We start from the raw sequence: 115343 nt of genomic DNA on the forward strand, positions 1-115343 counted from the left end.
CGGCGATCTCGCGGACCCGCACCAGGCGCTGGCGATGGTCGTCGGGGCTGCCGTGGGAGAAGTTGAGGCGGACCACGTCGACGCCGGCCGCGATCATGGCCTCCAGCACGCCCTCGCGGTCGCTGGCAGGGCCCAGGGTGGCGACGATCTTGGTGCGGCGGATGGGGAGGCGGTGCGGCTGGCTCGACATCTCTGTCTCCTTGGCAAGGGTGTTTCATCAGGGTAGTAGCTTATCGGTAAGTTTACTACTTATTTGGGTAGGTTTACGGCGGTATTTTGCAATATTCCGGACTATTTTGAGATAGTCTCAGATAAATGATGTAAGTTTAGCAAAAAAATATTGAGTCCCACCCTTCCTTGAGGCACATTGATGACAGGACGAGCCCGAGGGCATGCCAGACAACAGCTGACCGCCATCTCTGGCCAGCGGTTAACTCTCGGAGACAACCACGTCACAACCGTTCTACTGCCATGGAGGAGAGAGTGATGACCCTCAAGATCGCCATCAACGGCTTCGGTCGCATCGGTCGCAATGTGCTGCGGGCCCTGTATGAAAACGGCTATCGCCACCGCGTTGAGGTGGTAGCCATCAACGATCTGGGCGACCCCGCGCTCAACGCTCACCTGCTTCGCCATGACACCGTGCATGGTCACTTTTCCTTCAAGGTAGAGCACGACGAGGCCAGCCTCAGCGTGGATGACGACCGTATCGCCATCTTTTCCAAACGCGACCCGGCGGCGCTGCCCTGGAAGTCACTGGGCGTCGATGTGGTGATGGAGTGCACAGGCCTGTTCACCAGGCGCGCCGCTGCGGCACATCACCTCGAGGCCGGCGCCAAGCGGGTGCTGATCTCCGCGCCGAGCCCGGACGCCGATGCCACCGTGGTTTACGGGGTCAACGAGGGCGTGCTGAGTGACGAACATCGGGTGGTCTCCAACGCCTCCTGCACCACCAACTGCCTGGCGCCGGTGGCCAAGGCGCTCAATGACAGCGTGGGCATCGAAAACGGGCTGATGACGACGGTGCACGCCTATACCAACGACCAGAACCTCTCCGACGTTTACCACAGCGACCCCTACCGGGCGCGCAGCGCGACCCATTCGATGATTCCCACCAAGACCGGCGCCGCCGCCGCGGTGGGCCTGGTGCTGCCAGAGTTGGCCGGCAAGTTCGACGGTCTGGCGGTGCGGGTGCCGGTGATCAACGTCTCGCTGGTCGACCTGGTGTTCACCGCCGGCCGCGACACCACCCGGGAGGAGATCAACGAGATCGTCACCAGGGCCGCCGAGGCGTCTTCTGTGCTGGCCGTCAACGCCCAGCCACTGGTCTCCATCGACTTCAACCATGACCCCCATTCCTCCACCTTCGATGCCAATCACACTCGGGTGAACGGCCGCCTGGTGAAGATCATGGCGTGGTATGACAATGAGTGGGGGTTCTCCAACCGCATGCTGGATACCGCCCTGGCCATGCAGGCGGCAAGCGCCGCCCGGCCTGAAGAGGCCTAAGCGGGAAGGGAGTATTTGGCAACACCCCGTGGCGAGGACGTCTTCGAAAGCGGCCACGGGGAGTTTGCTGATGGCTCTTTTCGTGGTGATCGGCTGAAAGCCGTCAGCCGCCATTGTTCAGTCGTTTGCCATCGAAAGCGAAGTGCCGAGCAGGTGCTGGGCGCCGGGAACCAGCCAGACCGGGTCCAGGCGGGTGTTGGCCGATTCGACACAAAGGAAGTGACGGGCGGCGTCGGCAGAGGTGTCCGTCGGCGGGGTATCGCCCGGATGCCAGACCACGGCGGAGTCGCTGCCCTGTCGGGCGACGCGCAGGCGACGCGTGCCGTCGTCCAGGGTGAGCTCGGCGTTGGTGTGGTAAATGCGGTCGAGGCCGCCGCGAACTCCCAGTTCCCCCTGCTGCTCGCACTCGGCGAACCCTGCCAGCTTGTCCAGGTAGCGGGCACCGGCCAGCCCTTCGAGACGGCAGGCGAAGGCGTCGCGCAGGGCCAGGTAGCTGTGCAGGGCGCCGCTGATCTTCACCGGCGTCTCGCCGACGTGCTCGGTGATCAGTTCCAGGTGCAGGCGGCGTCCATTGGCCTGGACCACCAGTCTCGGTATCAGCTGGCTGTGAAGACGTTCCAGCGGCGAGAGGTGCAGCTCTATGCCCTCTTCATGTTCGTCCACGGCGTCGAGGCGCCAGTCGGCCTTGCGCGCCGGGCCGTGAAAGGGGCCGCTGTGGTCCACCGACTCGTCGGCATAGCGGTCGTCGGCAAACCAGGGCCAGCACAGCGGGATACCTCCGCGGATGGTGCCGGGCAGCGCCTGGGGCGTGGGCGTCACCCAGAGCCAGCCCTCACCGTCATGAGCATCGGGTCGGAAATGAAGTACCTGGGCGCCCTGAAGCGAGATGGCGAGCTCTCCCCAGGCCTCGTTGGCCAGCCACACCTCGCGGCCGGCCCATTCGGCGCGCCGCTGTCCGCGGGTCTCGTTGAGCAGGGTTCTTAGCGAAGCGGGAATCATACGAGCCTCCTGGGCTGAGGGTGCGGTGAACAGTAGACAGCGGACTTGGCGTTGCAGTGGCGGCATAGCCTAGCACGGCTGTCTTCCCCGGCTCAGGCGTCCTCCTCGTGGATCTGCCCCGCCTGGCGTGCCAGGTCGTCTGCCTCGAAGCCGCCGAACGCCGAAGCGCCCTGTTCGGAGCCGCTGGCCAGGTGTCGTAAGCCGGCGAACAGCTCGCGGCCCAGGCCGATATGGTAGTGGTCCAGATCGCCGATGCGCTGCTTGCGCTCGGCCCACTCATGGGCGTCGACCTGGGCCTCCAGGCTGCCCCTGTCCGCATCCAGGCGTACGATGTCGCCATCCTTGAGCTTGGCCAGCGGCCCGCCGTCCAGGGCCTCGGGGGTCAGGTGGATGGCGGCCGGCACCTTGCCGGAGGCGCCGGACATGCGACCGTCGGTGACCAGCGCCACCTTGTGGCCGCGGTCCTGCAGCACGCCGAGGTAGGGGGTGAGTTTGTGCAGTTCGGGCATGCCGTTGGCCTTGGGGCCCTGGAAGCGCACCACGGCGATCACGTCGCGATCGAGTTCGCCGGCCTCGAAGGCCGCCTTGAGGTCGTTCTGGTCCTCGAAGATCTTGACCGGCGCCTCGACCACGCGATGCTCGGGCTTGACCGCCGATACCTTGATCACGCCGCGGCCCAGATTGCCGTCGAGCACGGTAAGCCCGCCGGTGGCGTCGAAGGGGGTGGACACCGGGCGCAGGACATCTTCGTCCAGACTCTTCTCCGGACCTTCCCTCCAGACCAGCTTGCCGTCCTCAAGGCAGGGCTCCCGGGTGTAGGCGGTCAGATCGCTGCCGAACACCGTGGGGATGTCGCCGTGGATCAGGCCGGCGCCGAGCAGTTCGCGGAACAGGTAGCTCATGCCGCCGGCGGCCTGGAAATGATTGATATCGGCCTGGCCGTTGGGATAGACCTGCATCAGGCTCGGGGTCACCGCGGAGAGGTCGGTGAAGTCGTCCCAGGTGACGGTGACGCCCGCTGCGCCGGCCATGGCCACCAGATGCAGGGTATGGTTGGTGGAGCCGCCTGAGGCCAGCAGCCCGACGATGGCGTTGACGATGGCGCGCTCGTCAATCTGCTTGTAGAAGGGGCGATAGTCGCCGCCTGACTCGGTGTTGCGGATCGCCTGCTCGGTGGCGAAGCGCGTCAGGGCCTCGCGCAGTTCGGTGCCGGGATTGACGAAGGAGGTGCCGGGCAGGTGCAGCCCCATGACCTCCATCATCAGCTGGTTGGAGTTGGCGGTGCCGTAGAAGGTACAGGTGCCGGGGCTGTGGTAGGAGGCGCTCTCGGCCTCCAGCAGTTCCTCGCGGCTCGCCTTGCCCTCGGCGAAGAGCTGGCGGATGCGTGCCTTCTCCTTGTTGGGCAGTCCGCTCTCCATGGGGCCGGCGGGCACGAACATCGCCGGCAGGTGGCCGAAACGCGCCGCAGCGATGAACAGCCCTGGGACGATCTTGTCGCACACCCCCAGGTAGAGGGCCGCGTCGAACATGTTGTGGGACAGGCCCACGGCGGCGGCCATGGCGATCACGTCGCGGGAGAAAAGCGACAGCTCCATGCCCGGTTGACCCTGGGTGACGCCGTCGCACATGGCCGGCACGCCGCCGGCGAACTGGGCGGTAGAGCCCATGCCGCGGGCGGCGGCCTTGATGGTCTCGGGGAAGGTCTCCAGGGGCTGGTGGGCCGAGAGCATGTCGTTATAGGCCGAGATGATGCCCAGGTTGGCGCTGTTCATCAGCTTCAGCGAATTCTTGTCCTCGCTGCCGCAGGCGGCAAAGCCATGGGCCAGGTTGCCGCAGGAGAGTTCGCCCCGATGCACGCCGCGTCGATGCTGATCCGCCATACGCGCCTCGTAGAGGGCGCGACGCTCGGCGGACCGCTCTCGGATGCGCCGGGTGACATCGGCGACGGTGGCGTTCAGGGGAGGGGTCGGCGTGGCCATGGGTCACCTCGGTCTGCGTGAATGATTAGGTAAGTTTACCAAATTAATGTCAGAAATCTTCCTTTTGATGGCCAAAATGCTGGGTTTTTATTTTTTATTACCGAGCTAGCGTTTCCTTGCGGTTAGAGCCCCAGCACTTTCAGCAGCCAGCGCCGGTAGGGGGGATTGAGCAGCCCCACGCCGTTGCGACGCGCCTGAATGAAGACGCTGCGTTCCAGGCTGAAGCGCAGGAAGCCGGCCTTGCCCTGGTAGGCGCCCATGCCGCTCTCGCCCACGCCGCCGAAAGGCAGGGCAGGGACAGCGATGTGCCACAGGGTGTCGTTGAAGACCACGCCACCGGAGTGGGTCGCCTCGAGCACTTTACGCCGCAATTCGGCATCGTTGGTGAAGGCGTAGAGCGCCAGCGGGCGCGGGCCGGCGTTGACGTGGGCGATGGCGGCGTCGAGGTCGCGCATGCCCAGGATCGGCAGCCAGGGCCCGAAGATCTCCTCGCGCATCAGCGCCAGCCCCTCGGTGGGGTCGATCACCAGAGTGGGGGGCAGCTTGACACCGCCGCCCGACAGTTCGACACGCTCTCCCAGGTCAATCACCCGGCAGCCATGATCGCGGGCTTCCTCGAGCATTGCGTCAAGCCGGGCCTGCTGGCGGTCGCCCAGCACGGCGCTGTAGTCCTCGCTGGCACAGCCCTTGGGGTAGAAATCGCTCACCGTCTTGCGCATCGCCTCAACGAAGTCGCCGAGCCGGGAGGCCTCGATCAACACGTGATCGGGGGCGATACAGGTCTGGCCGGCGTTGAGCCACTTGCCGAAGGCGATGCGCTCGGCGGCGTGTGTGAGGTCGGCATCGGAGCCGACGATGGCCGGGCTCTTGCCGCCCAGCTCCAGGGTAATGGGAGTGAGGTTGGCGGCGGCCGCCCGTGCCACCTCGCGGCCGACCCGCGCGTTGCCGGTAAACAGCAGGTGGTCGAAGGGCAGCGCCGAGAAGGCGCGGGCCGTCTCTTCGTCGCCGGTGACAATGGCGAGCTCCTCGGTGTCGAAGTAGCGCTCGGCCAGCTTCGCCATCAGCGCGCTGGTGGCGGGGGTGAATTCGCTGGGCTTGATCAACACCCGGTTACCGGCGGCCAGGGCATCCACCGCCGGCAACCAGGCGAGGTTCCATGGGTAGTTGGAGGGAGCCAAGATGCCGATCACGCCCAGCGGCTGGCGGTGAACCCGAGCCCGCCCCGGCTGGAGCCGCCACGGCACCGCCGCTCGCCGTGGGCGCATCCAGCGGCGCAGATGGCGCCGGGCATGCCGGGCCGCCTGCAGCACGGGGGTGATCTCGGACAGGCGACTTTCGGCATCGGCGCGATGGCCGAAATCTTCGGCGATGGCGGCAATGATCTCGTCGCGGTGGTGGCGGGTCAGCGTGGCCAGTCGCGCCAGGCGGTCGCGGCGGGTAGCCAGGCTGGGATAGGGCTCGGCCGCGAAGGCGCGGCGCTGGGCGTCGAACCGCGCGTGAAGTTCGCGGGCATCGGTCATGCAGGTCTCCATATGTCGATGAAGATGGAAGAGGGCTCGGGCACTGGGCACAATGTAGGCCTTATGCCAATGACTTGTCAGCTGCCGGAGCCGCCATGACTCAGCTTGTGCTGCAAGAACTGCCCGCCATGGAGGCGGTGCCGGCCGCGGCCTGGAACGCCCTGATAGGCGACGACCACCCCTTCCTGCGCCACGAATTTCTGCACGCCCTGGAGGCCAGCGGCTCGGTGAGCGCTGCTACCGGCTGGGTGCCGCGCCACCTCACCCTGTGGCAGGGCGAGGCGCTGGTGGGGGTGATGCCGCACTACCACAAGCATCACTCCTTCGGGGAGTACGTCTTTGACTGGAACTGGGCCGACGCCTGGGAGCGCACCGGCGGACGCTACTACCCCAAGGGATTGACGGCCATTCCTTATACCCCGGCGCCGGGTCCGCGGCTGGCGCTGGCGGAAGGCATTGACCCTCTGGCGGCTCGGGAGCGACTGGCGACGGCCTGGGAGGGAGAGGCAGCGGGGCTTTCCAGCTGGCATCTCTTGTTCGCCGAAGACGCCGAGGTGGCCGCCTGGCAAGCGGTGCGCCCCGGCCTGGTGGCTCGCCACGGGGTGCAGTTCCAGTGGCGTGATGCCGGCTATGGCGATTTCGATGGATTTTTGGCCGCCATGACCTCCAAACGTCGCAAGGCGATCCGTCGAGAGCGCCGCATCGTTGCCGACCAGGGGCTGACTCTGCATCGCCTGGCGGGTGAAGCGATCGACGCCGCGGCGCTGGAACACTTCTTTCGCTGCTACGAGATCACCTATCTCGAGCGCGGTCGCCACGGCTACCTCAACCTGGATTTCTTCCAGCGCCTGCGGGCTACCATGCCCGAGAGCCTGCTGCTGGTGCAGGCGCGCCTGGATGGCAAGCCGGTGGCGGCGGCGCTTTGTCTGCAAGGGTCCCGCACCCTCTACGGGCGCTACTGGGGCAGCGAGGTGATGGCCGATTGCCTGCACTTCGAGGCCTGTTACTACCAGGGTATCGAGCACTGCCTGGAGCGCGGGCTTGCCGTCTTTGACCCCGGCACCCAGGGCGAGCACAAGCTGGCGCGGGGCTTCGCGCCGCGCCTGCTCACCTCGCTGCACCATATCGCCGACCCCCGCCTGGGCGACGCCGTGGCGCGCTTCTGCGAGGGGGAACGGGCGCAGGTTCGCGCCTACTGTGCCGCCGCCGAGCAGGGGCTGCCGTTCAGGACGTGAGCGGGCCCCGGGTTAGTGGCATAATGCCCGCGTTTTCCCTTCACGACGGATGCTGTTCATGCTCAAGTGGTTGGCCATCGTGCTGCTGGTCCTGATCGCCCTGCTGCAGTATCGCCTGTGGCTGGGGGTAGGAGGCATTCACGACCTCGCCGAGGTGCGCGAGCGGGTGGCCGCCCTGGAGGCGGCCAACAAGCCGCTGCGTGACCGCAACGCCCGCCTGGGCGCCGAAGTGCTCGACCTCAAGACCGGCCTGGATGCCATCGAGGAGCGGGGGCGTAGCGACATCGGCATGGTACGCGCCGACGAGCACTTCTTCTGGGTGCCCGGCGTGGCGGTGGAAGCGATGCCGGTGGTCAATCCGTCCCCGGCGGTGAGCCTGGAGGCCGGTCAATGAGTGCCGCGCTCTGGTTGGTGGTGCCTGCGGCTGGCCAGGGTCGACGCATGGGAGCCGACCGTCCCAAGCAGTATCTGGAGATCGCCGGCCGCCCGGTGCTGGCGTGCACCCTGGCGCGGCTTTACTCGGCTTTTCCCGGGGCTCGGCTCTGCCTGTGCCTGGACGCTGATGACGCGCGCTTCGATCCGGCCTGGGTGCCCTTCGCCGAGTGGCGCCGAGTGTCCGGTGGCAACGAGCGGGTGGATTCCGTCTCCCATGCCCTCGAGGCCATCGCCGGCGAGGCGTCTGATGACGACCTGGTACTGGTGCATGACGTGGCCCGCCCCTGCGTCACCGTGGCGGATCTCGAGCGCCTGCACGCTGCCCTGTCCGATGATCCGGTGGGCGGGCTGTTGGCCTCGCCGGTGGCCGACACCATGAAGCGCGACGACGGCGCCGGCCGAGTGGCGGCCACCGAGCTTCGTGCCGGGCTCTGGCATGCCCTCACTCCCCAGGGCTTCCGCTATGGCCTGCTGCGCCAAGCCCTGGCCGCCGCGGTGAAGGCCGGCATTCCGGTTACCGATGAGGCTTCCGCGGTGGAGACGCTGGGGCTCTCGCCGCAGCTGGTGAAGGGACGCCGCGACAACCTAAAGATCACCCACCCCGAGGACCTGGCCCTGGCCCGGCAGATTCTGGCCGCCCAGAGCGCGACCGAGCCCGCCTCGGACCAGTCTGCGTCGGCGCCTGCGCTAGCTGGCGCAGGCGTTGTCGCTAGGGAAAATAGTGAGAGATGATGCGTATTGGCCACGGCTTCGACGTCCACCGCTTCGGCGCGGGCGACCACTTGATGATCGGCGGCGTTGCCGTTCCCTTCAACCAGGGCTTCGTCGCCCACTCTGACGGCGACGTGCTGCTTCACGCGGTGAGCGACGCCCTGCTGGGCGCCTGTGCCCTGGGCGATATCGGCCGTCATTTTCCCGACACCGACCCGACCTGGGAAGGCGCCGATAGCCGCGAGCTGCTGCGCCACGTGATGGCGCTGGTCCGTCAGGCCGGCTATCAAGTGGGCAACCTGGATGCCACGGTGATCGCCCAGGCGCCGAAAATGGCTCCGCATATCGCTGCCATGGCCGCCAATGTCGCCGCGGATCTTGGCGCCGAGGCTGGGGCGGTCAACGTTAAGGCCACCACCACCGAGCGGCTCGGCTTCACCGGCCGCGGCGAGGGGATCGCCGCCGAGGCGGTGGTGCTGCTGGTGCCCGCCGCCCTCGCCGCTGAGCGAGGAGTCGCCGGTGAGTAAAGCGACGCCAGTGAGGGAGGCCGCCTCCCGGCGCGAGCCGGACGCCATTGCCTGGCCGCCGACCTGGCCGAGGGTGCTCGACGCCGAATTCGGTTCGCCATCAGCGGGGGAGTACCGTGCCACTCCCGAGGACTTCCAGGTGGCCGAGGTGCTCGACTTCGTCCCGGAAGGCGAGGGCGAGCACCTCTGGCTGCACATCGAAAAGCGCGACCTGACCACCGCCATGGCGGTGCGCGACCTGGCCCGGCTGTGCGAAGTCTCGCCCCGCGACGTCGGCTATTCCGGGATGAAGGATCGCGTCGCCGTTACTCGGCAGTGGCTATCGGTGCAGCTGCCCGGGCGCGAGGCGCCCACCGGGCTGCACGATGCCCTGGCCGAGCGCGGCATCCGCGTGCTGGCCGAGGCGCGCCACCCGCGCAAGCTCAAGCGCGGCGTCCACCGCGCCAACCGTTTCCGCCTGCGCTTGACCGGGGCGGCGCTGGAGGATCCCGAACTGGAGGCGCGCTGGGCGCGGCTGGGGGAGGAGGGGGTGGCCAACTATTTTGGCCCGCAGCGCTTCGGGCCGGACGGTCGCAACCTTCTGCGCGCCCGCTCGCTGCTGGCCCGCGGCTGGCGCAAGCGCGACGACCGCGACGGCATGCTGCTCTCGGCGGCGCGCAGCTTTCTGTTCAATGAACTGCTGGCCGAGCGGGTGCACGAGGGCAGCTGGAACCGCCTCTTGGCCGGCGAGGTGGCGATCCTCGACGGCACGGCGAGCCAATTCAGCGTGGAAGCGCCGGATGCCGAACTGGACGGTCGGGCCGCGCGACTCGACCTGCACCCCAGCGGGATACTCTGGGGCGTCGGTGAATCGGTCGCCAAGGAGGCGGCCCTGGACCTTGAGCATCGGCTGCCCGACCGCTATCCGGCCCTGTGCGCCGGGCTCGAGCATGCCGAGGTTCGCCTGGCGCGGCGCTCCCTGCGGCTGCGGCTGGGAGAACCCAGTCTGACCCGCGACGAGAATGCGCTATGGCTCGCCTTCAGCCTGCCGCGGGGCGCCTTCGCCACTGCCGTGCTGCGCGAATTGATTGCCCACCCCACCCTGTGAAGGAGTCTGGCATGCGCCGACTACTGCTCTCCAACGACGATGGTGTGCACGCCCCGGGCCTGCGGGCCCTGCACGACGCTCTTGTGCCCCATGCCCGGCTGCGCGTGGTGGCCCCGGATCGCGACAAGAGCGGGGCCAGCAATTCCCTGACCCTGAGCCGGCCGCTGTCGTTGACCGATATGGATAACGGCTTCTATAGCGTCGATGGCACCCCGGCGGACTGCGTCTACCTGGGCGTCAACGGACTCTGGGACGAGAAACCGGACCTGGTGATCTCGGGCATCAACCACGGCGGCAACCTGGGCGATGACGTGCTCTATTCCGGCACCGTGGCCGCCGCCATGGAGGGGCGCAACCTGGGCATGGCGGCCATCGCTATGTCGCTGGTTGGCTCCCGCCATTTCGACACCGCCGGGCGGGTGGCGGCAAGCCTGGTAGGGGCCGCCGACCAGCTCTCGCTGCCGCCGCGCAGCCTGCTCAACGTCAACGTGCCGGACCTCCCCTGGGACGAGATCCGGGGGTTCCGGGTCACCCGGATGGGCTATCGCGGTCCGGCGACCCGGCCCCTCGAGGTGCGAGATCCGCGCGGCCGGGTGCGCTGGTGGATCGCCGCTGCCGGCGAGAACGCCGATGACGGCGCCGATACCGACTTCGCTGCCGTCGAGGCCGGCTACGTTTCCATTACGCCGCTGCAGACCGATTTGACTCGGCATGCGGCGATCGCTGACGTACAGGGCTGGCTGGATGCATTCACCTGAACAACTGCCGGAGCTGGTGCGCGGTGTGGGGATGACGTCCCAGCGCACCCGGGATCGCATGGTGGCCAGGCTTGCCGAGAAGGGCATACGAGATCCTCGTGTGCTGACCACTATGGCCGCAGAGCCGCGGCACCTGTTTCTCGACGAGGCGCTGTCCCATCGCGCCTACGAGGACACCTCGCTGCCCATCGGCCATGGCCAGACGCTCTCCCAGCCCTGGATGGTCGCCAGGATGACCGAGCTGGTGCTGGAGGCCGCCCCCAACCGGGTGCTGGAGATCGGCACCGGCTCGGGCTACCAGACCCTGATTCTGGCGCGGCTGGTACCGGAACTCTGGTCCATCGAACGGATCAATGCACTGCACCGCCGTGCCACCGAACGGCTGCGTTTGCTCGAGGCCCGTGCCGCCAGCTTGCGCTTGGCCGATGGCGGCCACGGCTGGCCTGAGGCGGCCCCCTTCGATGTCATCCTGCTGACCGCCTGTGCCGGCGAACTGCCCGCTCCGCTGCTGGCCCAACTGGCCGATGGCGGGGTGCTGATCACGCCGCTGGCCGATGCCCGGGGGGAACAGTGGCTGACCCGGGTGAGGCGCCAGGGCGATACATTTGAACAACAGCGTCTGGAATCGGTGCGCTTCGTGCCGTTGCTGGAAGGCGTTATTCGTTGATAGGAGTTCACGCTTGAAGCGTTACCCAGGAATCTTTCTCAGGGGAGCCGGCATGGGCGCCGCCGACGCGGTGCCCGGTGTCTCGGGGGGGACCATCGCCTTCGTCACCGGCATCTACGAGGAGCTGATCCACACCATCAAGCAGTTTGGGCCCAGTGCCTTCACCGCCTGGCGTCAGGGTGGGATGCCGATGCTGGTCGCCCACCTCAATCTGGGCTTCATTATTCCTCTGATGGCCGGCATCGCCGGCAGTCTGATTACCGTGGCCCACCTGGTGGTGTGGCTGATGGACGACTATCCGCTGCTGCTCAACGGCTTCTTCTTCGGATTGGTGGCGGCCTCGGCCCTGGTGGTGGGTCGCCATCCTTCCGACTGGAAATGGTGGCACCTGCTGCCGCTGGTGGCGGGGCTGCTGCTGGCCCACTCTCTGCCGGCGGTGATGCCGCTGATCACCCTGATTGGCAGCCCGGACCTGATGCTGATCGTCGGGGGTGCCATCGCCATCAGCGCGCTGCTGTTGCCCGGCGTTTCAGGGAGTTTCCTGCTGCTGACCATGGGGCTCTACGGCACCGTCATGCAGGGCATCCGTACCTTCGATTTTGGCCTGATCGCTGTCTTCGGGGTGGGATGTCTGATCGGGCTGTTCTTCTTTTCTCGCCTGCTGTCATGGCTGCTGCGCCGCCACCATGCGGCGACTCTGCAGCTGCTGGTGGGCTTCATCGTAGGATCTCTGCCGGTACTCTGGCCGTGGCGAGAACTGGTACGCTATCAGCTCGGCCCCGAGGGACAAATGATCCCGCTGGACTATCGCTATCTCACCCCGGGCGACTTTGCCATGCTCACCGGCGAGTCGGCCCAACTGCTGGCGGTGGCCGCGCTGATGCTGGTCGGTCTGGCGCTGGTGCTGCTGCTGGACCGTACCGGCCGGGGTCCGGCTACCGCAAGCACGCCCAAGGGGGCGAACAAGGAGGAGGCTTCCGATGCGTAAGGCAATGATGATTTCCGCTCTGACTTTGGCCATGACGGGCTGCGTTGCCCAACAGGGTCAGGCGCCGCAGGTGCAGGTGCGCGACCTGTCCGCGAGCCGCGAGCGCACACCGACCTCCCAGTACACCGTGGAGGCGGGCGATACCCTCTACGGCATTGCCTGGCGCCACAACATGGATCACCGCGACCTGGCACGCATCAACCGCATTGGCCCCCCCTACCAGATCCAGCCGGGGCAGCGCCTGGTGCTGGACCCCGACGGCCAGGTGCCGTCACGGGATGAGCAGACCACCGCGGCGGCCAGCGGTTCCGGGGCGGTGGCCACTCCGCTGGGCGGCGGTCAGCCCATCAGCGATGACGCCGGCAGCATGGAATGGCTGCTGCCCGATGGCACCACCGAGCAGGGACAACGGCTTTCCGCCCAGCCGTTGGAGGAAGAGGACGGCCCCTCTCAGGTCGCCATGGAGAGCAGTGCGGAAGCCGCCGGCGGCACCGCGGGTCCTGGACCTGTCTATGACTATGACAGTCCCGGCGCCGACGGCGACTTGAGCGAGCGCGATCTTGCCGAGAGACGTGCGGTCGAGAGCAGTGCGGCCGAGCGTGAACCGGAAACGTCCGAGCCCGCCCGTGACGTGGCGGCGACTGAGCCCGAACCCCAACCGGAACCCCAGCCAGAGCCCGCGCCCATGGCCCAGCCCGAGCCAGATGCCGGCACCGCCGTGGCCGGCGGCAGCCAGGCCCCGGATCGCAGTGCGCGCACCTTTACCCCGGTGGATGACGTCAGCTGGCGCTGGCCCGCTGACGGCGAAATTGTAGGTCGTTTCGGCGAGGGTGGCAGCATCACCGCCGGCATTGATATCGCTGGGCAAAAGGGGCAACCTGTCAAAGCCGCAGGGCCAGGGATCGTCGTCTATGCGGGCAGCGGGGTAAGGGGTTATGGCAACCTGATCCTGCTCAAGCATAACGACGATTATCTGAGCGCCTACGCCCACAACGATTCCCTGCGCGTGCGCGAGAACGATGTGGTCGAGGCCGGGGAAGTCATTGCGACCATGGGCGACAGCGACGCCGAAGATGTACGACTGCACTTTGAAGTACGCAAGAACGGCCAGCCGCAGGATCCCCTGAACTACCTACCGTCCCGCTGATAAGCCCTGTGGCTCTGTTGGCCCTTACAGCGGTGGGTTGTCACACAATAATAATCAGGTGCGCCGATGATCTTGTCTGGCATCGGTGACGGGACGCAACTACAGGGTAGCCATTGATGAGCATACTTGAACGGGACCTTCAGGATGTGAATCTCGATACGCTCGAGGAGAAGGCCGAGGGGTTGGCGGATGACGCTGCCGATGACCTTGACAATGACCAGGACGACGAACAGGACGACGAACAGGACGACACGGGCTCTCGAGGTGGTGACGAAGACGCCTTCGAGAAGGCTCTTAGCCGTGAGGATCGCCACAGCAAGCATAGCCTAGACGCCACCCAGATCTACCTCAACGAAATCGGCTTTTCGCCGCTGTTGACGCCGGAAGAGGAGGTCTTCTTCGGCCGCCTGGCCCGCAAGGGCGATCCAGCGGGACGCTCGCGCATGATCGAGTCCAACCTGCGCCTGGTGGTCAAGATCGCTCGACGCTATCTCAACCGCGGCCTGTCGCTGCTCGATCTGATCGAAGAGGGCAACCTCGGCCTGATCCGCGCGGTCGAGAAGTTCGATCCCGAACGCGGCTTTCGCTTCTCTACCTACGCGACCTGGTGGATCCGACAGACCATCGAACGGGCGCTGATGAATCAGACCCGCACCATTCGTCTGCCCATTCACGTCGTCAAGGAGCTCAACATCTATCTGCGGGCGGCCCGCGAGCTGACTCAGAAGCTCGACCACGAGGCCACCGCCGACGAGATCGCCGAGCACCTCGACAAGCCGGTGGAGTCGGTCAAGAAGATGATGAGGCTCAATGAGCGCATCTCTTCGGTGGACTACCCGGTAGGCGGCGACAGCGACAAGCCGCTGATCGAGACCCTGGCCGATGATAACGATCTGGGTCCCGAGTCTTCTCTGCTCGACGGCGACATCAAGCAGCATGTCGACGTATGGTTATCCGAGCTCACCGAAAAGCAGATGGAAGTAGTGGTCCGCCGCTTCGGCCTGCGCGGTCACGAGGCCGCGACCCTGGAACAGGTGGGTGAGGAGATCGGCCTGACCCGCGAGCGAGTCCGCCAGATTCAGGTCGAGGCGCTCAAGAAGTTGCGTCGTGTGCTCGACAAACAGGGTCTCTCACTGGATTCGATCTTCGCGTAGCCTGGATCGTTGCATAGCCCGCCCTTGCCGATTCTTTGCACGCTGTCTTGTCAGCATGCAGTGATTGGCCCCGAACAGGAATTGTAAGCCCATGCCCCGCCCGACCCTGACTCGCCTGGTTCCTCGCCCGTTGGTTTTCCTTGTGAGTCTGGCTGTGGCCGGCACTACCCAGGCCGCCGACCTCTGGACTGTCGCTCGTGACGCCCTCGATAACGATGCCACCCTGGCCGCATCCCGCTCGGGTTTCCTTGCCGTGGAGGCGGGGCGCGATGTGCAGCGCGGCACCCTGCTGCCCCAGGTGAGCGTCGCCGGCAACCTGACTCACAGCCGCACCTACGAGAGCCAGAATGATGGCCGGCTGCAGACGAGTGCCGACGACGACTTCAACAGCCTCGGGCTGAATCTGGAGGCCAGCCAGTCGGTCTACGATCCCGCGCGACAAGCTCAGCTCGACCAGGCCGAGCGGCGTGTCGACCGCGAGGCCCTGTCCCTGGCCGTGGCCGAACAGCAGCTACTGATCGATGTGGCAGACGCCTACTTCGAGATCCTGCGCGCCCATGACATCCTTTCGGCGCGGCAATCCCAGGAAACCGCCATTGCGCGTCAGCTCGAGCAGGCCCGCGAGCGCTTCGAGGTGGGGCTGATCGCCATTACCGAGGTCCACGAGGCCCAGGCCTCCTTCGACCTGGCGCGCGCTCAGCGTATCGCCGCGGAAAGCGCCATGCAGGTGAGCTTCGAGGCTCTGGAGCGTCTTACCGGTCAACGCTACGAGAGTATCAGCGTCCTCGCCGATGACATTCCCGTCGTGCCGCCGCAGCCCGTGGACCGCGGCGACTGGGTCGCCCTCGCCCTGGACAATAGCCCCATGCTGAAAATGGCCGAGTCCGGCATCGAGGTGGCGCGCAGCGAGCTCGACGTCTCCCGCGCTGGCCAGCTGCCCCGGGTCGAGGCCTTCGCCAGCTACGACGTCTCGGACAACGACCGCAGCGGCATCTCCGGCTACAACTCTGCCAGCCAGCTCGGGCTGAGGGCCAGCATGCCGCTCTATACCGGCGGCAGCACCCAGGCCCAGATTCGCCAGAGCGGCTTTACCTTGGAGGTTTCCCAGTACGACTTCGAAGCCCAGCGCCGCGATACCGTCCAGCAGGTGCGCTCGCTGTTTACCCGGGTGAGCAACGATGTGGAAACGGTGGATGCTCGTGCCCAGGCTATTGTCTCCAACCAGAGTGCCCTGGAGGCGACCCGCTCGGGCTATGAGGTAGGCACCCGTAACATCGTCGACGTGCTCAATGCCGAGCGTAACCTGTTCAACGCCATCTCGGACCACGCGGAGGCACGCTACGACTACGTGCTGGGCCTGTTGCGCCTGCAGCAGCAGGCGGGCCTGCTCGACGCCGAGTCCATCCAGGCCGTCAACGCCTGGCTGAGCGGCGAGGGGGAGGTGTCGCTGGAGCTGCCGCGGGTTGGCAACGACGACCCGGTGATGAACATTGGCGCGCGGCCCCAGACCACCTCCTGATCATTTCCTTCTGGAAAATGTTTTTTTGAGACTAATCACCAGGAACCACCATGAATTTGGTGGTTTCTTTCATGATGCAGCCTGTTTAACCATGGATAATGCCAGGCCTCGTTTGCCTGCCCTTTTTCTTCTGCTTCAGGATTTGCCATGGCCCGGCCGCTGATCGCCCATATCGACCTCGAGGCGCTGCGTCACAACTACCGTCTCGCCTGCTCTCTCGCCCCAGCAAGCGGCGCCGTCGCCGTGCTCAAGGCCGATGGCTACGGCCACGGTGCCGTGGCCTGTGCTCGTGCCCTCGAGGGCACCGCGCCGGCCTTTGCGGTCGCCTGCATCGAGGAGGCGGTGACCCTGCGCGAGGCCGGTATCAGCCTCCCCATTGTGCTGCTTGAAGGCATCTTCGAGGCCGGCGAACTCGAGCAGGTCGAGACCCTGGGCCTGTGGATGGCGGTGCACAGCGACTGGCAGGTGGAAGCGTTGCTCGCTCATCGGCTGGCACGGCCCATTCCCGTCTGGCTGAAGGTGGACTCCGGCATGCACCGCCTGGGCTTTTCACCCGAGCGGGCGGAAGCGGTATGGCGGCGCCTGGCGGCGGCACCGACCCACGCCTGCGACCTGCACCTGATGAGCCACTTCGCCACCGCGGATCGGGTCGACACCGGCTACTTTGCCGGCCAGATGGCGCGGCTCGAGGTCCTGGCCGAGCGGCTCGGCGCTCCCCTGTGCCTGGCCAACTCACCGGCAACCCTGGCCCGGGCCGAGGCCCACGGGGCCTGGAATCGCCCCGGGGTGATGCTCTACGGCAGTGACCCGCTGGAACATGCCAATGAGGCGAGCCGCCGGCTCGCTCCGGTGATGACCCTGCGCTCGGCGATCATCGCCGTGCGCGAGCTGCCCGCCGGCGAGCCGGTGGGCTACGGCGGGCGGTGGATCACCCCGCGGCCATCGCGGATCGGCGTGGTGGCCTGTGGCTACGGCGACGGCTACGACCGCCACGCCGTGGACGGCACGCCGGTGCTGGTGGCAGGCCGGCGCACCGCCATCGCGGGCAAGGTCTCCATGGACATGCTTACCGTGGATATCACCGACATCCCCGACGCCGATATCGGTAGCGAGGTGGTGCTGTGGGGCAGGGCGGCCAACGGTGAGGTGCTCAGCGTCGATGAGGTGGCCCGTTGCTGCGACACCATCAGCTACACCCTGCTGACCGGTGTGCTGCCCCGGGTACCGAGGCGCTATCATGGGTAACAGGCGTTCTAACTTCGCCCACCCCCGCTACTGGCCCGTATGGCTGGGCATCGGGGGTATGTATGTCGCCGCCTGGCTGCCCTGGCGGTTGAAGCTCTGGGTGGGCAAGCTGGTGGGTCTGGTCGCCTGGCGTTTCGCCGGGCGGCGCCGGCATATCACCGAGACCAATATCCGCCTCTGTTTCCCCGAAAAGGATGACGCTCAACAGGCCAGGCTGGTGCGAGACACCTTTATCGCCAACGGTATCGGCATCATGGAGACCGCCACCGGCTGGTGCCGCGACCCCGAACACCTGCGCCACCGGGTCACCTTCAAGGGCCAGGCGCACATGGCCAGGGTGCAGGCCGAAGGCAAGGGGGCGCTGATCATCGGCGTACATTTCTCCACCCTGGACCTGGGTGCCGCCCTGCATTCGCTCTATTTCCGTGCCGATGCCGTGCAGCGCCCCCACGACAACCCGCTTTTCGCCCGCTTTATGGGGCGTGCCCGAGATCCTTACTTCGACGCCATTATCGACCGTCACGACCTGCGCGGCGTGGTGCGGCGGATCAAGTCCGGCCACGGCGTCTGGTATTCACCGGACCAGGACTTTGGCCGCGAGGCCAGCGTCTTTGCCCCTTTCTTCGGCATACCTGCGGCCACGGTGAAGATGACCTCCCGGATCGCCCGCATGACCGGCGCGCCGGTGATCCCTCTCATGTTCCACCGCAACCCTGACAACCGCACCTACACCCTGGAGTACCTGCCGCCGCTTGATGACTTCCCCAGCGGCGACGAGACGGCCGACGCGACTCGGATCAACGCCTTTATCGAGGACGCCATCCGCAAGCATCCTGACCAGTACCTGTGGCTGCATCGTCGCTTCAAGACCCGTCCCGAGGGCGAGCCCGGTTTCTACTGACGCCGCAACGCGAAAAACCCCACGACCGCGAGGTCAGTGGGGTTCGTTCATTCTAGCCGTTTGAACTAGCCGCTAGACGGTGATGACCTGGCATTCCGGACAGGTCACCAATCAGGCGTCGATGCGCTTGTACTTCATGCGGTGCGGCGTGTCGTTACCGACCCGCTTGCGGTGTTCCGCCTCGTACTCCTGGTAGTTGCCCTCGAAGAACTCCACGTGCGAGTCGCCCTCGAAGGCCAGGATATGGGTGGCGATACGGTCGAGGAACCAGCGGTCGTGGGAGATCACCAGGGCGCAGCCGGGGAAGGCCAGCAGGGCCTCTTCCAGCGCACGCAGGGTCTCGATGTCGAGGTCGTTAGAGGGCTCATCGAGCAGCAGCACGTTGGCGCCCTGCTTGAGCGTCTGGGCAAGCTGCAGCCGGCCGCGTTCGCCACCTGAAAGCTCCGACAGGCGCTTCTGCTGGTCGTTGCCCTTGAAGTTGAAGCGACCCACATAGGCCCGCGACGACACTTCGTAGCCGTTGATGTTGAGCATGTCCTGACCGTCCGACACCGATTCCCAAACCGTCTGCTTATTGTCCAGGGCGTCGCGCAACTGCTCGACGTGGGCGATCTTGACGGTGTCGCCGATCACCACGTCGCCGCTGTCGGGTTGTTCCTTGCCGGTGATCAGTTTGAACAGGGTCGACTTGCCCGCGCCGTTGCCGCCGACGATCCCCACGATGGCCCCCTGGGGGATGGTGAAGGTCAGGTCCTCATAGAGCAGCTGGCCATCGAAGGCCTTGCTGACATCATGGAACTCGATGACCTTGTCACCCAGCCGCGGGCCGGGCGGAATGTAGATCTCGTTGGTCTCGTTGCGCTTCTGGAAGTCGCCGGACTGCATCTCTTCGAAGCGGTTGAGGCGCGCCTTGCTCTTGGCCTGACGGCCCTTGGCGTTGCTGCGCACCCACTCCAGCTCTTGCTTGATCGCCTTGTTCTTCGAGGCCTCCTGCTTGGCCTCCTTCTCCAGGCGCTTCTCCTTGGCCTCGAGCCACTGGGAGTAATTGCCTTCGAAGGGAATCCCCTGGCCGCGGTCCAGCTCGAGGATCCAGCCGGCCACGTTGTCGAGGAAGTAGCGGTCGTGGGTGACGGCCACGACGGTGCCGGAATAATCGTGAAGGAAGCGCTCCAGCCATGCCACCGACTCGGCGTCAAGGTGGTTGGTGGGTTCGTCGAGCAGCAGCATATCGGGGCTGGATAGCAGCAGCCGGCAAAGCGCCACGCGGCGTCGCTCGCCACCCGACAGGTTGCCGACGCGGGCCTCCCATGGCGGTAAGCGCAGGGCCTCGGCGGCAACCTCGAGCTTGCGCTCCAGGTTGTGAGCGTCGGAGGCCTCGATGATGTTCTCCAGACGCGCCTGCTCGGCGGCCAGGGCATCGAAGTCGGCATCCGGCTCGGCATAGGCGGCATAGACCCCGTCGAGCTTCTCCTGGGCCTCCTTGATGGCACCCAGCGCCTCCTCCACGGATTCGCGGACGTTCTTCTCGTCGTCGAGTTCAGGCTCCTGGGGCAGGTAGCCGATATTCAGGCCCGGCATGGGGCGGGCCTCGCCCTCGATCTCGGTATCCACGCCGGCCATGATGCGCAGCAGCGTGGATTTACCGGAGCCGTTGAGGCCCAGCACGCCGATCTTGGCGCCGGGAAAAAAGGACAGCGAAATGTCCTTGAGGATATGTTGCTTGGGGGGCACGACCTTGCCCACCCGATTCATGGTGTAGACGTATTGCGCCATGGGAACCCATCGGTTGGAGGATGTTCAGTGGCCACTGATGATAGTGGCCACTGCGGTCAAAGGCCAGCCGCGGCCCTAGTCCTCTTCGTCGAGGGCCCAGTCATCCTCGATGGCGCGACGCAGGCGGCGCTCTTCGAGTAGCGCCTCAACGCGACGTCGAGCGCGCAGGGTATCGGCGCGGCTGGTGCGGGGACGAGAATATTCCTCGTCGTTTACCGCTTCGGAAAAGTCTACCTCGTCATCGAGGCTCGGTTCGAGAAGGTGTTCACGGCCCATGCGATATCCTCCCATGGCCAAAGTCGACAGCGTCGACGCATCACTATCGCTTCTCGTCCCCTTTGCACGGTGGGCGTGCGCGGAGCCCGAAGCGCCCGGGCAGCGAGTTTGCTGCATTGGCGCTTTGTATAGCCAGCAGCCGATAAGCACAAGCCTCTGGTCGTACTTTTTTTGGTTCATTGTCCTCGCCGCGTGGCGCTCGGCGGCGGATCAGCTCAAGCCATACTCGGATTTGAGACGCTCCAGCTCCAGCTTGAGGCGTTCCAGTTCCAACTGGGCCTCGACCCGTTCGGTGACGTCCTTCTGCACGCCGATGTAGTAGGTCAGGTTGTCATCGTCGTCATGGACGGGGGTGATGGAGAGCTCGTTCCAGAACAGAGTGCCGTCCTTGCGGTAGTTGCGCAGCACGGTACGGCAGGGCCTGTCGTCGACAAGTGCCGTTCGGATGGCCGCCAGGCCCTCCTGGTCGCGATCTTCGTTCTGCAGGAAGCGGCAGTCCTGGTAGAGAATCTCGTCGGCGCTATAGCCGGTCAGGCGCTCGAACCCCTTGTTCACGTAGATCAGGATGTTCTCGTCGCCTTCCTGTTCGGCAACCACGATGCCATCCTCGGAAGCATCGACGATGCGCTCCAGCAGTTCCGGGCTGATCAGAGGTGATCGTTTCATTCTGGACGTTCCATTCTGGGCGTTCCTGTCGCGGATCCAGTCCTGGCCGCCCGGGCGGGGCGGCGGCGGCGAGCATTTCACAGCTGGTGACATCATGGCCAGACGGACGCGGGATTTCAACGCGTCGCGCTCACTCCACCTCCGGCAGGCGGCTGGCGCTGGCCGCGGCGGCCAGCGCCATCAGCGCCAGAACCACCATCAGCGCCGACGTGCCGAGCCACTGGGCCAAGGCGCCAACGGCCCCGCCAACCGCCAGCATCAGCACCCCGGTGATGGTGTTGGAGAGCGCCACGTAGAGGGCTCGCTTGTCGCTGTCGGCCATGTCGACAATATAGGTCTTGCGGCCAAGGCGCACCCCGGCATGGACGATGACCAGCAGCGCGTAGACCAGCGCGTAGGGCCATACGGTCTGGCTCCAGGCACCCGGCAGCCAGGCGATTGTGGCGGCCAGCAGGCAGCAGAGGGTGGCGCCCAAGCCGGCATCGCGCATCACGCGGCGGCTGGAGGCGTCAGCGCGCTTACCCCACACCGGGCTTGCCACCATGCCGGCAAGCCCGGAGACCACGATCATTACGCCGAGGCCACCCAGTTCGGTACCGCTCTGCTGCTGGCCGAGCAGCGCCACGTAGGGCAGCGCCAGGGCACTCGCCAGCAGCAGCGCACGGGAGACGTTGAAGTGCAGGAAGCCACGATCCTCGCGCAGCAGACGCAGGCCAAGCTTGATGCTTTCCCAGGCGTTCTCTCCGCCCTCCACGGCGCCGGGGGTTTCCTGGATGCGGGCCGCGCACAGGGCGTTGAGCCCCCAGCCCAGCGCCGCGATGCCAAGGAGCACGGCCAGGGCCAGCTCCCCGGGGCGATCGCCGAACAGCATCAGCACGCCGCCGGCGAGCAGCGTCACCGCGCCTGCCACACTGCCGCTCCAGCCCATGAGGGTGCCGCGGCGCTGCTTGCTGATGGTCTTGCCCAGCACATCCTTGGTCGCGATGGATGACAGCCCCCGGGCCAGGGAGAGCGCCACCAGAGCGACGAGCACCAGGCTGCCCCCCACGCCGCCCGTGCCGAATAGCGCCAGCAGGGCGAGCGCTGCGGCGGCAGCGGCCTGGAGCAGACCGCCCACCACCCATACCCACTTGCGTTCGGGCTTCAGGCGGATGAAGCCGGCCACGAACAGCTGGGGCAGCAGGGCGCCGGATTCGCGGATCGGCACCAGCAGGCCCACCATCCACAGCGGCGCACCGATCACCCCCATCAGCCAGGGCAGCACCAGACGGGCGCTTGAGAGCTCGTCGGCCAGCTTGTTGCCCAGCGAAGCCAGCAGGTGCAGAAAGAAGTTGCGCGGCTGTTCGTCGCAGGCCTCGTCGGGAATGTCCTTGCACATCCGGCTATTCTCATCGCCGGTCAGCCATTCGTAGAGGCGGGACTGGCTGATCTCGGGTGCGGCCATGGCGGCTCCTCGCTGGTAAGATGGTTCGCTCACATTGTCGCGACAGGGAGGCCGCCGTGTCACGTATTCGACTCCACAACTGCAGCCGTTGCGGGAAACCCGCCCTATGACCCGCGACGGTCAGGCGATGCTCTTCGGGCTGGGGGCGGTGGCGCTCTGGTCCACCGTGGCCACCGCCTTCAAGGTGGCGCTGGAGTACATGTCCCCGCTGGAACTGATGTGGCTCGCCTCTCTGGTCTCCTGGGCGCTGATCGGCGTGCTGGTGATCCGCCAGGGGCTCGCCGGCCAGGCGCTGCGCCACGGCTGGCGCACCGCGGCCTGGGCGGGACTGTTGAATCCAGTGGCTTACTACCTGGTGCTTTTTGGCGCTTATGACCGCCTGCCGGGCCAGGAGGCCATGGCGCTGAACTACACCTGGGCGCTGGCCATGGCGTTTCTGGCGGTGCCGATTCTCGGCCAGCGGCTGACCCGCTTGGATGTGCTGGCGGGCCTGATCGCCTACGCCGGGGTCTGGGTGATCGCCACGCGGGGGGCAGTGTTCAACGTGGCTTTCGCCGATCCTCTTGGCGTTGCCATGGCGCTGGCCTCGACGCTGATCTGGGCGCTCTACTGGCTGCTCAACGCCCGTGACCATCGCCCGCCGCTGGTGGCCCAGTGGCAGAATTTCAGTGTCGGCGTGCCGGTCTTGACGCTGCTGCTGATTGCCGGCCCGGGGTTTCAATGGCACGGCTGGGCGGGTCTTGGCGCCGGTGTCTATGTGGGGCTCTTTGAGATGGGCATCGCCTTCGTGCTCTGGCAATTGGCCGTGCACAAGGTCTCGCGCACGGCGAAGGTCTCCAACCTGATTTTCCTGTCGCCGCCGGTCTCCCTGCTGCTGCTGTTCTTGGTCGTCGGCGAGCCTATCCGCCCCTCGACCCTGGTCGGCCTGTTGCTGATTCTCGGCGGGCTAGGGCTTCAGCAGTGCCAGAAGTCCCCGGCACCGGCCGCTCAGGAGAGCAGTTGATACTCGAAGAGCAACTGCTTGAAATCCTGGCGCTGATGCGCGAACAGGTAGATGGAAACCTTCCCCTGCTCGGGCCAAAGACGATAGATGACCCGGTAGCCATCGATCAGCAACTCGCGGTAATGGCTGATGCCGAGTTCAAGGGCGAGCCGGCAAACCGGATAGGTGTCCGGCCGAGAGGAGAGCCGCTCGATTGTCATGGTGATGAGATGCAGGGAGATGGCTTCGACCCTGTCCAAGGGTAGCTCCAGCTTGTCGAGCAGGAAGTTTTCACAGCTTTCTAGCGAGGCGTCCGCTGTCTCTTCGATGATGACATCCATCCGAAGGCTTCCTCACAGCGATTCACCCCGCCTCGCGGCGTGACGGGCCCGGACTCTTGCCCGGAACTCCTCCGGCGACATTGACCGGCCCTCTTCACGGCTCTTTTCACCCAGGCTCAGCAGCTTGAGCAGCGCGATGGCCTGCTCGCGACGCTGGTGGGCCGCGTAGGACTCGACCACATAGGTCGGCTTGCCCTTCTGGGTGATAATCAAGGGTTCCTGAACATCCAGGGTAGCGGCGTTCTGCTTCAGGTAGCTGATGGTCTCTGTGCGCATGGCCATATCCCCGCTGAACTCATCAGGTCTAATTTTAGTCCATCAATGGTCTTATGGCGAGTCGCTGGCTAGCGCCAGGCCGTTCTTCTCCAGCATGGCGGCAAGCTCCGGCCAGACGTTTTCGAGGATGCGTGGCTGGGCAGCGGCGGTGGGGTGGATGCCGTCGTTCTGCATCAGGCTAGCGTCCAGGGCGATGCTCTCGAGCAGGAAGGGCACCAGCGGAACCTCGAAGTCATCGGCGAGGCGGTAATAGACTCCGGTGAAGGCGTCGCGATAGGCCTGGCCATAGTTGGGGGGAATGTCGATGCCGAGCAGCAGCACTTCGGCATCGGCCGCCTGGCTGGCCTCGATCATGCCCGCCATATTGGCCTCGAATTGCCGCGGTGGCAGGCCGCGCAGGCCATCGTTGCCGCCCAGTTCGAGCAGAACGATGTCGGGCTGGTGCTGTCCGAGAAGGTCGGGCAGCCGGCTGGCCCCGCCACTGCTGGTCTCGCCGCTGATGCTGGCATTGATGATGTGCGCCTTCCCGTCCAGGCGCGACTCGAGCAGACTGACCCAGCCCTCCTGTTGTTCGATGCCGTAGGCGGCACTCAGGCTGTCGCCCATTACCAGCAGCAGCGGGCGGGTTTCGGCCAGGCTCGGCGGCACGACCAGAGCCAACATCAATGCCAGGCCTGCGGCCGTTGCCTGCCGCCGACAGGCCGCAAGGCCCCGCATCAATGGCCGTAAATCGCCTCTGCATCTCACTTCAGTACCTTTACCTCTCATTTCACAAACAGGGAAGCCCTTGACCATGTCCACCACCTCTCAAACGGGAATGACACCTATTCTACACGCCGACCATCTTCTCAAGCAGGTCCGCAGTGGCGAACGGCAACTTACCATTTTGAGTGGTCTTGGCCTGACGGTGTTCCCCGGCGAGAGCGTGGCGATCCTCGGCCAGAGCGGTGCCGGCAAGTCGACCCTGCTGGGACTGCTGGCCGGACTGGACGCCCCCAGCGGCGGCACTCTGGAGCTCTTCGGCCAGCCGCTGGCCGATCTCGACGAGGATGGCCGGGCACGATTGCGCGCTGGCCGGGTGGGGTTTGTCTTCCAGAATTTCCAGCTGCTGCCCACCCTCACCGCCCTGGAGAACGTCCTGCTGCCTCTGGAACTCACGCCCCAGACCAACGCCGAGGGTAAGGCACGCGACTGGCTGACCCGGGTGGGCCTGGGCGAGCGCCTGGATCACTTGCCCAAGCAGCTCTCCGGCGGCGAGCAGCAGCGGGTGGCCCTGGCCCGCGCCTTCGTTACCGGCGCCGAGCTGGTCTTCGCCGATGAGCCCACCGGCAACCTGGATCCCGCCACCGGCGAGCGCATCATCGCCGCACTCTTCGAGCTGAACCAGGAAGCGGGCACTACCCTGGTGCTGGTGACCCACGACCACGCCCTGGCGCGACGCTGCGACCGCTGCCTGCGGCTGGAGGAAGGCAAGCTGGTCGAGATGGCCATGGACGAGGTGAGCGCATGAGCGATGCCAACCACCTGGGAAATCTGACACGGCTGCTGCGGTTCTCCCTGCGGGGCCTGATCCGTGACCTGCGTGCCGCCGATGTCCGCGCGCTCTTCATTGCTCTGGCCCTGGCCGTGGCGGCCTCCACCATGATCGGCTTCTTCCTCGACCGCCTGGACAAGGGCCTGACCCGTCAGGCCGGGCAGTTGCTGGGCGGAGACCTGGTGCTCGAGCAGGGCCGGCCCTTCGACCCGGAAATTCGCGATGCCCTCGAGAACGCCGGCCTGGTGCTCAGCGATCAGGTCGACATGGTCTCCATGGTCAGCTATGGCGAGGCCTTCCAGCCGGCCAGTCTCAAGGTTGTGGATTCGATTTACCCGCATTTCGGGGCCAACCACGTCGACCGCGGCACAGGGGTCGAGCTGCTCGACCATGGCCCGCCGCCCGGCGAGGCCTGGCTGGCACCGCGCCTGGCGTTGCTGATCGACGTCGAGATTGGCGACCAGGTTCAGGTGGGTGAGACCGAGCTTATCGTGGGCGGCTTGATCGAACGCGAGGCCGACCAGTCGGCGGGCTTCGGCAATTTCAACCCGCGGCTGATGATGCATGTCGAAGACCTGCCGGCCACCAACCTGGTGCAGGCCGGCTCCCGGGTCGAATTCGAGATCCTTGCGGCAGGGCCTCCTGATGCCGTGGCCGCGGTCGAGCCCTTGCTCGAGCGCCTGCGCCGCGACGGGGTGGAAGTGCGCGACGTGCGTCGTGACCGCCCGGGCCTGGGCAATGCCCTGGAGCGCGCCGAGAAATACCTGAGCCTCGCCGGGCTTGCCGCCGTGCTGCTTGCCGGGGTGGCGGTGGCCATGGCCACACGGCGCTACGTGGATCGGCATCTGGATACTGCCGCACTGCTGCGCTGTTTCGGGGCGACCCAGGCTGAACTCAGCCGGCTGTTCGCCCTGCAACTGCTGTGGCTGGCGCTGGCGGCCTCGGTGGTCGGGGCTCTGCTGGGCCTCGCCGGTCAGGCGGCCCTGCTCGGCCTGCTGACGGCCTTCCTGCCCCTGGAACTGCCGCCGCCCGGTATCCTGCCGCTGTGGCTGGGCATTCTCACCGCCATGGCCGTGCTGGTGGGCTTCGCCGGGCCGACCCTGCTGCGCCTCAAGAAGGTCAGCGCCCTCAAGGTGCTGCGTCGCGAGCTCGATCCCTTGCCGGCTTCGGCCTGGCTGGTGGTCGCCGTGGCCGCCCTGGTGTTCGGTGGCCTGCTGTGGCTCTACTCCGGCGACCTGGTGCTCGCCGCCGGCCTGCTGGTCGGTGGCCTGTTGATGCTGGTGGTGCTGTGGTGGGTCGGGAATCTCCTGCTCGGGCTGCTGTTCCGACTCGCCTCGCGCCTGCCTCGGCGCGGCGGCCAGGACGGCGGGCTGGTGCAGGCGCTGCGCCTGGGCGGCCAGCAGCTGGCCCGGCGGCGCCAGGCCAGCCTTGGCCAGTTGCTGGCCTTTTCGGTGACCTTCTTTGCCGTGGCGATGATCTTCCTGGTGCGCGGCGATCTGCTGACAACCTGGCAGGAACAACTGCCCGAGGACACGCCCAACTACTTCGCCATCAACATCCAGCCCGGCGAGCGAGAGGCCTTCTCCGACGTGCTGGAAGGCGCCGCGGATGCCCGCAGCGCCCTGTATCCCATGGTGCGTGGCAGAATCACCGCGCTCAACGGCCAGCCCCCGCTGGAAATGGTGCCGCCAGAAGCCAGGGGCGACAATGCCCTGCGACGGGAGCTAAACCTCACCTGGCAGGAGGACCTGCCCGAGGGCAACCGCCTGGTGGCGGGGGAGTGGTTCGATGCGCTCGGCTTGGATGCGCTTGAGAACGGCCAAGCCGAGGACTGGCTGGCGGCAGTGGATGCCCAGCCCGTGCCCAATGCCAGCCCGGCAGCGGTGCCCATGTCCATGGAAGACGGCCTGGCGGCGCGCTTCGGGATGGAACTCGGCGATACCCTGACTTTCACCATCGGCAGCGCCGAGGTCGTCGGCGAGCTGACGAGCCTGCGCAACCTGGACTGGGATAGCTTTCGGCCCAATTTCTACGTGATTTTCCCGCCCGGGGTGCTGGAAGCTTTCGGCCACAGCTACATCACCGCCTTCCACCTGGACGGTGCCGAGAACGATACGCTTCGCCGACTGGTGCGCGACTTTCCTAGCGTCTCGCTGCTTAACATCGACGCCATCCTCGGCCAGGTGCGCGATGTGCTCACCCAGGTGACACGGGCCGTGGAGCTGGTGCTGGGCTTTGTTCTGCTGGCCGGGGTCAGTGTGCTCTATGCCGCCTTGACCGCCAGCCGCCCGGTGCGTGCCCACGAGAGCGGCCTGCTGCGCGTCTTCGGCGCCGGCAATCGCCTGCTCTCGCGGGTCCAGGGGGCCGAGTTCGCCATCCTCGGCCTGGCCAGCGGCCTGATGGGCGCGCTGCTCGCCGAACTTGCCGCCGCGGGGATCTATCTCGCCTGGTTCGACCTGGCGCCGCGGATCCACTGGGGGCTCTGGCTGGCTCTGCCTCTGGGCGGCGCCCTGCTGATCGGCGTGATCGGCCACCTGCTCTCCCGTGACTTGCGCCGACAGGCCCCTGCCGCCAGCCTGGGGCTCTTGGGCGAGGCGTAAAAAAGAGGACGATATGAAGACGGATACCCTGCGCTACCGGCTGCTGGATGCCCAGCTCTCCCTGGCCCGAGAGAAGGAGCGCTCGGTGATCCTGCTGCTCACCGGCCATGCGGTGACCCACAAGGGGCAGGTGGTCAATCGGCTCAACCATTGGCTGGAGAACCGCCATACTGAGGTGCACGCCCTGGGGCCGAGCAGCGAAGAGCAGTCGCGGCCCTACTGGTGGCGCTACTGGCGGCGAATTCCCGATCGCGGCCGTATCGGCATCTTCATCCACGGCTGGTACGGCGATGCGCTCTTCGCCCGCGCCGAGCGCCGGCTCTCCGCCGGCGCCTTCCACGATCGCCTCGAGCAGATCCGCCACTTCGAGGCCGAGCTGGCCGCCGAAGGCGTGGTGCTGCTGAAACTATGGAACGATATCGGCCGGCGCGAGCAGCGCCACCACCTCGTCGAACTGCAGCAGGATCCTGATCGGTCCTGGCAGGCCGGGCCGACCGAGTGGCAGCGCCACGGACAGCACGCCATCATCGAAGCGATCGGCAAGACGCTGCGCGACGATACCGAGGCACCCCATGCGCCCTGGCAGCGGCTGTCCTTCCGCGAGCCGGGCGAGCAGCTCAGCCGGGTCGGCCGTGCCTTGCTGGACGTCATGGAGGCGCCCCCCGATCCGCCGGCGACGACGCTTGCGGCACTGCCGGACGAGTTGCCGGGGGTTCCCTCGCTGCGCCGGGCCGATGCCGCGGTGGAGGAGCGCCTCGACAAGGCCGCCTACCGTGAAGACCTGGCCCGGGGGCAGGCCCGCTTGGCCAGGAATGCCCGGGAGATCGCCCGGCGACGCATCCCGGTGGTGATCGCTTTCGAGGGCCACGACGCGGCGGGGAAAGGAGGCAGCATCCACCGGGTTACCGCGGCGCTGGACGCCCGTCAGTACCGCGTGCATCGCATCGGCGCGCCCAGCGACGAGGAGTTGGCGCTGCCCTGGGGTTGGCGCTTCTGGCGCCGCCTGCCCGTTGATGGGCGCATCGCCATCTTCGATCGCAGTTGGTACGGGCGGGTGCTGGTGGAGCGGGTCGAAAAGCTGGCCAGCAAGGCCGAGTGGCAGCGTGCATACGGCGAGATTCGCCACTTCGAGCAGCAGCTGCTGGAACATGGTGGAGTGCTGATCAAGGTGTTCCTTGCCATCGAGAAGGATGAGCAGCTCAGGCGTTTCGAGGCCCGCGCCGATACCCCTCACAAGCGCCACAAGCTCACCGATGAGGATTGGCGCAACCGCGAGCGCTGGGACGACTATCAGCGCGCCATCGACGAGATGTTTGCCCGCACCCATGCGCCCGGCGCCGAATGGTCGCTGGTGGCCTGTGACGACAAGCGTCGCGCTCGTCTGGCGGTGCTGGAGCATGTCAACGAGCGGCTCGAGGCCCGGTTGGCCTCGGCCGTCTGAAACCGGCGTGTTAACCCGCTATGCTGTGTCTCATCAGATATTCTTTCCCTCGATCACACAGGAGGTGATCTCATGTCGCCCCCCATCCGCCTCTCGTCTCCGTCGGCACTCTTTTTGTCGCTTCCCCTCGCCCTTGGCCTCTCCTTCGGGATCGCCTCGCCGGCCCTGGCAGATGCCGAGCGCGGCCCGGCCGATCGCGGCCCGGCCGATCGCGGCCCGGCCGATCGCCTCGAGGCAGACCTGCGCGCCTTTTTCGCCGGCGAGGGAACGCTCGAGATCGGCGAGGTCTCCTCGGCGCTGCTGCGCAGCCGCGTTACCGCCGAGGACCTGCGGTTCGAGAGCCACGACGGCGAGCGGCTCTCCGTCGAGCATTACATCGTCCACGGCGACTACGACCGTCCCGACGAGGTCACCCTTGAGGGCATCCGCCTGGAGGCGTTCCTGGACGAGCCAGGGGTGATGAGCATCGAACAGGTGGTGCTGAATGACCCCGGTCGCGCGGTGCCGCCGCGCGACGAAGAGGCACTGGCCGAGCAGTGGCAGGGGAGCCTGGCGCTCTCCGGGCTGAACCTTGAGCTCGACGCAGGGACGGTGGCCACCCTGGCCAGCCTGCGCCTGGATGGCGGCCTCGAGGATGGCAACGGCGGCCTGTGGGTCGAGACCCTGGCGCTCGACCTGGCGAAGATGATCGACATGGCGCCGGAGGAAGAACGCACCCGGCTGCGCATGGTCAGCAACGTGCTGACCGATGGTAGCGGTGAGCTCCAGCTGGATGCCGTCTTCCGCGGCGAGTGGCAGGAGGGCGAGTCCCATGCCGTTCTGCTCAGCGATAGCGAGATCACGCTTCGCGATGCCCTGCGCCTGGTCCTGGATGTCGAGCTGCCGCTGGTGTTGCCTGAGGGAGCCGAACCCGCCGAGCTGTTCGATGACAGCGACCTGATGGAAGACGCCACCCTGCTGGGCGGCGACATTCGCCTGATCATCGGCGATGAGGGCCTGTTTGGCCGCCTGGCGACCCTGGGCGCGGCCATGGGAGGCGTCACCGAGGCACAGTATCTGGAACAGGCGCGCACTCAGGCCCAGGGCTTCGGGATGATGTTCGGTCCCCAGGTGCAGTCGATCCTGATGGGGCTGGTAGCGCTGCTGGAAGGCAATGCCAGCGAGCTGGAGATCGCAGTGGGCCTGCCGGCCGAGAGCAACCTGGCCACCTATGCCGGTGATCCGCTCGGCCTACCTGACAAGCTCTCCTTCAACGTGCAGACTCGCTGAGCCCGGACGGCGGGTTTAAAGATCGAGCTGCGCGGACACGTTAGCGGGGGATGAAATTGCCGCAGCCCCGGATGATTGCCTTTCATGTGAAAGCCGTCCGGGGGTGGGGTATCATATTGCCCTCAGATTTTTCCCTTGATGCGAGGTCCTCCGCCCATGTTCAGCCGTGACATGACGATTGCCGGTTTCGATGACGTCCTGTTCGACGCGATGCAGAAGGAAGTCGCGCGCCAGGAAGCGCACATCGAACTGATCGCTTCCGAGAACTATGCCAGCCCACGGATAATGGAAGCCCAGGGCAGCCAGCTGACCAACAAGTACGCGGAAGGCTATCCCGGCAAGCGCTACTACGGTGGGTGCGAGTATGTCGATATCGTCGAGCAGCTGGCCATCGACTACGCCAAGGAGCTGTTCGGCGCGACCTACGCCAACGTCCAGCCCCATTCCGGTTCTCAGGCCAACGGTGCCGTCTTTCAGGCGCTGGTCAAGCCGGGCGATACCGTGCTGGGCATGAGCCTCGACGCCGGCGGCCACCTGACCCACGGCGCCAAGCCCAACTTTTCTGGCAAGCACTATCATGCCGTGCAGTACGGCATCGACGAAAACGGTCGTATCGACTACGAAGAAGTCGCGAAGCTCGCCCGTGAGCACAAGCCGCAGATGATCATCGCCGGCTTCTCCGCCTACTCCCAGATCATCGACTGGTCGAAATTCCGCGAGATCGCCGACGAGGTGGGTGCCTACCTGCTGGTCGACATGGCGCATGTGGCCGGCCTGGTGGCGGGTGGCGTCTATCCCACGCCGCTACCCCATGCTCATGTGGTCACCACCACGACCCACAAGACCCTGCGCGGCCCCCGCGGTGGTCTTATCCTCTCCGCGGAGGGGAACGCCGACATCGAGAAGAAGCTGCAGTCCGCCGTCTTCCCGGGCAGCCAGGGCGGTCCGCTGGAGCACGTCATCGCCGCCAAGGCGATCTGCTTCAAGGAGGCCATGGACCCTGGGTTCAAGACCTACCAGCAGCAGGTAGTCAAAAATGCCCAGACCATGGCCGGCGTGTTTATCGAGCGCGGCTTCGAGGTCATCTCCGGCGGCACCGAGGATCACCTCTTCCTGCTCTCACTGGTCAAGCAGGGCCTGACCGGCAAGGACGCGGACGCCGCCCTGGGCCGTGCCCATATCACGGTCAACAAGAACGCCGTGCCCAATGACCCCCAGAGCCCGTTCGTCACCTCCGGCCTGCGTATCGGCACCCCGGCAGTGACCACTCGAGGCTTCGCCGAGGGCGAGTGCAAGGCTCTCGCCGGCTGGATCTGCGATATCCTCGACGCCATGGCCAACGGCGCCGACTCCGCAGGCATCGAAGCCGAGGTGAAGGGCAAGGTCGAGGCCGTCTGCGGCCGGTTCCCGGTTTATCGGTGAGTCTTGACAGCCCAGCCTCCATCACGACACTGCCCCGCCTAGGCGGGGCAGTGTCGTATCGGGGCATGATTAGGGTAAGAAGAAAGCCTCAGGCGATGCTGATGTCGTCGCCCAGGTTGAGGCCTACCAGGATCGGATCGTGATCCGAGCTGCGGAAGGCATCCGGCGCGTAAAGATTCTCATCCTGGCGGTCGCTGGTGAAGTCGGTGTTGTAGTCCAGCGCGGAAGCCTCGTCGGCGTTGATATGCCAGGTGGTGGTGCCGCTGACCTGACCCAGCAGTGACTCGCTGGCCAGGGCGTGGTCCAGTGACCCCCAGGCGCCATCGAAGACATAGCTGTAGTCATCGTTGAGGCGCGTATAGCCGGCCTCGAGGAGCGTCGTGATCGGATCCTCCATGGCGTAGGCATTGAGGTCACCGATGATCAGCACGTCGGCATCACCGCTGCCGGTGGGGTCGCTCTGTAGCCATGCCAGCAATGCTTCCGCGGCCTCAACGCGAGTCGGGTTGTTGTTGGCCTGGCCGTCACCTATCGCCTCCTCGCCGTTGACCACGCTGCCCTTGGACTTGAAGTGGTTGACCACCACCGAGAACACCTCCCCGCTTTCGATCTCCTGGAAGGTCTGCAGCAGCGGCGCCCGGTTGGCCGTGGCGAAGGCGCCGTCGGTCTTGGTAGCGGCAGCGCCCATCGGCGTGACCGCTTCACTGTTATAGAGCATCCCCACGGCGATGGCGTCATCACCGGGGCTGGTCACATTGCCCTCTGAATCTTCAGGCACGCTGTAGGCCCAGGTCACGCCCTCTATTCCCTTTGCGGCCGCATCGGCATTCAGTGCTGCCACCAGGGTGGCGATAGCGCTGTCGTTAGCGTAGCCGTTGTTCTCGATTTCCATCAGCCCCACGACATCGGCGCCGCTGGTAGTGATGGCCTCGACCAGCTTGGCCTCCTGGCGAGCCAGTTCCTCGGCGTTGTCGGCGCCGCGTGGGCCATGGGTGGTGCCATCCAGCGTCACTGTCTGGTTGCCGTTCTCGTCCAGGGTGGTGAAGTAGTTGAGCACATTGAAGGAGGCGACGGTCAGGCCGGGACTGCCAAGCGCCTCGGCATCCGGCGTGGCGGGGCGTTCGGGGCCGCTGAAGTTCAGGCCCTCGACGTTCTGCACTTTCCACTCGCCAAAAGAGAAGTCGAGTACGCCGTCCAGTACCGCCAGCTCGTCACCGCCGCGCAGCGGGTTCTCTGCCGACAGTTCTTCACCGTTACGGCCGTAGATCACCGGGTCGGGATTCTGAGCGCTGTTGGCGTCGTCGATCTTGATGGTGCGCGACTCGGCTTCTTCCTGCCAGGCAGCATAGCCCTCAGCGTCCGGTGCGTTGACCTCGGTGAACTGCTCCAGGCGGCCGCCGGAGGCGAGCGTGACCTCGCCGTAGCGGCCCAGCTGGTAAAGCTCGGTGACCACCAGCGGCTCGCCATCCAGGGCCTCGATGGCCACGCGCATGCCCTCGAAGGCCTCAAGACCCGCCTTGTCGGCAAACGGCATCTCGATCCGCTGGCTTTCGGGTAGCGGCAGGTGGGTGTCCAGGACCTGAAGGCTATCGCGGTCGGCACTGATCTGGGTCCTGTTGAAGAACTCCGACACGCTACCCTCGATCCGGATCTGGTCACCGGCGCTCAGGTTGGCGTCGAGCCAGCCGGCGCTGCCGCTGCCGGTATAGACAAACACCCCTTCGGAGGTGAGGGCGTCGTCATCGTTATCGCTGTCTTCTTCCTGCAGGAAGAAGCCATTGAGGCCGGGCGTCACCATGGTGACGATGGCCTCCACGGTGACGGTTGCACCCAGCAGGGGGCTCGCGTCTCCGCTACCTTGAATTGCCGAGATCAGGGTGATGTCCGCTTCCGGGGCCGTGGCCGTCCCGGGAGAGGCCAACGCCGGCACATCGCCGTTATCGCCGCCCAGGGCAGTTGAGCGCATGACGCCATCGTCATCGGCGCCGACAAACTGTTGGGTATCCACGTTCCAGGCGGCGGCATCGAAGCCATCGGTATCGGGGTAGGCCTCGAAGGCGACCTGATCGCCGTCGACTCGCGGGTCGCCCTGCCACAGCGTCACGGCATCGCCGCCGCCACCCAGGCCGGAGGCATCCGGTGCATAGCCGATCGCCAGCGACTCGATGCCCGGCAGATCGCGCCAGGCTTCGCGGAACTCGGCCACGGCGTCAGCGCCCCCATCGACGATCACGATGGCCGTTTCTCCGGGGGACAGTGCCGTCAGCCCCTGGATCTCTACGGTGTTCTGCGGGTCGGCACTATCGTCGTCGTAATAGAGCGGCAGCGTCGTGACGTCGAGCGTCGTATCGGAGCGGTTGGTGATCTCGAACCAGTCCTCGGTCACATCCGGGCCACTCTGGCCGGACCAGATCTCGGTAATCGCCAGGCCGATATCCCGCTCGCCGGGGACATAAACGGCGACCATGGTGCCGATCTGGAAGATATGCGTCGCATTGGCGGGTAGCTCAGCGTTATCGCCGGCCCAGTTGGCGGGGTTGCCGATGGCCGCCAGCAGTTCGGCGGCCGTGCCGGTTCCCGGCCCCGCGTAGGCCACGTTATCGTAGTCGCTGTTCGGCCCTTCCCCCGCCGCCACGGCGGTCAGCCCTGCTTCAAGGCCCGGCGGTAGGCCGGAGTCGTTGGAGCTGGTGGCACCACCCTGCCATTCGCTGCTGTTGGTCTGAACGGCAAACAGGAAGGTTGGTTCGCTGGGCTCGCCGGTGAAGGCGATGACCTGGTCGCCGCTTGTCGAGAGGTTGAAGCTGTTGTTGCCCACGGCGTCGCCGTTGGCATCCTGGAACTGATCGGCCTGCTCGGCATAGGAGACCCGCGTACCGGGGGCGACGCCGCCCTCCGGCGCCGTCCAGGTCACGGCGCCCTCGTTGGCACGGAAGCCCTCTTCGGCCCAGCCGGAGTCGGTGAAGGTGATCTTTGCCCCGGCGGCAATACCCTTGAGCACCACAAACTGAAAATCGTCGGGATTATCGGCCTTGACGGCGGTAATGGCGATATCCCCCGGGCGGGGGTCGAAATCGGGCAGTGCCGATAGGGTCAGGTCAACGCCGATAAAGCGCTGCTGCTCGGCGGGCAGGTCCTTGGACTCGCGGCCATCCTCCAGCCAGTCCACGGTGCCGCTGTCGTAGAGCACGCCGGCGGTAAATCCTTCATCGGTCATCTGAAGATCGAAAATAGCTTCCGGCTTGGCGCCCAGGGCGTCGGGGATGCTGTTCAGGTCAAGGCCCCCTATCTCGCGAACGGCATGGGCGCCGTCCCAGTGAAATAGAGCGAAGCCCTCTTCGCCGCCGTCTCGCTCGGGGCCCGCCAGCACCAGGAAACCGCCTTCGCCGGTCGGCTCGATGGAACGGATCACCCGGCCGTCCATGTCCAGGCGCAGGGGCGCGCCAAACTCGGCCTCGCTGGCCTCGCCCGCCACCAGTGCCGGTGCATTGGTCACGGAAATCACCTGGGCCATGCCGTTATCCAGCGGTGCACGCAGCCCCAGCATCAGGGTCTCACCGACAAAGGCGGCGCCCTCCACATTGATGCCGCTGCCCAGTCCCAGGGCATCGCCGCCTCGGCCATGGCCGTTACTGGAATCCCAGGCCTGCAGCTGGGCGGCCAGGTCGGCGAACTGGCCCTCAACGGTAATATTCAAGCTCTCGGCATCGTCACCTTCGATACGGCTGGCGAAAAGAAGCGAGCGCTGGGCACTCTCGTGGGAACCTAGCCAGTACTGAACGCCATCAAGGCTGGCCACCGCCTCGATATCGACTTCCTGGGTGTCGTTGAGCCCCAGCGCCGTATTCAGGTTGATCTCGACCAGTGCCTCGCCATCGGCATCACGATCATAGAGGCGCAGCACCTGATCCTCGTCGTCGCCCACCAGCATCAGGCGCTCGCCGATGGCGATGGCCGCCGAGGCGTCCGAAGCACCGACATGGTAGCGCTCGCCCAGGCCCAGCTCGGGGTTGTCGTTGGGTGCGGAATCGGAACCGCTCATAAGCTCCTCGAGATAGGCGTTCAGCGCCTGCTCAGAAGGCAAGTTGGCGTCGAGCAATGCATCAATGGAGCGTGATTGTGCCTGCTCCTCGGCTTCTTCGCTCTGGCCAATGATGGCTGCTACCTGGCTACGGCTGAGATCTGCGCTGAGCTGTTCCAGCCAATAGGCCTTGCCTCCATCATCAGGTTCGCGATTCAGCAGGCTGGCATAAGTGCCAGCCAGCCACGCCTCGTCCGACAGAGGTGTAACCTGGTTGATGGCCTCGTCTGAATCCTGCATGGCGGCCCGAATATCTTGGAGCGAAATTCCAGCGCGCAACTCTGCCACCCAATAGCGTAAGCCTTCGAGATCGGCGGATCGTAGAAGCACCTCCTCGTATAACGCCAGAATGGGCTGAACCTCGTTGTTGAATTCCGCGCTTTGCAGGAACGCATCGGCGATATTGGACAGCGTCTGCCGACTGCTCTCCAGTTCACCCTGCCAGTAGGCGAGGCCCGGCGCGTCGGGCTCGCGCAGCAGCAGGTCACGATACAGGGCGGTCAGGATGGTATCGGTAGGCATCAGAACGTCTCGTTTCAGAATTGGTTATTCATCGTTTCACTCTTATGCTGCATTCTTTTGACGCTTTGGTGACGCGATCAGTCTTTATCTTTCGCAAAAAATCGGGAATGTCACTTGCCTGTCACGCCTGCGAGGGATGGTGTCGGGGAATCTCACCTGAACCCACTGGAGCGAAACTCATGAGCAACTATCGCCTGCAATTGCTGCACGCTGCCGATATGGAAGGCGGCGGCGGTGATCTGCTGAATGCGCCCAATTTCACCGCTATCGTTGACTACCTCGAAGATCAGGAAGCCAACTCACTGTTTCTGAGCTCCGGCGATCTGGTGCTTCCGGGGCCTTATCTGGCGGCGGCAGGGGATGGTTCGCTGCAGCCGGCCATTCAGGCCGCGGCGGAGGCGATTTATGGCCTGCCGGCCGGCTCCCTTTCGGGCATTTCTGCCGCGTCCGGTCGAGTCGAAACCTTGCTGATGGACCTGCTGGACGTCGAGGCCGTCACGCTCGGCAACCATGAGTTCGACCAGGGAACTGGGCTGATCGCCGATATGATCGCCCCGGTCACGGGGGAGGGCGGCACGCTGGGGGATCTCGAGTGGATGGGGTCTCAGTTCCCCTATCTCTCGGCCAACCTGGATTTCAGCGGGGATGGCAACCTGGCCGAGCTGGCCACCACCGAGGTGCTTAACCGCGATGCCTTTCGTGCCTCGCCGCAGGAGATCGTGGACGGTGCAGCGCCGCCCAAGCTGGCGTCGGCCATGGTGACCGAGCGGGGCGGCGAGCAGATCGGCATCATCGGCCTTACCACCCAGATTCTCGAGAGCATTTCCTCCCCGGGCGCCACCCAGGTGCTGGCCGGCGGGAGTAACGATATGCAGGCCCTGGCCGAACTGATTCAGCCGATCATTGATCAGCTCGAGGCGCAGGGCGTCAACAAGATCGTGCTGGCGTCCCATCTTCAGCAGATCCAGTTCGAGGAAGAGCTGGCCACCCTGCTCGACGGTGTGGATATCATCATGGCCGGCGGCTCCAATAGCCTGTTGGCCGACAGCGAGGACATTGATCGCGGCCTTTTCCCTGCGGCGCCGGCGCCCTACAGCAGCTACCCCATTCTGACCAAGGATGCCGCCGGTGATGACGTCGCCATCATCAACACCGACGGCGGCTGGCGCTATGTCGGGCAGCTGGTGATCGAGTTTGACGAGCAGGGCCGGCTGATCGCCGACTCCCTGGACCCGGCCACTTCCGGGGTCTATGCCGCCACGGATGCCCAGGTCGAGGCGCTGTGGGGAAGCCTGGAGAGCGCCTTCGCCGAAGGGACGAAGGCCGCCATTGCCGACGACCTGGTCAATGCGGTAGCCGATTTCGTGGCCGATCAGGACGGCAATATCCTTGGCCTCACCGATACTTACCTCGTGGGCGAGCGCGGCGCCGTGCGCACCGAGGAGACCAATCTCGGCAACCTCACCGCCGATGCCAATCTCTGGTATGCCCGTCAGATCGACGACGAGGTCATGGTCTCGTTCAAGAATGGCGGGGGAATCCGTGAGCCGATCGGTCGCGTGGTCGTTGAAGGTGACGACAGCGAACCGCGCTTCGAAGCCCCGGCGGCCGATCCTGCCATCGGCAAGCCCGAGGGCGGTGTCTCGCAGTTGGATGCTGCATCATCACTGCGTTTCAACAACGACCTGGCGATTCTCAGCGTAACGCGGGAGAAGCTGGTGGAGCTGCTTGAGCACGCCGTGGCGGCATCGGCGCCCGGTGTGACCGCCGGTCAGTTTGCGCAGGTGGGCGGCATCCAGTTCAGCTTCGACTGGAGCCAGCCGGCCGGCGAGCGCATTCAGAACGCGGTCATCGTCGGCGACAATGGGGAGTCGCTGGACGTGCTGGTCACGGACGGACGCCTGGTCGGCAATGCCGACAAGATCGTCAAGGTGGTCACGCTGGGCTTCCTGGCCAATGGCGGTGATAGTTATCCGCTGGGCGAGGACGGCTATCTTGAGCGTGTCGATCTGGTCGAGGCCTTCGAGGATGACGGCTTGTTCACCTTTGCAGACGCCGGTACCGAGCAGGATGCCTTTGCCGAGTTCCTGGGCACCTTTCATGCTGAGACGCCGTTCAGCCAGGACGAGACGCCGGCCAGCGAGGACCTGCGCATCCAGAACCTGGCCGAAAGAGACGACGCAGTGCTGGATGGCGACGTCAATGCGCTGCTGCGCCTCTATGATGCCGCCTTCGACCGTGACGCCGACGGCGCCGGCCTTGGATATTGGCTCGATCAACAGGAGACTCTGAATACCGAACAGATTGCCGTTTCCTTCGTGGGGTCCAAGGAGTTTTCGCAGTTGCACGGAGCCATCGAGAATGACGCTTTTGTCGATCTGATGTACCAGAATGTGCTGGAACGCGCGGCGGATGCTGCCGGCCGCGACTACTGGATAGAGCAACTGGCTCAGGGGGACAGCATGGGAGCCGTGATGGTGGGCTTCACCGAGTCGCAGGAGAGCCTGATGCTCTTCGGCTAGGCCTGTTACGGGGACTCTCGCCCCTGCGCCAATGAGCATGGCGCCCCTACCCCGGGTAGGGGCGCTTCTGTTATCCTATCGCATCTGATTTCCCTCGGTTTTGCTAACTTACTTATCAACGGTGATTCGCCCCATGGCAAAGGAACAGGACGCCACGGATTTGCAGCGCGCCCTCAAGGCGTGTCGCAGCTCCTTCGTCTCAGTGGGCTTCTTCAGCATGTTTGTCAACCTGCTGATGCTCGTCCCCCCGATGTACATGCTTCAGGTCTATGATCGGGTTCTGACCACCCAGAGCGTCGAGACGCTGATCATGCTGACGCTGGTCGTGGTCTTCCTGTTTATGGTGATGGGGGGCCTTGAACTGGTGCGTTCTCGCATGCTGGTCAGGGTAGGCAACCGGCTGGACACCAGTATCAATGCGCGCCTCTACAGCGCCATGTTTCGTCGCAGTGTAGGGTCCCAGGGCCAGCAAAGCGCTCAGCCGCTTAACGATCTGACCAGCGTACGCCAGTTTCTGACCGGCAATGGCCTGTTCGCCTTCTTCGATGCCCCCTGGGTGCCTGTTTATCTGGGCGTGCTCTTCCTGTTCCACCCCTGGCTGGGTATCTTTGCCACCTTCGCAGGCATTGTCCTGCTGATTTTGGCTATTGCCAACGAGAAAGCCACCAAGGGTTTGCTCGCTGAAGCCAATAACGAGCATATAAAATCTCAGGATCTCGCCAACTCCAACCTTCGCAATGCCGAAGTGCTGCATGCCATGGGCATGCTGCCGGGTATCATGGGGCGTTGGGCCGAGAAACATCACCAGTTCTTGTCCAAGCAATCTCAGGCCAGTGATCGCGCTGGCGCTTTGACCAACACTTCCAAGGTGTTACGCCTTCTATTTCAGTCGATGATCCTCGGGCTAGGTGCCTACCTGGTGTTACAGGCTGAAATGACGGCAGGCATGATGATCGCTGGTTCGATCATCATGGGTCGGGCACTGGCGCCTATTGACCAGATGATCGGCAGTTGGAAGAGCTTTGTCGGCGCTCGCGGCGCCTATGATCGTCTTAACGAGTTGCTGACCCAGATTCCCGACGAGCAACGGCGCATGTCACTGCCCGCCCCGGAGGGTAAGATGGCAGTTGAGGGCGTTGCTGCTGCACCGCCTGGGGTACGTATGGCCACCATCCGCGGCATTAACTTTGAAGTTCCCAAGGGCGAACACGTTGGCATCATAGGCCCCAGCGCGGCCGGCAAGTCGACACTGGCAAGGGTGTTGCTGGGCATCTGGCCCTCTCAGGTGGGCAATGTACGCCTCGACGGTGCTGATATTTCGCAGTGGAACCGCGATGAGTTGGGACCATACCTAGGCTACCTTCCCCAAGATATCGAGCTATTTGACGGTACCATCAGCGAGAATATTGCCCGCTTCGGCGACGTGGACCCACAAAAAGTCGTAGAAGCCGCCAGGAAGGCCGGGGTGCACGAAATGATCCTTGAACTGGCCAATGGCTACGACACTTACTTGGCTGCATCCAGCGGTGCACTTTCTGGCGGCCAGCGTCAGCGCATCGGCCTTGCTCGTGCCATGTACGGTGACCCTGTGCTCGTGGTATTGGACGAGCCCAATTCTAATCTCGACGAGGCGGGTGAACGTGCCTTGGCAAGCGCCATACAGCAGCTCAAGCTCGAGGGTGCCACCCTGTTTGTGATAAGTCACCGCACCAGCGTGCTCAAGAATATGGATCAGCTTCTGGTAATGAAGGAAGGTCAGGTCAGCATGTTCGGGCCGCGAGATCAGGTGCTGGCCCAATTTGCCAAGAAGCCCCAGCAGCGGGTTGCTCAAGGAGCTAATGCACGTTTGGCCGCGATTCGTGGTGGACGCGAGGGTGGCCAGCCCGGTGGCAGCAACAGCGAGGAGCAGCAGTAATGGCTGACAAGACTTCTGATCAGGATGTCGCTAAGCGCCCTGAAATTGACGTCACCCCCCAGTCTCAAACTCTGGAAGGTGAATATACCGAGAAATTACCTACCAGCGATAAGGGCTACAAGAGACTGGGCATGGTGATCCTGCTGTTTGCCTTCGGTGGATTCGGCACTTGGGCGTTGACCGCCACACTAGCCGTCGCCGTTGTGGCGCCGGGTAACGTGTCCATGGAATCGTTTAAGCGAACGGTGCAGCACCTGGAAGGTGGTATCGTTCATGAGTTGCTGGTCAATGACGGCGACTATGTGGAGGCTGGCGATCCACTTATTGTGCTAAGTGATACCCAGGCCCGGTCTCAGTTGGAGATTGCTCGCTCCCAGTACCTTATCAACCGTGCCATGGAAACTCGTCTGCTTGCCGAGCAGGAAGGCGCCGAGACGCTGGATTTCCCCGAGGATTTACCAGATAGCGAACTGCCGCGCGTTCAGCAGGTGTTGGCCGTCCAACAGAGCCTGTTTCTTGCCCGTCGCGACTCGCTTCAGAGCGCGCTGGAGTCGTTAGATGAACAAGTTGTACAGATGCGCGAACAGATTGATGGTCTGGAATCGCAGATCGAGGTGAACACCCGTCGAGTACGTTCGCTACGTTCTGAAGCCGAGGATTTCCGCTCTCTGTTCCGCGAGGGGCTGGGCGACAACCAGAGATTGCGAGAGTTGGAACGCCAGGTGATGGAGTATGAAGGTCGCATTGCTCAGCACCGTTCTGAAATCGCCGGTCTCAGGTCACGTATCAGCGAAAATCAGCTTCAGAAGGAAGTGCGTCGCCAGGACTTCCAATCAGATGTGGGTGAGCAGCTTCGCAATGCCCAGGCGCAGATTGCCGAAGCCGAAGAACAGATTACTTCTCTGGCCGACCGGGTAGAGCGCACCACCGTGGTTGCTCCCGTATCCGGCACCGTGGTCGGACGCCAGGTTCACACCGTGGGCGCAGTCATTCGTCCGGGTGACACCATCATGGATGTCGTGCCCAGCGGCGATGGTTTTATCGTCGAAGCACGGGTGCCCAGCCGTGATATCGACCAGATATATCTTGGCCAACACGCCGAGATTCGTTTCTCAGCTTTCAACCAGCGGCTGACAAACGTCATAGACGCCGAGGTTATTTATGTCAGCGCCGACAGCTTTGAGGACGAGGCCACCGGGCAGCACTACTACCGGGCGCGATTGCGAGTCACCGAAAATGGACAAGAAGACATGACCGAGCAGATGCAGCTTCTTTCCGGTATGCCGGCAGAGGTTATGATCCGCACTGGAGAACGCACTTTCGCCAGCTATATTGCCAAGCCGATTACCGACATGCTAGCCCGCGCGATCAGGGAGGATTGATGAGTAAGCAGTGGCTTTTTGGCTCTTCGGTTGATCAAGATCTGCCTGTTTATCCTGATTGCCTGGCGGCGCCGGCCAGTGCGATGACGCTTCTGCTACTGGTGCTGTTTCTAGCCCCTTTGTCGGTACTGGCACAGGAGGCAGAGGATGTGCCCGCCGGGGAGCAGGCCATGGCTGAGCTCTCAGCGCTTCAAGAGGCCGAGACAACTCGCGTCATCGGTAGCCTTCCCTCGCTGCCTGGGCTGTTCAAGCGGGCGTTGCAGCACGACTCTGAACTCTCGCGGCAGCGCTTCGAGTTGGCAGCTACCGAGCAGGAATTGCCAATGGCACGCTCGCAGCTGATGCCCCAAGTGTCGGCATCTGCCAGTTATCTGTGGCAGGACTCAACCAATCTTCGGACAGAGCTCGATTCGGACCTACCGCCTGAAGTGCAGGACGTACGCCCCGGCGAGATAGACGAAACTTTTTGGCAACTGCAACTCAGTCAGCCGCTTTTCAGTCTGGAACGCTGGCGGGGCATGCAGCGAGCAGAATCCCAGGTGAGTGCTGCCGAACTGGACCTGGCCCTGGTGGAGCGCAACCTGGCGTTGCAGGTGGGCGAAGGCTATGTCAACGCCTACCTGGCTTCGCGTAAACTTGGTCTTCTAGAGGCGCAGCAGGAAGCACTGTCACTTCAGTCGCGGCAGGCACAGCGTGCCTACGACTTGGGTGTGGGAGATCGGATCAACCTGCTGGAAGCTCAGTCGCGGTTCGATCAGGCGATTGCAGATGCAGTCCAGGCTGAGAACGAGCTCGACGATGCCCTCAGTGAGCTCGAGCGCCTGACCGGTGAGCTCCCCGACTTTGGCGGTCATCAGTTGGGTGACGTATCAGCCTCAGATTTAGAGGCGAATTGGGGTGACGAGCAGCATTGGTTGGAGCAGATCGGTAACAACCTTGATGTCCGACGTGCCGCCGCCGAGCGCGTTATTGCTGAAAGCGACACCCGAGTGCGGCGTGGCGGCTACTATCCGGAACTTAACTTCAATCTAAGCTACAGTGATCGCCAAAGCGACGATGAGCAGCGTGAAAGCGAGGATTACCGAGCAAGCGTCGAGCTCAGCGTACCGCTTTATCGAGGAGGATATACCCGGGCTAGCGTGCGCCAAGGAGAGTTACGCGCTCAGTCCAGCCAAGAGGCTGTTGATCACCAGCGTAATCTGGCGGCTCAGGAGGTGCGTCAGAGGTTGCGCTCCCTGAATGGCAGCGTGAGGCGGATGGGCGCACTGCAGCAGGCCATCGAATCCAGCGAGCTGTTTGTCCAGGCCGCTGAGCGTGGCGAGCAGCTTGGCTTGCGCGACCTGGTCGACGTGCTTGACGCCCGGGCAAGCCTGTACGACCAGCGCATTCAGTACGTTGACACACTAGGTCGTTACGTCATCGATCGGCTGGGACTCCACTCAGCCGTGGGTGCCCTGGGCACAGAAGACCTAGAGCAGGTCATGAAGGTATTGAGCAGCATCACTCCCAGCCACTCCTGATAGCGGAACCCTCATGGCCAAAGGACCGAATACCAGGGACTGGCTTCGACGTGCGATGCGCACTTTCGATGCGGCCATTGCGCTCGCGTCTGGGTTTTTGTTGCTGTGGTGGATGCCAGAGCTGGATCATACTGAAGGCATCGAGTACCCGCTGGTGATTCTGGCCGGTAGTCTGTTGTTACCTGCCAGCGGAGAGATCATGGGGCTGTATAAGCCCTGGCGGGGACGCAGCCTGTTCTCGATGCTGGGAGTGTTTACATTGGGGTGGCTGCTGGCTATCGCCCTTCTCAGTCTGTTTCTGGTGATGACCCAGAGCGCCGTGATCTTCTCGCGCACTTGGATGGCGCTGTCTGCCATAAGTGCTTTGGCAGCGGGGCTGGTGTTGCGCACCGCCTTATATGTTCTACTGCGCAGGCTTCGCTCGCGTGGCCGCAACATCAAGCGAGTGTTGTTGATCGGGCAGCCAGTCAATATCGCCCGTGTGCAGCAGCGTCTGATTGACCTTCCTTATTTGGGCTACCAGGTCAGCGACACGCTAGTCGACGATACGGCTTGCGCCGACGATGGCGTCCAGTGCCAAGCCGGCATGGTAAAGCGGGTCAGGGGTCTGGCCCAGCGCAGCATCTTCCAGCGTGAGTTCGATGAGATCTGGCTCACCTATCCCTTGACGCATGGTGATACTGTCAAGCAGCTCGCCGACGCACTGCTGGCCGTGCCGGTGGCTATCCGCTACTTCCCCGATCTCTCAGATGTCAGGCTGCTCAACCACCGTGTGGCCCAGGTAGCCGATATGTATTCCATAGACCTCAACTATTCGCCACTCAACGGCCCTGTAAGAGTCGTCAAGGCGCTGGAAGACCGCCTGCTGGGACTTGTACTGTTCGTGGGCTTCCTGCCGGCCATGCTAGTTATCGCCGGGTTGGTTCGCTGGCGCATGGGCAAGCCGGTACTCTTCAAGCAGTATCGTCACGGACTGGATGGCAGGCGTTTTCGGATCTACAAGTTTCGCACCATGCGCTTCCATCCATTGGTGCAAGGCAAAACTCGTCAGGCCCACGCGGGCGACCAACGCGTGACTCGACTGGGCGCCTTTCTGCGGCACACCAGCCTCGATGAGCTACCACAGCTGTTCAATGTTCTTCAGGGTCGCATGTCGCTAGTGGGACCTCGTCCACACGCCATGGACCACAACGACCTCTACAAGGACGCCATCGATGCCTACATGCAGCGCCATCGCGTCAAGCCGGGCATGACCGGCTGGGCTCAGGTCAACGGGTTGCGCGGCATTACCGACGATCTCGAACTGATGCGCAAGCGCGTCGAGTATGATCTTTACTACATCGACAACTGGACGCTGGGCCTGGACCTAAAAATTCTGGCTATGACCATCACCCGCGGCTTCATCAACCGGCAGCCATAAGGTGTTGGCAACCAAGATATGCTCAAGGAGAATTTCATGCTTCTGCCCGTCATCCTGTCTGGCGGCTCTGGTTCCCGGCTGTGGCCCGTTTCTCGCGAACACTACCCCAAGCAGTTTCAGCGTTTCAATTCAGCAAAGTACAGCCTGCTTCAGGAAGCGGCACTGCGTATGGCGGGAGTCGAAGGTGCCGATAGGCCACTGGTGGTATGCAATGAAGAGCATCGCTTTATGGTCGCCGAGCAGTTGTATGTTATCGATACGACCCCGTCGAACATTGTACTGGAACCCTGTGGACGCAACACGGCACCCGCCCTGGCCCTCGCCGCGCTGTGTGCCTGTGACACCCACCCTGCCAGCTTGATGCTGGTCATGCCGGCTGACCATGTCATTGAATGTCGTGAGGCGTTTCAGGCAGCGGTCGAGCAGGGCAAGGGGCTGGCCGAATCGGGTCAGCTGGTGGCTTTCGGCATTCAGCCAGCCACTCCCCACACCGGCTACGGTTACATTCGCCGGGGAGAGATGCTGGGAACCGGCTATCGCGTCGATGCCTTCGTCGAAAAGCCGGACCGCGAACGTGCCCAGGCCTATCTCGATAGCGGTGATTACCTGTGGAACAGCGGTATCTTTCTCTTTTCCGCCGAGCGCTACCTGGAGGAACTCCAGGCCCAAGCCCCAGATATTGCCGAGGCCTGTCGCAACGCCTATGCCGGGCGCAGTGAGGATCTGGACTTCCTGAGGGTCGATATTGAGGCTTTCAGCGCCTGTCGTAGCGAATCTATCGACTATGCCGTCATGGAGAACACCCAGCATGCCGCAGTGGTTCCCATGGACCCTGGCTGGAGCGACATCGGCGCCTGGGACGCCATCTTCGCATTGAAGCGTGACCCGCAGCGCGAGGGTAATGCTATCCAGGGGGATGTGCTGTTGCATGACACGCACGACAGCCTGGTACACAGCCATTCACGTCTGGTGGCCACGGTCGGGGTCAGGGACCTGGTCATCGTGGAAACCGAAGATGCCGTGCTGGTGGCGAACCGTCATCATGCCCAGGAGACCAAGCGTATCGTCGAAGTTCTCAAGGCGAGCCACCGACCGGAATGCCAGGCGATGCCTGAAGTTTACCGGCCCTGGGGACACTACCGCACCATGGTGCTTACCGAGTGTTTCCAGGTAAAAGAGATCGTCGTCAAGCCGGGTGCCAAATTGTCACTACAAATGCATCATCACCGCGCCGAGCACTGGGTGGTGGTGCAAGGTACAGCAGGAGTGACGCTGGGCAAGGGACACGGTGATACCGAAGACTTGAGTAGTTTCCTGCTAACCGAAGATGAATCCACCTATATCCCGCTGGGTACCGTGCATCGGCTGGAGAATCCCGGCGTTATTCCCCTGCGCTTGATTGAAGTGCAGACCGGTAGCTACCTGGGGGAAGACGATATCGTGCGTATTGATGATGCTTATGGTCGCTTATGACCTGGCAACAGAGCCTCAGTACGATGATAGATGAGCCACGGCCTCCCTCCAAAGAGTGGCGTGTGGCCATCGTGCATGATTGGTTGGTGACCTGGGCTGGTGCCGAGAAAGTTCTCGAGGAATTCCTGACACTTTTTCCCAGCGCCGAACTTTTCACTACGGTCAACTTCCTGGATAAAGCTAACATACCGGCGCTGCGCGGGCGTACCATTCACACCAGTTACATTCAGCGGCTGCCTGGCGCACGCAAGCATTACCGTCGGTATCTCCCCCTGATGCCAGCCGCCGTGGAGCAATTCGACCTCAAGGGGTTCGACTTGATCCTGTCGAGCAGCCATGCGGTCGCCAAGGGCATCATCCCCGACCCAAGTGCGGTTCACGTATGCTACTGCTACAGCCCCATGCGTTACGCCTGGGACATGCAGCACCAGTACTTGCGCCAGGCAGGGGTTCGAGGGATCAAGGCAGCTCTGATGCGTTGGCAACTCCATAAGCTGCGCCTGTGGGACTTCGCCAGCGCTCAGCGGGTCGACCACTTCATCGCCATTTCGTACTACATCCAGCGGCGCATTGCCTGCTTTTACCGCCGCGAGGCCGAGGTGGTGTATCCCCCGGTTGATACGGAGCGTTATCGTCACGACCGTCCTCGGGAGAATTTCTACCTGGCGGCGTCACGCCTTGTGCCCTATAAGCGCCTTGACCTGATCGTCGAGGCCTTCAACCATATGCCAGAGCGGAGCCTAGTAGTGATCGGTGACGGCCCCGAGCGACGTAGGCTCGAAGCACTGGCGGGTTCCAATGTCACGTTGCTGGGTTACCAGGAAGACGCCGTGCTCATCGACCACCTGGAGCGTGCCCGCGCCTTCGTATTCATGGCCGAGGAGGATTTCGGAATCCTTCCGGTTGAGGCTCAGGCAGCCGGTGCCCCAGTGATCGGTTACGGTATCGGGGGACTTTCCGAGACGGTTATTGATGGCGAGACCGGCGTACATGTCGCCTGGCAACAGGCGGAAGCATTATGTCAGGCGGTTGACGCCTTCGAGCGGTGTCAGGCTGAGAACCCCGATGCCTATCCTGCAACTGTATGCAGCGCCAATGCTCGACGCTTCGGCAGGGCTGTTTTCAGGGCGGAGTTATCCAAGCGCCTCGGTGCCTGGCTGTCTTACTGTCCGGAAGGTCCTCCTCGCAGCGCCGCCACCAGTGTTTCGGCAGACCGTTGCCAGTCATAGCGTGCAGCTTGTGTAATTCCCTGATCACCTAGTTCGTCGCGAGCCTCAGGGTGCTCCAGTGCAGTCTGCAGCGTCGAGCGAATACTCGCGATATCGGTGGGTTCCATCAAGAAGGCATGCTCCCCCGTAATCTCATGCATGGCGGTACCACGGCTGGTCAGCACCGGGACACCACATGCCATTGCCTCGACTACCGGCATGCCGAACCCTTCGTAGAGTGACGGGTAAGCGAGCAAGTCGGCGCTGGCGGTGATCAGGGGAATGTCTGGCTGTGCCACATAGCCGAGTTGCAACAGTTCGCCTCTTGCTTCGAGACGCTGCATATTGCGGACCAATGAAGTGTCGTTCCACCCCTTGGTGCCAACGCACACCAATGGCCAGCGTTTCCTAAGGGGGGTTGGCAACTCGGCATAGGCACGCATAAAGCGTGTTAGATTCTTGCGAGGCTCCAGAGTCCCGAGGCAAAGAATGAAGCGATCGGGCAAGCCCAGGCGACGGCGAACTTCGGTCCGAGTGGCCGCGTTCAAGGGACGAAAGTCTGTCGAAGCGGCCGGCGACACCACCACGATATCGTTTTCATTGAGCCCGCTATAGTCAGCGATCTCTCGGCGCATGGTGTCGGATATGGTCACTATGACATCAGCATGGCGTAAGGTATTGTCGATCTGGTGGGACAGGTAGGCGGCCCTAGACGGGGGGTGAGAGTCGGGTACGTTAAGGTGAGATAGGTCGTATATCGTGGCGACCCGCCGGCCGGGGAATGGCATTAGCTCAAGTCCTGGCTCCCAATAAATATGATCACCACAATGGCGAGTCCGGCCGACGAAACGCACCTCCCTGAGGCGTTGGCGCAGACTGTAGCTCCCTGGCACCTGGCGTAGTCGGCGGCGAAGTGCCCCTGGTCTAACGAGTAAAGAGAGGGGGCGTGAGGCATGCGGGCAGTCTTGCAATTGAGTGCCATCCAGCCATCGGCTACGATACAGGCCTCGAAAGGTATCGACCTCGGGATGTTTCGACAGTTGGGTAGCCAGATGCTGCGTATAATGGCCGATTCCTGTCAATGGCGGCTGCATGCAATCAAGGTTGATCAACAGTTTCATGACGACAAACGCTTCCTCATTGATATCTGGCGCTCAGTGCGGGGTGGATCACTGGATCTGTCAAGCGAACGTGTCTCGGAATCAGTCGCTGAAAGGTGCGATTAGCGCCTGTGTGTGAGTCAGCTAATGCAAACGCTCATCAGGAGTTGGAGGAGAAACCCTTGTCGGAAAGCAGCCCCAGCAAACCCTATCTCGTCGTCAACAACCCACAGCTCGATATGTCTGACCTAGAGCAGCGACTCGACGAGATTCTCGCCGAACGTCAGTTGCTACCATCGGCCCAAAGGCCGCTCCCTAGTCAGAAATCTTCTGTCTGGTTGTCACCGCTACGCCGATTACTGATCCGACTCAAGAGCAGCCATCTGGTCAGCCAGTGGTTGCCTCGTCACCCCGGTCTCTATCGTCGGGCGCGAACACTCTATCATTGTTGCCGAGGGGCTGCCGGGCGACGTTAACGTTTCGATCAATCGCTGGGTATTGATCTGGCGCCCCTCGTCGACCAGGTGAAAGTCGGTATCAAACATATCCTCTGGCGGGTACATGAAATCGCTTGGCCGACCTAGGTAGGTCAGTCCATGCTTGGTTGCCTGTTGCGGCAGCCGAGCATAGAAGTGCGTTTCCACTGGATCTTCGCGGTAGTGAGGATGAAATAGAAATGCCGGCGGAACCAGTATCAGACAGGCGCCTTTGGCATTGAGCCGTTTCTGGAAATGGCGCAGCAGAGCCCATCCTGGGGCGTCGTGACGATGCTCGATACCGTAGTGGCGGGGCGCATTAGCGACTATCTGCTGCGCCATCCAGGGTTCGCGAAGCTGTCGGCCGGTGCCAGTCTGATCACCGCGCATATCTAGCCGATGGGCCCCATAGGTGCCGCCCACCTTAAAGCCGTCGGGTAGTCCACGATAGCCTTGTAATACTCTCTCGGGCGATGTCTGCATCAAAATCTGAAAACCCTCATGAAGTACGAGCGGAAGCCATCGAGAGGTTGGCAGTGCATCGTAGCTCAGTCGCCAAGCCGCCATTAACTCGCTTGGTTGGCTCAAGTAGAACCCGTTCATTACATGGTTGACTTCGCCACTGTAGCCAAACAGCGGGTATTCCAGCGCCATGATGACAGTATCTCTGTCTTCGGCCACTGCGAGAGTTTGATTGAGGATCACTGGCAGGCCCAGTCCGGCATTCACGCCAAGGTTCACCGCGGGCCGTCCGAAGGCCACTTCAAGTTGCTGCGAATCGATGCCGAACATCGCGCTGGAGCCCCCCGCCACCAGCAGTCGCGGCGCCGACAATGCCTCGGCACTGGCCTGCTTATGCGCCAAGGCTCCAAGTACCCACTGGTGGGCAGGGTGGGGGCGCCCCAGTTGGCCGGCCACCAGCAGTAGCCAGAGGCCAGAGGACAGAAGCAGGCCAATGGCAACGCTTCTCAGCAGTCGCCACAAGGGTCTGGACTGGGCTTTGCCCTGACGCATGAATTGGCTCCTAGAATTCGAAATAGAGAAATGCTTGCTCGGGCTGGGCGTATAGCTGCTTGAGCACCATGAAGAGCAGCACACCGCACAGCACACCCACCCACCGCAGCGCGCGTCGAGCAAGTAGCGGATTATCGTGCTCCATAGCGGCGCGCCAGCGCGCCACCCACTGCTGAGAGTTGGGAAGCAGCAGGGCAATGCCCATGCCTAGCATGATTAAACTGGCCAGCCGAGCATGGGGGCCGGTGATCGGCCAGCCTTGATGGGGCCATTGCAGCCAAGGAAACCACTGCCAGGGCTCATTCAGCGCCAGAATGAGGCTCATCGCGGTATCAATGGAGTCGGCACGAAATGGAATCCACGCCAACATCACGAAGCACAGTGTCAGCGGCACTGCCAGCCAACTGGGCCAGCGCCATCCAACACGCCTGGACCAGCCGTGGGCCAGGCACAGCGCTACGCCGTGTAGTCCCCCCCAAAGCAGAAATTGCCAGCCGGCGCCGTGCCACAGCCCGCCCAGCAGCATGGTCAGCATCAGACTCAAATAGCGCCGTTCGCGACCTCCCAGCGGAATGTATAGGTAGTCACGCAGAAAATGCGAGAGGGTGATATGCCAGCGGCGCCAGAAGTCGATGGGTGAGCGACTCTTGTAGGGTGATGCGAAGTTGATCGGCAGTCTCAGGCCTAGCATCAGCCCAAGGCCGATCGCCATGTCGGCATAGCCGGAAAAGTCGAAGTAGAGCTGCACTCCAAACCCGAATCCCGCCAGCCAAGGAGTTTCGCCGGCAATGGGTGCACCTCCTCCGGCCAGGGCATAAAGTTCTCCCACTGGCGCGTCCAGCGGGTCGGCGATCAGTACCTTTTTGGCCAGGCCTAGACACATTAACGCTAACCCAGCGGCGAAGGTACTCACCCGCCAGGCCGGCCAATTGTCTCGAACCTGGGGGAGTAGCTCTCGGGAATGCACAATGGGCCCGGCGATCAGTTGCGGGAAGAAAGTGACGAAGAAGACGTACTCGGTAAATTGCGGCAGGGCCACCTGGCGCCGCCACAGGTCCACCAGCCAAGCGATCTGTTGAAACGTAAAAAAGGAGATCCCGAGAGGCAGCACCACCTGCAGGCTAGGTGCTGCCCACTCAGGCACCAGCAGACCATGCAGGGTTTCGGCAATGAACAGCCGATACTTGAACCAGCCCAGGAGCCCCAGGTTGAACACTATCCCCAGCACCAGCCAGGATCGTCGGTGTGAAGTCGACAGGCGCCGGCCCAACGCATAGTTGATGCTCACCGAGCCCAGCAACAAAGGAAGGTAGTGCCAGTTCCAGGCCGCGTAGAAAACCAGAGATGCCACGACCAGTCCGCGCATCAGCAGCGCCGAAGATATCTGGCCCTGCACCTGTAGCGCGAAAAAAGCCAGCACAAGCGGCAAAAAGAGCAGCAGGAAGGGGTAAGAGCTGAAAACCATCGCGATCCAGCGTTGGGTCTAGGTGGTCGGGCGGCTGTGATGGCCTATGGGCTGTGGTAATATGCGGCGCTGATTTGACCACGCTACGCCACGTCGGAAATATACAGGAAACGGCAGGAATGCATAGTAAAACCGCGTTGATCACCGGCGTTACGGGCCAGGACGGGGCCTACCTGTCACAGCTTCTGCTGGGCAAGGGGTATCGTGTCTGTGGGATCGCACCGCGCCGCAGCACCTCGGATGTCAACCTTTCGCGGCTGGAGTGGCTCGGTGTCAAGGAGCAAGTAGAACTCTTTGACGGCGACCTTGGCGATCTGGGTAGCCTGATCCGCAGCGTGCAGGAGTGCCACCCGGACGAGGTCTATAATCTGGCGGCACAGTCCTTCGTTCAGGCTTCCTGGAGCCAGCCGGTACTCACTGGACAGGTATCTGGTATTGGTGCAGTGAATGTTCTGGAAGCGGTGCGTATGGCGCGCCCTGAAGCGCGTTTCTATCAAGCTTCTACCTCTGAGATGTACGGCCTGATTCAGGAGCCACGCCAGAGCGAAACCACGCCGTTCTATCCGCGCTCTCCTTATGCGGCAGCCAAGCTTTACGCCCACTGGATGACCGTTAACTATCGTGAAAGCTTCGGCCTGCATGCCTCCAGTGGCATCCTCTTCAACCATGAGTCGCCGCTGCGCGGTTTAGAGTTTGTTACCCGCAAGGTCACCGATGGCGTGGCGCGTATTAAGCTGGGACTGGCCACCGAGCTGCGGCTAGGCAATATTGACGCCAAGCGTGACTGGGGTCACGCCCGAGACTACGTAAAAGCCATGTGGCTAATGCTGCAGCAGGAAACGCCGGACGACTACGTCATTGGTACCGGCGTCACCACTACCGTGCGCGACATGTGCCGTATCGCCTTTGAGCACGCAGGTCTCGATATGGAGGATCACGTAGTGATCGACCCCCGTTTTTATCGTCCGGCGGAGGTCGAGGTGCTGCTCGGCAACCCAGCAAAAGCGAAGCGTCAGTTGGGCTGGCAGGCCGAGACCTCGCTGGAGGCGATGATCTGCGAGATGGTCGATGCCGACCTGCAGCGCCTGGAGCAGGGCTGATGACAGGGATTGCAGTCTTGCCACCGGCAACGCTGCTGGTTACCGGGGCCAGCGGCTTTGTGGGGCGACACCTGCTGGCTGCGCTGCACCGCCGTTGGCCAAATGCCGTCGTGCACGCTACGTCCCAGGAAGCCATTGACGCTTGGCCTGAGGATTCGGGTGTGCACTGGCATCGTCTCGATATCTGCCACACCGGGCGAGTCGCCGCGTTGCTGCGCCATTTGCACCCCGACGCCATCATCCATCTGGCGGCTCAGTCTCACGTGCCCACCAGTTTCCAGCAGCCGGCGTTAACGTGGCGCGTCAACCTGCAGGGCACCCTCAACCTGCTGGAGGGCGTCAAGCAGGAAAGCCCCTGGAGCCTGGTGCTCAACGTCGGTTCCTCGGACATGTATGGCGGTGCCTTTCGCAGCGGCGAGCCGGTGACCGAACAGACCGCCTTCCATCCACTCAATCCCTATGCCGCCAGCAAGGCGTCGGCCGATCTGGCCGCTGGCCAGTATGCGGCCAGCGACGGGCTGCGGGTGATTCGTGCACGCCCCTTCAATCATACCGGCCCCGGCCAGCGTGACGACTTCGTGCTTGCCGCTTTTGCCACCCAGATCGCCCGCATCGAAGCCGGCCTCCAGCCCCCCGTGGTCGAGACCGGCAACCTGGATGCGCAGCGCGACTTCCTCGACGTGGAAGACGTGGTCAGTGCCTACCTGGCGCTGCTCGAGCTTCCCGAGGCAGGCCTGCATGGCCAGGCCTACAACATCGCTTCAGGTCACGCGGTAGCGGTGGGCGAGCTGCTGGACTCCCTGCTGGCCAGGGCGCGTTGCCCCATTGACCACCGGCTGGACCCGGCACGCCAGCGCCCCGCCGATATTCAGACCGTGCGCGCCGATACAACGGCGCTGCGCCAGGCGACCGGTTGGCAGCCCCTCCTTTCTCACGGCGCCATGCTCGACCGGCTGCTGAACGACTGTCGTCGGCGCGTGGTCGCTGCTGCCCAGTGAGCTCGCAACCATGAACGTTTCCTTGCTCTACCATCTGACTCGGCAGGACCTGGTCGACCGCTACGCCGGCTCTATCCTTGGCGCGGCCTGGACCTTTATCATGCCGCTGGTCAATATCTTGATCTTCACCCTGATTTTCTCGCGGATCATGGGCATGCGCCTTGGCGACCTAGGCATGGAACTGGGGCAGTACAGCTATAGCATTTACCTTGTGATCGGCGTGCTGGCCTGGAATCTCTTTGCTAATACGCTGTCAAGGGTTACCCATGTTTTCCATGAAAAAGCTGCAATCATTGGCAAGGTCAATGTCTCGCTGTTTGCCTTGCCGCTGTATATCCTGCTGAGTGAACTTACCGTTTATTTTATTGCCAGTGCTTTCTTTATTATCTTTTTGATTGCAATAGATTTCGAGTTTACCTGGCACTGGATCTGGTGGCCCCTGATACTGGTTGTCCAGCAGACTCTTGCCTATGCCATCGGTATCATCTTCGCCACACTCAGCGTGTTCATTCGCGATATCAAACAGTTTGTGGGTGTGCTTACGCAGCTATGGTTCTGGTTGACTCCTATCGTCTATGTCATCAACATCCTTCCGGAAAAGTGGAAAGTATTGTTTCTGCTTAATCCTTTCTTTCACATCGTCAACGCTTTGCGTGATGTCTTGATGCTGCAGTCCAGCCCTGCCTTATTACCATTGGCGCTACTGATGGCGATTGCCTTGCTATTGCTCGCTTTCGGCCTTTGGCTCGGTCGGCGTCTTGAGCGTGACATCCGCGACTTCATCTAGGGCGCTGCCATGATCCACGTTCAAGATATCACCAAGCACTTTCGTTTTTACGCAAAGCCTTCGGATCGGCTGCGTGAAATCGTCACCCGCAAGCCCCGCCACCATTCTCACAAGGCGCTCGACGGTATCAGTTTCCAAGTGGCCAGCGGCGAGACCTTAGGCATCCTGGGCCGCAACGGCGCCGGCAAGTCCACACTGCTCAAGATTCTGACCGGTGTCCTGCTGCCCGACAGCGGCGACTTCCGCATCGAAGGGCGCATCACCGGTCTGCTGGAGCTGGGTACCGGCTTCGACAGCAACCTTACTGGCGCCCAGAATATCCTCGCTAACGGCCTGCTGTTAGGTATGACCCGTAGTGAAATCGATGCTCGTCGCCAGGCGATCATCGATTTCAGTGAGCTGGGGACTTTCATCGATGAGCCTCTGCGCACCTACTCCTCCGGCATGGTCATGCGGCTGGCCTTTGCCATCGGCATTCATGCCGACCCCAGCTGCTTCGTGATCGATGAGGCGCTATCCGTGGGCGATGCCCACTTTCAGCAGAAATGTATGCGCCGTATCCGAGAGTTTCGCGCTCAGGGCGGCTCCATTATTTTCGTCTCTCACGACATCAATGCGGTCAAGATGCTGTGTGATAAAGTCATCGTCCTGGAGGGGGGTAAAGCGGTATTCACCGGCGAGCCTGAGGCCGGTGCCAACCACTACAATCGGTTGCTGGCCGAGGAGACAGACCTCGATGGCCGGGCGGTACAGCAGGCCAATTACGGCAGTGGTGAACTCACAGTCATAGCTTGCAGCCTGGCTGGGCAAGAGAGCGGCGGTACCATCCTCACCAGTGGCGAACGGGCCGAGCTACTTATCGACCTTGAAGCACATGAGGACCTGGACGACATTACCCTGGGTTTAATGATTCGTGATCGCTTCGGCCAGGATATTTTCGGAACCAACACTTACTACCTGGGGCAGCCGCTCGCTATGTGTGCCAACCAGCGTCGGCGCTGCCGCATGGAAATTGATATGTGGCTGGCCCCTGGCAAGTACACCCTCACACTGGCGCTGCATGAAGGCAGCGACCACACCCGACGCTGCTACCAGTGGTGTGACAATCTGGTGCGTTTCGATATTGCCGGAATACGCGGCCCCACCTTCGGTGGCATATGCCGTCTGCCGATGAGCTGTCACTTCGATGAGCAAGAACAGCGGCCAGCCGAGGAAAGCGATCATGCTGCATCACAATAACCCGCGGCTCGACACCAAAAGATTGAAAGAGCAAATACATCGGCGCGCTGAAGCGGCGGAGCCAGCGCCCCATTGGTGCGGTGAAGTGCTATGGCGAGAAAGCCTTGAAGGCCGGCTGGTAGAGCTGGGCGCTAGCCGCCAACGCGGCAGCATGCCGGTAACCGACTACGCTGATTTGCTGGCGCTACCCGACGCTGATTTTCTGGATGCCGCCTACCGCTGCTTGCTTGGACGCCTGCCTGGCGTCGAAGAACGTAACCGCGAACGGGAGCGGCTGATGGCGGGCCTGTCGCGTGAGCGACTGCTGCTGACGCTGGCCGACCAGGTTGAGAGCCCCACGGTGCCGCTGCCTGGCCTATCGCGCGGCCTGACCCGGGCTCGACTGTTGTACGTTCCCGGAGTAGGGCGTGGCGTGCGCTGGCTGCTAGGCGCTTTTCGCCTGGATCGGCTGCGCGAGCGCATCGACCATAACGCGCGCGCTCAGGATGTCCGCTACCGCGTTCTGCTCGATATCCTTCGTGAACAGGCCGTCCGCGTTGAATCCTTGGAGCTGGACCAGCGTCGTCTTAAGGCCGACAGCGCATTGCTTCGCCATTTGCTGGCCGAGCGGCCCGCAGCCTCCGAGCGGCCCGTAGCCTCCGAGCGGCCCGTAGCCTCCGAGCGGCCCGATGCCTCTCCCGCGATCACTCCCGAGCCGCCTCAGCAGGATGCCGCGGGGCGCGACTTCTACCGAGCCCTGGAGGCACGTTTTCGTGGTGAGCCCGCCGCCATCGCCTTGCTGATGCGTGAGCATCTCCCGGAGGTGCGCGCCGTGGCGCCGCTGGCCGAGGGATTACCGCTGCTCGATCTGGGCTGCGGGCGCGGCGAGTGGCTGGCCCTGCTGCGTGAAGAGGGCATCGCTGCCCAGGGAGTGGATCTCAATGCCGCCAATATTCAGTCCTGCCGCGAGCAGGGGCTCAACGTTCGCCACCGGGATGCCCTGGCAGCCCTGCGCGATAGCGCTGATGCCAGCCTGGGCATGATCAGCGCCTTTCACCTGGCAGAGCATCTCGATCACCTCCAGCTCCGCTTACTCCTCCACGAGGCCTATCGCGCCCTGTCGCCGGGCGGTCGCTTACTGCTCGAGACGCCCAACCCGCAAAATCTTATCGTGAGTAGCTGCAACTTCTATCTCGATCCCACCCATGTGCGTCCCCTGCCTCCGGACTTAGTGGTGTTCCTGGCCGAGTTTGCCGGTTTCGAGGATGCCGAGGCGCGTCCCCTGCATCCGGTAGGTGAGGAACATCGCCTGCATGAGGAGAGCGAAACCGCGCGTCGCCTAAATCACTACCTCTACGGGCCACAGGATTATGCCCTGCTGGCCACTCGACCCGCCGACCCCGATAGCCAGGCCCCGTGCACCGGGCAGGAGCAGGATCCATGACCCAGCCGATCACCGCCATTCACCAGTTCCACCACGGCGTCGACGTCGGTGACGGTGTCACCAACAGCCTGGTGTTTATCCAGCGCCTGCTGCGAGAGATGGGCCTCGAATCGCACATCTACGCCGCCAATATCCCCGCCGCCATGGCGGATCGTGTTCGTCCCTACCACGAGCTGGAGGGCGGTGACCCGGCAACCTCCCTGCTGCTTCATCATCACTCCATGGGGCACGAACTCGGCGACTGGCTGAGCCGGCTGGCCATGCCGCGGGCGCTGGTATACCACAACATCACGCCGGCGGGGTTCTTTCCCGCGGGTAGCGAACTGCATCACTACGCGCAGTTAGGCCGCGACCAGCTGGTGCAATGGGCTGACGACTTTCGGGCGGTGCTGGCAGTGTCCGATGTCAACGCGGAGGATCTGATGTCGCTGGGCTATGAGCGCGCCGCCATCACCACCATTCCGCTGCTTGTTGATCTCGATCGCCAGCCTGCTGATGCACTACCGGATCCGGCGAACCAACTTCACCCTGGAATGGCCGAGCGCCCCGTGCTGCTGTTTGTGGGTCGCATCGTCGAAAACAAGCGTCAACACCTGCTGCTTGAAGCCCTGTGGCACCTCCAGCGAATGCAGAAGCGCCAGAGTAGCGGCCCTCCGGCCATGCTGGTGATGGCAGGAGGCGGTGAAGCCTCCGACTACGCCCGCTTCCTGCGCCAGCGCTTGCACCAGCTGCATCTCGACGACAGCGTCATTATGCCCGGTAAAGTCGACAACTCGTTGCTTCAAGCGCTCTATCGCCACAGTGCGGCCTTCGTCAGCGCCAGTGCCCATGAAGGCTTTGGCATGCCGCTGGTCGAAGCCATGCTCGGCGGCTGCCCGGTAGTGGCCATGGGGCTTGCCAGCATCCCCTACACCCTGGGCGAGGGAGGCCTGGTGCTGGACAGCGAAGACCCAGCGGTGATGGCCGCCACTCTCTCGTTGCTGCTTGAGGACGAGTCACTGCGCGATGAGGTGCTGGCAGGCCAGCAGCGATCCCTGCTGCGCTATCGTCCCGAGGCGCTGGCACGAGAACTGCGTGACTGGCTGACCGGCACGTTAGGGCTTGCCCTGCCTGATCGAACGTCCGACATGCAGTGAGCCAGCGTTTCCATCAGCGTTCAGCCTCAAGGCAACGTCAACAAGGACAAGGCTTGGTATGCAATTACTCTCGGCCATTCATCAATTCGCCGTCACCTGTTCTCGCGGCGACGGCATCACCAACGCCATGCTTTTCACCCAGAAGCTGGCGCGCGAGTCTGGGCTGGCCTCAAAGATATTCGTCATTGACGTCCCACAGGACATGGCCGACCGGGTAGGCGACTACCGTGACTACCGGCCTCGTCCTGACGAACTGCTGCTGGTTCATCACGGCAGTGGCAACCCCCTGGAGAGCTGGTTGGAGGGTCTCGCCTGTCGCAAGCTGCTGGTCTACCACAACATCACGCCGGAACGCTTTTTTGACGTGGATGATCCTGTGGTGCCAGTGTTGCGCCACGGTCGGAAGCAGCTGACCCGCTGGCATGCCTGGCTCGATGGGGCCATCGCCGTTTCCGACTGCAACTACCGAGAGCTGCTCTCGGCAGGCTTTCCCCCGGAGACGACGGCCATCGTGCCACTGCTGGTCGATCTCGCGTCGCTGCCACTGGGGCAGCCGCTCGGCGCGCCGCCGCCCCAGCCGGCCAGGGATGCGCCCTATCGGCTACTGTTCGTGGGTCGCCTGGCGCCCAACAAGAACCAGGCGGGGCTGATCACTACCCTGGTCGCCATGCAGCAACGCAGCGTATGGCCCGTGCAGCTGACCTTGGTGGGCGGTGGCGATGACACCACGCGTTGCCATTTGCAGCGGCTGGCCGATGATCTCGGCGTAGCAGAAAGCGTGACCTTTACCGGCAAGGTGAACGATGCCGAGTTGCAGCGCTATTATCGGCAGGCGGATCTCTATCTCAGCCTCAGCGAGCATGAAGGCTTCGGCATGCCGCTCATCGAAGCCATGGGTCATGAGCTGCCGGTGCTTGCCTACGCCGCCCCGGACAGCAGCATCGCCGACACCGTAGGCGAGGGCGGACTGTTGCTGACCGAGTCAGACCCTCAGGTGGCGGCCGCGGCGGCGCTGATGATACTGCGTAACCCCGGCCTGCGGGCGCGGCTGATCGACGCCCAGCGAGAGCGCATAGCCCACTTCGAACCCAGACTTCTGTTCGAGCGGCTGCGCGGCTTCCTGGCCGAGTTAGGCATGAGCTTGCCTGATCGCCCCTCCGAGGCGTCCTGCCTGCCGGTGCGGCGCCGCTGGCGCATGGAGGGGCCGTTCGACTCCAGTTACAGCTTGGCCTTGATAAACCGCGAGTTGGGCCGCGCGCTGCAGGGCCTGGACGGCGAGGCGCAGGTGGCTCTGCACAGCACCGAGGGCGGGGGCGACTTCGCGCCCGATCCCGCCTTCCTCGCCGGCGAGCCAACGCTGGCCACCGCCACCAGCCATGCCGCCGAGCCCGCCTGGTACGACGCCAGCCTGCGGCTCTGCTATCCACCGCGCACCACCGACCTGGCAGGGCGTCATCGGCTGATCCACAGCTACGGCTGGGAAGAGTCGGTGTTTCCCCATGAACACGCCCAGGCCTTCAACGCCCGGCTCTCCGCAGTGACGACCATGTCGCACTATGTGTCACGGGTGCTCGCAGACAGCGGCGTCGGGCTGCCGCTGCCGGTGGTGGGGGTGGGCACCGACCACCTCTGCGACATCGAAGCAGACGAGGGGGCCCTGGCTGACTGGCTGCCCGAAACGGCCGACCCCGAGGCCACCATGACCTTTCTGCATGTCTCCTCGTGTTTTCCTCGAAAGGGCGTCGACGTGCTATTGACGGCCTGGTATCGCACCTTTTCGGCCGATGACGGTGTGCGGCTGATCCTCAAGACATTTCCCAACCCCCATCACGACATCGAGGCGCAGCTTGTCGAATATCGTCGCTGTCATCCCCAGGGGGCCCCGGTGCAACTGATCAACGCCGACCTGAGCGCTGGCGCGGTGCGCGCCCTCTATCGGCGCGCCGATGCGCTGGTGGCACCCAGCCGTGGCGAGGGATTCGGGCTACCCATGGCCGAGGCGATGTGGTGCGACGTGCCGGTCATCACCACCGCTGGCGGCGGCCAGCGCGACTTCTGCACTCCCGAGACCGCCTGGCTGATCGACTTCGACTATGCCCGGGCGCGCACCCACATGGGCCAGTTCGCCTCGGTCTGGGCCGAGCCCCGCGTTGAGCACCTGGGCGAACTGATGGCAGAGTTCGCTGGACGCCATCGCCGCGGCGAGCTCAACGACTGGAGCGCTGGGCGCCGCCGTGCTGCTCGTGCTCTTGTCGAGCACGAGCACACCTGGGCCGACGTGGCGCGTCGCACCAGGGATGCCGTCACGGCCCTGGACACACTCCCCGCGCTGGCACCACGTCCCCGTATTGGCTGGGTCAGTACGTGGAACAGTAAATGCGGCATTGCCACCTATTCGCGCCTGCTGATCGCTCCGGCGCTCGCTGGCCAGGTAACCGTACTGGCCAACCTTGACGCCGAACTTATCGCCGAAGACGAGCCCAACGTAGTGCGCTGCTGGCGCCAGATTGCCCCGGACGGTCAGGGGGGCTATCACGAGGATGACCTTAAGGCCCTCTACGTCGAGATTCAGGCACGGCGGCTCGACACCGTGGTGGTGCAGTTCAATTTCAGTTTCTTCGGATTGTCGTGGTTCGCCGACTTTCTCGAACGCTTGCATGCCGATGGGATACGCACCCTGGTCTTCTTCCATTCCACTGCCGATGTCAGCTGGGGCGGACTGGACAAGAGCCTGGATCAGATGCGCGAGCCCCTTGCCGGGTGTGCGCGCCTGATAGTCCACGGTATCGACGATCTCAACCGTCTCAAGGCCATGGGGCTTGACGCCAACGCCACGCTGTTCCCCCACGGGGTGATGGCTGCGCCCGAAATCGCCTCGCCCGAGGATTCACGCCATGCCGCGCTGGCCGGAAAGAAAGTGATTGCCAGCTACGGCTTCCTGCTGCCCCACAAAGGCGTGCATGAGCTGATAGAAGCCTTTGCCGAACTGGCTGATCAAGACACCAGCCTGCATCTTCTGCTGCTCAATGCCTTGTACCCGGCACCGCCCTCCGAGGCCGAGGCCGAGCGTTGCCGACGCACTGTGAAAGCCCTGGGCATCGAGCACCGTGTCACCATGATCAACGACTTCCTGCCCGACGACCAGACCCTGGGCTGGTTGCAGGCCGCCGACCTGTTGGTGTTTCCCTACCAGCACACTCAGGAGTCCTCCTCGGCGGCGGTGCGCTGGGGCCTGGCCAGCGGGCGGCCGGTGGCCTGTACACCGCTGGGCATCTTCGACGATGTCAGTGACGCGGTAGCCTTCCTGCCCGGCACTGCCCCTGCCGAGTTGGCCTCAGGTATCCGCAAGCTGCTTGACGATGCTCAGCGCTGCCAACGGCTTCAGCAGGATGCCGCGGCCTGGCTGGCCGCCCATGACTGGCCTCAGCTGTCGCTCCGCCTGCAAGGATTGATCGGCGCTCTGGCGCAACCGCCCCTAGCGCGAGGGTTCTGATCCATGCAGCGTCTATGGCAGTGGCTGCTCGCCCCCAGAGCGGGCAAGACAATCCTGTTGGTGCTGTTGTTCGGACTTGCGCTCTTCATAATGTCCTCGTCCAATCCCCTGCCGTTCGGCAGGCTATCCTGGCAGGTCTACGATGCCTACCAGCAGGTAGCGGGAACCTCGCAGCGTCGTGATCCGCGCATCGTCATCGTCGATATCGATGACGCCAGCCTGGCCGCCCACGGCCGCTGGCCTTGGTCGCGCAGCCAACTGGCCGACCTGTTGGACGCCATCCACCGCGCCAGCCCCGCTGCCATCGGCCTCGACATCCTGCTACCGGAGCCGGGCCCTGTCGCCGAGGATCGCCAGCTGCGCGAGACCCTGGAACGCAGCCGAACCGTGCTTGCCACTGCCCTGGGCGATATCACGCCGGTGCCAGGTGGCGCCCAAGCCAAGCGCGAACTGGCACCGGCCGCCAGCCTGCTCGACGCCGCCTCGCCTGAGCGGTTGGGTCATATCACGCCCCAGTTGGACGCCGATGGCCGTATACGTCACCTCTATCCGCAGCTATGCACCCCCCAAGCATGCCGGTACGCCATGGCGGTGGCGCTGCTCTCCACCTGGACGGGCCTGCCTCCCCGCGTCGACTCGGCCGGCGCGGGGCAAACCCTATGCGTGGCCGGGTTCTGCCTGAAAACCGCTGCCGGTGGGCGGTTTTATCTGCCTTACCATCATGCTTCCCGGTTCACGTATCTGAGTGCCGCCAGTGTAATGAGCGGTCAAGTCGACGCCACGCTTACCGACAAGTTCGTGCTGGTCGGTACCTCCGCTGCCGGGCTGGGAGATCTTGTCGCCACCCCGCGCGATGCCCTGACGCCGGGCGTCGAGCTTCACGCCATCCAGCTTGCCGCCATGCTGGACAACCTCGAGTGGCGCCCGCTGACGCATGGACGGTGGAGTCACCTGCTGGGCCTGGCCTGGCTGGGCGGGCTGACGCTACTCGGTATGCGTCGCGGGCACCATGCCTGGCTAAGGCCCGTGCGTCTCGCCACCTTGGCGATCCTGCTGGCAGGGCCGCTGCTGATCTGGTGGCAGGGAGCCTGGCTGGATCCCTGGCCGAGCTGGCTGGCCGCACTGGGGGTGGCATTGCTCTGGGACGCCTGGGAAGGCGCCACCCTGTGGCAGCGCCATCGGCGTCTCTATCGTACCTTCGGCACCTACGTGCCCCATGCCGTACTGCGTCGTCTGGTCGAGGAGGGCGGCGAGCAGCGCCTCGTGCCACAGCGTCGCTGGCTGGTGGTGTTGTTCAGTGATATTCGGGGTTTCACCGCACTCAGCGAGGGGCTGGAGCCCGAGCGCCTGGTCATGCTCACCAACCATATTTTCACCGAGCTCACCAGTGTCGTTCATGCTTACAATGGCACGCTCGATAAATACATTGGTGATGCACTAATGGCTTTCTGGGGAGCGCCCTTGGCCAGCGCCCAGGATGCCACCCAGGCGCTGGCCTGCGCCCAGGCCATGCAGGAACGCCTGCATGCTATCAACCACTGGAGCGAGCAGTACGGTTTCCTCCCCATCACCATGAACATCGGTCTGGAGGCCGGCGAGGTCACGGTCGGCAATCTTGGGTCGCGACAGCGCCTCGCTTACACCGCATTGGGCCATGCCGTCAACCTGGCGGCTCGATTGGAGGAGCTCGCCGGTCAGCGTGATGAGCCCATTCTCATCGGCCCCGAGCTGGCGCAAGCGCTGCATGGAACCCCGCTGACTGCACTCGGTGAGGTGACCATCAGAGGCATCCGCCAGCCTGTTGCTCTTTGGCGGCCAGAGGCAAAATAAACGCCTCGCAATGCAATACCTGATCGGCAGCTCGGTGGGCCGCCTGCTTGATCAGGCCAAATCCACATGAAACGACGAAGAACCAATAGACAGCCCATTTGTCCGGCTGCTCGATCATGCCAACGCGGCATATATCGTTTAAACTTCGTTTAAATGTAGAATTCTAGTGCTAGAGCCGACACCTATACTAATTTCCACTCGGTTCGAACGTTCATTCCAACCCTGAACCTTGGCTACTAGCATCTCGCTTCTTACGGACGGTTCGCGCTAGCGAGGAGGTGATCCGGACTTCAAGGAAACGCTCATATATTCCTTTGCAGCTGCCTTGCAGCCATCGTCGGAGCAGAATAGAGGTGAGAATTTAGGCAACGAAAAATTCGGAGACAATTGGATGTCTAACTTTTTTACTTTTCCTTTGGATGAGGGGTATACCCGTACACAAAGACACAATGACTCGAGTACTGGGCTGTACTCGAGTATACCCGGTACTGCTTACCACATTGGCGACGATTGGTCTAATAGTAGCGAGGGTGGTGCTGTCTATTCTATTGGTGCCGGTACAGTGGTTTATGCCGGGGCTGTTTCGGGCTTTGGTCCCAACTATGTGGTCATTGAACACGAATTGCCTGACAAAACAAAGGTAACATCATATTATGGTCACATGAAATCTAAGGATGTTTATGATGGGCAGGAAGTGGCCGCTGGGGACCAAATAGGCACTGTGGGTAGTGAGGGGATTGGTACCGGGCCGCATTTGCACTATGCAATTTTCTTGGGGAATGATGCGCCGGTAAATGATCCGGGAGCAGTTCCTTATCCCGATAACGACATTACAGAGGGATTTGTTGATCCTAATTGGTTTTTTCAATACGTTGAGGCAAATTTCGGGCCGCCATCCTTTCCTGAAGAAGGCATTTCCGAAACGATCTCCTTCGCCGATGCTGCAAACGAGTTCGGTGTGGCGGACGGCAGCGACGTAGCCGAACTCTACCTCCAGTCCATCTTTGGCTCCGCGATCTCCAACGTCAGCTATACCGGTAGCGAAAACGCGGCCTTCCTCGTCAGCGACTTCGAAATTCCCGATGTCGATATCTACTTGGAGGGCGGGATTCTTCTTTCCTCGGGAGGATTCCCCGGCCCGTCGAACACGGAGAGCGGGTTCACCGTCGCGCACGGCACAGCGGGTGATGCCGAACTCGACGACGTCGTCCAGACTGCTTTTCCGGGTGCAGGGGCAACAGAAGACGCTTCTGTCTTGGAGTTTGATGTTTTCGTCGATCCCGACGTCGACGGCATCCGCTTCGATATTGTCTTTGGGTCTGAGGAATACCCTGAGTTCTCCAATTCGAGCTTCGTTGACGTCGCCGCGGTCTGGGTCGACGACAATCGCGACGGGAACTTTGAAGTTGGTGAGAACAAGGCGTTGTTCAATGGTAGCGTAAACACTCCTCTAAGCGTTCTCGATGAAAACGTGGCCCTGAATTTCGTCGACAATGAGGATGGTGCATATGCCATTGAATGGGATGGTTTTGCGGCTCTCTCAGTTCGCCCGGAATTGCAGGAAGGGTGGAATTCAATAAAGATCGCCGTCGCGGATACCGGTGATCAAGCATTCGATTCGGCAATCTACGTCACAAACTTCGAATTTCTGACTGGTGGCGCAACGGGTCCTGACATTTTCAAGGTCGTCAACGGTGCGGTCGGTCGGAACGACCTCCAAGCATCCGAGACGAAGGAAGAATTCAATCTAGCCGAGGGTTCTGGATCGGTGAGTGGCACGCTCAAGGAGCTGAGCGGCGATGTGATTACGGGGTTCACGGAACAGATAAAGCTCATCATCGAACAGATCAATCTTCTCAAGGAATGGGTAAAGATTACCTTTGGTTCGGCGAACTTGGGTATTGATGAAAACGGCGACGGAGTGATTGACGGCACGATTACGCTTGAGGGTGACTTCGAGGGTGCGGAGTTCAACGTAAACGTTGTTGGCGAGAACACAGAGATCACTGTCGATCTGCCTTCTGAAAACGCGCCGCCAGTTGCTGTCGATGACGCCTTCAGCGTCGATGAGGTCCAGACGCTTTTCGGCAACGTCCTCGACGACAACGGAAATGGGGCCGACAGCGATCCCGATGGCGATGCCTTGACGGTTTCGCTTATCTCCGGTCCGGCAGAGGGAATACTGACCCTGAGCGATGACGGGTCGTTTAGCTATGAGGCTGACTCCGGTGTCTTCGACCTGGCCACGCCCGGTGAGGTGATCGAACAGAGCTTCACCTACCAGATTGACGACGGCAACGGTGAGGTCGATCAGGCAACCGCAACGATCTCTGTGACCATTCTCGACGACCTGTCGCTCGCCGCGATCACCGATCAGGCGGTGGACGAGAACAGCCCCGCCGGCACGGTCGTCGCCACTGCTGTGGCCAGCGATCCCGATGGGGATGTGTTGACCTACAGCCTCGGCGGCGATGATGCGAGTGCCTTCACCATCGATGCGGCGAGTGGCGAGATCAGCCTTGCCTTCAGCCCCGATTTCGAGGCCCCGGCCGATGCTGATGGCGACAACCGCTATGCTCTCATCGTCACCGCTGAGGATCCTGAAGGGGCCAGCGCCACCGAGAACTTCGAGGTGGAAGTCCTGGACGTGAACGAGGCTCCGGTACTCGCCGCGATCACCGATCAGGCGGTGGACGAGAACAGCCCCGCCGGCACGGTCATCGCCACCGCGGCGGCCAGCGATCCCGATGGGGATGTGTTGACCTACAGCCTCGGCGGCGATGATGCGAGTGCCTTCACCATCGATGCGGCGAGTGGCGAGATCAGCCTCGCCTTCAGCCCCGATTTCGAGGCCCCGGCCGATGCCGATGGCGACAACCGCTATGACCTCGACGTCACCGCCACGGACCCCGGCGGTGCGAGCGCCACCGAGAACTTTACGCTGGAGATCCTGGATGTGGCCGAGAACAGATTTGCCGGCGCGGTGTTACCCCCGCCACTGGTAGAAGATATGGCACTGCTCTATGAGGCGGCGCTCGACCGGCAGCCGGATGTTCCCGGCCTCAACTATTTTGTCGGCGATTTGCGTCAAGGCCAGTCCCTTCATGATGTCGCCAACACCTTCTACCGCTCCAGCGAATTTCGCAGCCAGTTTTCCGAATTCGATAACGAAAGCTACATCGACCAGCTCTATCAAAACGTGCTAGACCGTCAGGCGGATCAGCCAGGGCTGGATTACTGGATAACCGACATCGAGGATCGGGGTCGAAGCCATGCCGATGTGCTGGTCAGCTTCGCCCGGTCGCAGGAAAACCGCGACAACGCTGAGTGGTTGAGCGGCCTATCCTTCGATGAGAGCAGCGATAGTTGGCTTATCTGACCGGTATAGCGGTTTTGACAAACGTCTCAAACCGAGGGGGCTGGTACAGCACTTGGCGGCCAGCCGCAGTTGCCGCCAAGTGGGCCTAACGGGGTGTCGCTCACTCCTGCCGGAATCAGTCGGCCGGGGTGGGAATACGTGGGAGGTCGCCTTCTCAGCGAAAGAGGCCAGCTAAGCTTCTTGCCGTTCTTCCGGCCGCATCAGCTCACCGGACACCTGAATGCTGCGTCCCTGTACCTGCACAAGCCCGCTCGCCTCCAGTGCCTTCAGGGCGCGCCCCGCCATTTCCCGGGTGCAGCCGGCCATCAACGCCAGTTCCTGGCGCGTATACTGAATCGTCACCCCGTCGCTCTTGGCCTTGACGGCCAGATGGGCCAACTCCCTCAGGCAGCGGCGAATGCGTCCGACGACATCGTGAAAGGCAAACTCGGAAGCTCGCTGTGAGGTTCTCGCCAGCCGCACCGAAAGCTGCCTTCCCAAGGCATACAGCAAGGAAGGGTGCGTCTCGGCCAGCGCATGGAAGCGAGCATACGGCAAGCTTGCGACCACACAATCGCTATGCGCCACTACCCAGGCCGAGCGACGCGCCTCTGGGCAGAAGACGCCCATTTCACCGGCAAACTCACCCGGCCCCATGTAGGTCATGATCATCTCTTGGCCGTCCTGATTCATGAGCATGACCTTGGCGACCCCCTTGACCAGGTAGTGCAGCGAGTCGCTCTCGCTACCGCCGTTGAGAATGATCTCCTTGCGGGAATAAGACCGTTGATGGCAGTGCTCCATCAAAAGCCGTTCGTGAGAGTCATCGAGAAAGGGTAGTGACATTGGACCATTCAATCCTTGCCGATCCAGTGGGTGGCGCCAACCGCGTCGACGCCATTGGCAACCTGATGCTGAAACAGCAGCCCTGCCTCGCGCCCGTCAGGGCTTAGCACACCTTCCATCCAGCTGGGGGAGCCCGTGTCTTCACGCAGGTAGCCATCACGCAGCGAGCCAGCCCCCACCACGGTGACGGGCCCCGGCAGGGAATCGGCATGCACGTCCAGTCGAGAGGCAAAGCGCTGCGCTTCGAAGTCCACCAGCAGCGATGGGTGGCTGATCAGCGCCGTTTCCAGCTGAACCCCCCGCTTGATGTAGGCCTCATAGGCATTGAGCCTGAAGCTGGCGCGTCCCTGCAGCGAATCGTTCAGGCGTTGCCCGTCGCCGTCGAGGCGCTGCAGCAGACCGAAAGCATCGTTAAGGCCGGCATAGCGATAGCCCTGATAGGCCAGCTGGCTGATTCGCTCGCGCTGCTGTGCCGTTGGATCATCGCTTTCCAGGTGCTCCCAGCGTCCCCAGGTAATGCGGCGCTCGTCCATCAGCCCCGCATCTTGTGGCTGCAGGTCTGGATACTGCTCGCCTGCCTGATAGGCATCCATCATCAACTGAGAAGAGCCTAGGAACAGCTTGGCCTGCTGCACGCTTTCCTCGTAGGACTCGGCGCCTTCCCCTCTGAGAGGGCGATATTCGCGATTGAAGGAGAGAAATCCAGCGGGCTGATGGCTTTTCAGCTCCCCTTCGCTGGGGTGGGGGGGGCGCACGCTGTCCGGATGCAACTCATCGAACACCAGTCTGGCTCGTGTATCCCCGGTAACGACCTCTAGCATGGCCCCAACCGCATCACCGCTTAACGGCAAGGCGTCGCCGTTGCAGCGGCGGCTTTCACCGGCACGGCACCCAGCAGAAAAGGGGGACATCAACACGCTGCCCTCCAGGACACCCACCCGCGCCAGATCCTGTTCACTCAGCGCGCTGAAGTCGGTACCCCGGATACCGATTGCCGCGACGGGCGTGTCGAGACGAAATCCCTCCGGATGTCGGGCCCCGATTTCCCCGCTGATCGAGCGGGCCACGCCGCGATGGAGCGTCAACAGTGCCTCGGACGCATCGGGATTGGCAGGGGTGTAGCGGTAGCGTTCGACAGTGAGTGCGCTTTCACTGCGCAGGCTGAGCAGTGCCCCATCGACCAGGCGAAGGTGCACATGGCTGTCACGTCCGGTTTCCATCCGGTCGCCCTCCATGACGGCAAATCCCTCCAGAAGGGATTGTGTCTCACCCTGGCGCACCACAGTGGTGTTCCCTGTGGCAAACAGCACGTCACCGACGCTCTCCCCGGCGAAGCTGCTGGGAGAAGCGACTATCAGTGCCAAAGAGAATAGAGTCGCCAAGCACCTGCGTAGCAGGGCCTGACCATAGTTCAGCATTGCATCATGATACATTACGTTTCGTCCCGTGCTGACCGGATACCTCTATACATCATGTTACGCTATGCCGAAAATATCACCAACGATCTGATACCTTGAGCGAGCTACCCTTGTTGATCTGGCACTGTTGCAGGCGGTCCGGGCTATGTTTGTTGCTGACTATCTTGCCGTTCACGGCCGGCGCCACGCCGGTGGAAACGTCACCTCCAAAGCAGCTGCATCACCAATCCGCAGAAGAATCTGCAGCTAAGGCCTACGCCTCGTTGCTGGGCCAGCCGCTGCCGGATGAGCGTGCTGAGCGCCTGGCCTACCTTCGCCAGGCCAGCCAGTTTGCCATGCGTCTCGATCGGCTGCCTGATGTCATCGCGCACTTGGAACAGCTGATACTTCTCGCCCCCCATGACCTGGGCAGCCGCCTCGACCTGAGCATTGCTTACCTGGCCACAGGCAACCCTCAAGCGGCGTCGGCTAGCCTCCAGGCATTGCATCGCTACCGAGGCGACGATCCGATGCCGCCTGCGGCGGCCCAGGCGATTCGCCGCCTGGAGCAGCGACTGCAACGCGTGCCCGGCGCGCAGGAGCCATACATCAGCGCAAGCGCAAGCCTGGCCCATGGTTACGACAGCAACGTCAACCTCGGGCCGAGTCGCTCTTTGATCGACCTGGTCCTGTGGGGTGAGCTGCCCTTTCAAGCCGAGTTGGATGAGGCCAGCCTGCCCCAGGCAAGCCGCTATTCCGAGCTGACGGGAGAGTTGGAGTATCCGCTGGGCAATGGCAACCGAGAGTGGGCGGCAGCGGGGCGGGTCATGGCTCGCCAGTACCACGACCTCGACCGACTTCACCGCCATGACCTTCAGGTGAGCCTGCGCTGGCGCCCCTCGCATCATGCCGCTAGATTCGATGTCAGTGGTGTTTATCAACACATCGACAGCCAGGGTGAGCAACATGGCCTGCAGTCCTCCTGGCGCATGCAACTGGGCAATCACTGGTTGACGGTGCTGGGCCTGGAGTGGGAGCGGGACACGCTCGGGCGTCAGCAGCACCGCCTGCAGTCGGGGTTGTGGCGAGAGTGGCGAGGATGGCAAGGATGGCTGCGTGCCAGCCACCAGTGGCGTCCGGAGCGGGAGTCCGGAGATACCCAGCGCGCCGAGGTGGGACTCGGTACTCCTGCCTGGCAATTGGGAAGGGCCGAGATTCAGGCCTATGCGCAGTGGGAGCTGCGCAGAGACGCCGAGCCCTACAGCCCGGCTTTTTTCGGCGACACCCAGCGCAGGGAGCGTCACGCGACCCTGGGGATCTCGGGGCGCTACCCCTTTGGCGAGCGGCTTTCATTGCAGGTCGATGCTCGCTGGGAGCGCACCCAGGCCAATATCGATCTTTTTGAACATCGCCGATGGCAGCTCGAGAGTCGACTCAACTGGCGTTGGTAGCGCCTGCTCGACATCCGCATCGTCGGCCTGGCCAGGGGCGCGCTGTCAGGGCGCAGCTGCAGCGCGACGAGTCGCTAGCTGAGTTCGGCTAGCTCTGCTAGCCTCTCAGCGGAAGCGAGTCGTGTTTGCAGTGCAGCACGCCGCCGCTGTTATTTCAAAGAAGTGTGAAGTGCATCACAGTTATTGACCGATGCCCTTGGCATAGTGAAATTGCCCAATTGGGCAACGCCACCTTTCGGTGGCAGCTGTGAGGGGAGCCGACGGGCTGACGACCTCAGGGTCGTTTCTTTCGCAGCCAATTGTCGATTCGACAACAAATGGAGTTTGCAATGACAACCGCAGAACACATCCAGAAGGTCTATATTGGCCTGCTAGGCCGCGCCGCCGACAAGGCTGGCCTGGATTACTGGACCCAGCAGATCGACAGCGGCGCCCTGACCATCGATCAGGTGCGCGGTAACATCGTCAACGCTCAGCCCGAGTATGAGAACGGCCTGGGCAGCATGACTCGCGCCCAGATGGTCAACCAGCTGTACCAGAACCTGTTCGACCGCACCGCCGAACCGGCTGGCCTGGATTACTGGGTCAATGGCGGTGGCAGCACTGTGCCCGCCGATAAGTTGGTTCTGGCGCTGATCAATGGCGCCCAGGCGGCCGATACCCTGGCCCTGGACAACAAGACCAGCATCGCCCAGTACTACACCGAACAGGCCGGCGACGCCTACACTCTGGATAGCGCCGAAGCCGCTGTCGCCGATGTGGACGGCAGCACCACCCTCAGCGAAGCTCGCGCCGCCGTCGACGAAGCCGTCTTCCTGCTGAACCTGCCGACCCTGACCCTGGCAGAAGCCCTCGAAGCCTCTGATCTCCCGGCCGACTACGCCATCGACGCTACTGCCGTGGTCGAGGCAGGCGATGTCTCCGTGGCCGAGGCCCAGGCGGCTTTTGCTGCCGTGACCGCCATTCTGGCTGGCGCCTTCAATAGTGAAGAGCTCAACGCCGGCGACCTGTTCAACTGGAACGTGGTCGACAGCGCTGCCGCCATCCTGGCTGCCGCCGAAGAAGGCGCCGTGGCCGGTGCCGATGCCGTCAGCATCACCGACGAGCTGATCACCCTGGCCCAGGCCGAGGCCCTCGCCGAGCTGGGTAACTTCGATGGCGCACTGCCCACCGTCGAGTACACCCTCCAGGAAGCCCTGGACGCCGACAGCCTGGCCGACAGCTACATCGTCGACCCCGCTGCCGTGGTAGATGCCGGCACCGTCACCGTCGAACAGGCGCAGGAAGCCTTCGCCGCCGTGACCGCCATCATCGCGGGTGCCGATAACGCCGCCGACCTCGATGCCGCCGACCTGTTCCTGTGGAACATCGCCGATAGCGCCGAAGCCATCCTCGACGCCCAGAACGATCCGGCTGTCACCGGCGCCGGCGACATCAGCGTCACTGACAACCGCATCACCGAGTCTCAGGCCGAGGCCCTGCCGCAGCTGCCCAACTTCGACGGCAACCTGCCGGGTCTGGAGGGTGACACCTTCATCCTGACCCCGGGCCAGGATATCCGCACCGGCACCGAGTTCAACGATCTCTTCGTGGCCACCCAGGATACGCTGCAGAGCGGTGATGACCTGGACGGCGGCGTGGAAGGCACCGATCGTCTCGAGCTTTCCATCGCGCCCAATTCCGGCAACTTCTTCGCCGCACCGACCCTCGATAACATTGAGGTCATCCAGGTCAACGGCCCGAATTTGGCCTCTGGCGACAGCATTACCCTGGACCTCTCCAACGCGGATGGCTACAACACGCTGGAGTCGTTCCAGACCACCCAGAACACCAACGGCGTTTCGAACGGCCCGATCCAGTCGGCTAGCCAGGTTGGCAGCACCGTCACCTTCCGCGACATTCAGGATGTCAACAACACCGATATCCGTGTGATCGACACCAACCTGGATCACACCTTCACCTTCGACACCAACGCCTACAAGCCCGAAGATGGCAATGACGAACTGGACCTCTACCTCTCCGAGGTTGACGGCTCCTCTCTGACGTTCGGTGACGAACTCCCCTTCGGTGCCGGTAGTGGTGAGTCCCAGGTCGACCAGGTCAACCTGACCTCCGAGCAACGTGTCCAGGTCAATACCACCACCTCCAACTTCGTGCAGAACCTGACGGTGGGTGAGTTCTTCAACACCCTGCTTGTCGACGGTAATGCCGATCTGGAAATTGAAGAGTTCCTGGACGACAACGTCAACCTGGTCGATGCCTCTGACCTCGACGCCGATCTCGCCCTCGATCTGCAAGGTCAAGGCATCGGCTTTACTTCAAGCAGCCCGTTTGCGGGTCGCAGCGATCTGCTGACCGTGGTCGGCGCCCAGGGCGACAACCGCATCGATGTCTCCGGCGATACCCACGGCGACTTCACCTTCTTCGGTGGCAACGACCAATTGACCGTTGGCAACACCTCCGAATTCGTTTCTGCACGCGAAGGTCTAGAGGGTGAAGATCCCCTCGTCGTTGATACACGCGATGATGTCGAGGGTCACCTCACCGTTGAAATGGGCGGTGGCAACGATAAGGTCCTGCTGAACGTGACCGGCCTTCAGGACGTCCAGCTTGAGGATGGTAACGACATCCTGGTGATCAATGGCAACGTCGATGACCTGCGTACCCCTGCGTTTAACGATGGCCGCAGCGTCATCAACGCTGGTGCCGGCAACGATATCATCACGCTGAACGACCTGCCGATCGATGGTGTGGCTTCCAACGACTATCGCGTCGAATTGGAATCTGGCAACAACACCCTCACGGTCAACACCAGTGGCAACCAGATCGTTACCGGTAAAGACGGCAACAACGACGTCGAAATCAACGGCAACGGCGACCAGCGCATCACCCTGGGCGACGGCGTCAACGACATCACCATCAATGGTGATGCGCGCCTGGGTCGTGACAGCGGCCACACCATCATCGTGGGCGACAGCCCCAACGATGCATTCGGTGTGGGTAACGAGATCACCATCAATGGCGTTGCCAGCAGCACTATTGAGGCTGGCACCGGTAACGACGTGGTCGAAGTCAACGGTGACGGCAATCAGACAGTAACCTCTACCGGTGGCGACAACACCGTGACCATCGAAGGGGTTGGCGTTCACGACATCACCCTGGCCGACGGTGAAGATTATGTGCTGATCGATGGCGCACGCCTCGATGCCGGCAACATCGACAACACCGTTGTTGACACCTACACCGAGATCAAGACCGGTGCCGGTGACGATATCGTGGATGTCCGCTTTGATCACCTGCTGAATGTCGAGCTGGGCGAAGGTGACGACCAGATCATCCTGCGCGCTCAGGACCTGACGGCTGATGACATGATCGACGGTGGCGACGATCGCGACACCATGACGCTGACCAATGCCGCCGGCCGCGCGGTGGATGGTAACGTCAATACCTCCGAGACCAGCAGCACCCAGAGCATCGAAGTGTTTGATCTGCGCGACACCAATATCCGTCTCGCGCTGACCAGCGACAACTTCGACACTGCCGGCGAAGAAGGTACCGAAGGGCATCGTAATATCACCGTGACCACGGTCAATGCCGCATCGCTTGCGTTGCCGACCTTGACCGTTGATGAGACGGGAGAAATCGTCGAGTTCACTCAGGGTATGGGTCGTGATGCGTACGACACCATCCGCGAAAACTGGGACGACGGTGTCTATACTGAAAATCTCCCTGTAAGTGGTCTTTCTCTAGAAGATTGGCTTTTGAGTCAGTTCGGCGAAGAGGTCGATTTTGCTATCGACTTTGTCGACGGTGACGCCTCCGACGACAGTCTGGTCTATGACGACTCCGATGTGGTCTACGAGGAAAGCGATAACGCCGCTAACGATTTCGTGCATTTCCGCACCGAGCCGGGCACCCAGACCGTCGATATCTCTGGAGTACCGCTTTCTGTGCTCTCCGGGCGCAGCTTTAACCTGGAAGGTGGCAATGTTCAGGACATCGTTATCGCCGATGATCGCTCGATCAACGGTCGTCTGACTTTGGACTTCGACTTCGACGATCGGACTAACGATTCCACCAAGGACACCCTGGTGGTGATGGGCAGCGCCAACATCACCGCGGCGGACCTGCGCAATGTCGACGGCATGGAAGTGCTGGAGCTCAAGTCCAACGACACCAACCCGTCGACCTGGGACATCCAGCTCAACGACCGGATCATCAACCAGACCACCGGCTCCTCCGACCTGGTGATTCGCGTTGATCCGAACGTCCCGGCCGGCAGCCGCGTCAACATCACCCTCGACCCGACGGTGGTGAGTGCCAACAACAACGTTCGCGTCGAGACTGTCGGCACCGCCGAGATCTACATCGACAAGGGCGATGGCGCAGGCCTGCAGCTGGTTGATCAGCCGGACTTCAACAGTACCGACTACAACGACGGCACCTATTCGCTGACCGTTGAGCCGCGCCTGCTGTTTACCACCAACACCGATAGCCTGGTGGGTACTACCGATTTAATCGGTGACCCGGTCGATGACACCTTCCTAGCCACTAGCGTGAATCAGCTGCAGAGCGTTGACACCGCTGATGGCATGGGTGGTGACGACACCGTGCAGCTCGACTTCGCCGTCAACAACCCGGCTCTCAGCTTGTTTGACCAGTTGGACAACATCGGCCTGACAAGCATTGAGCATATCGAGTTCAATACCGGCAACAACGTTCGCATGGACACCTTGGGCGGTATTGGCGACGTCGACTTCGTCAAGCTGACCACCGGTTCCGGTAACGATACGCTCACCAACATGGAAGCTCTCGGTACCGATACCGATGAAGGTTACTTCCTGCGTGGCGGTGATGACTTCATCAGCCTGGCTGGCGAAGACGACACTTTCTACGTCGATGGCGGTGCTGGCTCCGACGAAATTGATGGTGATGACTACGGTCAGAACATTTACGCCACCGACGTGGAAATCGTCAACCTGAACAACACCCAGCAGACCGCATTTCTGTACCAGAACAATGTCTCTGTGGACGGCAATGTGACGGTCAACGGAAGCAGCGGTCGCCAGGATGTTGAAATCGAGGATCAGTTCCTCGGCACTGTGACCACCAACGACGTTGAGTTTATCAACGACGATAGCGGTGCAAGCAACACCATTGTGGCCAACAATCCCTCCAACGACGTGACCGTCGATGCCACCGATGGCGGTGCCGGTGATACCATCACCGTGACCGATACCAATCTGGCAACCGTCAGTTCCGGTCTGGGCAGCGACAACATTCGTATTGGCAGCGTCACCAATCGTACTGCTGCCAATTACGATGTCACAAACGCCGTTGTATTCGCGGGCGGCGGTAACGACGTCATCGATGTCTTCGTTAGCAACAATGCTGGTGGAGTGAGCGTTTCTAACTCTGACGTTAACAACGGCAGCGCTTCCGGCTTATTCATCGCTAGCAGTGACGGCATCAATGGCGGAGCCGGAGACGATACGATCACTGTCGTATCGGGTGACGACGCTCTGGTTCGCGGCGACGCGGGTGATGACCGTATCGACATCGAAGCGGATGACGATGTCTACGTCGTGGGCGGCACAGGCAACGGTGATCGCTACTACAGTGCTATCGACGCAACCTTCGGCAACTACATCACGGTAAACGCCGACGATAATGTCTTTGTCGCCGCTGGCAATGCCGGGGACTACATCGATATCGACTCCGGTGACAACGTCAATGTGGAAGGCGGTAACGGCGACGATACCATTATCATTGACGCCGCTGAAAACGTTGATGTCGAGGGCGGCGCCGGCGACGATACCATCACCGTTAATTTCGGTGACGGTGTCGGTGGCTCTGTCAATACGGCTGTCATCGATAGCGGTGACGGCAACGACACCATTACTGTTAATACCTACGGTGATGATACTGCCAGAATTACCACTGGCCTGGGTGACAGGAAGACGTTTGAACGGGATGATGAAGGGAACCTTGTTCCCGACGGTGAAGGAGAACCAATTCTGATCCCGACAGTATCTCTGGCTGTCGACGCCAACGGCGGCGAGGACACCATCGTCTTCGGCAACATCGAGTACACTGCCACCCAGCAGGTCGATACTGTCGACACGACTCAGAACTACGCTCCGCAAGCGATTCCGGGTCAGGCCGAGGTGACCGGCTACAACGACGGCTTCGACACCATCAACGGCTTCAACTTCGAGTTCGGCGGTGCCGGTGAAGAAGACGTGCTGGACTTCGATGCCTTCCTCGGGAGCTTCGACGGCAACATCAGTTACGGTGACTGGACGGGCGGTGTCAACAACGTCAATTCAGCCTCTGGTGGCGGTTCCGGCACTCCGGTGACGTCCCAGTTCTCTTCGGTGAATGTGGTGGCTGCCAACGAGAACTTTGTTCTCGATGCTTCCCACATCACTAACGAGGACACGGCTGCTGGTATCGAAGTGGTCGACAACGGTCGTTCTGTGGTCATCGTTGGCAAGGACACCAACGGCGACAACAACTTCGACTTCGCGGACGTCTACTTCGTCCAGGATGTCGATAGCGATAGCGGTCAGGCATGGGCCGTCGACAAGGTGGCGGAGATCGATTTCGCAACTGAAATCGGCACCATCACCTCTATTGACGCTGCCAACATCGCGTAATGACCCGGCATAAGCCATTGGCCTAGCGCCAACCACAGAAGCCCCGCCATCCGGCGGGGCTTTTTTGCTTGGTGCGCCAGGCATGGCGAGTAGCGCTATCGAGTTCGAGATTCTCAGCTCGTTTATAAGGGTGTATGGCAGCGGCGGATCTCACATTTGGTGCTTGGGAACGTCATAAATAGGTGCCCATATATATTGTTATATGGGCACCTCATGTTACCGGCCAAGGCCTTCCGTGTAAGATGTGTTCACAGGCTAGTTACCGACTGTGGCCGCTCCCAGTATCAGGATGAACGTTGTAATCATCGAAAGCGTCAATAATGGCATTTCACTGATGCTCTCACTGCGCTGATCGTCATCAGCGACCAGCGCATTCCCACAAGGCCCTCTTCAACCTGCATCACGCCCAACTGTGACTCAATGGCTGAACGCGTATCAGCCAGTGTGGACGTTCTTAGATCAAATAACTGAGTGAAGTGACCCCCGCCACGGAGCTTGACATCACCTCCTGGTCAAAGGCGGGGCACCTGCGCGGGCGGCGAGAGAGCCCCTTGAGCGCGGGTGGCGTCATAATGTAGGGAGACCGCCTGGCTCTCGACCGTGTGGCTGCCTGCCTGAGCTGGCCATGCTAGACTGCTGAACGGAGGAGAGGAGAGACACAGAGCATGTCGCTAACCGACGAAGACATCGCCTTTATCAAGGCCCATATGGGTGACTGGCTGGCCGAGCAGAGCCTGGGCCGCCCGCCGGCGGTGTATGAGATCGAGCTGCGCGAGCGTATGGTGCGAGTGGAGGAGGAGCTCAAGCACCAGCGTGAGTTGATGCGCGAAGGCTTTGCGCAGATGGACAAGCGCTTCACGCTGGCGGAGAAACGCCACGAGGAGCTGCGCCGGGACATGCTGGCTCGGTTCGAGCAGGTCGACAAGCGCTTCGAGCAGGTCGACAAGCGCTTCGAGCAGGTCGACAGCCGCTTTGATGAGATGCTCAGACGCCACGATCGCCATTTTTTGTGGCTGATCGGCTTTATCACCACGGTGGGCGGGCTTGTCATTGCCGCGGGCAAGTTTCTCTGACCCGAGAAATCCCCCATCTTGCTGACACCGATTTTTTCATTTCTTGTTCGACGCCCCGTGGCAGGCTGCCTGCGATACATGACAGGCGGAGCCAACCTGTCCAGGCATGGCCGAGCGGTGTGCCGTGCAAGCTCGTCCTCAATGCCCGGTGCGCTGTCGCTTACCGGGTCTACGGCGCGTAGCCTCTCATTTGGCCGCCGAAGGCCTGCCATCTGGCGGGGCATTTTTGGATCATCGTATTTTCGCGCTATGCTCACCTCTTTGATGAATCGATCAAGGAAGCGACATGGCCCGTATTCTGGCCGCCTGGGAGCTGGGCGGCGCCTTGGGGCACCTGGCCAATCTGCGCCCCTTCGTGGAAGCGTCGCTGGCGCGGGGCCATGAGGTCACCCTGGCCGTCAAGGAGCTGCGGCATGTGCCGCTGGTGTACCGCAATCACCCTCGGCTGCAGCTGTTCCAGGCGCCTTATCACTACCGCGCCACGCAACGCCCTTACCGGCCATTGCGCTCCTTTACCCAGCTGCTGCTGCAACGTTTTGAAACCCCCGAGGAGCTGGCCACCCTGCATCAGGGCTGGCGCGCCATTCTCGATGCCTGCCGCCCTGACCTGGTGGTGGCGGATTTCGCCCCCACCCTGCACCTTGCCGCTCGCGGTGGCCCCTGGCAGCAGTGGGCGGTGGGTAACGGCTTCTTCGTGCCGCGCACCGATCTGCCCTATCTGGGCGTGTTCCCCGGCGTGCGCCGCAGCGAGGAGAACGCCCAGTCGCTTGCCGAGGCCGAATCGCGTCTGCTGGCCCTGGCCAATCCCCTGCTCGAGCGCCACGGCCAGCCGCCGCTGCCCGGAGCGGCAGCCCTCTATAGTGAGCTCGACCGCCACTGGCTGATGACCCTCTCGGAGCTTGATACCTTCGGAAGTCGTCCGGAGGCCGAGTATCTGGGTCTGCCGCCGCTGGCCAGCGGCGAGGCGCCACCATGGCCGAGTGTCCCCGGCCCCCGGGTGTTTGCTTACCTTTCCGCCTGCTCCGCGATGGAACCACTGCTGGAAGCGTTAGCTCAGCAGCAGGCCGCGGTGGTGATTTACTGCCGCGATCTCTCGCCCGAGGTGGCCAGGCGTTTCCCCAACCTGCATCTGGCCGGCGCCCCGGTGGACATGCGCCAGGCCATGCAGCAGGCGGATCTGGTGATCAACATGGCCAACCACGCTACCGCGGCCTGCGCTTATCTGGCCGGCGTGCCGCAGCTGCTGATTCCGCGCCGCCAGGAGCAGTTGTTTCTGGCTCAGCGGCTGGCCGGGCAGGGGAAAGCCGTCGCGATGCCCCCCGATTCGCCTGACCCGGCGAAGGCCCTGGTCAAGGCGCTGGCATTGCCGCCCGCTCCAGCACCCGAGGCGCGCCTGGACCATCAGTTCGACCACTACACCGGCCAGCGGCTGATGGAGCGCATTGCGCTTCAGCTTGAATCCCTGGCTTAATTGCCTGGCGGCGGTGAGCGGTCGCCACCTCTTATCAGCTCCACAAGGTAAAAGGGCCGCCATTTTCCGTTCGTGTGGCGTGATACGGCCTCAAGGCCCGTTCTGCCGGCAGGTCAGCGTTAGGTCTTACAGGCGTGTCGTCAGTTGCATGGTAAGGTAACGCCAGAGAGAAACAGTAGTTAAGGCGCCAGGGTGTATGCGGTGGCCAAGGGGGAGCGTTCGTTATTCATGAATATCATTGTCACTGGCTGTGCCGGTTTTATCGGCAGCCATCTGCTTGAGCGCCTGTTGGCGCAACCTGATGTCCGTGTGACCGGATGGGACCTGGATGATCGGCGCATTATCCCTCTTCTGGATCACCCTCGGCTCACCTTTCGCCAGGCCTCGTATACCGAGCCCGCTGCCTTGGCATGGCTCGAGCAGGATGTGGCCCAGGCCGACTGGCTGGTGCACCTGGGGGCCGTGTGCCAGCCGGCGCGCTACAATACCGAGCCGCTGCTGACGATTCATGCCAATTTTCTGGACAGCGTGCCCATCGTCGAGATGGCCAGCCGGCACGGCGTGCCCCTGCTCTTTACCTCGACCAGCGAGGTCTACGGCCGCACGCTGGGCAGCTATGCCCCTGCGGGCCAGGTGTTGGCCCCCCACCAGACGCTGTTGGATGCGGCCACCACGCCCATGTTGCTGGGGCCTATCCAGCACCAGCGCTGGACATACGCCTGCGCCAAACAGCTTACGGAGCGTTTGATCTATGCGCACCACCATGATCGCGGCCTGCCGTTTGCCATCGTCCGGCCCTTTAATTTCTTCGGGCCGCGCATGGATTACTTGCCCGGTCTGGAAGGCGAGGGCACCCCGCGGGTGCTGCCGATGTTCGTCAGCGCGGTGCTGCGCGGCGAGCCCATGCAGCTGGTCGACGGAGGCCACGCGCGGCGCACCATCACGTCCATTCACGATGCCATTGATGCGCTGATGGCGATCATCGAGCGCCCGCAGGCCTTCCTGAACCACTTCTACAACATCGGCAACCCGGCCAATGAGGTGTCGATGCGCGAGCTCGCCGAGCAGTTGCGTCTTGCCTTCGCCCGCATGACCGGGGAGGCGCGCTTTCTCGACCACCCCATCGAAGAGGTCAGCGGCGGCGCCTTCTATGGCCCGGGGTATGAGGATTGCGACCGTCGCATCATGGATATCACCCAGGAGCAGGCACGCCTGGCCTGGTTTCCGCAGCATTCGTTACAGGCGCTGCTCGACGAGGTAGTCGATTATTACTGGGCCCGTTTCGGTGATTCGTCCAGGCGCGCCGCAACCGAAGATGTGCGTGCGCTCTAGGCGCTGGCATGGTGCCCACGAGGAACCCTGAGTCAATGTCTTCAGCCATTCATCTGCAGATCAACGCCTGGCGGACGACCCCGGGCGGGCGTCACGGCGTGGCCTGGGGGACCGCCACCTTTGAGTTCGCTGGTAACCTGCCGCGTCGCGATTGGCAGCGGTTGGCCAGTGCCCAGCGCCGACTATTGGCTGGCTACTTGCACGATACGTCGCTGTTCGACCTGACGCCCGAGGCATGGCCGGCTGCACTATGCCTGCCCCCGGAGGTGCCCCTGGCAGACGGCGCGCGACACTGGCACCCACTGGGGGAATGGCTGCTGGGCTGGGTCGGTGTTATACAGCGCCTGGCGCGCGAGGTGGTGGGTGCTGGCCAGATCGTTTCGGCCACTTCCCAGGGCGTGCGTCTGGCGGTGCCCTGGCAGCGCGAGTCGGTGGCCAAAGGGTCCGTGCACTGGGGGCTTCAGCATCTGGTGCATGCCCTGCAGGGAGAATTTGCTCGCGCGCCCACTTGGCAGGCGGATTTCGAGCGCTGGCTCGACGACCAGCGCCAAACGGGTTTGTCGCCCAACACCCAGCGTTTCGGGCTGGCAGCATGCCAGCGTGGCATGCCGGTGGGGCACCAGCCGCTCGGTTACCTGCGCGTGGGACTAGGCAGCGCGGCGCGCTGTCTGGATTCCAGCTATGTGGCCACCACCAGCGCCCTGAGTGGCCGCCTGGCACGTCACAAGTCGGCTACCCTGGAGCGCCTGGCGCGGGCCGGGCTGCCGGTGCCGGCGACGCGTCGCGTTACCCGCGAGGAACAGTTGGCACCAGTGGTTAAAGCACTGGGCTGGCCGCTGGCGGTCAAGCCGGCTGATCAGGATCAGGGGCGCGGTGTGGCATGCGGTATCACCACACTGGAACAGTTACGTCGCGCCGTGGCGGCGGCCCACACGTTCACCCGGCAAGGAGTGCTGGTGCAGCGCCATGTGGCTGGGGACGATCATCGCCTGCTGGTGGTGGGCGGGCGCTGCCTGGCAGTGGCGCGACGCATGCCCGGTTCGGTAGTGGGCGATGGCCGCCATAGCGTGGCGGTGCTGGTCGAACGGCTCAATGCCGACCCGCGTCGCGGCAGTGGACATCGTTATCTGCTCAAGGCGCTGAGTCTGGATGACGAGGCGCAGACGCTGCTGGTCGAACAGGGTCTGACGCCTGATGCCGTCCCCGCGGTGGGGCAGCGGGTGGTGCTGCGACGCACCGCCAATATCAGCAGCGGCGGTACTGCCGAGGCGCTGACCCGGGCGGCCCATCCCGACAATCTGCGCCTGGCCGAGCATGCCGCCCGGCTGGTGGGGCTCGACGTGGCGGGTATCGACCTGCTGATATCCGATGTTCGTCGCTCCTGGCGCGAGGTGGGCGCCGCCATTCTCGAGGTGAATGCGCAGCCGGGCTTTCGCCCTCACTGGCTGGCCGAGCCCGGGCGCGACATCAACGGCGAAGTGCTGGCGTGGCTGATGAATGGCGAGATGGGGCTTATTCCCACCGCCGTGGTCACCGGCACCAACGGCAAGACCACTGTCTGCCACTGGCTGCATCATCTCTGGCGGCAGGCCGGCCTGTGCGTAGGCAGCGCCACCACGACGGGAGTGCGTATCGGCGAGGAGTGGAACGTGCGCCAGAACCTGTCCGGTCAGCCGGGTGCCGCCCTGCTGTGGGATGACCCAGGTGTGGAGGCGGCGGTCATCGAGATGCCACGCAAGGCGCTGCTCCGGTTCGGGCATGCCGCCGATGCCTACGATGTGGCGGCACTGCTCAATGTTCAGGATGATCATATCGGCGAGCACGGCATCGTCAGCCTGGAGGCGATGGCAGCACTCAAGGGCTCGGTATTGCGCCGTGCTCGCAAAGCGGTGGTGCTCAACGCCGAGGACGCCCGCTGCCTGGCAGTGCGCGACCAGGTATCGGCCCCGCGCCAGCTGCTGTTTAGCCGTGACCCCGATACTCCGGCGCTGTGTGCCCACCTGGCCGGTGGCGGCGAAGGCGTCAGCGTGGTGAACTGGAAGGACGAGCCTACCCTCTGTCTGTTGGCAGGCGACGTTGTGACGCCACTGCTCCCGGTAACGCAACTCGCCGCCGCCGCCGAACCGCACCTTGGCAATGCCCTGGCCGTAGCGGCGCTGGCCCATGCGCAGGGGTTATCGCTTAAAGTGATCGCTGCCGGCCTGGCCACGTTCGGTGATGCACTCGGGGATAACCCTGGCCGCTACGAATGGCTCGATGTCGGCCAGCCCTTTAGCCTGTTACTCGACTATGCGCATAACCTCGATGGTCTGCGTTCGCTTTGTCAACGCGTGCAGCAATTGCCCTGCACCGGCCAGCGCCACGTGGTGGCGGCCAACGTCGGTAACCGGCAGCGCCGCTACCTGGATGCGGCGCTGCCGTGGCTGGCCAGCACCTTCGATCACTTCGTGCTGAGCGCATCACCGCCGCGGGTGTTGCAGGCGCCGGACTATCAGGGCGACGACCCGCTTGGCAACATGCTCACGGCCTTTGCCGAGGGGCTCTCCGCGCAGGGGGTGGCGCCCACTCACCTGCAGGTGCAGCGCGAACGTGATGCCGCTATCCTGGCCGGCCTGAACAGCGTAGGCCCGAATGATCTGCTGGTTTTGCTCACCGATCCCTGGGAAACCTACACGGCGCTGAGGGCCTGGCGCGGGCATGAGAACGCCTGCGACGAATTGCCTGAATTGGTGGGGCACTAGTGTGCTTGCGCTGGAGGAGGGCGAGGCTGGCCTGCAGCCAGTGATGCTGACCGACATCGTTTAGGTAGACGCTGTGGACACTGACTCCTCTATCGACTATCGGCCACGACCGCAAGATGATCCACGTTAGCGTCAACCGGATATCGCCCTGGGGAGACAGTGGCTGAACGGGTGGCCCGAGTGGACGCTTGCCCAGGGCCTGGAGACAACACTGGCTTACTTTCAAAATCTGGAGGTCGCCATTGATACTCCCAGTAGATCAAAACGACCGGTAAGGGCCGCCAGGGCCATGATCCACACCCTATCGGACAAGCAATGGTCACTCCCTAGATCAATTTCTCTACCCCTCTGGAGGCCTCGCTTTCCAGGCACAAACGCGTACAGACGCCCCCCATTTGCCTGTGGCTTGACAGTGACCCTTCCCCAATCGGCATGCAGTCCAGGGGAAAGTGCCTGGTCAGCATCGACCACGACGACATCCCCAGCGAAGTCTTTAAGCCGAGCGGCGACGGCATCAAGAAGGTTGGCATCCACTACGATGGCCTTGCGGGTGCGAGCGATGGCTTCCACGCAGGCAGCCATAACGCCTTGATCCGGCTTTCCATCGGCCACCGACAGCAGTGAGATATCCACAACATCACAGGGGAAGCCTTTGCCTGCGATCTCTTCAAGATTCATCGTGGCCCAAATTGCGCCAGTCGTGGCGTCCGTCAAGGCACGCTGGACAAGCTTAAAGCCGTCATCACCAGCCTCAACGCGCTGTACTACCGACTCGCCCAGAGCCAACGTCTTCTCCCAGAGGTCAGCACAGGCCGTCGAACCAGCCGGGCGAGCCTCCAGGAGGACCGGAATACGGCCCCCGCCCTCGATATCCATGCGTGACATCATCTGCCGATAGATATTGGCTTCGGGGGACATTGTCCAGTGCAGGCTCACGTCGGGCTGGCCGTTCACTTCGATGACGGTGGCCCCCACCTCGTGCCATGAGCGGCGGATATCGGGGCACAGCATATCGATTCCGGCCACATTCAGCCTGACGGCCTTGGCGGCGGCGACGGCCAGGGCCTTGTTGTCCGGATGCACGCTGTCCGTGACGTTTTCATGGACGCCGGCCGTGGTCATGTTGGGGATGGAGCGTAGCCTGACGAAGCGTCCTGCTTCAGGCACGCTCTCCAGGGTCAATGCCTGATGCTCTAGCCAGCGATAGGAATCATCGTCCAGGGTGATGTTCTTCAGCGTGCTATGCTTCCTCGTGCCGCGAAAGGGATGTCGGTTGGCGATGTCGATGAGTTCTTGCACGGTGCTTTTGCCATCTCCCGTCACACTGGCGGGATGGCGGATGCTTGCCATCAAACATTCACCGTTCACCACCAGCAATCGATGATCGGTACCCGCCATGAAAGGCTGGATGAGCGCCCCATTGGCGGATAGCTCCAGTGCCGCCTCGAAGGCCGTGGTCAGCTCTTGTCGCTGCTGGATGTTGACGGTCACCCCCTTGGCCGCGTCCTGATTGGTGGGTTTCACCACCAGGGGGTAACCATAGGTCTCGACCGCGGCGGCGAGGCCATCGATGGATTTGGCCACAAGCGTTCGGGGAACCGGGATCCCCATATCGGCAAGTCGGCGACCCGTCTGCCACTTGTTGCGTGCCAAGCGCATGGCGATGCCACTTGTTGCCTCGTTCATGCTCGACTCGATCCAGCGGGAGTGACGCCCCCAGCCAATCTGGAGCGTGTCCTGAGCAATGGGGGCAACAGGGTAACCTTCGTTGAGGGCGGCCAGAGCGAAACGTTGCGTATTCAGCCCCATCTGTGCTGGCCGCACCCTGTCCAGCCATTGGATAAAGCCTTCTTGCCATTGAGCGTGGGCCTCGGCAAGACGCAGGGGCGGTGTAGACAGGACGATCAACACCCAGCGTACGGCATGCCGCAGGGCCTCTTTCAGCAATTCCTTGTGGTACCAGGGCACGGCGAACGAGAGTCCCGAGCGGCTCGCACTGAGCACTTTTCCCCAGCCGACCGGGAGACGTGCATAGCGTTGCATGAGTACGCTAGTGGCCGCGAACCATTCGGCCAATAACAGAAAGACGCTGCCATTGTTTTCCACCCCACCATCCATCAGGAATGCGCCCGGCCAGCTCTGTGGCGGCGCCAGGTACAGCGGCTCATCGGGCATCATGGCAGGTGCCAGCTCCGCCAGCTTTCCGAGCCGAGCACGCAGCCCCGTCACTCGGCCCTTCAAGGTCAGGTGAATAACGGCAGTGGGTTGGCTCAGCCCGAACCGGCAGCCGGGCAAGCACTTGAGGCTGAGCTGTTGCACATCGATGCTGCTACTTCCTGAAGTGGTCCAACCATGATCGGTCATCTGAGCTTAACGTCCATCCGTCTTCATCAAGTCATGGGTCGTCGAGGGGCTGCGACTCGGACGGGCCTGACTGAAAAGTAATTGGAAAAGGGCATCCGCTACAATAACAAGGTTGCCCATTTATTTGCGTAGGTACCCTGGGATGGGTCGACTGGTTCAATCATCGCCGGCTCTTGGAGTCGATCGGCAACATGCCGCCAGCCGAACGAGAAGCGTTATATTACGAGCAACAGGGTCAGGCCAAAAAGTCAGCCTAACTCAAATCAGCGGGTCTCCGAGAAAGCCGGGGCGGTTCAGATCAACCTCGTGCTGGGTTCGGCACTGGTGGAGGAGAAGTCTCACGCCAACTACGGGCCGGAGTCAGGATCCTGCGAGGAGCCTCCTGTCCCATGAGCCAGCACCCGGTGGCCTTTGTCGAGGGTGCGCCCGATGCCCTCGCATGGGTGGTGTGCTAGAGTGTCTGAGTGTTCGATTTAACGGAGTTGGGCCCCGGCCGAGAGTTAACGAGACTCCATGAGCATCGCCACCACTCGCAATGGCATCACGAGGAGCCCAGCCCCATGAGCGATTGGATCGTCCTGTCCGCCCGAAAGCATGCCAGCCACGGCTGGCGACCGCGCCGGGGCTATCATCACGTCCGAACCATGGCCTCGCTGCCGGTACTGCTGGCCGAGTTGCCCGAACTGGCGGGGCACTATGTGCTGGCGCTGGAGGAGGGCGAAGCCGGTCTGCAGCCGGTGGTGCTGACCGACATCGGCTTTGGCCGCAACCTCTACGTGGATGCCGAGGGCCGCTGGCTGGCGCGCTATGTGCCGGCCGCCCTGCGCGGCCACCCATTTCACCTGCAGGAGCGCGACGACGGCAAGGCCGAGCTGTGTCTGCATGCCGAACACCTGACGGCTGATCCCGCGGCGCCTCGGCTTTTTGACGACCAGGGAAAGCTGGCCGAGGACCCGCAGCGGGCGGGACATTTCCTGCAGGAGTGCCGCGAGCAGCGCGCCGTTACCCGGGCAGCCTGTGCCGCACTCGAGGAAGAGGATCTGGTGGTTCCCTGGCCGCTCAAGGTTCGCCTGGAGATAGACGCCGAACCCGAAGCGGTGCCTGGACTTTGGCGGGTGGATGAGCAGGCCCTGGCCGAGCTGTCGGGTGATAGCCTTCGGCGCCTGAATCAGCTCGGTGCGTTGCGGTTGGCCTTCCTGCAGCCGTCTTCTCTGCGTCAGTTGCATCAGCTGACGCAGCGGGGGGAGCATCTGGCGCGGCAAGGGCAGTTGGGCCTCGAGTCAACGTCCGAGCCCCCCGAGTCCCTCGATGAGTGGTTTGGCGGCGATGACGACCTGAGCTTCGATTTCGATAGCTGAACGTGGTAGCTATGCCTCAGTCCCGCATCGTCAACTTGGCGCCTGACAGGCGCCATTCCAGTTCGGGGCTAGCCTGGCGAAGTAGTAGCCGCGCCTCGAGGTGGCGTGTTCCTTCTGGCACGCTGGCGTCAAGGGTCAAGTGCCGTTGATCGCCGGCTTGCAGCCTCTCCGGTTCGGCATGGGCTACAGCCTGATTGCCCAGCGCTGCCACGAGATCGAGCTGCCACTCGGCTTCGCCGGCCAACACTTCGATGTTGAACTCGACCTGCGCCTGCCCGCCCTGTGGCATGTGCGTGTAGTTGGCGTATAGCATGGCGCCAGGCTCGCACCCGTTACCCTTGAACGTTGCATGTGGCTGAGTGGCGTTCACGGGCTGCAGGCATTCAGCGTGCCGGGTCAGCTCGGGGTCCAGCAGTGCCAGCCGGTTCGTCGCCCGGGTGGCGGCACGCTGCAACTCTAGGGTGACCTGAGGGGCATCATTCTGCCACCACCGTTCCAGCCAGCCTCGCGTCACGAGGCGCATGCTGGCATCTTCCAGCGTTACACTACCGGGCCTCTCGCCCTGCTTGTCGTCGCTCAGGGCGCGTATGCGCAACAGGTTTTCCAGCCGTGTCTGGCTTTCCGCCAGGGGAATGCGGTAGTGCACGCTCAACGTGTCACCCGGCCGTAGCAGCGGCAGGGCGGTTTCGTGCACGATCCCCCGGGCGCTGGTCAGGTAGTGTTCCACCTTGACGTTATCGCGATCCTGCACCTCGAGGCGGAAGCTCCCCTCTATCGCCACGGGGCCTGTGGTGGTGAGGTACTGCCCTCCCGTCAGCAGGCGGCTCTGGTGGGCGCCGGGTAGCTGGCGTGGCCCGGGCACGGCGAGGCGGAAGCCCTCGTCGCCGCTTGTCTCGGGCTGGTGGGGACGCCGGCTGTAAGCGACCGCCTGGCGGAGACGTTCGACTTGTGTTTCGTCTGGCGCACGCTGACGGTCGTGCGCCAGTTGCCAAGGGGAGTTCGTGAAGGGGTGGGCCTGACACTCACTCAGGTTTTCGTCGCAGACGATCCAGCTCCAAGGTGTCAGCGCCTGAACCTGATTGGCATAGGTGTTGGCCATGTGGAGCGCGCGCGGCGCTGGGTAGTCGCGAAACAGGCTTCGTCCCAGGAAGGGCAGGCCTTGTCTCTCGGCTTGGCCCAGGTAGTCGAGTATGGAAAGTGCCACGTCGCTCTGCTGATAGGGTGCATCGATGCGCCTGGCAGGCACCTGCGGCGCATGCACCGCCATGATGCCCCAGTTCTGGGTCAAGCGACGTGCGGTCTCGTCGGCCAGTTGGCGCATGCCCGCCGCTTCATCGGAGGTGATCAGTACCAGGGTGTCATCCAGCCAGCCACGTTCCCGCATCGCTTTCATGAAGTCGCCGATGGCATCATCCAGGTAGGTAAAGGCCTGCTGCTCCGGGCTGCCGTTGGCTGCCACCTCGGGAGGCAGGTTAAAGGGGTGATGGGTGCCGGAGGTCAGCAGGGTAAGGAGCCAGGGCTTCTTCTGCTGGCGAAGCCTTGCCACTTCTTGAAGGCCCTGTTCCAGGAAGGCCTTGTCGTCGACGCCCCAGCCGTTGCGCTGGTAGGCGTGCGCCACAGCGTCATCTCCCTTGACCTCGTCGAATCCCGCCTTGGCCATGAAGGTATCCTTCATCATGAACGAGAGCGGTGCGGCTTGCAGGTACACGCTGTGGTAACCCGCCTCGCTCAGAACGTCCGGCAGGCATGTTGGTGAGGCAGGCCCCATGGCGAAATCGCTCATGCTGGCTGGCTGTGAGCCCAGACGAGGCAGGTCGCCGCACAGCAGCGCATAGCTGCCGCGATTGGTTTGGCGCTGCTGGGCGATGAACTGCGAATACAGCATGCCGTCTTGGGCGAGGGTATCCAGCCTCGGCATGCGGATCTCGCTGGGGAGTTCGGCCTGTTCGGCCAGCGAGGGCAGGTAGCCGCCGGTGACGCCTTCCAGCATGATCAGCAGTACGTTCGTGGGAGTCTTGCCTGTCAGGGCAATGGACGGCGCCCCTGTCGTATCGGCAAGCAGTGCCGTCGGCGGCTTGCTGCTGCCTGCCAAGGTGACAGCTGGTGCTGTGCTCGATGCCATCGCCTGCAGGCTGGCCAGCACAGGGTGATGCCGGCGCCAGTCGGTCACGGAGGTATCGCTGGCGAGGGACAGGCTGGCCAGGCCCAGTGTCAGCCCGACGATCGACGCCGGCAGGCCAATGTTCCGCTGGGGCCTGGCTTGCCACGGCCACATTGCGGCCAGCACGGTGGCCGTTGCTAGCAGCAGCGCCAACCCAGGGTGGGTGACGTGCATGGCCGAGCCGGTCAGGAAAGTGACATCCCCCAGGTAGTGGGCGTAACGCAGCTGGGCCAGGGCATCGAAGGTTCGCACATACTCATAGTTGACGATGTGCAGGGCCACCCAGCCTAGCCCGCCGAGTGCCGCCAGCCAGGGTCGCCAATGGCGCAGCCACAGCAGTGCAGCGAGGGTCACCAGGGTGACGGCGATATCCCCCGCCAGTCCCGATGCATCCTGCCACTGCCCGTTCAGCGAGCGCTCTTGTAGGCTCAGCAAGCGCCAGAATAGAGGGCTGACAAGCAACGCCAGCCCCAGCAGGGCCCGGCCTACGAGAGGCGATAACGGCGGTATGAATGATTGGCGAGGCAATACCACATCCTTGTGACGAACTGATGACGCCATATCTTACCATCCGTCGTCCTGATCGCGCAGTGAGTGAGGCATCGCTGGCGGTACCCTTCGACAAGTGCTTCGGGATTCCGCATCCAGGCTCTAGTGCGTTATGATGCTCGCTGGCGTTTTTTCTCATGTCACATCAATGGAGTAACCCGATGGCAGAACAGACCTCACAGGCGCAAACGGTAACCATCGACGGTACCGAGTACCAGTTGGACCAACTGAGCGAGCGTGCGCGCAATCAGGTCGTCAACCTGCGTGTCACCGATCAGGAAATCTCTCGCCTGAACCAGCAGCTGGCCATTGCCCAGACCGCGCGTACCGCCTATGCCCAGGCGCTCAAGGAAGAGCTGAATTCGGACAAGGTGAAAGAGCAGAACGCGGATTCGGAAAAGGCGGGCAACCTGGCCCACTAGCCGCCCGACGCACCTGATTCGCTACTCCCCTTTGCGGCTCGAGCCTTGTCTCGGGCCGCTGGCGTTTGGTGGGTCAGAACACTGCGGGTGAGCCGTCGGGCGCCGTAAGAGCGCGAATCAGTCAGCGCACCAGTGTGTTGCAGCTGCTTTCTCACGTTGACGAAACTCTGTTGCCGAGATGCCGAAACGCTGACGGAACAGACGCTGAAACTGCTCGGTACTCGAAAAGCCGTTGGAAAAAAGCAGCGTTTTGATCGATGTGGCATCATTTTCAGGGGCGCATAGTTGCCTTGCGATGCGCTCCAGTCGCCACTCGCATAGAAGGGTCTTGAAGCCCCCGTAAGGGACCAGGCGGCTATACAGCTGGCTGCGGGACAAGTCAGCCATTGTGGCCACATCCGAGGCGCGAACATGGCTCATGGCCAGGGCATCGACGAGCGCGCCAGATAGCCGGCTCCCCAGGCGAGGGTCGAGGCTCGGCGGTGGCGTACATATCTTACATAGCGCCGCTGCAATATGCCGCCTGGCGTTGGTTTCTTGGGGTCCTCCATGGCGCACCTTGTCAAGCAACTCACGGACGATAGCCTGCCCCTCGGGGCTGCAGGTATGAAACTTGGGCCTCAGAAAAGGGGCCAAGTGGAGACGAAAGGAAGGCATAACGACCACCCAGGCAGGGCAGCCGGCGGACAAGGTGATGGAGCGGCAGCCGATCATCAGTCCGCTGGTTCCGGCATCCAACTGGCGCGAGGTGTTCGTACCGCACACCGTCAGTGGGCGGCGACCGGCATGGCCATCGCGGTAGATGGCATCATCACAGGTGGCAGCGTGACCTCGAGCCGCAACGAGATCTGGGCCGAGTCCACCGCCAACAGTGCGCGCAATGCCCTCAACCTGGAGGCCACCACCAGCGCCGTCAATGCGGCGCTGGCCAGCGGCCAGTACAACGAGGGCGACGTGACCGCCACCCTGACCGCGCCGGGCACCAGCGTGACCGCCAACGGCGGCAATCACAACGGCACCGCCATCAACCTGGAGGACAACGTCTCCGTGGCCCTCAGCCGGGGTAACGACGCCGTCAACCGCCTGACCGCCGAGGGTGATGTGCTGACCAACAGCGCAGGCGCCACCGCCACCACCGATAACACCGGGCTGGCGAGCGCCGAGGGCGGCTTCGCGGTGCTCAACCGTCAGACCAATATCGACAACGAGATTGCCAGCCGAATCACTGCTAGTGGTGGCAATAACGTCAGCATCACGTCGGGTCTGGTCAATGGTCGGGTCAACGTCAGCGGCAACCAGGTAGTCGCCGAGGCCACGGCCAACCGCACCGGCAACAGCATCGCGCTCAACGATGCCAACGGCACGGCGGGCAGTGCGGCGCTCACCAGCTACCAGCGCAACAGCGGTGTGACCACGGTGGCTTCCATTACCGGTGTTGGTAACAGCATCAACGGTGGTACGGGCAACAGCGGTGGCAGCTCCTTCAACGTCACCAACAATACCGTGCAGGCGCGCGCCGTGGGCAACGCGGGTACCAACAGCAACGTGACCAGCCTGCGTTCGCGCAACAGCCTGGGCCTGTAAATGGCTTGACATTCATCAACCGAGCAGGGGGGCGCAAGCCCCCCTCTCTTTGTTTCTGAGCCTTGCGCGTCTGTTTCGCTACGGCGTTGGCTGTCTGCGTTGGCGATGCTACGGCGCTTGCCGGGCGAGGAAGGCTATGATGAGTACTTGGCAAGAGGCGTATGGAGATCATGCTATGAAGCAGTGGATATTGCCGCTAGGGGCGCTGTTGTTGCCTGCGCTGCTGGGCAGCGCCCAGGCGGCAGATACGGATGGGAACTATGCGGTTCGCGGTGCGGGCACCCTGCGCTGCGCAGATTTCTTCAACGAGGTGTCAGAGGGGGGGGGGGGGGCGGGGGTGCCTGCCTATGTAGCCTGGATCGATGGCTACTTGACCGCCCACAACCGCATGACCGATGCCACCTTTGATATCTCGCCGCTGGTGTCCAGTGCCGAGGTGGCGGCACTGGCGCGCAATCTGTGCCGAGAAAATCCGCAATTGAGGCTGGAAACCACGCTGGCGCGTATCGCCGGCCTGTTTGAGCCGGCTCGCGTGCGTCAGGACTCCCAACTGGTGCTGATTCGCCAGGGCGACCAGGAAGTGCTGATTCGCCAGGAGACCCTGCAGCGCGTGCAGCAGGCACTTGAAGAGCGCGGTTACGATATCGTGCCAAGCGGAGGCTTCGATGACGCCACTCAGCAAGCGCTGACGCGTTTCCAGGAACAAAATGATCAGCGCGTGACCGGTACGCCCCATGCCGATAGTGTGGTGCGCCTGTTGTTGATGGAAGGAGAGTGAGAGACATGGCGGAGATAGTCACATCGAGTGTGAAAGTGGCCAGGCGGACCTGGAAAATGGCGTTTGCTGGGTTGGTGGCAAGCGCAGTCCTGCCGGCCATGGCGGCTGACGAGGACGGCAATTATGCCGTGCGCGGCCTGGGTGCCACAGCCTGCAACGACTTCGTGGCGGCCGTCGAGAACCAAGACCCTAACCTACCCCTGGTGCTGCAGTGGATGCAGGGCTATGTCACGGGGCTGAACCTGCTGAATGACGGTGTCTACGAGGTGTCCGTGATCCAGGACCCGGCCGGGTTAGGGGGAGTCGTTTTCAACGTTTGCCAGGCCAACGATGATCTGATTCTCGAGACCGCACTGGCCCAGAGCCTCAATACCCTGAGATTGGGTCAGGTGCAAAACCGCTCGGAAATCCTTTCCCTTGAATGGAATGATCGGCAGGTCAATGTGCACCGTGAAACGCTGCGCACCGTGCAGTTGCGCCTGGCCGACAAGGGGTATTACCAGAGTACGGTGGATGGCCTTTATGGACGCGGGACGCGCGGTGCCCTGGAGGCGTTTCAGCGTGCAGAGGGGTTGAACGAGACCGGACTGCCTGATACAGACACCCTGGTACGGTTGCTGATCAGAGATTGATGGCTTTATTTTTTACCGTTTACGCAAGGATGGTTTGAATGTTCAAGACCCTAGAAACGCTTGATACCCAGAAACACGCCGACCTTCACTATCGCGGCGTGCCCGGCTATGTCTTCGCCAAGGAGATTTCCGCCACGCCGCTGTCGGCCAGCGAGGTGGTCAAGGCCTCGCGTTCACTGCCCGTGGTGTTCTCGAGTGGAGACAAGGTGCTGCCCATGGCACTGCTCTCGGTGGCCAAGGAGAGCCATCCCTGCGTGGACGAGCAGGGCAACTGGCTGAAGGCCTATATTCCCGCCCACATTCGCCGTTACCCCTTCGTGCTGGGGGAAACCGGGGAACAGGGTCGCTTCGTGGTGATGATCGACCGCGCCGCCGATAATTTCCTGGAAACTGCCGAACAAGGCGCCGAACCCCTCTTCCAGGACGACAAGCCGCCCGAGGGGGGTATCGTGGAGCGTGCGCGCAAGTTCCTCGTGCAGTTCCAGCGCGAACTGGAGGAGACCCAGAAATTCCTGGCGCCACTGGCCGAGCACGACCTTCTGGTGGAGCGCCAGGTGACGCTCAACCGCAACGGCGAGCAGGAGGTAGCGGTGCGCGGCTTCCGCAGCGTGGATGCCGAGCAACTCGCCAAGCTGGACGATGCCACCTTGGCAAGCTGGGCGCGTAGTGGTCTTCTCGGCGTTGTCTACGCTCACCTGCACAGCCAGGAAAACGTGCAAGCGTTGCTAGAGCCCCGTGAGGAGGGTGTCCCGGCCGCATGATCCAATGCTCGATGCCAGGGGTGTTCCAATACCGCATGCTGGCTACACAAGATCTTGAGGGCACCCCGCCGGCAAGGGAGCGCAACCGCATATCGATATTGACCAATGCCAGTTCGAAGACGTTGCGACTGTAGTGCGTCCTATCGGGGTGGCTTGGATGCCGACAAGGTCAATGTCAAGTTCTTAATGCCATGAGTGTGATTTGTCACCATGGACGGTTGAGCTGTGGATGGCACTGACGTCACTCGCGTTTTCATGATCCCTGCCCATGGTAGACTCCGCACCGATCAGATCTCCGCAATAGGATAGCCGATGGTGCAACGTCTCACATGAAGCACGCTCTCCCCGAGCGGGCCTGGCCATGCCCGGAGCGGCTATGGATAGCCGGCACCGTGCTGATGGCGGTATACGCCGGTTTTCAGTTCCTGTGGCCCACGATAGGTCAGCCCGCCGAGACACTGACGGCCGTGCTGGGTCTTATTGCGCTGCTGCGCTACGGCACCGGACTGCGCAACACCGCGCCGCTTTGGCTGCTGCTGGCGGCCCTGGTGGTTCAGACCCTCTCCTGGTGGCTGATACTGCGCGACGTACCCGACTATGCTGCGGATAACCCGCGCCTGGACCGGCTGGCCAAGCTGTTTATCTTTATCGCCGTGGCCTGGTGGCTGGGCGGCAGCACCCGCCTGACGCTAACCGTCTGGGGCCTGGCCCTGGGGGGATTTCTGCTGCAGGCGCTGTTTGGCGGCGGCGGCTGGGAGGAGTGGCAGGCGGGCCTGCAGGGGCAGCGAATCGAGTACGGGATTCGCAATGCCCAGCACGGGGCGATGCTGTTCGGCGTGACATTGCTCGGGCTGGTGATCTTCGCCGGCCGTTTCTGGCAACCCGGGCGATGGCACTTGGCCAGGCGCGGGCTCTGGTGTGCCATGACGCTGCTCGCCCTGGTGGGAGTGCTGATCGGCCTGACGCGTGCGGTATGGCTGGGGTTGCTCTTGGCCTTTGCCGTGGCGGCGTTCGTCGTGATCTACCATCGGCGCCGTTTCGCCCGGCCCGTCGCTGGCGGGCTCACGCCCTTGCGTCTTGGCCTGATGGGTCTGGCCCTGGCGTGTGTTCTGGCGTTGGCCGGCTGGGCGTTCCAGGGGACCTTGATCCAGCGCATTGCCGATGAGCGGGAGGTGCTTGTCCATATGGCCGAGCGGGGCCTGGAGGATGTGCCCTACACCAGCATCGGCATTCGCATCAATACCTGGCAGGCCGGCGTGGAGTGGGGGCTCGAGCGTCCCTGGGTCGGGTGGGGCAGCGAGGCGCGTAGCCTGGTGATTCACGAAACCCCCTGGCTGCCGCCCTTCGTCAAGGAACACTTCGGGCACCTGCACAATTTCCTGCTGGAGGTCTGGGTCGCCTACGGCCTGTTTGGGGTGATGCTGATACTGGGGCTTGCGGGATGGGTGGGGTGGGCCACCTTCGTCAGCTGGCGAGGCGGCGTGATGCCCGGTGATATGGCACTCTTCGCCCTTGCGTTTTTCATCTACTGGGCGGTGGTCAATCAGTTCGAATCCTACAATTCGTTCTGGACCGGGGTGTTTGTTCACAACCTTATCGTTGGCGGCCTGGTGACCCATTACTGGCGCTGGTGGAAGGAGCAACGGGCGTGAGAGCTCTGGCATGAGAACCCTGGCATGAGAACCCTGGCATGAGAACCCTGGTATGAGAACCCTGGTAGTTGTGCGCTCGCTGAAGATGGGGGGCATGGAGCGGGTGGCCGTCAACCTGGCGGATGCCTTCGCCGAGGCGGGGCACGACAGCCATCTGCTGGCGCTGCGACCGGTGAAGCAGCCGCTGGCCCCTGAGCGCGACGATGTCACTCAGCATACGCTTCGCCTCAACTGGCTGACGCGGATGACGCTCATCGGCTTCGTGCTGGAACTCCTGGCCAGGCTGCTGCTTAACCCGTTGATGAAACGCTCGCTGTTCCTGGGCACCGGTGTGATGGGGGGCGTTGTGTTTCGCGCCTGGCTGTGGCGCTTCGAGCGGCGCCATGGTCGTGTGGACCGGCTGGTCTTCCGCGGCGTCGGCACCTTCGAGCAGCTCTGGACCTTTCGCGACCCGCGCGCCTGCTATGTGCTCGAAAATATCCTTCAGGATCCTGCCCCCAGTGTTCGCCAGCGCCTGTTTGCGCGCTGCCTTTACCATGGCCGACATCTGGTCGCCGTTTCGCGTGGCGTGGCGGAGAGTTTCGAGACGGCCCAGCGGCAGTGGGGCGTGCGGCCGTCCTCGCTGCGAGTGATCGTCAATCCCTGTCCGATTGCCAGTATCCACCGGCTGATGAACGAATCTGACCCCGACATCCCCGCTGGCCCCTACCTGCTCAGCGTGGCGAGGCTGGTGCCCGCCAAGGATCAGGCGCTGTTGCTGCGGGCCTATGCGCGCTCGGGCGTGTCCCTGCCGCTGGTGCTGGTGGGCGACGGCCAGGAGAGAGAGCGACTGTCGCTTCTGGCTGACCAGCTGGGCATCGCCGACCGGGTGCGCTTTGCCGGCCAGCGGCGCAATCCCTATCCGTGGATGCGTGATGCCCGGCTGTTCGTGCTGAGCTCGCGTTTCGAGGGGATGGGGATCGTGCTGTTCGAGGCTCTGGCCTGTGGCACGCCGGTGCTGAGTGTGGATTGTCCCGGCGGCATCCGCGAGATTCTCAAGGGCCCTTTGGCGGACAGCGTGGTGCCCCATTCCGAGCAGGGCCTGGCGGAGGGGTTGGCCAGGGCGGTCGAGGGGCCCAAGCCGCCCGTGGACGAGGCCTGGCTGAATGACTTCCTGCCGCCCCGCGTCGCAGCGCGGTTCCTGCAGGCGCCTTGAGCCATCACGGGGAGGCCTGAGTGGTGGCGCGCGTACCTGTAAAGGCTGCTATGCAGTATGCTGAGACCAGCAAGTCATAAGGTCGGGCACGCCAGCAGGCAAAGGAGCGCAACACCATGTCAACACTGACGTTTCAGGGCGCGGTAAAGGAAGTCACCGGCTCTCGCTACCTGATCGAGCTGGACGGTAACGGCAGCCCGAAGACGCTGCTGCTGGAGTGCGGCCTGCACCAGGGCGGCAGCGATGCCGACGAGGCCAATGCCAAATCCTTCGGGAAGCTGCCTCGGAATCTCGACGCGGTGGTGCTCTCCCACGGCCATCTGGACCACTCGGGGCTCTTGCCCAAGCTGGTGCGCGAGGGCTTCAGCGGGCCGATCCATTGCACCCGCGGCACCCGCGACCTGCTGGAGATCATGCTCCAGGACTCGGCCTTCATCATGGCCAAGGACGTGGAGTGGGAGAACAAGTGGCGCAAACGCAATCACAGGCCCCTGGTCGAGCCGCTCTACGAGCTGGATGACGTGGAGCGCACCCTGGCGCTCTGCGAGTCTCACCCTTATGGCCAGCCGGTCGATCTGCCGGGTGGCGCCACCCTGGTGTTCCGCGATGCCGGCCACATCCTCGGCTCAGCAATTGTCGAGCTGACGATCCCCTCCGGTGGGCAGCAGAAGCGCCTGGTGTTCTCCGGCGACCTGGGCAACCCCAGCTCGGTGCTGATGAAGGACCCCGAGAAGCTCTACGAGGCCGATCTGGTGCTGATGGAGAGCACCTACGGCGATCGCGATCACCGCCCTCTGGACGAGACCCTGGAGGAGTTCGCCCAGGTGCTGGAGGAAGCCCACGAAGCGGGCGGCAACGTGCTGATCCCCGCCTTCGCGGTGGGGCGCACCCAGGAGATCCTCTACCACCTGAGCGTGCTCTACCATGAGGGGCGGCTTCGCCAGCAGATGGTGTTCCTCGACAGCCCCATGGCGATCAAGGTCACCGAGCTCTACCACCGGGCGCGCAAGGCGCTGGATCCCGAGGACCTCAAGGTGCTGAACATCGCCGCCAGCGGCGACACTAGCCAGTACCTGCCGATCCTGCGCATGACCCGCACGGTGGAAGAGTCCATGGCCATCAACCGCATTCACGGCGGGGCCATCATCATCGCCGGGGCCGGCATGTGCACCGGTGGGCGCATCATTCACCACTTCCGCTACAACCTGGAGAAGCCCACGACCCGGCTGGTGATCGTCGGGTTCCAGGCCGCCGGCACCCTGGGCCGCCAGATTGTCGATGGCGCCGAGCGAGTGCGCGTGCTCGGCCACGACCTGGCGGTCAAGGCGAAGGTGCATACCATCGGTGGTTTCTCCGCCCACGCCGGCCAGACCGAGATGATCGGCTGGGCCGGCGCCTTCCGCAACAACCCCCGCTTTTACCTGGTCCACGGTGAACCCGGCACCCAAGAGGTCTTCAAGGCTGCCCTGGCCGAGAGCGGCATCGAGGCCGAGATTCCCGCCTACGGCGATCGCATCGAGCTGTAACCTTTCCCGTCGCGGCTTGATGCAGGTCAAGCTGCGACGACATGCCCCATGTCATCCAGAGCCCTCTGGGCTAGACTCTTGTCATACAAACATTTTGTAATTAGCTTAGAGAGATTAGTTATGAGGCTTATGATGAAGACGCTACTGGCCAGCTCCCTGATGGCCGCGACGCTGTCCGCCGGACCCGCCCTGGCCCAGGAGGTCGACGCCTACCGCGAGACCCAGCTGGGGCTCTATGTGTCGGCCGTCGAGGCCCACGAGCTGATTCAGCAGAACGAGCGCACCATCCTGATCGACGTGCGTGACCCCATCGAGATCAAGTTCACCGGCTTCGCTGAGCCCACCGATATTCATGTGCCCTGGGTGCTGGCCGACCGCGACAGCTTCGACGAGGAAGCCCAGACCTGGCCCATGGTGCGCAACGCCGACTTCGAGGCCCAGGTGAAGGCGCGCCTCGATGCGTTGGGCGTGGCCGAAGACGATCCGATTATCGTGATGTGTCGCTCCGGCGCCACCCGCAGCGCCCCCGGCGCCGACGTCATTACCGAGATGGGCTATAACCAGGTCTATTCCGTCAATGATGGCTTCGAGGGTTCTACCCTGAAGGAAGGCGACTCACAGGGCGTGCGTGCCATGAACGGCTGGCGTAACGCCGGGCTGCCGTGGAGCTACGAGATCGACCCCGACGTGGCCTGGCGTCCGGCCAACTGATCGCAGCCATCTTTCTGACAATCCGAAAAATTACCGTGATAAAAAAGGTGAACCCATGAGCATCAAGACGACCCTGACCCTGGCCGCCGCGGCCACCGCCATCGGTTTCTCCGGCGCTGCCCTGGCGGGAAGCCATGGTGGTGACGACGATCATGCCGATACCGACCGCGCCCTGGTCATTCTCACCAGCGATTCCCTGCAGACCCAGGGCATGGCGATGATTCTGTCCAACGCCATGCAGCAGCAGGGCACGGAACTGAACATCCTGCTCTGCGATGCCGCCGGGGATCTGGCCCTGGACGGCTACGAGAGCGGGGAGGCGATCAATACGCCCCCCAGCAACCCGGCAGGTCAGGTCAAGCCCGAGGGCATCATGGGCATGCTGATGGGCAACGGCGCCAGTGTGGATGTGTGCGCCATCTATCTGCCGAATACCGAGCATGAGGAAGGCGATCTGCGCGAGGGCGTCGGCGTGGCCGCGCCGGGCCCCATCGCCGAGATGATGCGCGATCCAAAGATTCCGGTCTTCAGCTTCTGACCCTATGTCCCGTGTTCATGCCGGCTGCCCCAGGGGTAGCCGGCACGCAGTCATTGGGCGTTAACGTATAAAGGAGAGTCACCATGAACATGAAAAGCAACGTGGGCGGTGCGGACAAGATTGCCCGGATCGTCGTGGGCGCCGTGCTGATTGGCCTGGCCCTCACTGGCGTCATCGGTGTCTGGGGCTGGATCGGCGTGGTGCCGCTGGCCACCGGCCTGTTCAACTTCTGCCCGGCTTACACCCTGCTGGGGGTCAATACCTGCAAGCTGAAGAAGTAACCCGCGCCGGGTCCTGCCCGGACAGCACATCCTGACGCCCGCGACCCTTTGGTGGCGGGCGTCTTGTCGTTATGGGCTGAGGCCTCGGCTATGGGCGCCATGGGCACTCTTTATCGTCGTTTAGAGCCAAATGTGATAAGCTTATTCCAAATTTAGTAGCATGATGTTCGGCCACTACCGAATTCCATCAGGAGGAACGCTTATGAATACCTTTGCTCTGTCGCCCAGCACCGGCGCCGGTCGCCCCGACGTGGCGGGCTTCTTCGACCCTCGCACCTTCAGCGTGCAGTATGTGGTCAGCGACCCGGCGACCGGCAAATGCGCCATCATCGACCCGGTCCACGATTTCGACGAGAAGTCCGGTGCCACCGCGACGCATCATGCCGATGAGCTGCTCGCCTATGTCGAGTCCCAGGGGCTCGAGGTGCAGTGGGTTCTCGACACCCATCCCCATGCCGATCACTTTTCGGCGGCGCGGTACCTGAGCGAGAAGACCGGCGCTCCCACCGCCATCGGCGAAAAGGTGGTGGAGGTCCAGACACTCTGGAAGACAATCTATCACTGGCCGGACTTTCCGGATGACGGACGGCAGTGGGACCGTCTGTTCGCCGAGGGGGATAGCTTCCGCATCGGGGAGCTCGAGGCGCGGGTGATGTTTTCGCCGGGCCATACTCTGGCCTCGATCACCTACGTGATCGGCGACACCGCCTTCGTCCACGACACTCTTTTCCAGCCGGACTTCGGCTCCGCTCGGGCGGACTTCCCCGGCGGCGATGCCCATCAGCTGTGGCGCTCTATCCAGGCAATCCTGGCGCTGCCCGACGAGACCCGACTGTTCACCGGCCACGACTACATGCCCGATGGCCGAGAGCCGCAGTGGGAAAGCACGGTGCGCGAACAGCGCGACACCAACAAGCACCTCGTCGGTGGCGTCACCGAGGATGACTACGTGGCGATGCGCAATGAGCGTGACAGCGAGTTGTCGATGCCCAAGCTGATCCTGCACTCCCTGCAGGTGAATACCCGCGGCGGTCGCCTGCCGGAGCCCGAGGCCAACGGCAAGCGCTACCTGAAGATCCCCCTCGATGCTCTGGAAGGGGCGGCCTGGGAGTAAGCGCCCGGCCCTGCAGAAACAACGAGCCCCCCAGGCCCTGCCGCCGGGGCTCGTGCCGTGAGGGGGATAGCCGGGCCTTTATATAGCCAAATATTCTATCCTTAGAACGCGTTTTCGGCTATGCTGTTTCCATATCCCGGCCAGCGACATCCGATGGAGGTTTATTCCCATGTCCCAGCCAATCGTGACCCACTTCTTTGACGAGCCCACCAACACCTTCAGCTACGTGGTGCAGGATCCGGACAGCAACGCCTGTGCGATCCTCGATTCGGTGCTCGATTTCGACTATGCCGCCGGGCGAACCGACGTGCGCTCTGCCGACGAGATCATCGCCTTCGTGCGCGACAACGGCCTCGAGGTCGAGTGGATCCTCGAGACCCACGTGCATGCCGATCACCTTTCGGCGGCGCCCTACCTGCATGAAACGCTGGGCGGCAAGACCGGCATTGGCGCCAACATCACCGTCGTGCAGGACGTCTTCGGCAAGGCGTTCAACGCCGGCACCGAGTTCGCCCGCGACGGCAGCCAGTTTGATCGCCTCTTCGAAGAGGGCGATACCTTTGCCATCGGCAGCCTGGAAGGACGGGTGTTGCACACCCCGGGCCACACCCCGGCCTGCCTGACCTATGTGATCGGCAATGCCGCCTTCGTCGGCGATACCCTGTTCATGCCCGACTACGGCACCGCCCGCTGCGACTTCCCCGGCGGCGACGCGCGCACCCTCTTTCGTTCCATCCAGAAGGTGCTGGCCCTGCCGGGCGAGACGCGCCTCTTCCTGTGCCACGACTACAAGGCGCCGGATCGCGAGGAGTATCAGCACGAGACCAGCGTGGCCGACCAGCGCGCACACAACGTGCATGTCCACGAGGGCATCAGCGAAGAGGCATTCGTCACGATGCGCACCGAGCGCGACGCCACCCTCGACATGCCGAAGCTGATCCTGCCCTCGGTTCAGGTCAACATGCGTGCCGGACAGATGCCGCCTGCCGAAGATAACGGTCAGGTCTACCTCAAGGTGCCGATCAACAAGTTCTAGGTTGGAAGGAAACGAACCGCCATGCAGATTCATCAGCTTGAACCCGGCTTCGCCATCACCGATGCCGTGACCCCGGCCGACCTCGACGAGGTCGCACGACGCGGCTTTCGCTCGGTGGTGTGCAACCGCCGCCCCGGTGAGGCCGAGGACCATCCGGACGACCGCGCCCTGAGCGAGCGGGCGGCGGAACTCGGCCTCGAGTGGCGCTGCATCCCGGTGACGCTGGGCGATTACGGCGAAGCGGATATCGAGGCCTTCGGCGTGGCGTTGGATAGCCTGCCCGTGCCGATTCTGGCCTTCTGCAAGACCGGCAAGCGTGCCGTGCACCTCTGGGCCCATGCCCGCAGCCAGGGCGATAGGTGCGATATCCCGGCGCTGCTGGCCTCGGCCCGCGCCGCCGGGCACGATCTGGAAGAGCACCGCCCGCTGCTGGAAGCCGCTGCGGGGCAGCGCTGAGCGATGAATCCCAAGCGCTATCTGCCCATTCTGCAGTGGCTGCCTGGCTATGGCCGCGCCACCCTGACCAGCGACCTGCTGGCGGCGGTGATTGTGACCGTCATGCTGATCCCGCAGTCGCTGGCCTACGCCATGCTGGCCGGGCTTCCGCCTGAAGTAGGGCTCTATGCCAGCATTGCGCCCCTGGTGATCTATGCCGTGTTCGGCACCAGCCGCACCCTGGCGGTGGGTCCGGTGGCGGTGGTGTCGCTGATGACAGCGGCCGCGGTGGGGCAGATCGCCCCCCAGGGCACGCCCGAGTACCTCGGCGCGGCTCTGGTGCTGGCCCTGATGTCAGGGCTCATCCTGACCCTGATGGGCGTGGCAAGGCTGGGCTTTCTCGCCAATTTTCTCAGCCATCCGGTGATCTCGGGCTTCATCACCGCCTCGGGGCTGATCATCGCCGCCAGCCAGCTCAAGCACGTACTGGGGGTGGAGGCCAGCGGCCACAACCTGCTGGAACTGCTGGTGGGCCTGGCCGGCAGCCTGGGGCAGGTGAGTGCGCCGACCCTGGTGATCGGCCTCTCCGTGCTGGTCTTCCTCTACGCGGCGCGGCGCTGGCTCAAGCCAGGCCTGCGGCGAGCGGGCGTGCCGGACCGCCCGGCGGACATGCTGACCAAGGCCGCGCCGATTCTGGCCGTGGCGGTCACGACGCTGGCCACCTGGGGGTTCGGGCTCGACGCCCAGGGCGTGGCGGTGGTCGGCAGCGTGCCGGCGGGCCTGCCGCCGCTGACCCTGCCCGGCTTCGACAGCGGCCTGTGGAGCCAGCTGTTTGTGGCGGCGCTGCTGATCAGTATCGTCGGCTTCGTGGAGTCGGTGTCGGTGGGCCAGACCCTGGCCGCCAAGCGCCGCCAGCGAATCGATCCCGACCAGGAGCTGGTGGGCCTGGGCACCTCCAATATTGCCGCGTCCTTGACCGGCGGCATGCCGGTCACCGGCGGGTTCGCCAGGTCCGTGGTCAACTTCGATGCCGGCGCCGAGACCCCGGCGGCCGGCGCCTTCACTGCGGTGGGCATCGGCGTGGCGGCCATGCTGCTGACGCCGCTGATCGCCTATCTGCCCATCGCCACCCTGGCGGCCACCATCATCGTGGCGGTGCTCTCGCTGGTCGACCTCGCCGCCATCAAGCGCACATGGGCCTACTCGCGCGGCGACTTTGCCGCCATGCTGGCCACCATCATCGTTACTCTGGTGGTTGGGGTGGAGAGCGGCATCATGGCGGGGGTGGGGCTCTCCCTGGCGCTGCATCTCTACCGCACGAGCAGACCCCACAGCGCCGTGGTAGGGCGCGTGCCGGGCAGCGAGCACTTTCGCAACGTGCAGCGCCATGACGTGGAGACCGACGACCGCCTGGCGATTCTGCGGGTCGACGAGAGCCTCTATTTCGCCAATGCCCGCTATCTTGAAGATACGGTGATGGAGCTGGCCGCTCGCCAGCCGGGCCTTGAGCACATCGTGCTGGCCTGCCAGGCGGTCAACGTGATCGACGCCTCGGCGCTGGAGAGTTTGGAGGCGATCAACGCCCGACTCAAGGACGCCGAGGTGCGCCTGCATCTGGCCGAGGTGAAAGGGCCGGTGATGGATCGCCTCCAGCACACCGACTTCTGTCACGAGATGACCGGCCAGGTGTTCCTGAGCACCTATGATGCCTGGCAGGAGTTGCGCGGTGAGAGCGACGGGAGTCTGTCGCGTCGCTGCGCCGAGCTGCAGATGGCCCCGCTGCGTTAGGTTCATCCCTACTACCCCTACACGATTCGACAAGATTCGCATCCTCTGGATGCCCCCAAAGGAGAGAAACAGTGGACTGGAGTTCATCCCTGCAGGGATTGGCCGGTGGCATTCTGATCGGCCTGTCTGCCACCTGGCTGATGGCCACGCTGGGCCGCATCGCCGGTATCAGCGGGATCATCGGCAACCTGATTACCGCGCGACCCAAGGGCGACAGCGCCTGGCGGCTGACCTTCCTGCTCGGCCTGATCAGCGGCCCGATTGTGCTGATACTGCTGGGTGGCGGCCTGGGCAACGTGGCCGGCGGCGGGGTCGACGTGACAGGCGAGGTGATTGGTGCGCCCGCCGGCGGCGTGGTGTTGATGCTGATCGCCGGCCTGCTGGTGGGCGTGGGCACCGGCCTGGGCAGCGGCTGCACCAGCGGCCACGGGGTCTGTGGCCTGGCGCGTCTCTCACCGCGCTCCCTGGCGGCGACTCTGACTTTCCTGGTGGCGGCAATCATCACCGTCTACGTGGTTCGGCACATGATCGGAGGTGGCGCATGAAAACACTCATGGGCTATATCGCCGGCCTGCTGTTCGGCCTCGGCCTGGGCATCTCCGGCATGACCGACCCGGCGCGGGTGCTGGGTTTCCTGGACCTTTTCGGCGCCTGGGACCCGACCCTGATGTTCGTCCTCGGCGGCGCCGTGGTGACCAACTTTATCGGCTATCGCCTGGCCTTCAAGCGTACGGCCCCGATCTACGGCGAGGTCTTCCAGCTGCCCACCCGCCAGGATCTGGACGTCCGCCTGATCGGTGGCTCGGCGCTGTTCGGCATCGGCTGGGGGCTCTCCGGCTACTGCCCGGGTCCGGCTTTCGCCTCCATTGCCGGGCTCAGCGTGCCGCTGGCGGCCATGCTGCTGGCCATGGTGGCCGGCTGGTTCCTGGCCAAGGCGATTCCCTCGCGGACTTGAACGGCTGACGACTGCGCTAGTTCTCACGCTAGCCCCCGCTACCCCTTGCGCCCCCGCCGGCCTGGCCCGCGGGGGCGCCCGCGTTTGAGTCGCTGGAAAAGCAAGGCCTTTGACCAATAGACCAGACGATTCGGCGCTGGGCCCATGACGGATTAACGCCGACTTAATGGACGAGTGACACGATGTCGCACACAACGAGGATTTCATCTCATGCACGTTCTGCTGATCGAGGATGATGCCCTGGTCGCCTCTGGCATCCGGGCAGGCCTGACCGTTCACGACTTCGTGGTCGACCATGTGGAGACCCTGGCCGAGGCGCGCAGCGCCATGGAGGCCGTCTCCAGCGATGTCGTGATCCTCGATCGCGGGCTGCCGGATGGCGATGGATTGACGCTGCTGGAGGAGTGGCGCGCCGCCGGGGTCAACACCCCGGTGCTGGTGCTGACCGCCCGTGACACCGTGCCGGACCGCGTGGCGGGACTGCACGGCGGCGCGGATGACTACCTCACCAAGCCCTTCGACCTGGATGAGCTGGTGGCCCGACTGCAGGCCCTGCTGCGACGTGCCGCCGGGCGGCCGCGGACTCTGGTCGAGCACGGGCCGCTGTGCCTGGACCCGGTAGCCCGCGAGGTCAGCGTGGACGGCCGTCCCGTGGCGCTGTCGCGACGCGAGCTGGTGCTGCTGGAAACCTTCCTGCAGTCGCCGCGCAGCGTTCTCTCCGCCGACCAGCTCAAGGACAGCCTCTACGGCATGAACGACGAGGTCGAGAGCAATGCGCTCAACGTCCATATCCATCACCTGCGCCGCAAGCTCGGTAGCCGCGTGATCGAGACCGTGCGCGGGCTGGGCTATCGGCTCGGCAAGACCTCGGCAGTGGTGCTCTCGACGGACGATGAGGCTCGGTGATGAGTCTACGCACGCGCCTGCTGCTCACCCTGGGACTGACCCTGGCGCTGCTCTGGAGCCTGGCGGCGGCCTGGCTGATGCGGGATCTCGAGGAGCAGTTTGTGGCCACCCTGGATCAGCGGCTGGCCCAGTCGGCGCGCATGGTGGCCGGGCTCATGGCCCAGCTCCCCGAGGAGGTGTGGCTCCAGGCCGACCAGCGGGCGCTGTCGATTCCGCCTATCGAGGGGCTGGCCTGCCAGGTGCATTCGCCCCGCGGCGAGATCATGGCGCGCACCCACACCGACCTGGAGACCATCCTGGCCGCGGGGGAACGCGGTCATGCCTACCGCGAGGAGGGAGGCGTCACCTGGCGGGTATTCACCTACGAACGCGGCGGCCTGACCATCACCACCGCCGATCGCATGGACGAGCGTGACCAGCTGCTGGCGGATGTCTTCAGGGCCGCCGTGGTGCCCTTCGCCGTGGCGCTCCTGGGCAGCATGGTGGCGCTCTGGCTGGGCGTGCTGCGCGGCCTGGCACCCCTCAGCCGCCTGCGCGACTCCCTGGCGCGTCGCCATCCCGATGCCCTGGCCCCCGTGGCCACTTACGGGGTGCCGGTAGAGCTGCGTCCGCTGATCGAAACGCTCAACAGTCTGCTGGCGCGGATCCAGCAGGCCATCGTGCGCGAGCAGCGTTTCACCAGCGATGCCGCCCACGAGCTGAAGACGCCGCTCACCGCCATCAAGACCCATCTCCAGGTCGCGCGACGGGTGGAAGGGGACGCTGCCCGCCAGTCGCTGGCCTATGCTGAGGAGGGAGTGGGGCGGCTTGCGCGCATCCTTGACCAGCTGCTGATGCTGGCCCGTGTGGAGGGGCGCGTGCTGTTCGAGGACGGCGAGCCGAGCCGGTCGGCCGACGTGGTCGAATTGGCCCTGCGCGATACCGGCGTGGGACCGGAGCGCTTCGTGCTTCCCGAGGCGTGGCCCGAGGCGGAGCTGGCGCTGCCCAGGGAGCTGGCCATCACCGCGCTGCGCAACCTGGTGGACAACGCCCTTCGCCACGGTGGCGAGAGTGAGCCGGTGACGGTCACTGCCTGCTTGGACGAGGCGGCCGGTGAGCTGACCTTCCGGGTGCGCGACCGGGGCCCAGGGGTCGATGACAAGACGCTCGCCCAGATGTCTCAGCGCTTCTGGCGAGCCAGCAAGCAGCGCGGCAGCGGTCTGGGGCTGGCCATCGTGATGGCCATCGTCGAGCGCTTTGCCGGCCGGCTGGATTTTGCCCGTCCCGATGGGGCAGGGCTGGAGGCTTGCCTGACCTTTCCGGTCAAGGCGGGCCGTTGAATACTCCGTACTGAACGCTGTGTACCGGGGTCGATGACACAAAAAGGGGAAACCATATGACCAGCAAGAGGATCACGGGTGGGCTTGGCCTGCTGCTGGGCCTTGGCCTGGCCGCCAGTCAGGCCATGGCGCTGGAAGGCGACGCCGAGCGCGGCCAGGCCGCTGCGGGAACCTGCGTCGCCTGCCACCAGGCGGACGGCAGCGGCATGAACGTGCCCGGGGGCGAATCCTGGCCGCGTCTGGCCGGTCTGGGTGCCGACTACATCGCCAAGCAGCTGCACGACTTCAAGGCAGGTCGGCGCCAGAACGCCAGCATGCTGGCCTTTGCCAACATGCTCGATGATCAACAGATCGCCGACGTGGCGGCCTACTACAGCCAGATGCCGGTGACCGAGGCCCAGGGCGGCGACGTGGATGAGGCGCTGCTGGTTCGCGGTGAGCAGCTCGCCCTGCGCGGTGACTGGGACGAGTACATCGTCTCCTGCAAGAGCTGCCACGGACCGCGCAACGAGGGTGCCGGCAGCACCTTCCCGGGCATTGCCAGCCAGCATGCCGGCTACATCGAGAGCCAGCTGCACGCCTGGCAGGCCGACGAGCGCAGCAATGACCCGCAGAATCTGATGGGGGCCATCGCCAAGCGCATGAGCGACGAGGACATCCGCGCCGTTTCCGCCTGGCTGTCCAGTCAGTCCGTGGCGTCCGAATAAGGGGAGCAATCATGAATCATCACAGGACAACCCTGGGCAGGACTACCCTGGCCATGGCCAGCGCCACCCTGGCCGCTGGCGTCAGCCTGGCGGCCACCGCCGAATCCCCGCATCCGGCGGTCGAGACGCTGCTGGACTTGGGCTACCCGGCTCCCCAGGAAGGCGAGCTGGTGCACATTCCGCCCACCATGGCGGATCTCGAGGCGGCCGATATGCGCCCGGAGACCAAGGCGGTCATCCGTCGCGGCTACGACCTCTTCACCAACACCCAGCAGCTGCGCGGCGAGAACGTCTTCAACGACATGAACTGCTCCAGCTGCCACCTGGGCGAGGGGCGTCAGCCGTTCAGCGCCCCGGTCTGGCCGGCAGCGGTCACGCTGCCCAACTATCGCGGCAAGAACGACCACGTCAACAACCTGGAGGAGCGCATCGCCGGCTGCTTCGCCTACTCCATGAACGGCGTGCCGCCGGAATACGGCAGCGACGACATGCTGGCGATGACCGCCTATCACCAGTGGCTGGCCAAGGGCGCCCCCGTGTACCCCGACCAGCCGATTTACGGCCGCGGTTTCCCGGCACCGGAACGCCCCGACGAGCTGAGCTACGCGAACGGCGAAGCGCTCTACGGGGAGAACTGCGCGGTCTGCCACAGCGAGGACGGTTCTGGCCACTACGAAGACGGCGAGTATGTGTTCCCCCCCACCTGGGGTGACGGCTCCAACAACTGGGGCGCCGGCATCGTGCGGACCCACACGGCGGCCGGGTTCATCAAGAACAACATGCCGCTGGGGCAGCCGCTGTCGCTCTCGGATCAGGAGGCGTGGGACATCGCCTACTACATGACCCAGCAGGAGCGCCCGCAGGACCCGCGCTACGCCGGCAGCGTGGACGTGGTGCTGGAGAAGTTCGGACCCACCTTCCACAAGAACTCCAGCTATGGCCAGGAGCGTGAGGTCGATGGCCATCGCCTCGCGGACCATGCCAACTGGGGCGAGAAGGGTGACGAGATCAAACCGTGGAACGTCGGCGTGCCGCGCTTTGAGGATCTCAAGGAAGAGTGATCCCCGACGCCCTTGGCGTTAGCAAGAAGAAGCCCCGCCTGGCAGCGCCAGGCGGGGCTTCTCGTATGGGGGCATTACCGGTTCAGGGCGCTTCGCCGCCCATGACCTCGATCATCCGTTCGGCACTCGGTAGCCCCTGAACGCGTTCGACTCGCTCGCCGTCTCGAAACAGCGTGGCGGGGGTGGCGATCATGCCCAGCTCCTCGAACAGCTGATTGTTGGCGTAGACCTGCTCCTCGATCTCGCGCGCCTGAGCGGCGGGGGCGATCTCTTCGTCGCCGTCGCTGTGGGCGTGCAGCGCCGCGGCCGGATCCTCGGCGGCGAGCAGGGTCGCGGCCTTGGCCGGGCTGTTGGCGGTGAGAATGCCCACCATGATATGGCGCAGCTGGACCTCGCCGGCCTCCACCCAGGGGCGTGCCGCTTCCCAGAACTGCCGGCAGTAGGGGCAGTTGGCGTCGGTGAAGGTGTAGATCACTCGCGGCGCGTCGGCCTCGCCATCCTGGATCCAGTGGCTCTGCTCCAGACGCTCCCACACCTCGGCGTACTGGGCGGCGCGCACATGCTCGTCCAGGGCGGCGTCGGAGAGGTCGTTGCCCTCGGCGTCCACCAGGGTGCCGACGATGGCGTGCTCGCCGTCCGGCGTCAGATAGATGGCCACCTCGCCGCTGGCGTAGCTGGCGGCATAGCCGGTCAGACCGCCAGGCGCCTCGAACTCGGCGTGGATTTCCAGGCCCTGGGCGCTGAGCGCCTGGACCGGTGCGGGCCAGTGATCATCGGCCTCGGCAAGGCTTGGAGTGGCGGCGGCCAGCGCCAGGGCGCCGGCGGGAATCAGGAAACGTGGAAGTCGCATGGTCAAGATGATTCTCATGGTGTCGGGCGCAGGCGATTCAGTCCGCGCTGCAGGGTGGCACGTGACAGCTCGCCAAAGTGGGTATCCACCAGGCGGCCCTCGGCGTTGTAGTAGAGGGTAGTCGGCATCGCCATGGCGCCGGTGGCATCGCCCAGGGCGTTGCGGGCATCGAGCAGCACGTTGTCCAGCGTCAGTGACTCGTGGTCAAGGAAACGGTTCACCAGGGCGACATCCTCGCCCTGGTTGACGAACGCGAAGGTGATGTCGCTCTCCTCCTGCTGGGCCTGCTCGAATACGGGCATCTCGCGACGGCACGGTGGGCACCAGGTGGCCCACAGGTTAACGACCATGGGCTGGGCGTCGCGCTTGGCGAGGGACGGCAGGTCGGTGGGCTCGCCCGCGAGGGTAGCGAGTGGGATGTCCGGCAGGGGACGGCTCTGGCTCTCTAGCAGCATCAGGGGGCCGGCAGTGAGCCCCCAGGTCATGGCACCGGCGAGCAGGGCGCCGCCCAGCGCCTTGCGCTGCAGCGGTGCCTTCCACAGGCGCCAGGTGGCGTAGCCTAGGCCCGCCAGCAGGCCACCCAGCGGGTCGAAGCCGCCATCGCGGATATCGAGCAGGGAGAGCGGGCCGTCGTAGCTGCCCCAGTAGCGCGCCACGAACAGCAGGCGGGCGCCGACCAGTGCAACCAGCATCAGGGTGAAAAGGGTGTCGGCGGTGGGCGTTCGGTGGCGTCGCCCGATCAGCGCGCCGGCGAGCAGCGCGATGCCAAAGGCCAGGATGATCAGCAGTTGGCCGATGGAAAAGCCCAGCGGGCCGACCGCGATGCTCTGGTTCAGTCCGTGCATGGGGGGTGCTCCGTGGGAATCGAGGTGTCCGGGTGGCAGCAACACCGCGTGGACGAGGATGGCAGTCGCGGATTAGCGGGGTATTATCCAGCATGCCGCAGCGGCGATATGGGGCGTTATGTCGCAAGGCCGTTCTGCCTGCTGGAAAGTAGGATGGTGAAGGAACCTCACCCGCCACTCTTCATAAGGAACTATTGCCATGGCCCATTTCGTCCTGCCTTCCCTTCGCTATGCCCTCGCCGGTATGGCACTTGCGCTGGTCAGTCATAGCGTGCTGGCCCAGCCGCTGTCGGTCGAGAACGCCAAGGTGCGGGCCGTGCCGCCGGTCTCCACCAATACGGCGGCCTTTATGGTGCTGCATAACCGGGGCGATAGCGACCTGGCGGTGGTCGACGCCCGTTCGCCGGCCGCCGAGATCACCGAGCTGCACAACCATGTGGACGTGGACGGTGTGATGCAGATGCGCCGCGTGGCCGAGATCGGCCTGCCCGCCGGTGGCAGCGCCGAATTGGCACCGGGCGGCCTGCACCTGATGCTGATCGACCTGGTGGCGCCGCTGCACGAGGGCGATGAGGTCGAGATCACCCTGGTGCTGGACAGCGACGAGACGCTGACCTTCTCGGCCCCGGTGCGGCGCATCGAGGTAATGGGTGGGGGTATGTCCGGGAAGGATAGCGGCCAGAATGGGGGTCACCAGGCGCACTGAGGGCGACGCTGGGCGGGGGCGGCCGCAGTCGATACAATAGGGCCACATTTTTAATCTTCCCCCTATTTTCTCCAGCCCGGAACCCTGCGATGCACTGCCCCTTCTGCGGTACCCATGACACCAAGGTCTCCGACTCGCGGCTGGTCGCCGAGGGTGACCAGGTGCGTCGCCGCCGCCAGTGCGTGGCCTGCGGTGAACGCTTTACCACCTACGAGACCGCTGAGCTGGTGATGCCCAGGGTGATCAAGGGCGACGGCTCCCGTGAATCCTTCGATGAGCACAAGCTTCGCGCGGGGATGCTGCGTGCGCTGGAGAAGCGTCCGGTGAGTGCCGAATCCATCGAGGCGGCGGTGCAGCGCATCCGCCAGACCCTGCGAGCCCGCGGCGAGCGCGAGATTCACGCCCGCGACATCGGCGAGCAGGTGATGCTGGCCCTCAAGCGTCTCGATCAGGTCGCTTACATCCGCTTTGCCTCCGTCTACCGGAGCTTTCAGGATATCGACGAATTCCGCGCCGAAATCGACCGCCTGGCTCAGGAACCCACCTTCGCTCCTGACGAGCCGCGAGGCTGACGGCGCTTTTCCGACCCCGAGGAATCCCATGGCCAAGCAGTCCCCTGAAGCCTGGATGGCCCGGGCCCTGGCGCTGGCCCGTCGCGGCCTCTATACCACCGATCCCAACCCTCGCGTCGGCTGCGTGCTGGTCAAGCATCATCGGCGGGTCGGCGAGGGGTATCATCGGCGTGCCGGAGAGCCCCACGCGGAAGTTCACGCCCTGCGTGAAGCCGGCGAGGCGGCATGGGGCGCTACCGCCTACGTGACCCTGGAACCCTGCTCCCACCAAGGACGCACCGGCCCCTGCGCCGTGGCGCTGGTCGAGGCCGGGGTGGCCAAGGTGGTGGTGGCCATGGCCGATCCCAACCCGGCGGTAGCCGGCCGCGGCATCGCACTGCTGCGCGAGGCCGGGATCGAGGTAGAGGTCGGCCTGCTCGAGGAGCAGGCCAGGCAGCTGAATCCCGGTTTCATCATGCGCATGGATCATGGCCGCCCCTTCCTGCGCCTGAAGATGGCCATGAGCCTGGACGGACGGACCGCCATGCGCTCCGGAGAGTCCCAGTGGATCACCGGCCCCCAGGCCCGCCGCGAGGTGCAGCGTCTGCGGGCCCGTTCCAGTGCCGTGATGACCGGCGTGGAATCGGTGATCTTCGACAACTCGCGGCTCACCGTGCGCCCCGAGCAGGCCGAGCTCGAGGGGGTCGAGCTGATCGCCGGCCGCCAGCCGCTACGGGTAGTGGTCGACACCCACCTGCGACTGCCTGAGGCTGCCGCCTGCCTGGCCGAGCCCGGCCGGACCCTGGTGGCCACCGTCGAGGACCGCGAGCCGGGGCGACGCGAGAGGCTCGAGGCCGCCGGCGCCGAGGTGGTTGCCCTGCCGGCCGATGGCAATGGCCGCGTGGACCTGCATGCCCTGCTGCGCCACCTGGCCGACGTGGAGCAGGCTAACGAGGTGCTGCTGGAGACCGGCGCCACCTTGGCCGGTGCCATGCTCGACGCGGGCCTGGTGGACGAAATGCAGCTGTTCGTAGCGCCAACCCTGCTGGGCGGCGACGCTCGGCCGCTGTTCCAGCTCGCCGGCATCGAGACCATGGCCCAGCAGCGTGGACTCGAGATTCTCGATATTCGCGCCGTGGGCAACGACTGGCGTATCACGGCCCGACCCGAGCGCCGCACGAAGGGAGAAAAGTAGCGTGCAGGGAGCTGCCACGTTACTCTGACGCCGTTTCGAGGCGGTATGCTGCCTGCGGACGACACGACTGTCGCCGCCTGCCGACGCCCGCCAAGCTGAATTTCTGGAGATCTCATGGTGAAATCAACTGCCGGTGGTCTGGCGCCCATCGAGGACCTGATCGAGGATATCCGTCAGGGCAAGATGGTGATTCTCATGGACGATGAGGATCGCGAAAACGAAGGCGACCTGATCATGGCTGCCGAGAAGGTACAGGCTGAGCACATCAACTTCATGGCCCGCCAGGGCCGTGGTCTGATCTGTTTGCCCATGACCCGCGAGCGCTGCGAGCGCCTCAACCTGCCGCTGATGGTCATCGACAACGGCTCGGGTTTTGCCACCAAGTTCACCGTCTCCATCGAGGCTGCCGAGGGCGTCACCACCGGCATCTCCGCGGCCGACCGTGCGCGCACCGTGCAGGCCGCGGTTGCCCGGGATGCCACCGCCAGCGATATCGTCCAGCCGGGACATATCTTCCCGCTGATGGCCG

At 63.5% G+C, this 115343-nt stretch carries 90 protein-coding genes (1 of these 90 running past the window's edge); 68 read left to right on the forward strand and 22 right to left on the reverse strand.

The genetic code is table 11. The annotated features are described in order from the left end of the window. The coding region (locus ACFODV_RS10690) for a pyruvate kinase (RefSeq protein ID WP_379758882.1) at positions 1-190 on the reverse strand (190 nt) is incomplete at its 3' end. Between the two features lie 296 nt (positions 191-486). Here ACFODV_RS10690 and gap point away from each other — a divergent pair. After that, a complete protein-coding gene (gene gap, locus ACFODV_RS10695) occupies positions 487-1509 on the forward strand; it encodes a type I glyceraldehyde-3-phosphate dehydrogenase (protein ID WP_379758885.1) in 1023 nt (340 codons plus the stop codon). Between the two features lie 117 nt (positions 1510-1626). On the opposite strand, the gene ACFODV_RS10700 is transcribed toward gap, so the two are convergent. The 3 genes from ACFODV_RS10700 to ACFODV_RS10710 form a co-directional block, all read right to left on the reverse strand. After that, complete coding sequence (locus ACFODV_RS10700) at positions 1627-2508, reverse strand: D-hexose-6-phosphate mutarotase (protein ID WP_379758888.1); 882 nt, start codon at positions 2506-2508, stop codon at positions 1627-1629. A gap of 92 nt (positions 2509-2600) precedes the next feature. Next, positions 2601-4487 carry a phosphogluconate dehydratase gene (gene edd / locus ACFODV_RS10705; protein WP_379758891.1) on the reverse strand — a complete coding sequence of 629 codons (1887 nt, stop codon included), beginning with the start codon at positions 4485-4487 and terminating at the stop codon, positions 2601-2603. Positions 4488-4609: 122 nt separating this feature from the next. Next, complete coding sequence (locus ACFODV_RS10710; protein WP_379758894.1) at positions 4610-6007, reverse strand: coniferyl aldehyde dehydrogenase; 1398 nt, start codon at positions 6005-6007, stop codon at positions 4610-4612. A 95-nt stretch (positions 6008-6102) separates the two neighbouring features. On the opposite strand from ACFODV_RS10710, the gene ACFODV_RS10715 reads away from it, so the two are divergent. The 13 genes from ACFODV_RS10715 (at position 6103) to lpxL (ending at position 18381) form a co-directional block, all read left to right on the forward strand. Next, entirely contained in the window at positions 6103-7242 is a 1140-nt protein-coding gene (locus tag ACFODV_RS10715) for a GNAT family N-acetyltransferase (protein WP_379758897.1), read from the forward strand. A gap of 58 nt (positions 7243-7300) precedes the next feature. Next, complete coding sequence (gene ftsB / locus ACFODV_RS10720) at positions 7301-7636, forward strand: cell division protein FtsB (RefSeq protein WP_379758900.1); 336 nt, start codon at positions 7301-7303, stop codon at positions 7634-7636. Then, positions 7633-8409 (forward strand): 2-C-methyl-D-erythritol 4-phosphate cytidylyltransferase, encoded by a 777-nt coding sequence (gene ispD, locus ACFODV_RS10725; RefSeq protein WP_379758903.1) that lies wholly within the window; start codon positions 7633-7635, stop codon positions 8407-8409. The genes ftsB and ispD overlap by 4 nt, the downstream gene beginning before the upstream one ends. Further along, positions 8409-8915 carry a 2-C-methyl-D-erythritol 2,4-cyclodiphosphate synthase gene (ispF, locus tag ACFODV_RS10730; RefSeq protein ID WP_379759526.1) on the forward strand — a complete coding sequence of 169 codons (507 nt, stop codon included), beginning with the start codon at positions 8409-8411 and terminating at the stop codon, positions 8913-8915. The genes ispD and ispF overlap by 1 nt, the downstream gene beginning before the upstream one ends. Positions 8916-8925: 10 nt before the next feature. Continuing rightward, complete coding sequence (gene truD, locus ACFODV_RS10735) at positions 8926-10002, forward strand: tRNA pseudouridine(13) synthase TruD (RefSeq protein ID WP_379759529.1); 1077 nt, start codon at positions 8926-8928, stop codon at positions 10000-10002. An 11-nt stretch (positions 10003-10013) separates the two neighbouring features. Further along, complete coding sequence (gene surE, locus ACFODV_RS10740; protein ID WP_379758906.1) at positions 10014-10760, forward strand: 5'/3'-nucleotidase SurE; 747 nt, start codon at positions 10014-10016, stop codon at positions 10758-10760. After that, positions 10747-11427 carry a protein-L-isoaspartate(D-aspartate) O-methyltransferase gene (locus ACFODV_RS10745; RefSeq protein ID WP_379758909.1) on the forward strand — a complete coding sequence of 227 codons (681 nt, stop codon included), beginning with the start codon at positions 10747-10749 and terminating at the stop codon, positions 11425-11427. Before surE ends, ACFODV_RS10745 begins: the two co-directional genes overlap by 14 nt. 52 nt (positions 11428-11479) lie before the next feature. Beyond that, positions 11480-12415 (forward strand): DUF368 domain-containing protein, encoded by a 936-nt coding sequence (locus ACFODV_RS10750; protein ID WP_449271897.1) that lies wholly within the window; start codon positions 11480-11482, stop codon positions 12413-12415. Further along, positions 12408-13562 (forward strand): peptidoglycan DD-metalloendopeptidase family protein, encoded by a 1155-nt coding sequence (locus tag ACFODV_RS10755; protein WP_379758915.1) that lies wholly within the window; start codon positions 12408-12410, stop codon positions 13560-13562. Before ACFODV_RS10750 ends, ACFODV_RS10755 begins: the two co-directional genes overlap by 8 nt. A gap of 116 nt (positions 13563-13678) precedes the next feature. Continuing rightward, positions 13679-14716: an RNA polymerase sigma factor RpoS gene (gene rpoS, locus ACFODV_RS10760; RefSeq protein ID WP_379758918.1), complete on the forward strand. Its 1038-nt coding sequence runs from the start codon at positions 13679-13681 to the stop codon at positions 14714-14716. 91 nt (positions 14717-14807) lie between these two features. Further along, positions 14808-16235, forward strand: a complete 1428-nt coding sequence (locus ACFODV_RS10765; RefSeq protein ID WP_379758921.1) for a TolC family outer membrane protein — start codon at positions 14808-14810, stop codon at positions 16233-16235. Between the two features lie 147 nt (positions 16236-16382). Continuing rightward, positions 16383-17480 carry an alanine racemase gene (gene alr / locus ACFODV_RS10770; protein ID WP_379758924.1) on the forward strand — a complete coding sequence of 366 codons (1098 nt, stop codon included), beginning with the start codon at positions 16383-16385 and terminating at the stop codon, positions 17478-17480. Further along, positions 17473-18381, forward strand: coding sequence for an LpxL/LpxP family Kdo(2)-lipid IV(A) lauroyl/palmitoleoyl acyltransferase (gene lpxL, locus ACFODV_RS10775; RefSeq protein WP_379758928.1), 909 nt, complete (start codon positions 17473-17475; stop codon positions 18379-18381). Before alr ends, lpxL begins: the two co-directional genes overlap by 8 nt. Before the next feature lie 111 nt (positions 18382-18492). Here lpxL and ettA read toward each other — a convergent pair whose 3' ends face one another. The 4 genes from ettA to ACFODV_RS10795 all read right to left on the reverse strand — a co-directional run bounded on the left by ettA (position 18493) and on the right by ACFODV_RS10795 (position 22540). Next, entirely contained in the window at positions 18493-20154 is a 1662-nt protein-coding gene (gene ettA, locus ACFODV_RS10780) for an energy-dependent translational throttle protein EttA (protein WP_379758931.1), read from the reverse strand. A gap of 75 nt (positions 20155-20229) precedes the next feature. Continuing rightward, entirely contained in the window at positions 20230-20430 is a 201-nt protein-coding gene (locus ACFODV_RS10785) for a PA3496 family putative envelope integrity protein (RefSeq protein ID WP_379758934.1), read from the reverse strand. A gap of 210 nt (positions 20431-20640) precedes the next feature. Continuing rightward, positions 20641-21096: a PAS domain S-box protein gene (locus ACFODV_RS10790; RefSeq protein ID WP_379758937.1), complete on the reverse strand. Its 456-nt coding sequence runs from the start codon at positions 21094-21096 to the stop codon at positions 20641-20643. A 130-nt stretch (positions 21097-21226) separates the two neighbouring features. Then, a complete protein-coding gene (locus tag ACFODV_RS10795; RefSeq protein ID WP_379758940.1) occupies positions 21227-22540 on the reverse strand; it encodes an MFS transporter in 1314 nt (437 codons plus the stop codon). A 106-nt stretch (positions 22541-22646) separates the two neighbouring features. Between ACFODV_RS10795 and ACFODV_RS10800 the strand changes: the two genes are divergently transcribed. After that, positions 22647-23543 (forward strand): DMT family transporter, encoded by an 897-nt coding sequence (locus ACFODV_RS10800; protein WP_379758943.1) that lies wholly within the window; start codon positions 22647-22649, stop codon positions 23541-23543. Here ACFODV_RS10800 and ACFODV_RS10805 read toward each other — a convergent pair. Genes ACFODV_RS10805 through ACFODV_RS10815 form a run of 3 tightly spaced genes read right to left on the reverse strand, consistent with a single transcriptional unit; the run spans position 23528 to position 24802 of the window. After that, entirely contained in the window at positions 23528-23863 is a 336-nt protein-coding gene (locus ACFODV_RS10805; protein WP_379758946.1) for a type II toxin-antitoxin system RelE/ParE family toxin, read from the reverse strand. The genes ACFODV_RS10800 and ACFODV_RS10805 overlap by 16 nt on opposite strands. Before the next feature lie 12 nt (positions 23864-23875). Continuing rightward, on the reverse strand, positions 23876-24139 hold the full coding sequence (locus ACFODV_RS10810) for a type II toxin-antitoxin system Phd/YefM family antitoxin (protein ID WP_379758949.1): 264 nt from the start codon (positions 24137-24139) through the stop codon (positions 23876-23878). A gap of 51 nt (positions 24140-24190) precedes the next feature. Continuing rightward, entirely contained in the window at positions 24191-24802 is a 612-nt protein-coding gene (locus ACFODV_RS10815; RefSeq protein WP_379758952.1) for an arylesterase, read from the reverse strand. A 130-nt stretch (positions 24803-24932) separates the two neighbouring features. Between ACFODV_RS10815 and ACFODV_RS10820 the strand changes: the two genes are divergently transcribed. The 5 genes from ACFODV_RS10820 (at position 24933) to glyA (ending at position 32405) form a co-directional block, all read left to right on the forward strand. Next, a complete protein-coding gene (locus ACFODV_RS10820; RefSeq protein ID WP_379758955.1) occupies positions 24933-25649 on the forward strand; it encodes an ABC transporter ATP-binding protein in 717 nt (238 codons plus the stop codon). Further along, entirely contained in the window at positions 25646-28273 is a 2628-nt protein-coding gene (locus tag ACFODV_RS10825) for an ABC transporter permease (RefSeq protein WP_379758958.1), read from the forward strand. The genes ACFODV_RS10820 and ACFODV_RS10825 overlap by 4 nt, the downstream gene beginning before the upstream one ends. Next, the gene (locus ACFODV_RS10830; protein WP_379758961.1) at positions 28218-29714 is read left to right on the forward strand and encodes a polyphosphate kinase; all 1497 of its coding nucleotides are present in this window, start codon (positions 28218-28220) and stop codon (positions 29712-29714) included. The genes ACFODV_RS10825 and ACFODV_RS10830 overlap by 56 nt, the downstream gene beginning before the upstream one ends. Before the next feature lie 72 nt (positions 29715-29786). After that, positions 29787-30983, forward strand: a complete 1197-nt coding sequence (locus ACFODV_RS10835; protein WP_379758964.1) for a hypothetical protein — start codon at positions 29787-29789, stop codon at positions 30981-30983. 156 nt (positions 30984-31139) lie between these two features. Then, complete coding sequence (gene glyA, locus ACFODV_RS10840) at positions 31140-32405, forward strand: serine hydroxymethyltransferase (protein WP_379758967.1); 1266 nt, start codon at positions 31140-31142, stop codon at positions 32403-32405. A gap of 88 nt (positions 32406-32493) precedes the next feature. Here glyA and ACFODV_RS10845 read toward each other — a convergent pair whose 3' ends face one another. After that, a complete protein-coding gene (locus tag ACFODV_RS10845; protein WP_379758970.1) occupies positions 32494-37005 on the reverse strand; it encodes an ExeM/NucH family extracellular endonuclease in 4512 nt (1503 codons plus the stop codon). A gap of 179 nt (positions 37006-37184) precedes the next feature. Between ACFODV_RS10845 and ACFODV_RS10850 the strand changes: the two genes are divergently transcribed. The 7 genes from ACFODV_RS10850 to ACFODV_RS10880 all read left to right on the forward strand — a co-directional run bounded on the left by ACFODV_RS10850 (position 37185) and on the right by ACFODV_RS10880 (position 48466). Next, the gene (locus ACFODV_RS10850) at positions 37185-39527 is read left to right on the forward strand and encodes a DUF4214 domain-containing protein (RefSeq protein ID WP_379758973.1); all 2343 of its coding nucleotides are present in this window, start codon (positions 37185-37187) and stop codon (positions 39525-39527) included. A 133-nt stretch (positions 39528-39660) separates the two neighbouring features. Then, entirely contained in the window at positions 39661-41442 is a 1782-nt protein-coding gene (locus ACFODV_RS10855) for a type I secretion system permease/ATPase (RefSeq protein WP_379758975.1), read from the forward strand. After that, on the forward strand, positions 41442-42824 hold the full coding sequence (locus tag ACFODV_RS10860) for an HlyD family type I secretion periplasmic adaptor subunit (RefSeq protein ID WP_379758979.1): 1383 nt from the start codon (positions 41442-41444) through the stop codon (positions 42822-42824). The genes ACFODV_RS10855 and ACFODV_RS10860 overlap by 1 nt, the downstream gene beginning before the upstream one ends. Further along, positions 42824-44344: a TolC family outer membrane protein gene (locus tag ACFODV_RS10865; protein WP_379758983.1), complete on the forward strand. Its 1521-nt coding sequence runs from the start codon at positions 42824-42826 to the stop codon at positions 44342-44344. Before ACFODV_RS10860 ends, ACFODV_RS10865 begins: the two co-directional genes overlap by 1 nt. 13 nt (positions 44345-44357) lie before the next feature. Further along, positions 44358-45764, forward strand: coding sequence for an undecaprenyl-phosphate glucose phosphotransferase (locus ACFODV_RS10870; protein WP_379758986.1), 1407 nt, complete (start codon positions 44358-44360; stop codon positions 45762-45764). Positions 45765-45800: 36 nt separating this feature from the next. After that, positions 45801-47237, forward strand: a complete 1437-nt coding sequence (locus ACFODV_RS10875) for a mannose-1-phosphate guanylyltransferase/mannose-6-phosphate isomerase (protein ID WP_379758989.1) — start codon at positions 45801-45803, stop codon at positions 47235-47237. A gap of 62 nt (positions 47238-47299) precedes the next feature. Then, positions 47300-48466, forward strand: a complete 1167-nt coding sequence (locus tag ACFODV_RS10880) for a glycosyltransferase (protein ID WP_379758992.1) — start codon at positions 47300-47302, stop codon at positions 48464-48466. Here the strand turns inward: ACFODV_RS10880 and ACFODV_RS10885 are convergent. From ACFODV_RS10885 to ACFODV_RS10895, 3 genes are all read right to left on the reverse strand, one after another. Next, positions 48400-49566, reverse strand: coding sequence for a glycosyltransferase family 4 protein (locus ACFODV_RS10885; RefSeq protein WP_379758995.1), 1167 nt, complete (start codon positions 49564-49566; stop codon positions 48400-48402). The genes ACFODV_RS10880 and ACFODV_RS10885 overlap by 67 nt on opposite strands. A 335-nt stretch (positions 49567-49901) precedes the next feature. Beyond that, positions 49902-51035, reverse strand: coding sequence for a hypothetical protein (locus tag ACFODV_RS10890; protein ID WP_379758998.1), 1134 nt, complete (start codon positions 51033-51035; stop codon positions 49902-49904). Positions 51036-51045: 10 nt separating this feature from the next. Beyond that, positions 51046-52500, reverse strand: coding sequence for an MBOAT family O-acyltransferase (locus tag ACFODV_RS10895; RefSeq protein ID WP_379759001.1), 1455 nt, complete (start codon positions 52498-52500; stop codon positions 51046-51048). A 119-nt stretch (positions 52501-52619) separates the two neighbouring features. On the opposite strand from ACFODV_RS10895, the gene gmd reads away from it, so the two are divergent. From gmd to ACFODV_RS10940, 9 genes are all read left to right on the forward strand, one after another. Further along, positions 52620-53600 (forward strand): GDP-mannose 4,6-dehydratase, encoded by a 981-nt coding sequence (gmd, locus tag ACFODV_RS10900; RefSeq protein ID WP_379759004.1) that lies wholly within the window; start codon positions 52620-52622, stop codon positions 53598-53600. After that, complete coding sequence (locus ACFODV_RS10905; RefSeq protein WP_379759007.1) at positions 53600-54598, forward strand: GDP-mannose 4,6-dehydratase; 999 nt, start codon at positions 53600-53602, stop codon at positions 54596-54598. The genes gmd and ACFODV_RS10905 overlap by 1 nt, the downstream gene beginning before the upstream one ends. A gap of 10 nt (positions 54599-54608) precedes the next feature. Further along, positions 54609-55385: an ABC transporter permease gene (locus ACFODV_RS10910; RefSeq protein ID WP_379759010.1), complete on the forward strand. Its 777-nt coding sequence runs from the start codon at positions 54609-54611 to the stop codon at positions 55383-55385. A gap of 9 nt (positions 55386-55394) precedes the next feature. Next, positions 55395-56624 carry an ABC transporter ATP-binding protein gene (locus ACFODV_RS10915; RefSeq protein ID WP_379759014.1) on the forward strand — a complete coding sequence of 410 codons (1230 nt, stop codon included), beginning with the start codon at positions 55395-55397 and terminating at the stop codon, positions 56622-56624. After that, complete coding sequence (locus ACFODV_RS10920) at positions 56608-58047, forward strand: class I SAM-dependent methyltransferase (protein WP_379759017.1); 1440 nt, start codon at positions 56608-56610, stop codon at positions 58045-58047. The genes ACFODV_RS10915 and ACFODV_RS10920 overlap by 17 nt, the downstream gene beginning before the upstream one ends. Then, positions 58044-59183 (forward strand): glycosyltransferase family 4 protein, encoded by a 1140-nt coding sequence (locus ACFODV_RS10925; RefSeq protein WP_379759020.1) that lies wholly within the window; start codon positions 58044-58046, stop codon positions 59181-59183. Before ACFODV_RS10920 ends, ACFODV_RS10925 begins: the two co-directional genes overlap by 4 nt. A 58-nt stretch (positions 59184-59241) precedes the next feature. Beyond that, the gene (locus ACFODV_RS10930) at positions 59242-62676 is read left to right on the forward strand and encodes a glycosyltransferase (protein ID WP_379759023.1); all 3435 of its coding nucleotides are present in this window, start codon (positions 59242-59244) and stop codon (positions 62674-62676) included. A gap of 3 nt (positions 62677-62679) precedes the next feature. Next, the gene (locus ACFODV_RS10935) at positions 62680-64506 is read left to right on the forward strand and encodes a CHASE2 domain-containing protein (protein WP_379759026.1); all 1827 of its coding nucleotides are present in this window, start codon (positions 62680-62682) and stop codon (positions 64504-64506) included. Positions 64507-64897: 391 nt separating this feature from the next. Continuing rightward, positions 64898-67885, forward strand: a complete 2988-nt coding sequence (locus ACFODV_RS10940; RefSeq protein WP_379759030.1) for a choice-of-anchor L domain-containing protein — start codon at positions 64898-64900, stop codon at positions 67883-67885. A 171-nt stretch (positions 67886-68056) separates the two neighbouring features. On the opposite strand, the gene ACFODV_RS10945 is transcribed toward ACFODV_RS10940, so the two are convergent. Together ACFODV_RS10945 and ACFODV_RS10950 are read right to left on the reverse strand one after the other, a co-directional pair. Beyond that, entirely contained in the window at positions 68057-68710 is a 654-nt protein-coding gene (locus ACFODV_RS10945) for a cyclic nucleotide-binding domain-containing protein (protein ID WP_379759033.1), read from the reverse strand. Between the two features lie 8 nt (positions 68711-68718). Next, on the reverse strand, positions 68719-70143 hold the full coding sequence (locus tag ACFODV_RS10950) for a FecR family protein (RefSeq protein WP_379759036.1): 1425 nt from the start codon (positions 70141-70143) through the stop codon (positions 68719-68721). Between the two features lie 137 nt (positions 70144-70280). Between ACFODV_RS10950 and ACFODV_RS10955 the strand changes: the two genes are divergently transcribed. The 6 genes from ACFODV_RS10955 (at position 70281) to ACFODV_RS10980 (ending at position 84834) form a co-directional block, all read left to right on the forward strand. Next, positions 70281-71558: a tetratricopeptide repeat protein gene (locus ACFODV_RS10955; protein ID WP_379759039.1), complete on the forward strand. Its 1278-nt coding sequence runs from the start codon at positions 70281-70283 to the stop codon at positions 71556-71558. Positions 71559-71887: 329 nt separating this feature from the next. Continuing rightward, positions 71888-78217: a DUF4214 domain-containing protein gene (locus ACFODV_RS10960; RefSeq protein WP_379759042.1), complete on the forward strand. Its 6330-nt coding sequence runs from the start codon at positions 71888-71890 to the stop codon at positions 78215-78217. Between the two features lie 665 nt (positions 78218-78882). Then, on the forward strand, positions 78883-79290 hold the full coding sequence (locus ACFODV_RS10965; protein ID WP_379759045.1) for a hypothetical protein: 408 nt from the start codon (positions 78883-78885) through the stop codon (positions 79288-79290). Positions 79291-79576: 286 nt separating this feature from the next. Continuing rightward, positions 79577-80761, forward strand: coding sequence for a glycosyltransferase (locus tag ACFODV_RS10970; RefSeq protein WP_379759048.1), 1185 nt, complete (start codon positions 79577-79579; stop codon positions 80759-80761). A gap of 228 nt (positions 80762-80989) precedes the next feature. Next, positions 80990-82093, forward strand: a complete 1104-nt coding sequence (locus tag ACFODV_RS10975) for an NAD-dependent epimerase/dehydratase family protein (protein ID WP_379759051.1) — start codon at positions 80990-80992, stop codon at positions 82091-82093. A gap of 35 nt (positions 82094-82128) precedes the next feature. After that, positions 82129-84834 carry a Mur ligase family protein gene (locus ACFODV_RS10980; protein WP_379759054.1) on the forward strand — a complete coding sequence of 902 codons (2706 nt, stop codon included), beginning with the start codon at positions 82129-82131 and terminating at the stop codon, positions 84832-84834. Positions 84835-85056: 222 nt separating this feature from the next. Here the strand turns inward: ACFODV_RS10980 and ACFODV_RS10985 are convergent, their stop codons facing one another. Beyond that, a complete protein-coding gene (locus ACFODV_RS10985) occupies positions 85057-87198 on the reverse strand; it encodes an ATP-grasp domain-containing protein (RefSeq protein ID WP_379759057.1) in 2142 nt (713 codons plus the stop codon). Positions 87199-87758: 560 nt separating this feature from the next. Between ACFODV_RS10985 and ACFODV_RS10990 the strand changes: the two genes are divergently transcribed. Further along, the gene (locus ACFODV_RS10990) at positions 87759-88556 is read left to right on the forward strand and encodes a SapC family protein (RefSeq protein ID WP_379759060.1); all 798 of its coding nucleotides are present in this window, start codon (positions 87759-87761) and stop codon (positions 88554-88556) included. 16 nt (positions 88557-88572) lie between these two features. On the opposite strand, the gene ACFODV_RS10995 is transcribed toward ACFODV_RS10990, so the two are convergent. Further along, complete coding sequence (locus ACFODV_RS10995) at positions 88573-91245, reverse strand: LTA synthase family protein (protein ID WP_379759063.1); 2673 nt, start codon at positions 91243-91245, stop codon at positions 88573-88575. 182 nt (positions 91246-91427) lie between these two features. Here ACFODV_RS10995 and ACFODV_RS11000 point away from each other — a divergent pair, with 182 nt between their 5' ends. Further along, positions 91428-91688, forward strand: coding sequence for a hypothetical protein (locus ACFODV_RS11000; RefSeq protein WP_379759066.1), 261 nt, complete (start codon positions 91428-91430; stop codon positions 91686-91688). 117 nt (positions 91689-91805) lie between these two features. Here the strand turns inward: ACFODV_RS11000 and ACFODV_RS11005 are convergent, their stop codons facing one another. Beyond that, a complete protein-coding gene (locus ACFODV_RS11005) occupies positions 91806-92108 on the reverse strand; it encodes a helix-turn-helix domain-containing protein (protein ID WP_379759069.1) in 303 nt (100 codons plus the stop codon). Positions 92109-92474: 366 nt separating this feature from the next. Here ACFODV_RS11005 and ACFODV_RS11010 point away from each other — a divergent pair, with 366 nt between their 5' ends. From ACFODV_RS11010 to ACFODV_RS11105, 20 genes are all read left to right on the forward strand, one after another. Continuing rightward, complete coding sequence (locus ACFODV_RS11010) at positions 92475-93272, forward strand: hypothetical protein (protein ID WP_379759072.1); 798 nt, start codon at positions 92475-92477, stop codon at positions 93270-93272. A 175-nt stretch (positions 93273-93447) separates the two neighbouring features. After that, positions 93448-94050, forward strand: a complete 603-nt coding sequence (locus ACFODV_RS11015; RefSeq protein ID WP_379759075.1) for a peptidoglycan-binding domain-containing protein — start codon at positions 93448-93450, stop codon at positions 94048-94050. A gap of 5 nt (positions 94051-94055) precedes the next feature. Continuing rightward, the gene (locus tag ACFODV_RS11020; protein WP_379759079.1) at positions 94056-94682 is read left to right on the forward strand and encodes a peptidoglycan-binding domain-containing protein; all 627 of its coding nucleotides are present in this window, start codon (positions 94056-94058) and stop codon (positions 94680-94682) included. A gap of 38 nt (positions 94683-94720) precedes the next feature. Beyond that, positions 94721-95443, forward strand: a complete 723-nt coding sequence (locus tag ACFODV_RS11025; RefSeq protein ID WP_379759082.1) for a SapC family protein — start codon at positions 94721-94723, stop codon at positions 95441-95443. A 329-nt stretch (positions 95444-95772) separates the two neighbouring features. Further along, a complete protein-coding gene (locus ACFODV_RS11030) occupies positions 95773-97095 on the forward strand; it encodes an O-antigen ligase family protein (RefSeq protein ID WP_379759085.1) in 1323 nt (440 codons plus the stop codon). A gap of 52 nt (positions 97096-97147) precedes the next feature. Further along, positions 97148-98290, forward strand: a complete 1143-nt coding sequence (locus ACFODV_RS11035; RefSeq protein ID WP_379759088.1) for a glycosyltransferase — start codon at positions 97148-97150, stop codon at positions 98288-98290. Positions 98291-98406: 116 nt separating this feature from the next. Beyond that, positions 98407-99816 carry an MBL fold metallo-hydrolase RNA specificity domain-containing protein gene (locus ACFODV_RS11040; RefSeq protein ID WP_379759091.1) on the forward strand — a complete coding sequence of 470 codons (1410 nt, stop codon included), beginning with the start codon at positions 98407-98409 and terminating at the stop codon, positions 99814-99816. A gap of 120 nt (positions 99817-99936) precedes the next feature. Then, positions 99937-100527 (forward strand): rhodanese-like domain-containing protein, encoded by a 591-nt coding sequence (locus ACFODV_RS11045; RefSeq protein WP_379759094.1) that lies wholly within the window; start codon positions 99937-99939, stop codon positions 100525-100527. Between the two features lie 55 nt (positions 100528-100582). Then, positions 100583-101065, forward strand: coding sequence for a hypothetical protein (locus ACFODV_RS11050; RefSeq protein ID WP_379759097.1), 483 nt, complete (start codon positions 100583-100585; stop codon positions 101063-101065). Positions 101066-101154: 89 nt separating this feature from the next. Continuing rightward, the gene (locus ACFODV_RS11055; RefSeq protein WP_379759532.1) at positions 101155-101346 is read left to right on the forward strand and encodes a YgaP family membrane protein; all 192 of its coding nucleotides are present in this window, start codon (positions 101155-101157) and stop codon (positions 101344-101346) included. A 202-nt stretch (positions 101347-101548) separates the two neighbouring features. After that, entirely contained in the window at positions 101549-102460 is a 912-nt protein-coding gene (locus tag ACFODV_RS11060; RefSeq protein ID WP_379759099.1) for an MBL fold metallo-hydrolase, read from the forward strand. Between the two features lie 169 nt (positions 102461-102629). Next, entirely contained in the window at positions 102630-103496 is an 867-nt protein-coding gene (locus tag ACFODV_RS11065; RefSeq protein ID WP_379759102.1) for an MBL fold metallo-hydrolase, read from the forward strand. Between the two features lie 21 nt (positions 103497-103517). Beyond that, entirely contained in the window at positions 103518-103952 is a 435-nt protein-coding gene (locus ACFODV_RS11070) for a TIGR01244 family sulfur transferase (RefSeq protein WP_379759105.1), read from the forward strand. A gap of 3 nt (positions 103953-103955) precedes the next feature. Next, the gene (locus ACFODV_RS11075) at positions 103956-105719 is read left to right on the forward strand and encodes a SulP family inorganic anion transporter (RefSeq protein WP_379759107.1); all 1764 of its coding nucleotides are present in this window, start codon (positions 103956-103958) and stop codon (positions 105717-105719) included. A gap of 71 nt (positions 105720-105790) precedes the next feature. Continuing rightward, complete coding sequence (locus tag ACFODV_RS11080) at positions 105791-106264, forward strand: YeeE/YedE family protein (protein ID WP_379759110.1); 474 nt, start codon at positions 105791-105793, stop codon at positions 106262-106264. Further along, a complete protein-coding gene (locus ACFODV_RS11085; RefSeq protein ID WP_379759113.1) occupies positions 106261-106674 on the forward strand; it encodes a DUF6691 family protein in 414 nt (137 codons plus the stop codon). The genes ACFODV_RS11080 and ACFODV_RS11085 overlap by 4 nt, the downstream gene beginning before the upstream one ends. A gap of 210 nt (positions 106675-106884) precedes the next feature. Then, positions 106885-107580, forward strand: coding sequence for a response regulator (locus tag ACFODV_RS11090; RefSeq protein ID WP_379759116.1), 696 nt, complete (start codon positions 106885-106887; stop codon positions 107578-107580). Further along, on the forward strand, positions 107580-108899 hold the full coding sequence (locus ACFODV_RS11095; protein ID WP_379759119.1) for an ATP-binding protein: 1320 nt from the start codon (positions 107580-107582) through the stop codon (positions 108897-108899). The genes ACFODV_RS11090 and ACFODV_RS11095 overlap by 1 nt, the downstream gene beginning before the upstream one ends. 56 nt (positions 108900-108955) lie before the next feature. Continuing rightward, positions 108956-109606 carry a c-type cytochrome gene (locus ACFODV_RS11100; protein WP_379759122.1) on the forward strand — a complete coding sequence of 217 codons (651 nt, stop codon included), beginning with the start codon at positions 108956-108958 and terminating at the stop codon, positions 109604-109606. Positions 109607-109617: 11 nt separating this feature from the next. After that, on the forward strand, positions 109618-110667 hold the full coding sequence (locus tag ACFODV_RS11105; protein ID WP_379759125.1) for a c-type cytochrome: 1050 nt from the start codon (positions 109618-109620) through the stop codon (positions 110665-110667). Positions 110668-110749: 82 nt separating this feature from the next. Here ACFODV_RS11105 and dsbG read toward each other — a convergent pair whose 3' ends face one another. Both dsbG and ACFODV_RS11115 read right to left on the reverse strand, forming a co-directional pair. Next, positions 110750-111517, reverse strand: coding sequence for a thiol:disulfide interchange protein DsbG (dsbG, locus tag ACFODV_RS11110; protein ID WP_379759128.1), 768 nt, complete (start codon positions 111515-111517; stop codon positions 110750-110752). A gap of 14 nt (positions 111518-111531) precedes the next feature. Next, positions 111532-112362 (reverse strand): prolipoprotein diacylglyceryl transferase family protein, encoded by an 831-nt coding sequence (locus tag ACFODV_RS11115; RefSeq protein WP_379759132.1) that lies wholly within the window; start codon positions 112360-112362, stop codon positions 111532-111534. A 199-nt stretch (positions 112363-112561) separates the two neighbouring features. Between ACFODV_RS11115 and ACFODV_RS11120 the strand changes: the two genes are divergently transcribed. From ACFODV_RS11120 to ribBA, 4 genes are all read left to right on the forward strand, one after another. Next, complete coding sequence (locus tag ACFODV_RS11120; protein ID WP_379759135.1) at positions 112562-113068, forward strand: copper chaperone PCu(A)C; 507 nt, start codon at positions 112562-112564, stop codon at positions 113066-113068. 89 nt (positions 113069-113157) lie between these two features. Further along, positions 113158-113640 (forward strand): transcriptional regulator NrdR, encoded by a 483-nt coding sequence (gene nrdR / locus ACFODV_RS11125; RefSeq protein WP_379759138.1) that lies wholly within the window; start codon positions 113158-113160, stop codon positions 113638-113640. A 28-nt stretch (positions 113641-113668) separates the two neighbouring features. Then, entirely contained in the window at positions 113669-114814 is a 1146-nt protein-coding gene (gene ribD, locus ACFODV_RS11130) for a bifunctional diaminohydroxyphosphoribosylaminopyrimidine deaminase/5-amino-6-(5-phosphoribosylamino)uracil reductase RibD (RefSeq protein WP_379759141.1), read from the forward strand. A 114-nt stretch (positions 114815-114928) separates the two neighbouring features. Beyond that, positions 114929-115343, forward strand: partial view of a bifunctional 3,4-dihydroxy-2-butanone-4-phosphate synthase/GTP cyclohydrolase II gene (gene ribBA / locus ACFODV_RS11135; RefSeq protein ID WP_379759144.1) — the 5' portion only. It continues 773 nt past the right edge of the window; 415 of the gene's 1188 nt are visible here — the first part of the coding sequence; its start codon is at positions 114929-114931; its stop codon lies beyond the right edge, outside the window.

The organism is Halomonas tibetensis, assembly GCF_042643535.1.
In the GTDB taxonomy this organism is placed as follows: Bacteria; Pseudomonadota; Gammaproteobacteria; order Pseudomonadales; family Halomonadaceae; genus Halomonas; species Halomonas tibetensis.

Bases quoted from the DNA above. Each gene is read 5' to 3' on its own strand.
- gap (WP_379758885.1), top strand. From the start codon at position 487: ATGACCCTCAAGATCGCCATCAACGGCTTCGGTCGCATCGGTCGCAAT.
- ACFODV_RS10700 (WP_379758888.1), bottom strand. From the start codon at position 2,508: ATGATTCCCGCTTCGCTAAGAACCCTGCTCAACGAGACCCGCGGACAG.
- edd (WP_379758891.1), bottom strand. From the start codon at position 4,487: ATGGCCACGCCGACCCCTCCCCTGAACGCCACCGTCGCCGATGTCACC.
- ACFODV_RS10710 (WP_379758894.1), bottom strand. From the start codon at position 6,007: ATGACCGATGCCCGCGAACTTCACGCGCGGTTCGACGCCCAGCGCCGC.
- ACFODV_RS10715 (WP_379758897.1), top strand. From the start codon at position 6,103: ATGACTCAGCTTGTGCTGCAAGAACTGCCCGCCATGGAGGCGGTGCCG.
- ftsB (WP_379758900.1), top strand. From the start codon at position 7,301: ATGCTCAAGTGGTTGGCCATCGTGCTGCTGGTCCTGATCGCCCTGCTG.
- ispD (WP_379758903.1), top strand. From the start codon at position 7,633: ATGAGTGCCGCGCTCTGGTTGGTGGTGCCTGCGGCTGGCCAGGGTCGA.
- ispF (WP_379759526.1), top strand. From the start codon at position 8,409: ATGCGTATTGGCCACGGCTTCGACGTCCACCGCTTCGGCGCGGGCGAC.
- surE (WP_379758906.1), top strand. From the start codon at position 10,014: ATGCGCCGACTACTGCTCTCCAACGACGATGGTGTGCACGCCCCGGGC.
- ACFODV_RS10745 (WP_379758909.1), top strand. From the start codon at position 10,747: ATGCATTCACCTGAACAACTGCCGGAGCTGGTGCGCGGTGTGGGGATG.
- ACFODV_RS10750 (WP_449271897.1), top strand. From the start codon at position 11,480: ATGGGCGCCGCCGACGCGGTGCCCGGTGTCTCGGGGGGGACCATCGCC.
- ACFODV_RS10755 (WP_379758915.1), top strand. From the start codon at position 12,408: ATGCGTAAGGCAATGATGATTTCCGCTCTGACTTTGGCCATGACGGGC.
- rpoS (WP_379758918.1), top strand. From the start codon at position 13,679: ATGAGCATACTTGAACGGGACCTTCAGGATGTGAATCTCGATACGCTC.
- ACFODV_RS10765 (WP_379758921.1), top strand. From the start codon at position 14,808: ATGCCCCGCCCGACCCTGACTCGCCTGGTTCCTCGCCCGTTGGTTTTC.
- alr (WP_379758924.1), top strand. From the start codon at position 16,383: ATGGCCCGGCCGCTGATCGCCCATATCGACCTCGAGGCGCTGCGTCAC.
- lpxL (WP_379758928.1), top strand. From the start codon at position 17,473: ATGGGTAACAGGCGTTCTAACTTCGCCCACCCCCGCTACTGGCCCGTA.
- ettA (WP_379758931.1), bottom strand. From the start codon at position 20,154: ATGGCGCAATACGTCTACACCATGAATCGGGTGGGCAAGGTCGTGCCC.
- ACFODV_RS10785 (WP_379758934.1), bottom strand. From the start codon at position 20,430: ATGGGCCGTGAACACCTTCTCGAACCGAGCCTCGATGACGAGGTAGAC.
- ACFODV_RS10790 (WP_379758937.1), bottom strand. From the start codon at position 21,096: ATGAAACGATCACCTCTGATCAGCCCGGAACTGCTGGAGCGCATCGTC.
- ACFODV_RS10795 (WP_379758940.1), bottom strand. From the start codon at position 22,540: ATGGCCGCACCCGAGATCAGCCAGTCCCGCCTCTACGAATGGCTGACC.
- ACFODV_RS10800 (WP_379758943.1), top strand. From the start codon at position 22,647: ATGACCCGCGACGGTCAGGCGATGCTCTTCGGGCTGGGGGCGGTGGCG.
- ACFODV_RS10805 (WP_379758946.1), bottom strand. From the start codon at position 23,863: ATGGATGTCATCATCGAAGAGACAGCGGACGCCTCGCTAGAAAGCTGT.
- ACFODV_RS10810 (WP_379758949.1), bottom strand. From the start codon at position 24,139: ATGCGCACAGAGACCATCAGCTACCTGAAGCAGAACGCCGCTACCCTG.
- ACFODV_RS10815 (WP_379758952.1), bottom strand. From the start codon at position 24,802: ATGTTGGCTCTGGTCGTGCCGCCGAGCCTGGCCGAAACCCGCCCGCTG.
- ACFODV_RS10820 (WP_379758955.1), top strand. From the start codon at position 24,933: ATGTCCACCACCTCTCAAACGGGAATGACACCTATTCTACACGCCGAC.
- ACFODV_RS10825 (WP_379758958.1), top strand. From the start codon at position 25,646: ATGAGCGATGCCAACCACCTGGGAAATCTGACACGGCTGCTGCGGTTC.
- ACFODV_RS10835 (WP_379758964.1), top strand. From the start codon at position 29,787: ATGTCGCCCCCCATCCGCCTCTCGTCTCCGTCGGCACTCTTTTTGTCG.
- glyA (WP_379758967.1), top strand. From the start codon at position 31,140: ATGTTCAGCCGTGACATGACGATTGCCGGTTTCGATGACGTCCTGTTC.
- ACFODV_RS10845 (WP_379758970.1), bottom strand. From the start codon at position 37,005: ATGCCTACCGATACCATCCTGACCGCCCTGTATCGTGACCTGCTGCTG.
- ACFODV_RS10850 (WP_379758973.1), top strand. From the start codon at position 37,185: ATGAGCAACTATCGCCTGCAATTGCTGCACGCTGCCGATATGGAAGGC.
- ACFODV_RS10855 (WP_379758975.1), top strand. From the start codon at position 39,661: ATGGCAAAGGAACAGGACGCCACGGATTTGCAGCGCGCCCTCAAGGCG.
- ACFODV_RS10860 (WP_379758979.1), top strand. From the start codon at position 41,442: ATGGCTGACAAGACTTCTGATCAGGATGTCGCTAAGCGCCCTGAAATT.
- ACFODV_RS10865 (WP_379758983.1), top strand. From the start codon at position 42,824: ATGAGTAAGCAGTGGCTTTTTGGCTCTTCGGTTGATCAAGATCTGCCT.
- ACFODV_RS10870 (WP_379758986.1), top strand. From the start codon at position 44,358: ATGGCCAAAGGACCGAATACCAGGGACTGGCTTCGACGTGCGATGCGC.
- ACFODV_RS10875 (WP_379758989.1), top strand. From the start codon at position 45,801: ATGCTTCTGCCCGTCATCCTGTCTGGCGGCTCTGGTTCCCGGCTGTGG.
- ACFODV_RS10885 (WP_379758995.1), bottom strand. From the start codon at position 49,566: ATGAAACTGTTGATCAACCTTGATTGCATGCAGCCGCCATTGACAGGA.
- ACFODV_RS10890 (WP_379758998.1), bottom strand. From the start codon at position 51,035: ATGCGTCAGGGCAAAGCCCAGTCCAGACCCTTGTGGCGACTGCTGAGA.
- ACFODV_RS10895 (WP_379759001.1), bottom strand. From the start codon at position 52,500: ATGGTTTTCAGCTCTTACCCCTTCCTGCTGCTCTTTTTGCCGCTTGTG.
- gmd (WP_379759004.1), top strand. From the start codon at position 52,620: ATGCATAGTAAAACCGCGTTGATCACCGGCGTTACGGGCCAGGACGGG.
- ACFODV_RS10905 (WP_379759007.1), top strand. From the start codon at position 53,600: ATGACAGGGATTGCAGTCTTGCCACCGGCAACGCTGCTGGTTACCGGG.
- ACFODV_RS10910 (WP_379759010.1), top strand. From the start codon at position 54,609: ATGAACGTTTCCTTGCTCTACCATCTGACTCGGCAGGACCTGGTCGAC.
- ACFODV_RS10915 (WP_379759014.1), top strand. From the start codon at position 55,395: ATGATCCACGTTCAAGATATCACCAAGCACTTTCGTTTTTACGCAAAG.
- ACFODV_RS10920 (WP_379759017.1), top strand. From the start codon at position 56,608: ATGCTGCATCACAATAACCCGCGGCTCGACACCAAAAGATTGAAAGAG.
- ACFODV_RS10925 (WP_379759020.1), top strand. From the start codon at position 58,044: ATGACCCAGCCGATCACCGCCATTCACCAGTTCCACCACGGCGTCGAC.
- ACFODV_RS10930 (WP_379759023.1), top strand. From the start codon at position 59,242: ATGCAATTACTCTCGGCCATTCATCAATTCGCCGTCACCTGTTCTCGC.
- ACFODV_RS10935 (WP_379759026.1), top strand. From the start codon at position 62,680: ATGCAGCGTCTATGGCAGTGGCTGCTCGCCCCCAGAGCGGGCAAGACA.
- ACFODV_RS10940 (WP_379759030.1), top strand. From the start codon at position 64,898: ATGTCTAACTTTTTTACTTTTCCTTTGGATGAGGGGTATACCCGTACA.
- ACFODV_RS10945 (WP_379759033.1), bottom strand. From the start codon at position 68,710: ATGTCACTACCCTTTCTCGATGACTCTCACGAACGGCTTTTGATGGAG.
- ACFODV_RS10950 (WP_379759036.1), bottom strand. From the start codon at position 70,143: ATGTATCATGATGCAATGCTGAACTATGGTCAGGCCCTGCTACGCAGG.
- ACFODV_RS10960 (WP_379759042.1), top strand. From the start codon at position 71,888: ATGACAACCGCAGAACACATCCAGAAGGTCTATATTGGCCTGCTAGGC.
- ACFODV_RS10965 (WP_379759045.1), top strand. From the start codon at position 78,883: ATGTCGCTAACCGACGAAGACATCGCCTTTATCAAGGCCCATATGGGT.
- ACFODV_RS10970 (WP_379759048.1), top strand. From the start codon at position 79,577: ATGGCCCGTATTCTGGCCGCCTGGGAGCTGGGCGGCGCCTTGGGGCAC.
- ACFODV_RS10975 (WP_379759051.1), top strand. From the start codon at position 80,990: ATGAATATCATTGTCACTGGCTGTGCCGGTTTTATCGGCAGCCATCTG.
- ACFODV_RS10980 (WP_379759054.1), top strand. From the start codon at position 82,129: ATGTCTTCAGCCATTCATCTGCAGATCAACGCCTGGCGGACGACCCCG.
- ACFODV_RS10985 (WP_379759057.1), bottom strand. From the start codon at position 87,198: ATGACCGATCATGGTTGGACCACTTCAGGAAGTAGCAGCATCGATGTG.
- ACFODV_RS10990 (WP_379759060.1), top strand. From the start codon at position 87,759: ATGAGCGATTGGATCGTCCTGTCCGCCCGAAAGCATGCCAGCCACGGC.
- ACFODV_RS11000 (WP_379759066.1), top strand. From the start codon at position 91,428: ATGGCAGAACAGACCTCACAGGCGCAAACGGTAACCATCGACGGTACC.
- ACFODV_RS11005 (WP_379759069.1), bottom strand. From the start codon at position 92,108: ATGAGCCATGTTCGCGCCTCGGATGTGGCCACAATGGCTGACTTGTCC.
- ACFODV_RS11010 (WP_379759072.1), top strand. From the start codon at position 92,475: ATGGCCATCGCGGTAGATGGCATCATCACAGGTGGCAGCGTGACCTCG.
- ACFODV_RS11015 (WP_379759075.1), top strand. From the start codon at position 93,448: ATGAAGCAGTGGATATTGCCGCTAGGGGCGCTGTTGTTGCCTGCGCTG.
- ACFODV_RS11020 (WP_379759079.1), top strand. From the start codon at position 94,056: ATGGCGGAGATAGTCACATCGAGTGTGAAAGTGGCCAGGCGGACCTGG.
- ACFODV_RS11025 (WP_379759082.1), top strand. From the start codon at position 94,721: ATGTTCAAGACCCTAGAAACGCTTGATACCCAGAAACACGCCGACCTT.
- ACFODV_RS11030 (WP_379759085.1), top strand. From the start codon at position 95,773: ATGAAGCACGCTCTCCCCGAGCGGGCCTGGCCATGCCCGGAGCGGCTA.
- ACFODV_RS11035 (WP_379759088.1), top strand. From the start codon at position 97,148: ATGAGAACCCTGGTAGTTGTGCGCTCGCTGAAGATGGGGGGCATGGAG.
- ACFODV_RS11040 (WP_379759091.1), top strand. From the start codon at position 98,407: ATGTCAACACTGACGTTTCAGGGCGCGGTAAAGGAAGTCACCGGCTCT.
- ACFODV_RS11045 (WP_379759094.1), top strand. From the start codon at position 99,937: ATGAGGCTTATGATGAAGACGCTACTGGCCAGCTCCCTGATGGCCGCG.
- ACFODV_RS11050 (WP_379759097.1), top strand. From the start codon at position 100,583: ATGAGCATCAAGACGACCCTGACCCTGGCCGCCGCGGCCACCGCCATC.
- ACFODV_RS11055 (WP_379759532.1), top strand. From the start codon at position 101,155: ATGAAAAGCAACGTGGGCGGTGCGGACAAGATTGCCCGGATCGTCGTG.
- ACFODV_RS11060 (WP_379759099.1), top strand. From the start codon at position 101,549: ATGAATACCTTTGCTCTGTCGCCCAGCACCGGCGCCGGTCGCCCCGAC.
- ACFODV_RS11065 (WP_379759102.1), top strand. From the start codon at position 102,630: ATGTCCCAGCCAATCGTGACCCACTTCTTTGACGAGCCCACCAACACC.
- ACFODV_RS11070 (WP_379759105.1), top strand. From the start codon at position 103,518: ATGCAGATTCATCAGCTTGAACCCGGCTTCGCCATCACCGATGCCGTG.
- ACFODV_RS11075 (WP_379759107.1), top strand. From the start codon at position 103,956: ATGAATCCCAAGCGCTATCTGCCCATTCTGCAGTGGCTGCCTGGCTAT.
- ACFODV_RS11085 (WP_379759113.1), top strand. From the start codon at position 106,261: ATGAAAACACTCATGGGCTATATCGCCGGCCTGCTGTTCGGCCTCGGC.
- ACFODV_RS11090 (WP_379759116.1), top strand. From the start codon at position 106,885: ATGCACGTTCTGCTGATCGAGGATGATGCCCTGGTCGCCTCTGGCATC.
- ACFODV_RS11095 (WP_379759119.1), top strand. From the start codon at position 107,580: ATGAGTCTACGCACGCGCCTGCTGCTCACCCTGGGACTGACCCTGGCG.
- ACFODV_RS11100 (WP_379759122.1), top strand. From the start codon at position 108,956: ATGACCAGCAAGAGGATCACGGGTGGGCTTGGCCTGCTGCTGGGCCTT.
- ACFODV_RS11105 (WP_379759125.1), top strand. From the start codon at position 109,618: ATGAATCATCACAGGACAACCCTGGGCAGGACTACCCTGGCCATGGCC.
- dsbG (WP_379759128.1), bottom strand. From the start codon at position 111,517: ATGCGACTTCCACGTTTCCTGATTCCCGCCGGCGCCCTGGCGCTGGCC.
- ACFODV_RS11115 (WP_379759132.1), bottom strand. From the start codon at position 112,362: ATGCACGGACTGAACCAGAGCATCGCGGTCGGCCCGCTGGGCTTTTCC.
- ACFODV_RS11120 (WP_379759135.1), top strand. From the start codon at position 112,562: ATGGCCCATTTCGTCCTGCCTTCCCTTCGCTATGCCCTCGCCGGTATG.
- nrdR (WP_379759138.1), top strand. From the start codon at position 113,158: ATGCACTGCCCCTTCTGCGGTACCCATGACACCAAGGTCTCCGACTCG.
- ribD (WP_379759141.1), top strand. From the start codon at position 113,669: ATGGCCAAGCAGTCCCCTGAAGCCTGGATGGCCCGGGCCCTGGCGCTG.